The sequence below is a fragment of the Variovorax xiamenensis genome, assembly GCF_050916385.1.
In the GTDB taxonomy this organism is placed as follows: Bacteria; Pseudomonadota; Gammaproteobacteria; order Burkholderiales; family Burkholderiaceae_C; genus Variovorax.
In genome coordinates, this window is record NZ_CP139038.1 from 2,990,856 (window position 1) to 3,102,662 (window position 111,807).

A 111,807-nucleotide genomic window follows, 5' to 3' on the forward strand; every position below is an offset into this window, starting at 1 on the left:
GGGCCGCGGCCAGAGCGTCCGCTTCGCTCGCGAAGGTCGTGCGCAGTTCCTTCGCGCGGCCACTCAGGCCGGCGATGACGCTACTGCGGCGCCCGGTCTTGATGTTGTTCCACCATGCTTTCACACCGCTATAGGCGTCGCGGTCGGCGCGGCTCCAGCGGTGGCTGTCGCCATCCTGCCGCGTGATGACTACCGGCGGCAGCACCTTGCCACTGGGCGTGCGCGCGGCGCGAGCCTGGCTGAACAGGAGCTTGCCGTTCTTCACCGTGCACAGACAGTCGTAGGTCTGCGCAAGCCGGCGAAGAAAGGACGCGTCCGATTCTCCGAGCTGGTCCGCGTGCTTCACCTTGCGCGATGCGATTTCCTTGGCGACGACGGCCTCGATGCGGTTGCGCCTGGCCACGCTGTTGACGATCGCGCCCACGGTGGTCTTGTGCCATGACTCATCGCGCAGCGTTCGCAGGCTGTCGAGCAGATTGGCCGCGCGCGCACGGATGGTGATCTCGTCGGGCGTGCCGGCGTACTCCACCGCCTGCACGGTGTATGCGCCTTTCTCGACCAGGCCGACGGGGAAGCCCATTTCTTCCGTCGTGAGCTGGCGATAGGGCGCCGCATTGGGCTCGCCGAGCCAGCCGATGGCCACTTCGACGGTGTCGCCGGTGTCCGGCAGCTCCACGGCGCCGTCGTGGTCGCTCACGACGAGCTCGACCTCATCGGCATCGTTCTGCCGGTCATCGGTGATGGTGAGGCGCACGAAGCGCGGCAGGATGCGATCGGACACGTTGGCGCCGTTGACGGTGATGCGCCAGATGGGCGTGAGGTGCGCCGCGGCGCGCCGGGTGTCGCGTCTGCAGCTGTTGGCGCTGACGTTGACCGTCGGCAGCGTGGCGGTGATGGCGTCTACGTCGGTCATGGTCTGTTCACGCCACGCCGGCGCCCACGCCCAGCGACAGGCCCATGTTGTCCGCCGCATCCTGTAGCAGGGCGCCCAGGTCGCCCATGCTGTCGGCGATGAGCTGCTCGGCGACTTCCTGCGCGTCTTGGTCGACGCGCTGCAGGGTGAGGGTGAACTCGATGCGGCGCGCTTCGCCTGTCTCGAAGAAGAGGGTGCGGGTTTCCTGCAGCTCGGTGATGACGAAGGCGCCGTAGATGGTGCCGGTGCCTTCCACCAGCACCCATGCGGCGCCCTGGTCGGCCATGAGCCGCAGCACCGAGAGGCTGGCCGGCGTGCCCGCGAACTCGGGCACCACGATGCCATTGAGCGTGATGATGTCGTCGCCCGGCCCGAGGTACTGAGAGGCGTTGCGCGCGCCCACGAGCGGCTGCGAGGCGTGCTTCCAGCTGCTGCGCCGCTGAAGCTCTTGGTAGCTCATTGTGTCGAGCATGAAGACGAAGAGGCCGAGGCAGAGCATGGCGGGTGTCAGTTGTCGTAGTCGATGAAGGCGCCGCGGGCGCGGGCGCGCTTGTCGGCGTCACGCTTGTCGAGTTCCGCGCGAATGGCGCGCGCCAGCTGCGCCGCATCGGCGCCCGGCGCTGCGGTGATTTTGATGGTGATGGTGTCGCCCTGCACGACAACCCCGCCGCCGGCACGACCGGTCGGCACGGCTGCAAGCGGCGCGCGCGTGTCGAAATTGCCGGGCGCGAGCGGAAACTCGCCCGCCATGGCCGGCATGGCGGCGGCCGTCGCGCCGGCCATGCCGAGCGCCGCGGCGCGCAGCAGTGGCCGGGTGCGGTCGATCCCGATGGCGGCACCCTCGACGATGTTCTCGCCGGCCTGCATGAACACGCGCGAGGGGCTGCGAATGCCGAGCTTTTCCTTGAACCAGCCGACGGTGGAGTCCGCCACGCCGTTGATGGCCTCTTGCACGGTGCCGAGCATGCCGGTGATGCCACTCACCAAGCCCTGCATCACCTGCGCGCCGAAGGTCGTGAACTTGGCCGGTAGCTCGATGCCAAACCACTGCATGACGCCCGCAAAGGCTTGGTAGAACAGGCCGAGGGGCGACCAGTTGACGATGGCAGCTCCAACCGTGGCCAGCGCCGCGGGCATCGATCCGCCGAGGTATTGCCAGAAGTCCGCGAACGCGCCTTTCGCGCGCTCCCACAGACCGATGAAAAAGCCGCTGATCGGTCCCCAGTATTTGTAGATGAGGAAAGCAGCCGTCGCGATGGCGGTCACGGCCAGGCCGATTGGATTGAGCAGCAGCGCGCGACCGAGCCACATGACGGCTGTCGCCGCGAATCCCAGCACGCGAGTGAGCACGGTGAGCACTGGCGAGAGCACGGCGGCCTTGACGCCGAAGAGGCCCAGGCCATAGCGAACGACAGCGAAGGGGCCGAGCAGCGCCGCGGCGCCCAAGGTCAGCGCGCCGAAGCCGGCGGCCAGCAGACCGACCCACAGCACGGCCTTGCCGATGTAGGAGGCGAGCACGGGATTCTCACGCGCGAAGTTCGTGATGCCCTGCAGCGCGCTCGCCGCGGTGTTGAGCAGGCTGATGTAGGTTGGCAGCAGCGCTTCGCCGGCCTGCAGCATGGCGTTGTGAAAGCGGGCCATGGCCTCGACTTCCTGGCCACTCACGATGCCGCGCGCCTTCTGGTCGAGCTGGGTGATGCCGTTGGCGCCGGCGTTGAGCTTGGCGTTCTTGTGGATCTGATCGCGCTGCAGGTACATCTGAGCGAACAGGTTGGATGCCGTTCGGTTGCTAAAGATGCTGCCGATGGTGTCGAGCACCTGTTCCTTTTCGGTGATGCCCTTGGTCTTGAGCGCGGGCAGCAGCACCTGTTCCATCCATTCGAACTGGTTGCTTCGGAAAAGCTCGCTGCCCTTGAGCGCGCCGGGATTGAGGAACGACAGCTGACCGGTCTTGTCGTGCGAGACCTTTGAAGGATCGCCGATCAGTCCGAGCGCTTCGATGTTCTTCGCTGCGCGCTTTGTGGTCTTGCCCTGGTAGAGGTTCTGATAGGCCGACATCGTGGCCGTGCCAACCCGGTTGCCTCCCATTTCGCTGATGAGCGCTTCGAGCTGGTAGTACATGGCCGAGTCGTTAAGGCCCTTGGCAGCGACGCCGCCCGTCTTGATGAAGTTGAGCCATTCTTCCGGGCCGACCCGGCCGCCGGTGGCGGTGATGACCCGCTGCACCATGTCCGCCTGATCGGTGAAGGTTTTCTCGCTCGCGAGCCCGCCGCGCAGCTCGATCACGCGCAGCATGTCGAGGAACTTGCGCTCGTTGTCCTTGCCGTTTTCCTCGCCGAACATGGCCGTGTTGGCGAATTTCATCTTGGCCAGGGTAGGCATGACCATTTCGGCGTGATGCACGTCGGCAAAGGCTGTGGTCGCATCCAGCATCAACCCGAGGTTGTCGTTCATGCTGGTGCCGAAGGTCTTCATTCGCTTGGCGTACTCGATCGCGCGGTCGGAGTCCTCCTTGCCTAGGCCCAGGGCCTCGATTCGAGCCTTGGTGGTGTCGTACTCGCGGACCTGGTGCAGTGGCTCGGTGACGGCACGCCGGATGCCGTAGGCGGTGCCGACGCCGGCGGCGCCAGCCATGGCCAGGTGCCCGGCCGTGGCGCGGGCGCTGTTGAAGCCCTTTTGCAGCTGCGCCTTGCGGTTGCTGACGTTGGCCAGCGCTTCGAGGCGCGCCTTCTGCTGGGCGATGGCGCTGTTCGTCGAGGTGATCTCGGCCTGCAGGCGATGCTGGTCCGTCGACAGCTTGCCGATGCCGCTGGCAGTGGCCGAGGTGCGCAGCTGCACGAGGGCATGACGCTGCTTGTCGTAGGCGGCCGTCGCGCGGTCGACCTGGCCCTGCAGCGAGCGGGCCTGCTCGCTGTTCGCGCCGTAGGTGCGTGTGACGCTGTCGAGGTTGGCGCGCAGCACCTTCAGGCTGTTGCCCTGCTTGGCCAGTTCGGCTTGGTACTTCCGGATGGCATTGACCTGGCCGAGCTGCCCGTTGAGCAGCTTGAGGGCGTCGCGCGACTGTTTCAGGCTTGCGGCCGTGGCCTTGCTCTGCGCGTCGAGCGGCTTGAGTTCGTTGACCGCCTTGGCCGCGCCGGCCAGGATCAGCTTGAGGGTTAGCGCGGTGGCCATGGTGGTTCGAAGGTGTTGCGGTCAGTCGTCGTTCTTGCTTGGGGCGTACCGCTTGCGGGCGGCCTCGCGCCAGTCCATCAGTTCGGCCAGGGGAAGGCCGTCCATGTCCTGGGGGCGCCAGTGGAAGACGAGCGCCAGATCCGCCATGGCGTCCTCTACGCGCTCTGCAAGACCGCGTCCCGAACTGCCTTCTTCAACAAAAAACTGATGACGACGCCTCCCGCCTCCGACAGGTCCGCGGGGTCGAGCTGCGCGCACTCGGGCGGCGTGAGGCTCGGGGAGGTGATGCGCGGCAGCAGCTTGAGCAGTTCGTCGGCATCGGCCGCGTGCAATCGCTGCAGCGAGAGTCCGCGCAGCTCGCCGGCGTTGGGCTTGCGCAGGACGATCTCGGCGATGGTGGTGGCGCCGCGCTGAATGGGCGTGTCGAGCGTGATGGTGTTGGGCACGCTGGGCGCGGCGGTGTTGCTGGCGGTAGTGGGCTGTTGGGCTTCGTCGTTCATGGTGGTGGCTCAGTTCGAAAGGGAAGGGCAGGGGGCGAGGTCGCGGGTTGGCGTCAGTTGACGCCGAAGGCCATGCCGATAGCGGCGCGGATGGCGTCGTACTGGTCGGTGCCGCCGACGCGGAACACCATGCCGGGCACGTCGATCTCCAGCAGTTCCTGGGCGTTGACGGTCAGCTTGTAGTAGCTGGCGGCGATGGTGAACTCGTGGTCGTTGTCTTCGCCTGCCTTGGCCTCGTTGGGGTTCCACTCGCGCAGACGCCCGCGGATGACGACTTCGGCCGCGGTCACCTGGCCTGTGGCTTCGTCCTGGTAGGCGCCGGCGAACCGGAAGATGTTGGCGCCCACGGTTTGCGAGCCGAGCATCGCGATGAGCTGGGTCTTCAGGCCGCCGGCCTTGATGCCCAGCTCGAGCTTTTCGTGGCCGAGGTCGATCTCGACCGGGCCATGCATGCCGCCGGCGCGATATTCCTCGGTCTTCTTCGTGATCTTGGGAAGGGTGACGCTGGGGATCTCTCCGACCCAGCTTTCGCCGTCGCCGAACATGGCGAAGTTCTTGAGTTTCTTGGGCAGTGCCATGGTGGTGTGCTCCTATGCGTGATGCGTTGACGCCGGTCAGGCGGCCTGCACGGCCGCGGCGAAGTTGGCGAGAAAGTCGTCGGTGATGGTCTGGCGGAAGCCCAGGTCTTCGAGCGGCGGCACCGGCGTGTAGCGGTAGCTGATGCGCAGGCGGCCGACGAAGAGTTCTTCTTTCGGGTTGAGGTCGGGATTGATGAAGGCTTCGAAGCCGATCAGGTAGCCACCCGTCACGAGGTCTTTGCCCTTGGCGTTGATGTTTTCGAGCATGTCCTTCACGAGCGTGGGGTGCATGGGCTTGTCCACGAACGTGAAATGCGCCTCGGCCATCGTGTCCGCCAGCACCTGGGCGGTGCGGGTGTAGTTCTCGAAGAAGTACTTTCCGCCCTGGGCCTCGGTGGTACGGTTGCCCCAGAAGCGGTAGCCGCTGCGGTTGATGATGGTCGTGACTTCGAGCGCGTTGAGGTACGTCGTGTCGCTGCTCGGGCTCTGCAGGTCGAAGAACACGTCGGCACTGATGCCCTGTGGGCCATTCACCACGATGTTCGACAGGGTCTTGTGCCAGCCGATCTGCTGGTCGAGCTTGGCGCGCAGGCCGAGGGCGTACGCCGTGGCCGCTTCGACCTCGACCTCGTTCGTCGCGGTGTCCCATGCGAGGAAGTTTGGCCAGATGACCATGATTTCTCGCTTGCCGAATTTGCCGCGGTAAGCAGTCGCCTCTTCCTTTGTGGTGGCATACGCCATGCCGTCCGCCTTGCGCGCCGCGACGTAAGTGAACCCCTTCAGCTGCTCGGCAACCACCCCGATCTCGACCGCGACGGGCTCGGTGTCGAGGTAAGGCGTGCCGATGATGCGCGGCTTGTAGCCGACCTGGCCCTGCGCAGCGAGCAGTGCCTGAAGGCCGGTCTTCTGCCCATTGGCGGTGGTGGTGCCGATCACGTTGCTGGTGGTTTCCGCGTCGGTGGCGCCGGGCTCGACGCGTACCACGATAGTGACGGCCTGGGCCTGCCGGGAGATAGCTTTCAATGTCTTCGCCAGCGTGCCGGCCGCGCCCGCCTTGCCGACGCTGCCGCCGGGGTTGGTGAGCAGCACCGGCGTGTTGAGCGGGAAGGCCGCCGGGTCGGCCTGCGGCGCGGTGGCCACGATGCCGATGATGGCCGTGCTGACGACGCGGATGGTCGCGCCGCCTTCGTCGACTTCGAAAACGCGTACGCCGTGGTGATATTCGGTGGACATGGTGAAGTGCTCCTATGAAGTTTCGGATTCGATGCGGTCAGTCGGCCGCAGGCGGTTCGTTGGGCGTGTTGGCCTGCTCTTCTGCGGGCGCTTCGGGGGAGGGGACGACGGGTGCCTCAAGCGGTGGAATCGTGAGAGCCGGCAGCAAGCCGGTCAGCGTCGCCTGGCTGGGTTCGCTGGCAAGGCCGGCTTTCACGCGCTCAAGGATCTCGTAGCAGGTGGCCCAGATAGCCGACCGCCACGCACGCAGCGCGCGGCCTTCGTTCTGGAACTTCGGAACGGAAGGCTCATCGGCGTAGGTGGTCGCGGTCTTGATGTCGTCGTAGCCGAGTGAGCGCGCCATGGCGTCCATGTACTCCTGAACGTGGGCCCGCAGCGCTGCCTGTCGCTCTTCGAACGTCGGCGCGGGTGCCGGAGGCGGCGGCGAGGGTGTGGCAGGGATCTCGGGCTGTGGCGCGGGCGGGATCGCCTCCACGGCCCATTTGCCAGGCACCATGCGCGCCCTCATGCCGTTCGGAGCGTTGGGCGGTGCTGTCTCGGTCGCCAGCGCGGGATTGAGCAGCGCATAGACAGTCTGGCCGGTGCGCTCGGTTTCGACAGGGTCGACCGGGTGCGTGGATTCGCCGATGAGGAACCCGGACTCGGGGTCGATCAGGTAGATGGTTTTGGTCATGACGTGTGGGCCCGCTTCAGTAGCTCATCCACGCGGGGAACGCGACGTTGCGCGGGCGCGCTTCTGAGCCGTCCGCGTTGATCGAAATACCCGTCGCGCTGTTGTTGAGGTAGACGCCGGTCTTTCTGGTATCGATGCCGACGTTGTGGGCGTGCGCGCCGTCCCAGTTGATGGGCCTGGGCGTGTCGATGCTGAAATCCGAGTAGTTCGAGGTGCCGAGATCCGAGTCGGCAACCTGCGTTGGCACGTTCATGCCGTGGTTATGTGATCCCGCCGAGTCGGTCCACCCGCCGTGCAAGTGGCCGGGGTCGTTGACATAGTGACCGTGACCCGGGTCCGTGACACCATGGGTGTGCGTGTTGTTGGCGGCAGCTTCGGCCGAGCGCAGCACGCGCGACGCATTGACGCCGCGCCCGTTGTCCAAGCAGCGGATGAATTCGCCACGTAGCTCCACGAGCGAGAACGTGCCGGTGCCCGACAGTCCGAGGCGCGCGACCAGGTCGGGGTAGTTGGCCTGGTTGTAGGACACGTCAGCGCGGATCGGCAGATAGCCCGGAATGCTCGACGGGTTGTCGTAGCTGTAGAGCACCATGCCCGGCTGATGCCACGGTGCGCGCACGTAGGCGGCGCCATTCCAGACCATCTGCCGGATGTGAGGCGTCTGCACCGTGATGACCGGGCCGATGTTCGCGGTGGGGACGGTGTTGAAGGGCCCTCGGAAAGCGTAGATCGGGTGCGGATCTGCGTCGGTCAAATGGGTGTTCCATCGCGCGAGCACCTCTGCATCCGAGGCGTACTGCGGGTGCGGATCTGCGTCAGCGACATGCGCCGCCAAGTCCGCATCCGTGGCGTACTGGGGATGCGGGTTCACCTTGGCTTCGTGAACGGCCATGCTGTCGCCGAGCGCGGCGGCGAGCTCGGCGGCGGTATGGCCCCATCGCGTCCACTTCGTGCCGTCGGTGCCGGGTGAGATGTTGAGGCTGTCGGCCACGCTTTTCCAGGTGACGCCGGCGTAGCTGACATAGGCGACGTTCGCCGGGTAGCTGAAAGCGGGATCCCACGGCGTGACGTTTCGTACCCGCTGGTAGCGCGTGCGGTTCGCCAGCTCGCGCGGGGGCCGGTTGTCGATGCCGGAAGGACCGCCCAGGACCGGGTCATCTTCTTCCAGCTGGTAGACGCCTGTCTCCCACTGGTCGGTTTCGTTGAGGTTTGCCATCAGGCGTTTCCGTGGTTATAGGCGCCGTCGCGTCGCGTGGCGCCGTTGTGGCTGTTCGCGACCGTGGCGTACCGCAGCGCGACCAGATGGCAGCGCGCGGGGGCGACGGACGGCAGGAGCTTGCGCAGCCGCTCGGCCTGCGCGTTGGTGATGGGGCGCTGCAGTGCCACCATGTAGGTCGCCCACGAAGTGGCGAGCGAGGCGTGCGGATAGACGCCATCGCGGCGGATGGTTCCGTTGTGGGTGCGCCCGCCGACGCGCTCGATGATGTCCACCTCGCCGAAGCCCAGCGAGCGGATCAGCAGACGGATCGCCCAGGGCGTGCCCTTGTAGCGATGGATCTCGATGCTGTTGAGGATCAGCGCGCGCTTGGCATCGTCGGACTTCGCGTCCTGCCAGGCCTCGACCGACAGCGTCCACGAGAGCCACGGCAGCACCGGTGCGAGGCAGCGCATGGCCGTCCACAGATGCCGCAGGCCATTGGTGTCCAGATCCATCGGCGAAGTACCGGCGAGAGCCAGTTCCAGCGCGGTGCGATTGGGGGGAAGCAACCGCTGAGCAGGGGTGAGGCTAGGCATCGACGACCTCCTGCAACACCGTGATCGTGTTGACCCGCACCCATTGCGTCTTCGTGCAAAGCATGTCGTCCGGCGGGACGGTAATCTCGACACGGTCCACGCCCGGTTGATGCAGTGCGGCATCGATGCCTGAGTGGGGCAGTCCCTTGCCGAGCTTGCGAATCTGCTTCAGCCACTTGTTGAGCGCGACCCCTCCGTTCTCGAGAGCCACGTCATCGGCCGGCCCCTTGTAGCGGTAGACCTTTGCGACGATGTCGGTGTCGAAGATCTGCGGGCCTTGCACCGGCACGCTGTCGCACAGCGGGCGGATCTTCTCCGCGTTGAGCGCGCCGCCTACGGTGCCTAGCAGCGCCTCGGATGGCACGCCCGATGGATCGGTCGACAGCACGGTGATGCGCACGGTGCCGGGCAGCGGGCTGTCTACTTGGACATCCGCGACTTCGGCGCTGGCAGAGAGTGCGTGGAAACGGTAGCTTTCCTCCGGGCCGGCCGTGGTGATTCCTTCGGGTGCCAGCTGGATGCGCTCGCGGAAGCGTTCGTCGTCTTCGTAGACGGCCTCAACCGGCGGCACCGCATTCGGATCTGCTGGCGTGACGAGCAGGCGGGAGACTTGGTAGTTCGCGCCCAGGTTGTCGAGGTCCGTCTTCGTGGCGTAGGCGAGCATGCATGCCTTGGCCGCATCGTTGATCCGCTGGCGCATCTCCAGTTCTTGGTAGGCCTGCACCTGCAGCAGCTTCATTGCCGGGTCGGATTCGAGCAGCAGCGTGTAGTCGAAGCCGACCTTTCGGCACTCGTCCTGAAAGAGCGCAACGCGCTTGGCGAGGATGGCCTCGTAGTCGAGTGTTTCGATGACCGCCGGCGCCGGCAGAAGCGACATGTCCAGGCTCATGCAGCCCCCGCAACGGTGACGGTGAAGGTCGTGCTGTCGACACTGTTGGTGTCGCGGCGCACGAAGAGGATCTGGCACTTGCCTTGTGCGTTGAAGGCCACAGTCACCCTCAGCAGCCGCGTGCGCGGCTCCCACTTCATGATGGCCTGGGCCGTCGCGGCAATGAGTCGCAGCCGATTCGCTGCGGTGGCCGGGTGGTCGACCAGCTGAGGCAGAAAGCTGCCGTAGTTGCGACGCATCAGGCGCGTGCGGATGGCCGTCGTCAGGATGTCATCGATGGACTGCCCGATGTGCTCTCGGCGCGAAAGCACCTTGCCCGTGGTCTTGGAGATTCCGCTCATGGCACGGGCTTCCCGCTGATCTCGTCGCCGCCCTGCACGCCGGACGTGCGGTGTTCCAGCAGGCTGATTTCGCCGGCGACGATGTCGCCGCCATCGGTCTTCACGCCATGGCCATTGATGAACTCTACATCGCAGTCGATCTGTGCGCCTTTGCCGCTAGGTCCGACGCCGTAGCCTTCCATGCCGGACAGCCAGGTCAGCAGGCCCTGCACGACGAGTTCGCCCGTGGCGATGGTCTTCGGCGCGTCAAGCGTGATCTCTTGCGAGTGCACCTTCGCGCTATCGCTGGCGGTGACGTCGGCCGTCTTGCATTTCACGGTGATCGCGTCGGGGACTTCGATGTCCGCGGTGCCGTCAGCCGGCAGCGTGACCTTGAGCTTGTGGGCGGCGTGGTCGTACTCCACGACAGCGCCGTCGGGGTACTTCGTGACGGTCTTGTTTGGGTCAGAGCTGGGCGTCGGGTGGCTCTCGGTGGGCAGGCCCGGCAGCGCGTAGCCGCCCTCGGTCATTCCGTTCGGCGAGAGGAACAGGACGCACTCGCCAACGGTCGGCGGGTTCCATGTGCCGGTCTTCCCGGCGCGCAGCTCGATGTACGGTCGCCAGTCGGTGCTGCCCGTCTCGGTGAGCCGGACGCGCACCAGCGGCGGGGTCGCGCCGTGGTCGACGTCGGTGATCGTGCCCATGCGCACGACGTTCGCCATCTGGCGTTGCAGATCAGCGAAGAGTTGCGGCGATTCGGTTGGTCCGGGCATGCGCCCAATGTGCCGGATGGCCCTCGCGTGCGCGAGCTAACGCAACGGTGCATGTGACGGGGACCGAAGGGCGTTGCGCGGCCCCCGCAAAGTCAGCCGCTGGCGGTGACGTGGTGCAGCAGGATGTCGGTGATGGCGTCCTCATCGGCCGGCGTGAAGCCCAGCAGCTCGCGCTTCGGGTACTGCACGGTAGGGCTGTTCGGTTTGCGCCAATCGACCTTGTCGCGCAGGCCTCGCTGATGCACGCGGGCAATGCGCGCGGTGCGCCCGCCGATGGTGATCGTCGCGCTCTCGGCCGTGGCCGCCTTGCGGAGGTACTTCGCGGTGCGCAGCTTCTCGAACATCTTGCGCCGGATCGCGCCCTTCTTGTTGCGCAGCTGCTTGCGTGGCTTGCGCTGCTCGTAGGCCGTGCCATCGGGGTTCAGCTGCGCGCCGATGCGCTCGGCCTGGCTGCGCCGGAGGTAGGTTGAGATTTGCACCATCGCCGCGCGTCGGCGCACTACCGAAAGACCGGCCACCAGAGGCGCGGCCCAGCTGGCGAGTCGGCTGAGTGCGTCGGCCACGGTCAACCTTCATCAAGCGGCTGAATGCGCCATTCGGCTTCGAGGTCGACGATGGACGTGATGGGCTCGGCGCCAGCCAGCAGCGGCTCGCCGATGTGCTTCGTGGTGAGGCGGTTGATGCCGTCCACGGTGCCGCCCTGAACGGCGACGGTCTCGGTCAGCTCGATCTCGAAGCCGAGGTCGGATGTGGCGTGATCGATGATTTCGACTTCGAAGCGGAAGGCCTTCGCGCGCCGCTCGGGGTTCTCGAAGATGTCCGGCTGATTGCGCTTGAGCCACGCAACGACGGGCACGACGAGCACGTCAGTGCTGCCGGTCCAGTCGGTCACGACCACATTCAGCGTGTAGCGGTACTCGAAGGACAGCGCCGGCTGGCCCGTGTGGATGATGTTCCCTCGCTCGATGAAGACCGTGAGCTTTTCGGGGTTGGTGGCCAGGTCCGGACAGGCGCGGGTGATGTGGTCGCGCAGCAGCTGCGGCTTTTTCATCGCTCAGTGCCCGGCGGCCTGGGTGGTGCCGCCGTCTTCGAAGAGGTCGCGGTCGGCGTGAATGACGTCGGCCAGGAGGCTGATTCGTTGATCGCGGTCGACAAGATCAGCCCGGAGCTGTTCAGCCACGCGTCGACCTTCTGCAAGGCTGCTGTCGAGTCGGGCCGCATGGCTTGCAAGACGGTTTCGCTCAGCTTCGCCGGCCTTGGACATAGCGAGGTACTGAGCGGCGCGGCCCTCGGCGGCGCGCTGCAAGCGCACAGCGTCAGCGACGCGAGCAGCACTGTCGGCAGCAGCAGGCGCTTGCGCGGCGCGGAAATCGTCGACGGCCTGGGTGACGCTGTTTGCATGGCCCTGTTCCTTGGTGCGGGTGGTGTTGGTCTCTTCGGCCGCGGCGGTGGCTTGGTTCGCTGTGTCGTTGTCCCACGCCTGTTGCACGCGGGCCGCGCCGTGCGTGTCTCCGACCCAGTAGGCGGGTAGCGCCGAGCCAGCGGCGATGAGGACCGCTGCGGCAAGGGCGATGAGCGTGGTGTTCATGACGTCGAGAGCAGGGCGTCGAGCGCGCGATTGCAGCGCTCGGCGCGGTCGGTGCGGCCCGCCATCGCGGCGCCGTTGATCGCGCGCGTGATCGCGTCGATTTGCCACCTGTCGGCCAGAGCATTGAGGCCGTTGGCTTTCCAGTACCACGCGCCGACGAGCACGCCCGCTTCCGGCTCCGCGACCTTGTCCGGGTTCTGTTCAAGAGGCAGGCCCAGCGAAGCCCCTGCGGCGCGATAGTTGCCGCGGCCGGTGAGATGCGGGAGGCCTCGGCCGCGGTAGTTCCATCCGTCGCCGCTGGCCTCGCTGCCGTTGCCGTTCCGGTTGGCATAGACCCTGTTCGCGAGTGCCTTGGGCTGGCGCGTGAAGGCTCGCGCCTTTTCGACCTCGCGCAGCGCGGAGAACATCTGCGCGATGCGTGCCGGGTCGGTGTAGTAGAGGTTTTCTTCCAGGCGGGTGAACCCACTGGTTTCGTGGCTGTACTCGCCAATGAAGGCGGCCATTCGCCGAGGCGTATCGATCTCGAATCGATCAAACGCGGCGACCAGGTGCGGCAGGAAGACACGCGCAACGCTCGGCGTGAGACCGGCGGCAATGAGCTGTTGCAGGCTGAGCATGGCGGGTTCAGGGCTTGGTGGTGGAGTCGGTGGGGGAAATCGGCTGCGGCATGGCGGCGGTGGGCGTGCGCGTGCTGCCGAGGCCGGCGCGGATCTCGGCGGCGAGTTCACCGATGTCGCGACCCTTGCGGCGCTCCAGCCAAAGGAAGGCCGCGGCCACGATCCACGGGCCAGGGATGCTGCAGAGCACGAACACGCAGCCCGTAATCACGAAGAAGCCGGCCTCGGGCGGGAACGTGGCGAGCCGGGCGAGCGCGGCGCCGGCAGTGAAGACGTCGGGCTTGTGCTGCATGAGCAGCACGAGGGCGATGGTGCCGAGGATGAACGAGCTGGCCAGGCAACCCATGACGCGATTGATGAGGTCGTTCCACGCCTGGCCGGGGCGCAGTGGCACGAAGCGGATGCCGAGCCAGAAAGCGATCAGGCTGGCAATGACGGGCAGCGAGAGCAGGGCCAGCTTGTAGCCTGCAGCGGTGCCGGCAGCTGCGGCGGTGGTGGTGGGCTAGGTCATGGTGTGGTGTCGTAGGGTTGAAGTGGGCATGGCGATGTCTCCTAGTCCCAGAGCTGCACGGTGTCGACGCGCGCAGCATTGGCGGGGAGGTCTGGCAGCACGACGGCGAGGCCAATCGGCAGGATCGGCCCCAGGTCCGCGAGGCCGGGATTCATTCGGTACGTTGCCTCGGTGACGCCCGCTGTCGCGCCGAGGTGACGCAGGCACAGCAGATCCACCGTGTCGTGCTGCTGGGTGACAACGGTCCGCGGCATGGCTAGATCAGTTCGACGGTCAGGCGCGACGCGCCCAGGATGTCGCGCACGGCCCAGGTGGCATCGCGGCGATGGTGCTCAGCCTGGTCTTCGCGCGCTTCGTCCTGGTCCTTGCGGCGCTCGCGGCCGGTGGTGTCGTAGTCGCTGTAACGCTCGATCAGGTTGGCCTTGGCATAGCAGTGCACTGCGCGGCGGAAGCGCTGCACGTTGATGGACTCGCCGTCGACCTTCAAGGCGGGCACCGCGGCCAGCGACGCGTGGCCTTCGTCCTCGCGGCGCTTCGCCCAGTCGGCGAGCTGTCCGATGGTGGCCGCGACCGCCTCCTGCACGGCCGGCAGCAGGCGCTGGGGCGTGATGGTGCCGTCGAGCCGCATGGCGTCGCGCAGGGCTGCGAGGTCTATCTCCGGCCACCATGCGCCGGCGGACACCTTACCCAGCGGCGCCGGGTCGCTGGGCGGCGTGGTGCGCACGAGGGGCGGGGCTGCAGCGATGAGGGACATGGTCGGTCTCGGGCTTAAGGTCTCTGGCGCGATATAGGTGGGCGGTGGCCGTGGAGCGTTGTGGTGATGGCTCAGCCTTTCACGCAGCGCCACGGGCCGCCCGGCACGCGGGGGTGCTCGGTTTCGCTACTTCGCGGCGGCGCGCTTGCGCGCGGGGGCCGTCGACTTCCTCGCCGGCGCCGCGTTCTTGCGGCCGCTGGCCGGCGAGGCCGTAGCGGGTTGTTCGGGTGAGGCGGTGGTCGCCGCCTCCGCTTTCGGCTCGACGCTCGCGCCGGCCTTGCTGAGCGCTCGCTCGACGCGCTCGATGTCCTTTTTCACGCCGGCATTGCTGTCCAGCTCCAGTGCACGCTGCAGGCGCGCGAGGGCCAGCGACAGCGCGGTCGGTTCGATTGCGGAAAGGTCGGGCTCTTCAGCCGTCTGCACCTTGCCGAGTGCCGCGTAGGCGATGGCCTTGTGCAGCTTGGCGCGTGCCTGATCGGGCGCGTCCTGCTCGGCCGTCAAGGTGTCGGCCTCGATGAGCAGCGCTGCAGCCTGCGCCCGTGCGCGGGAGCGGTCTTCGTCGAGCGATACGGGCGCCAGGTGCCGCACGTTCTCGGCGTCGAGCTGCACGAACAGAGGCGACCATTGGCCCTTCAGGTAGGCATTGGCCAGTTCGTCGATCACGATGGCGGCCGGGCTGCGCTTGTAGTCGTCGGCCATGGCCATGCGATGGCGGATGACATAGGCGGCGATGTCCAGGCCCAGGCGATAGGCTCCGGCGTCGAACGCCCACACCATCAACGTGGTGAGCACTTGGTCCACCGCGCCCCGGCCAGTGTCGAGCGAGGTGTAGATCCAGTCGAAGTACTCCGGCAGCAGCCGGGCCTTCATTTCGGCGCGGCGCTCGTGAGACTGGATCTGCGACAGGCGGGTCTTGTCCTGCGAGAGCTTGACGCGCATGAGGCCGTAGGCGTCGCCCTGCAGCTCGACGCCGTAGGGGCTGGCAGCCTGGGCCTGTTCTTGCATGACGCGCGCGCGGTGGCGCTGTGCGGGGCTGAGTGGGCGCATGGTGGTGTTCCGGGCTGGTGGGAAGAGAGCGCGGGCCGGGGGGCGGCCCGCGTGGCTGTCTTTCGTCAGACTTTTGGCGCGTGGCTCAGTCGGCGATCTCGATGTGTTCCACGAGGGCAGCGCTGCCGTAGTCCTCGACGACATAGGCGTCGTTGGACGACTCGTAGTTCTCGATCTGGTCGCGCTCGGGCACGTCCTTGATGTTGCGGCGGCGTGCGTCGCGTTGCCAGTACATCGACAGGTTGCTCAGCTTGGTGACCAGCACGGTGCCTGCCGGGAAGAAAGGCACGGTGACGGCCTGCAGCCCGCCCACGCGCTTCTGGCTGATGATGATGTCGGCCGCCAGCGATTCGGTCGGCGGCTGATCCTTGTTGACGAGCGGGAAGTACTTGTCGTGCATCAGCCCGCGGCCGACAACGGCCACGAGGTCCGGGTCTTCCTGATTCCACGGGTCGAGCAGCGTGATGGCGTCGTACACGACGGCATCGAGGTTGGCGTAGTCGCTGGTCGCCTTGTCCGCGCCGACGATGACCTTGCCGGCCTGCTTGCTGCCCTGGGCGAGCACGTTCTCCGGTGCATGCTCGCGCATCTGCTGTAGCCAGCCTTTGTTGACGTCCTGCAGCAGGGGATTCGCGGCGAGGTCCGTCGTGGCAGCGATGCTGGTGCCGTTGAAGCCGATGCAAATGCGGTCCAGCGCCTGGCGCCGCAGGATGGCATCGCGCAGCAGCGTCTGGAAGTTGGGGAAGCCGGCCCAGGCATCGAGCTGCGCATAGCGGATGGCAGTGTCGAAGTTGGTCTGCACGCAACGGTTTTGGTTGTCGTCGAGCGCCGCGACGTTGCGCGGCTTGCGCGTGAGATTGCCGCTGGTGTCCGTGCGGCTGGCCACCGGGCCGGTGACGCCGACGCCGACCTTGGCGGCCATTTGCTCGGTGACGCCGATGACGTTGATGCGCTGCAGGAACGCGCTCGACTCCTGCATCTTCGATTCCAGCGTCTGCTGCACGCGCGGCACGACGTTGAATTTCTGAACGACGCTGGCCACTTCGTTGAGGGTGGCCAGCTGGGCGAAGTAAGCGTCGAGGGCCTGGCGGGTTTCTTTGCGCATGGTGTGTGCTGCCTGTGTGGTGTTGCGAATGGGGGTGTTTGCGGGTGGTCGACGCGGCTCAGCAGTCGGTCTTCGCGGTCCCGTTGCCGCCGGTGGCCAGCGGGCGGGTGGTGCCGGTGGGCGTGTTGTCGAGGACCGAGTACTTGGCTTTCAGGTCGGCGACAGTGGCCTGCAGGTCCGTGATGGTCTTGTCGCGAGTGGACAGCTTCTGTTCCGTGGCGGTGACGTGGGCTGCGAAGGCATCGCCGATCTGCTCGAAGCCTTCAGCGACGGCGGCGAAGCGCGCATCGTCGGTGACGGTCTTCGCGCCGAACTTGGCCAGGGCGCCCGCGACGGCCGCGCGGAACTTGGCCAGGGCGCCCGCGACGGCCGCGCGGAACTTGGCCAGAGCGCCTTCGTCGGGCATGTCCTCGATTTCGAGGCTGAACTCTTCGGCGGCGGTGAAGAGGTCGTCGGGCTTTTCCTTGCGCGCGGCGAAGGGGTTGGAGTTCGGGTTCTTGGCCGCGAACTCCAGCATTTCGGTGCCGAGGCTCGCGGGGGTGTCGGTGACTGCCAAGCCGACGAGATAGGCCTTCTCGCTGTCGGCGAAGCGCGGGCGGACTTCCATCGACGAGTAGATCTTCTGGCGCTTCTTGTTGAGGTCGATCAGCTCATCGGTGGGGGAGATCTGCGCGAAGAGGGCGAGCTTCTTGACGCCGCCGATCTCGACTTCGCCGGTCTTCACAGCGCTGACATCGCCGTAGGCGCGGAAGTCGCTGTTCGGGCTGTAGCCGCGCATGTGCTCGATGTTGATGCGGGCGCCGTAGACGTTCGGGTCATAGCTGGCGGCGATCTGCTCCAGCATCGCGCGGTCGATGACGCGGCCGTCGCTGGTCGCGCCTTCGACGGCGACGCGGAAGAACTTGGAAACCGGCTTCTTGGCGGGAGTGGACATTGGTTGGCTCGCTGCTGGTTGAACGGTGCTCGCGTGGTGTTCGCGATGCGGTGAGCCAATGGTGTCGGTGCGTCTGTCCGCTCTCAAGCCGCTGCGCATGTGGCAGTGGCGGGCACTGTGGACGTGGTGGCGATGCTTCGCGCGCGCGGGCAACCTCGGCGGCATGCCCCTGAAATCCGCTGTGTCCGGCCGCACTCGCCGGACTGTTTCTGTCGCTGCGAAGAAGTCCGCGTCGCACCAGCGTGGACGGGCTTCGAACATCGCCAAAGCGGCGGCGCCTGCTGCCGATGTCGGCAGCGTCGCGAGCACTGCGGCGGGCCAGATTGCCACGTTGACGCCGCAGGCGCAACCCCGCACCGCGGCGCGGTTCCTTGCGTGGACAGGCTGGAAGGTCGAGCAGATCGCGGAGCATCTGGGCGTGCCGGCGTCGACGGTCTACGGCTGGAAGGAGGCCGACAAGTGGGACGACGCGCAGCCGCTTGACCGCGTGAACGGCGCGCTCGAAGTGCGGCTCATTCAGCTGATCCTGAAGACCGAGAAGACGGGCGGGGACTACAAGGAAATCGACCTGCTGGGCCGCCAGCTGGAGCGCACGGCGCGCGTCGAGAAGTACCAGCAGACGGGGCGCGAGGGCGACCTGAATCCGAACATCGCAGCGCGCAATGCAGCGCCGAAGCGCAAGCCCAAGCGCAACGAGTTCAGCGAAGACCAGATCGCGCTGCTCGAATCGAAGCTGCGCGAATCAAACTTCCCGTTCCATCAGACGTGGTTCGATCAGCAGTACCAGCGGCTGCGCGCGATCCTCAAGTCTCGGCAGATCGGCGCGACGTTCTATTTCTCGCGCGAGGCGCTGCTGTCGGCCGCGAAGGAGGGGCGCAACAAGCTCTTTCTGTCGGCCTCGAAGGCGCAAGCGCACCAGTTCCGCAGCTACATCGTGGATTTCGCGAAAGAGGTCGATGTCGATCTCAAGGGCGAGAACATCAAGCTGTGGAACGGCGCAGAGCTGATCTTCCTGGGCACTAACGCGATGACGGCCCAGTCGTATCACGGCGACTTCTACTTCGACGAGTTCTTCTGGGTTCCGCGCTTCCGCACCATCAACAAGCTGGCGAGCGCGATGGCCTCGCACAAGCACTGGCGCAAGACCTACTTTTCGACGCCGTCGGCGATGTCGCACGAGGCATATGGGTTCTGGACAGGCGACGACAGGAATAAGGGCCGCGCGAAGAAAGACCATGTCCGCATCGACACGACGCACAGGGCGTTGCGCGGCGGCGCGCTAGGCCTTGACCGGAAGTGGCGCGACATCGTCACGGTGGAAGACGCGGTCGCACTGGGCTTTGATCTCTTCGACATTGCCGAGCTGCGCGAGGAGTACAGCGTCGACGAGTTCGCCAACCTCTTCATGTGCCAATTCATCGACGACAGCCTTTCGCTGTTCACGCTGGCACAGATGCAGGCCTGCATGGTCGACAGCTGGGAGACGTGGAGCGACGTCAAGCCGCTTTGGCTCCGGCCCTATGCGCATCACCCTGTGTGGGTCGGCTATGACCCTTCGGACAAGGGCGATGCGGCGGCGTTGGTTGTCGTGGCGCCGCCGCGGGTGCCGGGCGGCAAGTTCCGCATCCTGCACCGAGAGCAGTTCAAGGGCTCGGACTTCGAGGCCCAGGCAGAGGCGATCAGGCGCGTCACGCAGCAATACAACGTCGTGCATATCGGCATCGACAAGACGGGCCTTGGCGCCGGCGTGTTCCAGATCGTCGAGAAGTTCTTCCCCCAGGTGAAGGGCTACCAGTACAGCATCGAGGTGAAGCAACGCCTCGTGCTTAAGGCGCAGCAGGTGATTCACAAGGGCAGGCTCGAGTTCGATGCCGGATGGACCGACATCGCTGCGTCATTCATGGCCATCAAGCGCGTGCTCACAGCCAGCGGCCGAAACGTGACCTACGACTCGGGGCGTTCGGAAGAGACAGGCCACGCAGATCTCGCGTGGGCAACGATGCACGCGCTCGATAACGAAACACTCGCCGGCGACGTTGTCGGCGGCAGCTCTCGCATGGAGATTTTTGGATGAGCAAACGCAAGGGCACTCACGCCCACCGATCGACGCACGCCGCGCCGCTGGCCAATGCCGGCGCCTCCGGCGCTGGGCTGATGACGCAGTCGGGCGGCGGTGCTGTCGCGGCCTTCAGCTTCGGCGACCCGGAGCCGGTGAGCCGCATCCAGCTGCTCGACTATGTCGAGAGCATGTTTAACGGCCGTTGGTACGAGCCGCCGCTTCCATGGGAAGGGCTGGCGAGCGCGTTCCGCGCGTCACCGCACCACGGCTCTGCGATCTTCCTGAAGCGCAACCTGCTGAAGGCGATGTTCGTGCCGCACCCGCGGCTGTCGAGCGCGACGTTCGGGGCGATGGCGCTGGATTTCCTGGTCTTCGGCAATGCCTACGTCGAGCAGCCACGCGCGGTCACCGGCCGGCCGTTGGCGCTGCAGCACGCGCTGGCCAAATTCACGCGGCGCGGAGAAGAGGCGGGCCGCTACTTCTTCGTGCGGGGCTGGCATCAGGAGCACGAGTTCCCCGCCGGGTCGGTGTTCCATCTGCGCGAGGACGACGTCAATCAGGAAGTCTATGGCCTGCCCGAGTACATCAGTGCGCTGCAGTCGGCCTGGCTAAACGAGTCGGCAACGATGTTCCGGCGCAAGTACTACGCCAACGGCTCGCATGCGGGGTTCATCCTGTACCTGTCGGATGCCCAGGTCAGTACCACCGATGCCGATGCGCTGCGCGAGGCGCTGAAGGGGGCGAAGGGGCCGGGCAATTTCCGGAACCTGTTCCTGCATGCGCCTGGTGGCAAGTCCGACGGACTGAAGCTGATCCCGGTCAGCGAGGTGGCGGCGAAGGATGACTTCGCGGCCATCAAGAACGTGAGCAAGGATGACGTTCTCGCCGCCCACCGCGTGCCACCGGGCCTGCTCGGCATCGTGCCGACCAACGCCGGCGGCTTCGGCAATGCACCGGACGCGCTGGGCGTATTCATCGACAACGAGATTCGGCCGCTGATGCAGCGCTTTCGCGAACTGAACGAGTGGGCGGGGGAGGGGCTGGTGCGGTTCGTCGAAACGCCGAGCACTGCCGCGGCGGGCTGAGGGTTCATCGCACGTGCGTGCACAGCGACGGCATCGTGACGTGGGCCCGAAGGCAATGAGTCAGGGGGTAGCCTGCTGGAGTAGCGCCTGGAACGCTGGCGAGAGGTCTGCACCATGCACGAGCATGCGATGCAACTCGGACTTGTGTATGTCCACATAGTGGCCGACTGGTGTTTCCCAAATGAGACGATTTGCCTCAGCCTGAAGTGGCTGCTTTGGGTCCTCGAAGTGCATGAGCACTTCGCCAGCTTGAAGGCCGCAGATATCGCAGCGAAAAAGGTTGCGAAGGGGCATCTTTGCGACAAATGCACGGCGCGTTGCACGGCATCGCTCGACGAGTTCCGTCTGCATTTCGTAGCTCCTCTGCGGCGCACAGACGCTGGCCACTTCCAGCAAGTCGGCAAAGGACAGCAGTGCCTCTTCTTTGTTCATTTCGTCCCTTCTCGATACTCGGTGAATTCTGCCTCACGGAGTTGCACGAGTTGCGACTCGCTAGATAGGGCTACCGTCGACCCTCAGTCAGCAATGGGTGGCGCCGAGCAGATCCGAAGGCGCGTTTAGCGCCCTTTTTTCGTCTGATGCCTTCATTGGCCCTACCGTGTGCCGTTTCGGGCCGCTAAGGCCTGCTAAGCGCCTCGCCGCGCCCTTGCCACGGAGATCGACCAACTGCCCCGGGCGGTGGGCTGCCCGTGCCCGCTGGCGCGCGGTCTAGCCCCCACCGAGCCCGCGCGCTTCGGGTGGTTGTTTTTACGGGGTGGTCGCCGCAGCGGATGGCCGCGCCATTGCTGGGGGGGCGTCAGCGGTTTATTGGGAAGTCCGAACTACCGGAAATTACGGACTTTTTGGCGGATATGCCAAGCATGCTGTCATGCCAGCAGGGCAGCACTGGGAGAGCGCAGGGGCGCGGAAAAACCATGCTTCTCCGAGCTTCGCTCTGCCGAAAACCGAAGCACCCAAATTCGAGATAAAAAATGCAGCTCTCTCGGCCAAGGGGCTACACAAACTCCATCATCGAGCGACTTGGCTTCACCCTGATCCAGCCTAGCATCGCAAGATTACGAACAGCTTCCGCCACTGCTCGTTGCTTCCCCGGTTCTTTCCAGGCTTTTTTCCAGTCAAGGATGTAGTCGTAAATCTGCTGTTCATCAACTTCTGCATTCCTGTCGCCCTTCTTGACTTGGCGACTGGCGAACAACACCGTAAGGACCTCTTCGGCCTGCTCTGTGTCTTTTATCCGGCTGAAAAGATCTACTGTTTTGTCAATAGACTTCCGGTAGCGCTCAATCTCGGCTAGAAACCTGTTGCGTTCCTTCGAAAATTGGTCACTTACTTGGAGTTCGACCATGCGGCCAAGAGGCTTCTCTTGAATCCAGTTTCTGTTAGCAAAGTCATGCAGCGCAGGCTTCACATCAGCTGAAAATGGGCCAAAACTACCTTTACCGAAATCAAAACCAGTGGGGACACCAAGTTCAGTGATTACATAGCAGATCTTCTGAAAAATCGTTCTCCCAATCGGAGGAGCATAAGGTTGATCTGCTAGCTCTTTCAGAACTTCAATCAGAGCCACCCAACCGGGGTTCATTTTCTCAAGTCGCCGTCCTTTCCCTTCCAGAGAAAGCTGAGTGGGAGCGCTTAAGAACTCCGTCGTCAGTTCAGTGGATGCTGTTCCGTAAGGCGCGAAAACCTCTACATCAATGGGAAGTTGATGCAGTTTTTGATAGATCAATGGGCCTACTTCTGCCCACTCAAGCCCCCCGTTTCCGCAGCCGAGCGGAGGCATTGCCAAGCTCTTGATGCCCCAGCGCTCATAGTGCTTTGCCAAATAGTCGAGACCGCTCTCAATATCGACTAGTCGTGACGCAGAGCGCCAATGGTCCTTTGTGGGGAAATTGAGAATTTTCGCGCCGCTTAGATCCTCGTAGATGTATGGCTCACCCAGCCTTACCTCTTTGCGTGCACAGCGACGCGCATAGTCGTCAAACATGGCAGGAAAGTGCTCTTTGAACTTTAGAGCCACACCCTTGCCCATGACTCCCACGCAGTTCACCGTGTTCACCAAGGTTTGGGAATCGCTCTTGAACATATCGCCGATGAGCGCTTTAAACATTCCCATGAAACTTACCTAAAGAAAAAATCCGGATCCACAACTACTGGAAGCGTAAACCCTTGCTGAGCCAAACGCCCAGCAGAGCCGCTGTCGGGAACGTAGGCTCCCGCGATCATGTTGGGCAAGACGCTATGAGGGATAAGCACCTCAGCGCACTTGCGAGACTTATGCCTATAGCCGCGAATCTCGTCATCCGGATGAGTCCAACTGCGCGCATAGATGTCGTCGAAGTCCAACAGCGCCCACTGGTCGGGAGCGCAGAAGCGAACATACCCGCTCGCTGCATTTTGATCCGTAATCACTGCTCCCTGCAGCTCAAGTATGCGCCGCGATACCCTGAGCACGCAAACGTCCTCGGCTCGTCGCTTGAAGAGCATGGGATTGCGGGCGTGGAAGTAGAGATTCGCGTATTGATGAAGACGCAGACCACCAGGCACGATCTTGATATCGCGCCGATCCTGCATTTCCTGCATCGCGACACTATGGTGTGCTAGCTTGGATGCTCGCTCGTGCGACAAGATTCCGTGCTGCAGAACCGAAGCGATATTTGCGATCGGCATGATGCATTGCAGTTCGGTTACTCGCGGATCCATGTGTTATCTGTTCGAACGTGTTCTCAGGCGCATCTGACGCGACTCAATCGGCTCGAGTTGCATGAGTAGCGACGACGGTTAGGCAGCTTTCTGATCGTCGTCTGGCGTGTTGAGTCGCCAACTGACATCGTCGTTGAAGTCCATTTCCATGACGATCGGATCTTGTTCCTCGTTGATACGGTTCCAGTGCATCACATCAAAAGTGAGCTGAACAGCGTCGCCTACCATTTGCTCGCGGCGTTGCTGAAAGGATCGATGCGCAATGTGACGCGGAGCATCATCAATGTCATGCCAAAGCGTGGTTTGTTGATTGCCTTGCCAAGTGGTCACTGCCAAATTGACTCGGTACGGCTTTCCCGTCACTGTGTCGCGTCGGACCTCTTCGCGCGCAGCGCCGGAAAACTGCTCGGCTAATCTCTCTATTGCGGTCTTAGGCTTTGGAAGCGGCCAGCCCATTCTCACCGCGTACTTGGCAACGTCATGCATATCTACAGACGTCTTGCCGGTTTCGTCCTTATACCGTTTGATGATGCTCTGCATCTCTTGAGTCTTTTTTGCCATGGGTCCTTCCTTAATGACCTACTTGAGCGACGTCCCCCCAGCCGTCCACAACGGCGCCGGGAGTTACAAACGAGCGAATTTTTGTCAGATGGCTAGCGAAGCGTGTGTACTGACCGGTTCGGAATCGAAGCTGACCGGCAACAAGGCCGGGGTGAACGCGTAAGGTCGCGGCGACCCCCAAGATGTCGCGATCCGCGAACGTCGGAGCCTTTCTCGCAATGAAGCTATCCATCGTTTTTTTAGGCACGCAGAACTCGGCCGCCGCTGCATTTGCGATGCGTTCTTCCTCAGAAACTGCATCACTTACTCCTGCGCGAGCACCCTCTAGATCAGCGTCGATGGTGATAGCTGTCTTGCCATGCTCTTGGAGCACATGTTCAAGCTCGTGACGAAGAACAAACCAGAAATTGTCGATGCGATCAAAGCGCAGCGTCATGCCAATCACCGGCGAAGCTCCATCCAGCCAGAAGCAGACACCATCGATTTTCGCGGAAGGCAGAGACTCTACGATCACGAACCTTATGCCGCATTCCGCTAGGACTCGCGGAACCTTGCGAGTTTCCTCTGCGGCCGCCATGAGTGGGCGAAGCATCTCAATAGCGCGACGACCACTCGCCGCAGAATACTTCGCAACAAGCATCTCGGACGCTATTTGCCGCACGCGATACAACCAAGCCAATTGAGTGGTGGTCGCTCCCTCCGAGACCACGGTCCGCTTTGCAGCGTGAGGAAGAATCTCGATGTCATCAATTGCATCGACGCCAAAAAAACGCGTGAGTTCTCTTTCGACGATCGGCAGATCCCGCACATCGGGGGCGTCGAGCCACCCCCGCTTGATCATTTCCGCAACGGGCAGACCGCCAAAAAGTTGTGCGCGTGTTGCTCTCTTCGGATTCGGGCGAACAACTAGGCGCGCTTTTGCCAAATCGAAGTTGCGTTGCAGCGCGAGAAAGCGATCAGCTGGGACTTCAAAAACTTCTTCAAGCGTGATGGCTATCTCGGGCGTGACGGCCTTTTTGTCGGCCACAAGCTTGCTAATGCCGGTCTCTTCGGCTTCCAAGACTACTGCCAGCACACGGTTGGACCACCCCCGCTCCTGCAGCAGGTGGCCGAGCAGCTGCCCGGGTGTGCGAAACTCATCTTCAACGTCCATGTTTGCCATTATGTGTGATTTGCACAAAATCGCAAACTCATATTTTCGGTTGATGGATTGGTGCCGCATTTCGCAGCGCCACACTCGGTGTTGCGGTTCTCTTCTGTTTGATGTGTGGGTGGGCGTGCATCAAGAGAATGAGCAGCCTTGAGTCGTTTCACCCAGGCTCTGGCACGTGCCGCTGAGCTATGAGTCGTATGTCCGGTAGGCTTGGCTGTCTTTGGGTGTAGAAGCGTGAAGGCCGAGCTTCTCTAGCCAAGGCCAATCAGCGTACCTGTCGCTGCGGTGGCGGATGTGCGTGTAGCGCCGCAGTGAACTCCAGGTTCGGTGCCCGGAAACGCTTGCGACGTTGGGGATGTTCCAGCCCAGTTCGAATAGGCGGCTGATTCCGTCATGACGCAGGTCGTGGAAGTGCAGATCCTCGATGCCGAGCAAGGTGCACGCATCGGTGAAGACGCGGCTGATGGTTCCGCTGTCGTAGGGAAAGATTCGGCCCGTCTGTCCGGGCGTCTTGCGCCGATTCAGGATGATGGCCAGCGCCTCAGGCGTCAGGTTGCATCGGACGTCGTTGCCTGTCTTTTCGCCTGGGTGCTTCATGTCCCGCACCCAAATGTCCGGGTGCGCTTCATCAAGGTCTTGGAAGGTCTGCCGCGTGATCTCGTCCTGACGCCGCGTGCTGAAGATCGCATAGGCCACGATTTCCTGCATGGGGATCGATCCCTTGCGACGGTTGCCAAAGAGCGTCATGAGCCTGTCCAGCTCTTCGAGGGTGGGGCGCCGATCTCGCTGTCTTGATTTTGAGGTCAGGCCGAGCGCCTTGCACACCTTGCGCGCGTCGTTGATGACCTGTGGGTCGAGCTGATACCCCCAGGCCGGTCGCGCCAGTTGGTAGACCGCCGAGATGTGTGACAGGTAGTTGTCGGCCGTCTGCGGCAGGACGCCGAGGTCTTTGGCGAACTGCACCCAGTCGGCGCTGGTGATGGCCGAGCCACGCCGCTTCGCCAAGCTGGTGGCCGCCACCGTGTTGAGTACCTGAGCCTTGGTCTTGCCGATGCCCTTGCGGTACTCGGCGACGTATTTCTGTATGGCCTCGGCGAACGTGGGATCGGGTGCCTTGAGTTTCGCTAGCGCGCCGGGCTGGGCCAGCTCGGCTTCCCGGCTCTTCAGCCAGAGTCGTGCGGCCGGATCACGGTCGAAAGTCTCGGTCTCGCTGTGGACGACGATGCCGCCCTCCTTGATTCGGATGCGAGCCATGTGCGCTACGCTTCCGTCTGCGCGCTTGCGCTTCGTGATGGTTCCCAAAGGGGGCCTTCCAGTGGTACATGCCAGTTTTGTGGCACGCAATGTACCACCGAGACCGAAAAAACAGCGCTGAATGACACTGAATGACGACGAACGAGAACCCCCATAACCCCGCGCCAGTGCTTGATTTTCCTCAAAATCCCCGCGCGACCGAGGCAATGCGTTTGTCCGTTGCACCCATGATGGACTGGACCGACAGGCACTGTCGGTATCTCCATCGCCTGCTATCGCGTCATGCGCTGCTCTACACCGAGATGGTGACGACCGGCGCGCTGATGCATGGCGACGTGCCGCGCCACCTGCGCTTCAACGCCGAGGAACATCCCGTCGCATTGCAGCTCGGCGGCAGCGAGCCGGCCGATCTCGCGCACTGCGCGAAGCTGGGCGAGGAGTGGGGCTACGACGAGATCAACCTGAACTGCGGCTGCCCCAGCGAGCGCGTTCAGCGCGGCGCCTTCGGCGCCTGTCTCATGAACGAGCCGCAACTGGTGGCCGACTGCGTGAAGGCGATGGTCGACGTGGTCGATGTGCCGGTCACGGTCAAGCACCGCATCGGCATCGACAAGATCGAAAGCTACGAATTCGTTCGCGACTTCGTCGGCAAGGTGAGCGAAGCCGGCTGCAGGACCTTCATCGTCCACGCGCGCAACGCGTGGCTGCAGGGACTGAGCCCGAAGCAGAACCGCGAGATCCCGCCGCTGCGCTACGAGCTCGTGCACCGGCTGAAGCACGAGTTTCCCGACCTGCACATCGCCATCAACGGCGGCATCACGGTCAACGCGCAGGTGCACGAGCATTTGCGGCTGCTCGACGGGGTGATGGTCGGGCGCGAGGCGTATCACAACCCGTGGTGGCTGGCCGAATGGGACGCCGAGTTCTTCGGCGCCGGCGAGCAGATGCTGACGCGCGAAGAAGTCGAGTCGCTGATGTGCGGCTACATGGCCCGCGAGGCGGCCGAGCACGGCACGCACTGGTGGCCGATCGCGCGGCACATGCTGGGCCTGCGCAACGGCCTGCCGGGCGCGCGCCGCTGGCGGCAGGTCTGGAGCGACCACCGCCTCAAGACGCTGCCCGCGCACGAAGTCATGGCGCTGGCACGCGAGCCTGCCGCTCAGGCCGCCTGAACCCCCTGGCGCCGCGCGCGCCTTTTCCGGGGGCGGGATCTGGGCCGACACGGCCACAAGCCTTTTGCTGAAACGATGTTCCGAAATTGCTACTTCACGATAAGTGGCGCGTCAACCGTTTTTTGCTGAAAAATGAGGACATCAGGGACATAAAAAGGTTTGGATACATGAATGACGCGATTGGCGGCAAAGAAGAAGTAAGTGCGCTCGCCAGAGGCCTGGCTCTACTGAGAGTCATCGGCATGGCATCGGCGCCCATAGGCAATCGCGAACTGGCAGACACCACGGGAATCCCCAAGGCCACGGTGTCGAGGCTCACCGCCACGCTGGTGAGTGCGGGGTATTTGCGACAGTCGCAGGACAGCGAGCGCTTCAGCCTCGGCCCCGCGCTGCTCGACATGAGCAGTCGCTACCTGCGCCATTTCGATCTGCGTACTGTTGCGCGGCCGCATCTGGCGGCGCTCTCGGAAGCCGCGGGCGTGAGCGTGCACCTTGGCGTGCGCGACGAGCTCGACATGCTCGTCATCGATTCGCTGCGGCCGCGCTCGGTGGTCATCAGCTCCCGCATCGAGGTGGGCACGCGCATGACCATCGCAACATCGGCCGCCGGACGCGCCTACCTGGCGGCGCTGCCCGCGACGGAGCAGTCGGAACTGCTGGCGCAGATTCAGGCCGAAAGCGGGGAGAGCTGGGGCGTCATCGAGCCGGGTTTGATGTCGGGCCTCGACGAATACACGCGACTGGGCTACTGCGGCTCCTTCGGCGAATGGAATCCGCACATCCACGCCATCGGCTTCGCGCTGGAGGGGCCGCGCGGCGAGCGCTATTCGGTGAGTTGCGGCGGCCCGGCCTACCTGCTGCCCAAGGACACGATGGTGGCGCGCATCGCGCCGTTGCTGCTCGAGACCGCGCAGCGCCTGGCGGGGGAGGTCGGCACCTCGGCCGCGATCGACGAGCGCGCCGGCCGGGCCGAAGACTAGTTGGATCAGTGGTCGTTGCGAAGGCTCAGCACGTAGCCTTCGCCGCGCACCGTGTGCAGCAGCTTCAGCCCGAAAGGACCGTCCAGCTTCTGCCGCAGCCTCAGGATGCCGACGGTGACCATGTTGTCGCGCTTCTCGGCACCTGAGCCCCACACGGCCCTGATCAGCCTTGCGCGCGACAGCACCTGGCCGTGGTGCGTCATCAGCACGTACAGCAGCTCGAAAAGTGTGGCGCTGAGGCCCAGGTCCACGCCCTGGCGGAATGCCTTGCCGCGCGAGCGGTCGATCGCCAGGTCCGCGAGGCGCAGCACCGCGGCCTCCGGGCCGCGGCCGCGGGAAGCCAGTGCCCAGGCGCGCGCCAGCAGGTCGGCGGGCTCGTAAGGCTTGACGATGTATTCGGTCGCGCCCTCCGCCAGCCCCTCGAGCCGGTCGGCCAACTGGTCGCGCTGCGTGAGCACCAGCAGCGGGGCGCTGGTGCCGCGCCGGACCGAACGTATCGCCGCGTGGTCCGCCGCGGGCTGCGTGGCGTCCAGAAGAATCAGCGCGTACGGCTTGCCGGCGGACAGCCACGCGGCGGCATCGCGTGCGGCGGCCACGTCGATGGCGAAGCCGCACCTTCCGAGCACGCCGGCGAACTCGTCGCGCATCCTGTCTTCGGAGCCGAGAAACAGGGCATTCATGGGCGAGGCTCCCTTGCCGCGGGGGCTGGTGCGACATGGGCATTCGTGGCGCCAGCGCCGGCCTGCGTCTGCCTGTGGGCGCAGCCATCCATCAGGAAGACGCCGACCACCAGCGCCAGCACGGTGGCATGGGTGACGGCGAAGCTGGAGAGGTATTTCGTCTTTGCGGTCGTCATGTCGTGTCGGTCGTGTCTTTCCTGGGTCGGACCGATGTGGCACTTCCCTTCGGAGCCATCGGAAAAGCGGCAACGATCATTTCCAGATTTAAAACTGTACGGTACGGTTCATTATTGAGAGGCCTCTTGGCGATGTCAAGAAAACTGTACAGTCGGGTATTCTTTTGAAAGGCGAGATGAAGGTCCGGACAGAAGCGCGGCGGCAGGTGATCCTCGAAACGGCGGTGGCGCTGTTCAGGGAGCTGGGTTACGAGCGCACGTCGATGAACGAGCTGGCGAAGCGCCTGGGCGGCTCGAAGGCGACGCTGTATGGCTACTTCGCCTCGAAGGAGGAACTCTTCGTCGCGGTCGTGCAGGCCGTGGCCACCTCGCACCTGGCCGATGCCGCGGCCGAACTGCTGGAAGTGAAGGAGGGTGCCGCCCTCGCATCGCAGCTGATGCGATTCGGCGAGCGGACCCTCGCCGTGATGACCAACGACGCCGACGCGATGGCGGTCTACCGCATGGTCATCGCCGAGGCCGGACGCTCCGACGTGGGGCAGCAGTTCTATGAATCGGGGCCTGCCGAGTTCATCCGAAGTCTCGCGGGGTTCATGAAGTCGGCCATGGAGCGCGGCGAACTCCGGCGCGCGGACCCCGACGTGACTGCGCTGCAGTTCACCGCGTTGCTCACGGCGGAAACCGAACTGCGGCTCTACCAGGCGAACCCGGCGCCGATGTCCGTGGAAGACATCAGGGCGATGGTGCGGCGCGCGGTCGAGATGTTCCTCGCCGGCGCGGCGCCGCGCTGAGGCGGCGGCAGGCTAGTTCGCCGCTTCCAGGCCGTTGTGGAAGTGCTCGCGCATGCGGGCCATGGCGCTTTCGGCGTCGCGCGTTTCGATGGCGGCCATCACCGCGCGGTGCTCGGCCAGCGATTCCCCGATCCGGCCCGCCTTCAGCAGCGAGTTGTGCCGGTTGAGCTTCATCACCTTGCGCAGGTCGGCCACCATCTGGTCGCGCCACTTGTTGTTGGCGATGGCCAGCAGGCGCATGTGGAAGCGCTCGTTCACGGCGAAGAAATGCTCGCGGTCTTCCGGCGAGGCCGCCGCCTCCAGCTCGGCGTGCAGCGCCTTCAGCTCGGCGCGTTCCGCGTCGGTGGCGCGCTCGGCCACCACGCCGGCGGCGTCGCTCTCCAGCAGCGAGAGCAGGTGGTAGACGTCGGCCAGGTCCTGTTCCGACACCTCGGTCACGTAGGCGCCGCGGCGCACCTTCATCGTCACCAGGCCTTCGGCCGCCAGCACCTTCAGCGCCTCGCGCAGCGGGGTGCGGCTGATGCCGTATTCCTCGGCCAGCTTGAGTTCGTCGATCCAGCTGCCGGGCTCCAGCTCGCGGCGGAAGATCCGCTGGCGCAGCAGTTCGGCCACCTCTTCGTAGAGGGCGCGGGGGGTGAGGGTGACGGCGGACATGGGCCGGACTGTACTTCAAAAATGGCGTTTGAATTAATAATTATGGATCGGTTAGACTCGCGGCCGGCTTGCAAATCCCTGCAGGCGAATTTGCGAACACCCTGCAAGACACTGCGAACGGCCCCTTCATGAGCAGCAAACCCGAACCCTCTTTCAAGCAAGCCGATCTCGAAGCCTGGGCCAAGGCCGCAGCCAAGTCCGCTCCCGGCGGCGACGTGAGCGCGCTGGACTGGATCACGCCCGACGGCATCGCCGTGAAGCCGCTGTACACCGCGGCCGACCTGCAGGGCCTGAAGTACACCGACACGCTGCCCGGCTTCGAGCCCTACCTGCGTGGCCCCCAGGCCACCATGTACGCGGTGCGCCCCTGGACCATCCGCCAGTACGCGGGCTTCTCCACCGCGGAAGAATCGAACGCCTTCTACCGCAAGGCGCTGGCCGCCGGCGGGCAGGGCGTGAGCGTGGCCTTCGACCTCGCCACCCACCGCGGCTACGACAGCGACCATCCACGCGTGACCGGCGACGTGGGCAAGGCCGGCGTTGCGATCGACTCGGTCGAGGACATGAAGATCCTGTTCGACCAGATCCCGCTGGACAAGGTGAGCGTGTCCATGACGATGAACGGCGCCGTGCTGCCGGTGCTCGCGGGCTACGTGGTCGCGGCCGAAGAGCAGGGCGTGGCACAGGACCAGCTCAGCGGAACCATCCAGAACGACATCCTCAAGGAGTTCATGGTCCGCAACACCTACATCTTCCCGCCCGGGCCGAGCATGCGGATCATCGGCGACATCATCGAGTACACGGCGCAGAAGATGCCCAAGTTCAACTCGATCTCGATCAGCGGCTATCACATGCAGGAAGCCGGCGCGAACCAGGCGCTCGAACTCGCCTTCACGCTGGCCGACGGCAAGGAATACGTGAAGACCGCGCTGGCCAAGGGCCTCGACGTCGACGGCTTCGCCGGCCGCCTGAGCTTCTTCTGGGCCATCGGCATGAACTTCTATCTCGAAGTCGCCAAGATGCGCGCCGCGCGCCTCTTGTGGTGCCGCATCATGAAGGAGTTCGAGCCCAAGAACCCCAAGAGCCTGATGCTGCGCACGCATTGCCAGACCTCGGGCTGGAGCCTCACCGAGCAGGACCCGTACAACAACGTGGTGCGCACCACCATCGAGGCGATGGCCGCGGTGTTCGGCGGCACGCAGAGCCTGCACACCAACGCGCTCGACGAAGCCATCGCGCTGCCCACCGAGTTCAGCGCCCGCATCGCGCGCAACACGCAACTCATCATCCAGGAAGAGACGCACATCACCAACGTGATCGACCCCTGGGCCGGCAGCTACATGATGGAGAAGCTCACGCAGGACATGGCCGATGCGGCCTGGACCATCATCGAGGAAGTCGAGGCCATGGGCGGCATGACCAAGGCTGTCGACAGCGGCTGGGCCAAGCTCAAGATCGAAGCTGCCGCGGCAGAGAAGCAGGCGCGCATCGACTCGGGCAAGGACGTGATCGTCGGCGTCAACAAATACAAGCTCAAGAACGAAGACCCGGTGGAGATTCTTTCCATCGACAACGTGAAGGTGCGTGAGCAGCAGGTCGCGCGCCTGCAGAAGATCCGCGCCTCGCGCGACAACGCCAAGGTGCAGGCCGCGCTCGACGCGCTCACCGAAGCCGCCGAGAACAACACCGGCAACCTGCTCGCGCTGAGCATCGACGCGGTGCGCCTGCGCGCCACGGTGGGCGAGATTTCCGACGCGCTCGAAAAGTCCTTCGGGCGCCACCGCGCCGACACGCAGAAGGTGACCGGCGTGTACGCAGCCGCCTACGACTCGGCCGAAGGCTGGGAAACGCTGAAGACCGAAATCAACGCCTTCGCCGAGGAGCAGGGCCGCCGCCCGCGCGTGATGATCTCCAAGCTCGGCCAGGACGGCCACGACCGCGGCGCAAAAGTGGTCGCCACCGCCTTCGCCGACCTGGGCTTCGACGTGGACATGGGGCCGCTTTTCCAAACGCCCGAGGAGTGCGCGCGCCAGGCCATCGAAAACGACGTGCATGCCGTCGGCGTGAGCACGCTCGCGGCCGGCCACAAGACTCTGGTGCCCGCCATCATCGACGAGCTGCGCAAGCAGGGCGCGGACGACATCATCGTGTTCGTCGGCGGCGTCATTCCGCGGCAGGACTACGACTTTCTCTACGAAGCCGGCGTCAAGGGCATCTACGGGCCGGGCACGCCGATTCCCGCCAGCGCCAAGGACGTGCTGGAGCAGATTCGCGCGGCGGTCACGGCCTGAGGCGCGTCGTCGTGAGCGATCTCTTGTCGCGGCTGTCGCTGCAGCCGGTGGATTCCAGCGATTTCGAGGCCATGCTGGCCCTGCGCATCGACGCGATGCGCCCGAGCCTGGAGCGCGTCGGCCGCTTCGACGTGGCGCGTTCGCGCGAGCGCCTGAGCGCGGGCTTCGTCGTGCCGTACATGCACCACATCGTGCTCGACGGCGACCAGCGCATCGGCTTCGTCACGCTCAAGCCCGAGGACAGCGACGCGCTGCGCCTCGACCATCTCTACCTGCGCACCGGCTTCCAGGGCCTGGGCATCGGCGAGTGGGTGCTCGAATGGGCCAAGTCGCAGGCGCGCGAGCAGCAACTGGACATCAAGCTCACCGCGCTCGTGAAGAGCGACGCCAACCGCTTCTACCAGCGGCACGGCTTCGTGCTCGAAGGCGGGGAGGGCGTCGACCTGTACTACCGCTGGCGCGTGGCGTCGGAGGCTGCGTGCTGAGCGACAAGGCTCGAGCCCTCGAAAGCGCGATCGCCGGCACCGAAGGCATGCCGCAGCGTCGCGCCATCGCCAAGGCCATCACGCTGCTCGAATCGACGCGCGACGACCACCGCGCGCAGGCCGACGAGCTGCTCACGGCGCTGCTGCCGCGCACGGGCAGTTCGTTCCGCCTCGGCATCTCGGGCGTGCCGGGTGTCGGCAAGTCGACCTTCATCGAGACGCTGGGCCTGCTGCTGATCGGCAAGGGGCATCGCGTCGCGGTGCTCACCATCGACCCGTCGTCCACCGTGTCGGGCGGCTCCATCCTCGGCGACAAGACGCGCATGGAGCGTCTCTCGGTGAGCGAGCGCGCCTACATCCGGCCCAGCCCGTCGAGCGGCACGCTCGGCGGCGTGGCCGAGAAGACGCGCGAGGCCATGCTGGTGTGCGAAGCCTCGGGCTACGACATCGTGATCGTCGAGACCGTCGGCGTGGGCCAGAGCGAAACCGCAGTGGCCGGCATGACCGACATGTTCGTGCTGCTGCAGCTGCCCAATGCGGGCGACGACCTGCAGGCCATCAAGAAGGGCGTGATGGAGCTGGCCGACCTCGTCGTCATCAACAAGGCCGACATCGACAAGGACGCCGCCACGCGCGCGCAGGCCCAGATCACTTCGGCGCTTCGCCTTTTCGGCCACCAGGGCAACCCCGAGCACGCCCATGCCGCGCACGACGCGCACAGCGGCGCCGAGGTGCGCTTCTGGCTGCCCAGGGTGCTGCAGCTCAGCGCGTTGGCCAACACCGGCGTCGATGCCTTCTGGGACGCCGTCACGCAATTCAGGCAACTGCAGACCGCCAACGGCCGCCTCGCGAAGCGCCGCGAGAAGCAGGCCACCGCGTGGATGTGGGAGCGCATCGACGCAGGCCTCAAACAGGCCTTCAGGCATCACCCCCAGGTGCGCGAGCTGCTGCCGCAGCTCACGCAGCAGGTGGCGCAGGGCACGCTGCCGGCCTCCACGGCCGCGCGCAACCTGCTCGCCGCGGCCGCCATCGCGGCCAGACCATGAAGAAAAGACACGCAATCCAGGACCACAGCTTCGAAAGCACACCATGCAAGAACTGATCGAACAACTCGAAAAGCGCCGTGCCCAGGCGCGTCTCGGCGGCGGGCAGAAGCGCATCGACGCGCAGCACGCCAAGGGCAAGCTCACGGCGCGCGAGCGCATCGAGCTGCTGCTCGACGACAACACCTTCGAAGAGTGGGACATGTTCGTCGAGCACCGCTCGGTCGACTTCGGCATGGCGGAGCAGAAGATCCCCGGCGACGGCGTGGTCACCGGCTACGGCATGATCAACGGCCGCCTGGTGTTCGTGTTCAGCCAGGACTTCACCGTCTTCGGCGGCGCGCTCAGCGAGGCGCACGCCGAGAAGATCTGCAAGGTGATGGACCAGGCCATGAAGGTCGGCGCACCGGTCATCGGCCTGAACGACTCGGGCGGCGCACGCATCCAGGAAGGCGTGGCCTCGCTCGGCGGCTATGCCGACGTGTTCCAGCGCAACGTGATGGCTTCGGGCGTGGTGCCGCAGATCAGCATGATCATGGGCCCTTGCGCCGGCGGCGCCGTGTACTCGCCCGCCATGACCGACTTCATCTTCATGGTGAAGGACAGCAGCTACATGTTCGTCACCGGCCCCGAGGTGGTGAAGACCGTCACGCACGAGAGCGTGACCGCTGAAGAGCTCGGCGGCGCCATCACCCACACCACGCGCAGCGGCGTGGCCGACATGGCCTTCGAGAACGACGTCGAGGCGCTGATGATGCTGCGCCGCCTCTACAACTACCTGCCGCTCAACAACCGCGAGAAGCCTCCGGTGCGCCTGGGCAACAACGGCCTGGGCGACCCGGCCGACCGGCTCGACTACTCGCTCGACACGCTGGTGCCCGACAACCCGAACAAGCCCTACGACATCAAGGAACTGATCCTGAAGGTGGTGGACGACGGCGACTTCTTCGAGTTGCAGCCCGACTACGCGAAGAACATCGTGATCGGCTTCGCGCGCATGGAAGGCCAGACCATCGGCATCGTCGCCAACCAGCCGCTGGTGCTGGCGGGCTGCCTCGACATCAAGAGCAGCATCAAGGCCGCGCGCTTCGTGCGCTTCTGCGACGCCTTCAACATCCCGGTGGTCACCTTCGTCGACGTGCCCGGCTTCATGCCCGGCACCGGCCAGGAGTACGGCGGCATCATCAAGCACGGGGCCAAGCTGCTCTACGCGTACGCGGAGTGCACGGTGCCGAAGATCACCGTCATCACCCGCAAGGCCTACGGCGGTGCCTACGACGTTATGGCCTCCAAGCACCTGCGCGGCGACGTCAACCTCGCCTGGCCACGCGCCGAGATCGCGGTGATGGGCGCCAAGGGCGCGGTGGAAATCATCTTCCGCGAGGACAAGAACGACCCCGAGAAGCTCGCCGCCCGCGAGGCCGAGTACAAGGCCCGCTTCGCCAACCCGTACGTGGCCGGTGCGCGCGGCTACATCGACGACGTGATCCTGCCGCACGAGACGCGCAAGCGCATCTGCCGATCACTGGTGATGCTGCGCGAGAAGAAGCTCGAGAACCCGTGGCGCAAGCACGGCAACATTCCACTGTGAGCGGCACGGAGAAGAAGAACATGTTCAAGAAGATCCTGATCGCCAATCGCGGTGAAATTGCCTGCCGCGTCATTCAGACGGCCAAGAAGATGGGCATCCTGACGGTCGCCGTCTATTCCGACGCCGACAAGGAAGCCCGCCACGTCGAGCTGGCCGACGAGGCCGTGCACATCGGCGCCGCGCCCAGCCGCGAGAGCTACCTGCAGGCCGACCGCATCATCGCGGCCTGCAAGAAGACCGGCGCAGAGGCCGTGCACCCGGGCTACGGCTTCCTGTCGGAAAACGAGGCCTTCGCGCGCAAGGTCGAGGAAGAGGGCATTGCCTTCATCGGGCCGAAGCACTATTCGATCGCGGCCATGGGCGACAAGATCGCCTCGAAGAAGCTCGCGAACGAAGCCAAGGTCAACACCATTCCGGGCTGGAACGACGCCATCGAGACGGCGGAGCGCGCCGTCGAGATCGCCAAGGACATCGGCTACCCGGTGATGATCAAGGCCTCGGCCGGCGGCGGCGGCAAGGGCCTGCGCGTGGCCTTCAACGACAAGGAGGCTTTCGAGGGCTTCACCTCCTGCCGCAACGAGGCGCGCAACAGCTTCGGCGACGACCGCGTGTTCATCGAGAAGTTCGTCGAGGAGCCGCGCCACATCGAGATCCAGGTGCTGGGCGACTCGCACGGCAACGTCATCTACCTGAACGAGCGCGAGTGCTCCATCCAGCGCCGCCACCAGAAGGTGATCGAGGAGGCGCCGTCGCCCTTCATCAGCGACGCCACGCGCAAGGCGATGGGCGAGCAGGCCGTGGCGCTGGCCAAGGCCGTGAAGTACCAGAGCGCAGGCACGGTGGAGTTCGTGGTCGGCAAGGACCAGAGCTTCTACTTCCTCGAGATGAACACCCGCCTGCAGGTGGAGCACCCGGTGACGGAGTGCATCACCGGCCTCGACCTGGTCGAGCTGATGATCCGCGTGGCGGCCGGGGAGAAGCTGCCGCTGACGCAGGAGCAGGTGAAGCGCGACGGCTGGGCCATCGAGTGCCGCATCAACGCCGAAGATCCGTTCCGCAACTTCCTGCCTTCCACCGGCCGGCTGGTGAAGTTCCAGCCGCCGGGCGAGACCATGTTTGCGAGCGACACGCAGCACCTGAACGGCGTGCGCGTGGACACCGGCGTGTACGAGGGCGGCGAGATCCCGATGTACTACGACTCGATGATCGCCAAGCTCATCGTGCACGGAAAGGACCGCCAGCACGCGATCGCCCGCATGCGCGAGGCGCTCAACGGCTTCGTGATCCGCGGCATCAGCAGCAACATCCCGTTCCAGGCGGCGCTGCTGGCGCATCCGAAATTCGTGGCGGGCGATTTCAACACCGGCTTCATCGCCGAGCACTACGGCAAGGGCTTCCATGCAGAAGACGTGCCGCACACCGATCCGTCCTTCCTGGTCGCGCTGGCGGCGTACGTGCACCGCCGCTACCGTGCCCGCGCTTCCGGCATCAGCGGGCAGCTCGAAGGCCACGGCGTGAAGGTGGGCGAGCAGTTCGTCGTGGTCGAACTGGGGCACGAAGGCAAGCACGTGCATCACCCGGTCTCGGTGACCGACTTCCACGGCAAGACCGGCGCGAGCTCGGTGACCGTGAACGGCAAGACATACAAGATCGACAGCAGCCTCGCGCTGGGTTCGATCCGCGTGCAGGGCGTCGTCAACGACAAGCCCTTCACCGCACAGGTGGAGCGCGGCGCGGGCAAGAACCCGCTGGCGCTGCGCGTGTCGCACGACGGCACGCAGATCGAGACGATGGTGCTGTCGCCGCTGGGCGCGCGCCTGCTCGAGCTCATGCCCTACAAGGCGCCGCCGGACCTCAGCAAGTTCCTGATGTCGCCGATGCCGGGCCTGCTGGTCGAGGTGTCGGTGCAGCCGGGGCAGCAGGTGCGTGCCGGCGAGAAGCTGGCCGTGATCGAGGCCATGAAGATGGAAAACGTGCTGTTCGCCACGCAGGACGGCGTGGTAGGCAAGATTTCGGCGAACAAGGGCGAATCGCTCGCCGTCGATCAGATCATTCTGGAGTTCAACTGATGGGTGCCAACGACTTTCAACAGGCGCAACAGGCGATCACGCTGCACCGGCCCGCGAAGATCGCGACGCCGCAGGGGCCGTGGTCCGTCGAGGCGATCCAGGCGCTGCTCGACAAGCCGCTGATGGACCTGCTGTTCGAGGCGCAGACCGTGCATCGCCAGCATTTCCCCGAAGGCGACATCGAGCTGGCCACGCTGCTGTCGGTGAAGACCGGCGGCTGCCCCGAGAACTGCGGCTACTGCCCGCAGTCGGCCGAGTTCGACACCGGCGTGAAGGCGCAGAAGCTCATGGAGGTCGAGGAGGTGGTGCGCGCCGCGCAGGCCGCCAAGGACGCCGGCGCCACGCGCTTCTGCATGGGCGCCGCATGGCGCGCGCCGAAGGACCGCGACGTCGAGAAGGTGGCCGTGCTCGTCGAGGCCGTGAAGGGCCTGGGCATGCAGACCTGCGCCACGCTCGGCATGCTCGAGCCGCACCACGCGCACCAGCTCAAGGCCGCCGGCCTCGACTACTACAACCACAACCTCGACACCGCGCCCGAGTACTACACCGACGTGGTCGACACGCGCACCTATCAGGACCGCCTCGACACCCTGGCCAACGTGCGCAGCGCCGGCATCAGCGTGTGCTGCGGCGGCATCGTCGGCATGGGCGAGCAGCCGGTGCACCGCGCGGGGCTGATCGCGCAGCTGGCCAACCTGAATCCGTACCCGGAATCGGTGCCCATCAACAGCCTGGTGCGCGTGCCCGGCACGCCGCTGGCCGACTCGGAGCCGGTCGATCCCTTCGACTTCGTGCGCATGATCGCGGTGGCCCGCATCACGATGCCGACCGCGCGCGTGCGTCTGTCGGCCGGCCGCCAGCAGATGGGCGACGCGGTGCAGGCGCTGTGCTTCATGGCGGGCGCGAACTCGATCTTCTACGGCGACAAGCTGCTGGTCACCGGCAACCCCGACGTGGAGGCCGACACGGTGCTGCTGCGCAAGCTGGGGCTGAATTCGCGCCAGGTGCAGGAACAGGCGGAAGGCTGCGCAGCATGACCGCCGCCGCCACACGCCCCTTCAAGGTGCTGGGCATCCAGCAGATCGCCATCGGCGGCCCCGACAAGCTGCGCCTGCAGAAGTTGTGGGTCGACATGCTGGGGCTCGAAGTCACGGGCACGTTCAGGAGCGAGCGCGAGAACGTCGACGAGGACATCTGCGCGATGGGCGCGGGGCCCTTCAAGGTCGAGGTCGACCTGATGCAACCGCTGGACCCCGAGAAGAAGCCCGCCGTTCACACGACGCCGCTGAACCACGTCGGCCTGTGGATCGACGACCTGCCCAAGGCCGTCGAATGGCTCACCGCGCAGGGCGTGCGCTTCGCGCCGGGCGGCATCCGCAAGGGCGCGGCCGGCTTCGACATCTGCTTCCTGCATCCGAAGGCGAACGACGAATTCCCGATCGCGGGCGAGGGCGTGCTGATCGAGATGGTGCAGGCGCCGCCCGAGGTGGTGGCGGCCTTCGGCGCGCTGGCCGCTACGCGTTGACGATCTTCCTGATCGGCGGCTTCACGTCGGAGCGCCGGGGCGGCAGCATCGGCTGGTGTTCGCGTGCCGGGTTCAGGATGATCGAGGTCGCCGTCTCCGTCAGGATGCAGAACTTGGTGAGCACCGCGTCGAGGTGGCTCACGTCGATCACCGCGATCTCGAGGATCCAGCTGTCCTCGCCGGTCACGTTGTAGGCATTGACGCATTCGGGCGTCTCCTGCACCAGCTTGACGACGAGGTCGTAGTCGGCGCGGCCGACGCGGATGATGGCGCGGATGCCGTAGCCCAGCTTGCCGAGGTTGACGGTGGCGCGGTAGCCGCTGATGACGCCGGCTGCCTCCAGCTTCTTCACGCGCTCGGTCACGGCCGGCTGGCTCAGGTGCACGCGTCGACCGAGCTCGGCCATGGTCAGGCGCGCGTCGGCCTGCAGTTCGGCGAGGATGCGGGTGTCGTGGGCATCCAGGGAGGGGTTCAAGGAAAAGTCCATGCAAGTCCTTCAAATCGACGGTGCGGCAGGGGCAGAACCATGAAATCTGCATGGCTGCGGAAAGATGGCTTTCATACCATGGCCGGCATCCGATACCAAGAAGAGACACCCTCGACATGCCGACCCTTGCTTCTCCTGCCCAAGCCGCGCCCGCAGCCGCGCGCTCCGGGCTGCCACCGCTTCTATGGCTTTGCCTCGCCGCCACCTGGGTGGTGTGGGGCTCGACCTACCTTGCGATCAAGTACGCGCTGATCAGCTTTCCGCCCTTCCTGCAGATGGGCTCGCGCTTCCTGTTCGCGGGCGTGCTGCTGGCGGCCTGGATGCGCTGGCGCGGCGCGCCGTGGCCATCGCTCGTGCAGTGGCGCAACGCGCTGATCGTCGGAGCCCTTATGCTGGGCGGCGGAATGGGCGGCACGGCCTACGCCGAGGTGTCGATCGGCTCGGGGCTGGTGGTGGCGTTCATCGCGGTGATTCCGCTGCTGATCGCGTTGCTCAACCTGATCTGGGGCGTGAAGCCGTCGCGGCTGGAGGCCGCGGGCATCGCGCTCGGCCTCGTCGGCGTGCTGATGCTCACGCAGGGCAGCGGCTTCCGCTCGTCGCCCGAGGGGCTGGTGGCCATCTGCATCGCCACCGCCTGCTGGTCGCTGGGCAGCGTGCTGAGCCAGCGCAGCCTGCCGCTGGCGCCCGGGGCGATGGGTTTCGCGAGCGAAATGCTCTGCGGCGGCGTGGTGCTGATGGGGCTCGCGGCCGTGTCCGGCGAAACGATGAGCTGGCCGCCGCAGCCCGAGGCGCTCGCAGCGTGGGTCTATCTTGTGGTGTTCGGCTCGCTGATCGCCTTCAACGCCTACATGGTGCTGCTGGCCAGGGCCCCGGCCGCGCTGGCCGCGAGCTACACCTTCGTCAATCCTGTGATCGCGATGCTGCTGGGCGTGTGGATCGCCAACGAGGCCGTCACGCGCTTCGAGTGGTACGCCGTGGCCGTGGTGCTGGCTGGTGTGCTGCTGATGCTCTTCAAGCGAAGAGGTTGAATCGAGATTGCCAGGAACACCGCGGAACCGGCTCCGCCGGGCCGCTGATGTTGCCCCGGAAAGGGGGGCGAAGCACACGAAGTGCGCGAAGCCTGGGGGAGAGCCTTGCTATGCGCCGGGGCGGCGCCACACGGCAAGCGTAGCGGCAAGCAGCCACATGCCTGCTGCGCAGCCGCGGTTCATCATCCTGATGCCGCGCTGCGAGAGAAATCGTACGGCCTGCGTGCCGGCGCCCGCGTAGGCGAGCATCACGCAGGTGTCGAGCGCCACGAACACAGCGCCCAGCAGCAGGTACTGCGGGCCCTGCGGCTTCGTGATGTCGACGAACTGCGGCAGGAAGGCCGCGAAGAACAGCACCGTCTTCGGATTCGAGAGTGCCACCGCGAGGCTGCGCACGAGGGCAATGCGCCCATGCGGCCGCACTTCGAGCGGCGACCTGGCCAGCGCGGTGCGCAGGTCGGTCGCCTCGCTGCGCCAGAGCTTGATGCCCAGCCACACGAGATAGACCACGCCAGCCACGCGGATGGCGTTGAAGAGCCATTCCGAGGCCGCTAGCAGCGAACCCAGTCCGAGCGCGACGACCGCGATCAGCGTGATGCTCCCGAGCGACGCCCCGGCGATGCCCCAACTCGCGCGACGCATGCCGCCTTCGATGCCGTTGGACAGCGCCAGCAGCATCGTCGGCCCCGGGATCAGGGCCAACGCGAGCGAAGCGACGACGTAGATGAGCAGGGTGTCGAGCGTCATGATTTGCTGGCCGGAGGGCGTCGTTGCTGGGAGGCGGCGCGGGCACGCGCCAGTGCCGCTTCGACGACGGAGTGCTTGCGGGCGTCGGCGTCCTGCGGAGCTTCGGGCTCGGGGGCTGTTTCGGCCAGCCGGGCGTCAGTGTTGCGGTGCCTGCCGTGCACCTCGTAGCGGGCGCGTGCGCTGCGGGCCTGTTCGGCCGACCAGGCCTGCCAGCCGCCGAGGCCCGGCGTCTCGACTTCGAGCGAGATGCAGTCGACCGGGCAGACCGGAATGCACAGCTCGCAGCCCGTGCAATGGGCCTCGATCACCGTGTGCATGCGCTTATTGATTCCGACGATGGCGTCGGTGGGGCAGGCGTCGAGGCACAGCGTGCAGCCGATGCACCAGGCCTCGTCGATGACGGCCATGGCGCGCGGGCCTTCGATGCCGAACTGGGGATCGAGAGGCAGGGACGGGCGGCCCGTGATGCGGGCAAGCCGCTCGATGCCTTCCGCGCCGCCGGGCGGGCACTGGTTGATGCCCGCCTCGCCGTCGGCCACGGCCTGTGCGTAGCCTGCGCAATCCGGGTAGCCGCAACGTGTGCACTGCGTCTGGGGCAGTGCGTCGTTGATGCGTGCGGCGAGCCCGTTCACTTGATTGGCTGTTGTCGGTGCGTGCGTGCCTGCGCGCTCAGCGTGCGGCGCGCTTCCTTGCCGGCACGGCCGCGGCCTTCTTCGCCGGGGCCTTCTTGGCCGCGACGGAGGCAGGGATCCTGCGCCCGGGCTTGACGGTGTCTTCGGCGCCCAGGCCGCCACGGCTGCTGGCGCGGCTTTGCGGCTGGTCGTTGGCCGCGATGAACTTCATCATCTTCGGGTAGACCAGTTCGCGCCAGCGGCGGCCGCTGAAGATGCCGTAGTGGCCGGCGCCCTTGACCTCGTAGTGCTCGCGCTTGTCGTCTGCGATGCCGGTGCACAGGCTGTGCGCCGCCTCGGTCTGGCCCGAGCCGGAGATGTCGTCGAGTTCGCCCTCGACCGTCAGCAGGGCGGTGGCGTGGATGTCCTGCGGACGCACGCGCTCCACCTGGCCCTTGGGGTTGCGGACGTCCCAGGTGCCGTTGACGAGGTCGAACTCCTGGAAGACCGTGCGGATGGTCTCGAGGTAGTAATCGGCGTCCATGTCGAGCACGGCGTTGTACTCGTCGTAGAACTTGCGGTGGGCCTCGGCGCTGGCGTCGTCGCCCTTGATGAGGTCCTTGAAGTAGTCGTAGTGGCTGCTGGCATGGCGGTCGGGGTTCATCGCCACGAAGCCGGTGTGCTGCAGGAAGCCGGGATAGACCTTGCGGCCCGCGCCCGGGAAGCCCTGGGGCACGCGGTAGATCACGTTGTTCTCGAACCACTCGAAGCTCTTGTTCATCGCGAGGTTGTTCACCGCGGTGGGCGACTTGCGAGCGTCGATGGGGCCGCCCATCATGGTCATGGTGAGCGGCAGCGGCTCGCCGCGGCTGGCCATGAGCGACACGGCCGCGAGCACGGGCACGGTCGGCTGGCAGACGCTCACCACGTGGCAGTTGCCGTACTCGGCCTGCAGGCGGCGGATGAACTCCTGCACGTAGTTGATGTAGTCGTCGAGGTGGAATTCGCCTTCGGCGAGCGGCACCATGCGCGCGTTCTTCCAGTCGGTGATGTAGACCTTGTGGTCCTGCAGCATGGTGCGCACCGTGTCGCGCAGCAGCGTGGCGTAGTGGCCTGACAGGGGCGCCACGACCAGCACCACGGGCTGGCTCTTGAGCGTCTTGAGGATGTGCGGCTCGTCGGTGAAGCGCTTGAAGCGGCGCAGCTCGCAGAAGGGCTTGTCGAGCTCCACGGCCTCCTGGATCACCACTTCCGCGCCGTCGACCTTGACGGACTTGATGTTGAACTCGGGCTTCTCGTAGTCCTTGCCCAGCCGGTAGAGCAGGTCGTAGCTCGCGGCCATGCGCTGGGAGATGGGCAACTGGCCCCACACGGCGCCAGGGCTGTAGAGCTTGGAGGCCGCCTGTGCGAAGTCCGCAAACGGCTCCATCAGGGAACGCTGGGCTTCGTAGAGTTGGTAGAGCATCGGAGGTCTTGGAGTGAAATGTTGCGGTGCAATATATCAGCGCATCTGCAGCATTGCAGGAGGCCTAACCCCTACATTCACCGCCGCCGGGGGCTCTTCCGGGAAGGAGTGTGAAGGAATCGTCGCCCCGGGGCGGATTCCCTCACACCTTGCTGTCACCTAGATGACTTTGGCGATCGACGCGCAGACGTGACCGATGTTCTTGCTGTTGAGCGCGGCCACGCACATGCGGCCGGTGTCGGTGCCGTACACGCCGAACTCGTTGCGCAGGCGGACCATCTGGTCCTTGGTGAGGCCCGAGTAGCTGAACATGCCGATCTGGGTGGTGATGAAGCTCATGTCTTCCTTCACGCCGGCGGCCTTCAGGCCGTCGACCAGCGCCTGGCGCATCGCCTTGATGCGCACGCGCATCTCGCCCAGTTCCTTCTCCCACAGGGCGCGCAGCTCGGGGTTGCCGAGCACCGCAGCCACCACGGCGCCGCCGTGCGTGGGCGGGTTGCTGTAGTTGGTGCGGATGGCGATCTTGAGCTGCGACAGCACGCGGCCGGCTTCTTCCTTGTTCTCGCACAGCACCGACAGGGCGCCGACGCGTTCGCCGTACAGGCTGAAGCTCTTGGAGAACGAGGTCGAGACGAAGAAGGTCAAGCCGGCTTCGACGAACTTGGCGACGGCGGCGCCGTCTTCCTTCAGGCCGTAGCCGAAGCCCTGGTAGGCCATGTCGAGGAAGGGCACCAGGCCCTTGGCCTTGACGGCGGCGACCACCTGGTCCCACTGGGCCGGGGTGATGTCGTAGCCGGTCGGGTTGTGGCAGCAGGCGTGCAGCACGACCACGGTGCCGGCGGGGGCGGCGTTGAGCGCAGCCAGCATGCCGTCGAAGTTGATGCCGCGCTTGGCGGCGTCGTAGTAGGGGTAGCTTTCGACTTCGAAGCCGGCGTTGGTGAACAAGGCGCGGTGGTTTTCCCAGCTCGGGTCGCTGATCAGCACCTTGGCGTTGGGGTTGAGCTTCTTCAGGAAGTCCGCGCCGACCTTCAGGCCGCCGGTGCCGCCGATGGCCTGGATGGTGGCGACGCGGCCGGAGGTGACGGGTTCGCTGTCGGCGCCGAAGACCAGTGCCTTGACGGCGTTGTCGTAGGCGGCGATGCCGTCGATGGGGAGATAGCCGCGCGCGGTGGGCGCTTTCATCATGTCCTGTTCGGCGGCCTGCACGCACTGCAGCAGGGGCAGCTTGCCGTTGTCGTCGTAATAGACGCCGACGCCGAGATTGACCTTGTTGGGGTTGGTGTCGGCTGCAAATTGTTCGTTGAGGCCGAGGATCGGGTCGCGCGGTGCCATTTCGACCGCGGTGAACATAGACATGGAAAGGTCCTTTGGGATGAAAGCTTCGCTGCAACCGGAGGAAGCTTTATGCTTTCCGGTTGCCTTGAATTTTACCGGCGCGAGCGCCACCTGTCGGGAACAGCCATGCCAGAGAACAACGAAGCCATAGCAGACCTGAAGAAACTCGACCCGATCGGGCCGGCGAAGCAGGGTGAATTCGTCCGTTTTCCGGACTCGCCCTTCGAGCTTTTCCAGCCCTATCCGCCCGCCGGCGACCAGCCGACGGCCATCGAGGGGCTGGTCGAGGGCGTGATCGACGGCGAGTCGTTCCAGACCCTGCTGGGCGTGACGGGCTCGGGCAAGACCTTCACCATGGCCAACGTGATCGCCCGGCTGGGGCGCCCGGCCATCGTGTTCGCGCCCAACAAGACGCTGGCGGCCCAGCTGTACAGCGAATTCCGCGAGTTCTTCCCGAAGAACGCCGTCGAGTACTTCGTCAGCTACTACGACTACTACCAGCCCGAGGCCTACGTGCCGCAGCGCGACCTGTTCATCGAGAAGGACTCGTCGATCAACGAGCACATCGAGCAGATGCGCCTGTCGGCCACCAAGAGCGTGCTGGAGCGGCGCGACACCGTCATCGTGGCCACCGTGAGCGCCATCTACGGCATCGGCACGCCCGAGGACTACATGGAGATGCGGCTGATTGCCCGCGTGGGCGACAAGGTCGGCCAGCGCGACCTGATCGCGCGGCTGATCCGCATGCAGTACACGCGCAACGAGCAGGACTTCGCGCGCGGCACGTTCCGGGTTCGCGGCGACACCATCGACGTGTTTCCGGCCGAGCACAGCGAGCTGGCGATCCGCTTCGAGCTGTTCGACGACGAGATCGAGTCGCTGCAGCTCTTCGATCCGCTGACAGGGCGCATCCGGCAGAAGGTGCCGCGCTTCACGGTGTACCCGTCGAGCCACTACGTCACGCCGCGCGACAAGGTGCTGGCGGCCGTGGAAACCATCAAGGTCGAGCTGGCCGATCGGCTCAAGGAGCTGGTCGGCGCCGGCAAGCTGGTGGAGGCCCAGCGGCTGGAGCAGCGCACGCGCTTCGACCTCGAGATGCTGTCGGAAATCGGCCACTGCAAGGGCATCGAGAACTACACCCGGCATCTCTCGGGCGCCGCCCCGGGCGACCCGCCGCCCACGCTGACCGACTACCTGCCGAAGGACGCGCTGATGTTCCTCGACGAGAGCCACCAGATGGTCGGCCAGCTAGGCGGCATGTACAACGGCGACCGGGCGCGCAAGGTCACGCTGGTCGAGTACGGTTTTCGGCTGCCAAGTGCGCTGGACAACCGGCCGCTCAAGCTGGAGGAGTTCGAAGCACGGGTGCGCCAGTGCATCTTCGTATCGGCCACGCCGGCGCAGTACGAGAAGGACCATGCCGGCAACGTGGTCGAGCAGCTGGTGCGGCCCACCGGGCTGATCGACCCCGAGGTCGAGGTACGCCCCGCCACGCACCAGGTAGACGATGTGCTGGGCGAGATCCGCACCCGCGTCGAGAAGAACGAGCGCGTGCTGATCACCACGCTGACCAAGCGGATGGCCGAGCAGCTGACCGACTATCTCGGCGATAACGGCGTGAAGGTGCGCTACCTGCACAGCGACGTCGACACGGTGGAGCGGGTGGAGATCCTGCGCGACCTGCGCCTGGGCACTTTCGACGTGCTGGTGGGCATCAACCTGCTGCGCGAGGGTCTGGATATTCCGGAGGTCTCGCTGGTGGCGATCCTGGACGCCGACAAGGAAGGTTTCCTGCGCGCGGAACGCTCGCTGATCCAGACCATCGGCCGCGCCGCGCGGAATCTGAACGGCAAGGCCATCCTGTACGCCGACAGGATGACCGACTCGATGAAGAAGGCCATCGGCGAAACCGAGCGCCGCCGTGCCCGGCAGATCGCCTACAACGAGGCCAACGGCATCACGCCGCGCAGCATCGTCAAGCAGGTGCGCGACCTGATCGACGGCGTCTACAGCGAGAAGAGCGGCAAGGAAGCGGCCAAGCTCGACCTGGAACGCGCCAAGGTCGAGTGCATGAGCGAGAAGGACATCGCCCGGGAAATCAAGCGGCTCGAAAAGCAGATGCTGGAGCACGCCCGCAACCTCGAGTTCGAGAAGGCAGCCCGGGTTCGCGATCAGCTGGCGCTGCTGCGGGAGCAGGCTTTCGGGGCGTCGGGCGGCGACAACATCGCCGGTCTGGCGCAGTAAGTCGGACGTTCGCATTCCTCGAGCGAGCCGCGCTGGGGTTTACCCGAGCAGACCTCGGGGGCTTCTGTTATACTTGAGCGAAATACTCAACAACAAAGAGAAGAACTTCGCGATGAAGGACCGACTCCTACCGGCTGGTTCACCAGCGTCAGGGGTCGGGCAGGGCGGAGACGAGGTCACCGCGGTCCCGGACCACGGTGTCGTTTCAACGGTAAGCACTTGAAGGAGCTTGCGATGCGTCTCACTACCAAAGGCCGTTTTGCGGTCACAGCCATGATCGATCTGGCGTTGCGTCAGAACACCGGTCCGGTCACGCTGGCCGCGATCAGCCAGCGGCAGCAGATCTCGCTGTCGTACCTCGAACAGCTGTTCGGCAAACTGCGCCGTCACGAGCTGGTCGAGTCGACCCGTGGCCCCGGCGGCGGCTACAGCCTCGGCCGCAAGGCTGCGGACATCACCGTGGCCGACATCATCGTTTCCGTCGATGAGCCCATCGACGCCACCCAGTGCGGCGGCAAGGAAAACTGTCTCGGCGAAGCCGGCCGTTGCATGACCCACGAACTCTGGGCCTCGCTGAACCAGCGCATGGTCGAGTTCCTCGACTCCGTCACGCTGCAGAAGCTGGTCGACGACCAGATCGCCAAGGGCGTGCAGATCGAGAACAAGCCGGTCGTCAAGCGCGCGATCTCCGCGCAGCCGGTGGTCAAGCCGATTCGCGTGAACGCGCCGAACTCGGTGTTCGCGCTCGGAAACGCCTTCGCCAAGTCCTGAAGCCCTGAGTCAGAGTCCCGGCGGCGCCTTCGGGCGCCGGCCTTGAGCAGCCCAGATCAAAGAACAACCCCCCACGCCAGCACGAGCCAGCCATGGACGTAACTCCTCATTTCCCGATCTATCTCGATTACGGCGCGACCACGCCGGTCGACCCGCGCGTGGTCGACGCCATGATTCCCTGGTTGCGCGAGCACTTCGGCAACCCGGCGTCGCGCAGCCACGCATGGGGCTGGGAGGCTGAAGAGGCGGTCGAGAAAGCGCGCGGCCAGGTTGCAGCGCTGATCAATGCCGATCCGCGTGAAATTGTCTGGACCTCGGGCGCAACGGAATCGATCAACCTCGCGCTCAAGGGCGCGGCCAATTTCTACAAGGGCAAGGGCAAGCACCTCATCACCCTGAAGACCGAGCACAAGGCCGTGCTCGACACCATGCGCGAACTGGAGCGCCAGGGCTTCGAGGTCACCTACCTCGACGTCGAGGAAAACGGTCTCGTCGACCTGGAGAAGTTCAAGGCGGCGATCCGCCCTGACACCATCCTGGTCAGCGTGCTCTTCGTGAACAACGAGATCGGCGTGATCCAGGACGTGGTCTTGATCGGCAACATCTGCCGCGAGAAGGGCATCGTCTTCCATGTCGATGCGGCCCAGGCCACCGGCAAGATCGACATCGACATCACGAAGCTGCCCATCGACCTGATGAGCCTGGCTTCGCACAAGACCTACGGCCCCAAGGGTATCGGCGCGCTGTTCGTGCGTCGCAAGCCGCGTGTGCGCCTCGAGGCGCAGATGCACGGTGGCGGCCATGAGCGCGGCATGCGCTCGGGCACGCTGCCCACGCACCAGATCGTCGGCATGGGCGAGGCCTACCGCATCGCCAAGCTCGAGATGCACAAGGACATCGAGCACGCGCGCCGCCTGCAGCAGCGCCTGCTCGACGGCCTGAAGGACATCGAACAGGTGTTCATCAACGGCGACCTCGAGCACCGCGTGCCGCACAACCTGAACATGAGCTTCAACTACGTCGAAGGCGAGTCGCTGATCATGGGCATCAAGGGCCTGGCGGTGTCGTCGGGTTCGGCCTGCACCTCGGCCAGCCTCGAGCCCAGCTATGTGCTGCGCGCCCTGGGCCGCAGCGACGAACTGGCCCACAGCAGCCTTCGCATGACCATCGGCCGTTTCACGACCGAAGAAGAAATCGACTACGCCATTTCGACCATCAAGCACAACGTTGCCAAGCTGCGCGAGCTGAGCCCCCTGTGGGAGATGTTCCAGGACGGCGTCGACATCAGCACGATCCAGTGGTCGGCTCACTGAGCAAAGCAAGTCAGCTCAGTCCCGCACCAGGCTCCACGATTGAACAAAGTTTGAGAGGTACACCATGGCATATTCTTCCAAGGTCATCGACCACTACGAAAACCCGCGCAACGTCGGCTCCTTCGAAAAGGGCGACGATTCCGTCGGCACCGGCATGGTCGGCGCACCGGCCTGCGGCGACGTGATGAAGCTGCAGATCAAGGTCAACCCCGAAACCGGCGTGATCGAAGACGCACGCTTCAAGACCTACGGCTGCGGCTCGGCCATCGCCTCGTCGTCGCTCGTGACCGAATGGGTCAAGGGCAAGACGCTCGACGAAGCGGCTGCGCTCAAGAACGCGCAGATCGCCGAAGAACTGGCGCTGCCGCCGGTGAAGATCCACTGCTCCATCCTGGCCGAAGACGCCATCAAGGCAGCTGTGAACGACTACAAGGCCAAGCACGGCGTCAAGACCGAATCCGCTGCCGCCGAAGCTGTCCACTGACATGGCCGTCACGCTGACCGAAGCCGCTGCTCGACACGTCACCCGCTACCTCGGCAAGAGGGGCAAGGGGCTGGGCGTGCGGCTGGGCGTGAAGACCACGGGCTGTTCCGGCCTGGCCTACAAGCTCGAGTACGTGGACGAACTGACGCCGGAAGACGTGGTGTTCGAAGACCACGGCGTGAAGGTGCTGGTCGATCCGAAGAGCCTCGCCTACATCGACGGCACGCAGCTCGACTTCGTGCGCGAGGGCCTGAACGAGGGCTTCAAGTTCATCAACCCCAATGAGCGCGACCGCTGCGGTTGCGGGGAAAGCTTCCGCATCTGAGAACCGATGCGCCGTCGCTGACTGCGACCACAGCCGCCAACATGTCATGTGCTGGCGGTTTTTTCTTGCCATGAACCTGAACGACACCGACTTTCAACTGTTTGCCGTCCCGGCGACTTTCGCGCAGGACCGCGCCGTGCTCGACGCGCGCTGGAAGGAACTGCAGCGCGAGGCCCACCCGGACCGTTTCGCCGCGCAAGGCGCCGCGGCGCAGCGCGTGGCCATGCAGTGGTCGGTGCGCATCAACGAGGCCTACCAGCGGCTCAAGGACCCGATCCGCCGCGCCAGCTACATCTGCGAGCTGAACGGCGCGCCGCTCGACGCCGAGAACAACACGGCGATGCCGCCCGACTTCCTGATGCAGCAGATGGAGTGGCGCGAGTCGCTGGACGACGTCGCAGACATCGCGTCGCTCGAAAAGCTCCACGCAGAGGTCGAGGCCGGCCGCACCCGCGCGCTCTCGTCGCTCGACTGGCTGATCGACGAGAAGGGCGACTATCCGGCTGCAGCCAGACAGGTGAGAGCCCTCATGTTCATTGAGCGCTTCGCGCAGGACGTCGAAGCCAAATTCGATCAGTTGGGACAATAGAGGCATGGCTCTTCTCCAGATTTCCGAACCCGGCCAGGCGCCCGATCCGCATCAGCGCCGCATCGCCGTAGGCATCGACCTCGGCACCACGCACTCGCTGGTGGCCTCGGTGCGCAACGGCGTGGCCGAATGCCTGCCCGACGACCAGGGCCGCCTCCTGCTGCCTTCGGCGGTGCGCTACCTCGAAGGCGACCGCCGCCAGATCGGATTCGACGCTCTTGCCGCGCGCGCCCAGGACCCGGCCAACACCATCACCTCGGTGAAGCGTCTCATGGGCCGCGGCCTTGCCGACATCGCGAATCGTGAATCGATGTCTTACCGCATCGGCAGCGGCGACGGCGGCATGGTCAAGGTGCAGACGCTGGCGGGCGAGAAATCGCCGGTCGAGATCAGCGCCGAGATCCTGGCCACGCTGCGCTTCCGCGCCGAGGACACCTTCGACGACGAGCTCTACGGCGCGGTCATCACCGTGCCCGCGTATTTCGACGAAGGCCAGCGCCAGGCGACCAAGGACGCCGCGCAGCTCGCCGGCCTCAACGTGCTGCGGCTGATCAGCGAGCCCACGGCCGCTGCCATCGCATACGGCCTCGACAACGCGAGCGAGGGCGTCTACGCGGTCTACGACCTGGGCGGCGGCACCTTCGACATCTCGATCCTGCGGCTCACCCAGGGCGTGTTCGAGGTGATTGCCACCGGTGGCGACTCGGCCCTCGGCGGGGACGACTACGACCACGCGCTGGCCGACTTCGTGCTCGCGCAGACGGGCAGGCAGGCCGAGAGCGATGCCGACAAGGCCGCGTTGCTCGTCGCCGCCCGCGCTGCGAAAGAAGCCCTGACCGATTCGGAGACGGTCGTGTTCAAGGCCGAGGTCGCGGGCAAGACGGTCTCGCTCGACCTGACGCGCGAGCAGTTCTACTCAGCCACCCAGCCGCTCACCGATCGCACCATCGCCGCCGTGCGCAAGGCGCTGCGCGACGCGAAGCTCAAGGCGGAAGGGCTGCAGGGCATCGTGCTGGTGGGCGGCTCCACACGCATGCCGCAGGTTCGTCGCGCGGTGGCCGATTTCTTCGGCCGCGAGCCGCTGGTCAACCTGAATCCCGACGAAGTGGTGGCGCTGGGCGCCGCCATCCAGGCCAACCAGCTCGCCGGCAACAACGGTGCGGGCGAACTGCTGCTGCTCGACGTGATTCCGCTGTCGCTCGGCATCGAGACGATGGGTGGCCTGGTCGAGCGCATCGTGCCGCGCAACCAGACCATCCCTACCGCGATGGCGCAGGACTTCACGACCTACCAGGACGGCCAGACGGCGCTGGCGCTGCACGTGGTGCAGGGCGAGCGCGACCTCGTCTCCGACTGCCGCAGCCTCGCGCGCTTCACGCTGCGCGGCATTCCACCGATGGCCGCCGGCGCGGCGCGCATCCGCGTGACCTTCACGGTCGACGCAGACGGCCTGCTGAGCGTGAGCGCCAAGGAGCAGGGCAGCGGCGTCGAGGCCAGCGTGGCGGTCAAGCCCTCGTACGGCCTGTCGGACGACCAGATCGCGACCATGCTGCAGGAGAGCTTCTCCACGGCGCAGCAAGATATGCAGGCCCGCGCGCTGGTCGAGGCACGCGTCGATGCCGACCGCATGCTGCTCGCCACGCAGAGCGCGCTCGATGCGGACGGCGACCTGCTGAACGACGAAGAGCGCGCGGCCATCGATGCATCGATGGCGCAGCTGCGCGAAGCCGTGAAGGGCGGCACCGAGGCCGCGGCCATCGAAGCCGCCACCAAGAAGCTCGCCGACGACACCGAAGCCTTCGCCGCACAGCGCATGAACGCGGGCATCGCGCGCGCGCTTGCCGGGCGCAAGGTCGAATCCCTCTAGAACAACAGCATGCCCACGATCAAGATCTACCCGCATCCCGAGTACTGCCCGAACGGCGCAGAAATCACCGCGCCCGCTGGCACCTCGATCTGCGAGGCGCTGCTCGACAACCACATCGACATCGAGCATGCCTGCGAGATGAGCTGCGCCTGCACCACCTGCCACGTGATCGTGCGCGAGGGCTTCAATTCGCTGAACGAGGCGGAAGAGGGCGAGGAAGACCTGCTCGACCGCGCCTGGGGGCTTGAGCCGCAGTCGCGCCTGAGTTGCCAGGCGATCCTGGCGCAGGAGAATGTGACCATCGAGATTCCCAAGTACTCGATCAATCACGCCAAGGAAAACCACTGATGAGCAGGGAGCACGCATGAGCCGCCAGATCGTCCTCGACACCGAAACCACCGGTCTCTCTGCCGAGAACGGCGACCGCGTCATCGAGCTCGGCTGCGTGGAGCTGTTCAATCGCAAACTCACCGGCAACGATCTGCACATCTACTTCAACCCCGAGCGCGAGAGCCACGAGGACGCGCTCAAGGTTCACGGCCTGACGACCGACTTCCTGCGCGACAAGCCCAAGTTCGGCACGCTGGCCAACGACATCGTCGAATACCTGCGCGATGCCGAGCTGATCATTCACAACGCAGCCTTCGACGTCGGCTTCCTCAACAAGGAGTTCGAACGCGCCGGCCTGCCGCCGCTGCGCACCTTCGTCAGCGAAGTGACCGACACGCTGGCCATGGCCAAGCAGGTGTACCCGGGCAAGCGCAATTCGCTCGACGCGCTGTGCGACCGCTTCGGCGTCGACCGCTCGAACCGAACCTTCCACGGCGCCAAGCTCGACGCGCAACTGCTGGCGGACGTCTACATCAATCTCACGCGCGGGCAGGACGCACTGCTCATCGACGTGGCCGCAGCCGAGCCGGTGCAGGGCACTACCGTGGTGGCCGTCGACCTGAGCCAGTTCGAACTGCCGGTGATCATGGCGGCCGAGCACGAACTGACCGCGCACGAGGCTGTGCTGACCCAACTCGACAAATCTTCTGGTGGTCGCACACTGTTTCGCCAGAATGACGAAAAAGCTGTGGCATAATCTAAGTCTTCGCTGAACGCGATACGCAATTCAAAGCAACGCAGTCAAATGCGCTGCTTAGGGCGGTTAGCTCAGGGGTAGAGCACAGCATTCACACTGCTGGGGTCGGAGGTTCGAAGCCTCCACCGCCCACCAAATCGAAAAGCGACCTGGATTTCCAGGTCGCTTTTTTGTTTTGTGCGCCGGATCGTTCTTCGTTCTCTTGTCTTTGCCTACTTCGTAGCGCCGAAGAGATCGCCGCAGTTGTCGCAAGCGAAGTACAGCTTCTGCTCGCCGCATTGCACCGAACCCGTCGCGCCTGCGCGGATCTGCCAGTCGCACGATTTGCCCTGGCGGGTCAGCGTGCCTTCGGCGTAGCAGGGCGCCAGCTCGTAGTTGTCGTGCAGGGTCTTGTAGTCGACCTCGCGGGCCTTCGAGAAGAATTCGCGTGCCTGCCCATGATTGCGCGGCACGTCCGAGCTTCGGCAGGTGGCCGGCGAGTCCGAATGGAAGTCGGCGACGTAGACGTTGCTGAACGCGGTATCGCGCGTCGTCGCGCACGAGGCGAGCAGCACGGCCCCGACCGCGAGGCACAGGGCGCGGAGTCTCACTTCCATATAGCCGAACTCGCTTCGCCGGGGTTCTTGTACGACACCGTCGGATGCCGGTAGACATCTTCCGGCTTGAGGCTGAACTGTGCGTACAGCACCTCTATCAGCCACTGCAACGAGCTGTTCTGCGCAGCGGTCACCGCTTCGTAGTTCTTGTCGTCGATGTGCATGCCGACCAGTTCGATGCCGATCGAGTCGCTGTTCACCGGATACCGGTCCGGATACGGCTTCGCGCGCTCGTGCGCATCGATGGCGTTGATCTGGTTGACCCACGACATCGCCAGCATCTTGGCCATCGTGCCGGTGTCGCAACTGCTCTTGTTGATGGTCAGGCACTTCGACTTGATCAGCTTGCCGACGTGATAGCAGCGCGCGAGAACGCTCGCGGTCTGGTAGATCTGGCCGTTCTTGTCGATGAGGAAGTGGGCGCCGTTGCCTCCTACCTGGTAGCCGTTGAGGCTTGATTCCGCGGTGCCCGAGTCGGTCTGGTGGACGACGATGGCGAGCACGCTGGGGAGGGCGCCATGTTCGATTCCCGGTGACCGTCGGAGGATCACCTTGGGGTCGATCAGCATCCCGTTTGCATCGATGGTGGACATTTCTCTCCCTGAAGAATGTTGCACCTGCCGGGCTTCGGCAGCACGAACCAGTACAACACATCCACCGTCGATCCCCAAGTCGCAGGAAGTAGTAACGCGGCCTGGCCCAGCGGCCGTCATGACCGTGTCACGACGGCCTCAATCCCAGCGCGCGCCCGCGAGCTGCCTCACTGTCACGTTGAAGCGGTTCCAGATGTTGATCGCGCCGATGGTCGTGATCAATGCCGCGAGCGCACTTTCGTCGTAGTGCCGCGCGGCTTCGTCGTACACGGCATCGGGTACAGGGTCGCTGCGGTCGCTGATGCGCGTGACGGCCTCGGTGAGCGCGAGCGCCGCGCGTTCCGCATCGGTGAACCACGGCGTGTCGCGCCATGCGGCCACGGAAAAGATGCGCTCGTCCGTCTGCTGCACCTTCCTCAACTCGCGCGAGTGCATCTCGACGCACACGCTGCAGCCGTTGATCTGGCTCGCGCGCAGGTGCACGAGCTTGGTGGTGACATAGGGCAGGCCGTCGATGCCCTCGGTGGCCTTGTTCAGCGCGAGCAGCGCGTTCATGGCGGCGGGCAGCACCAGGGCCGGGTTCTTCATTCTTGCTTGCATACTCAAACTCCTTCGGAGGTGATCCAGGTGTGGGTTCAGGTGTGACGAACGCGACGGCGAGCCCTGCGGGCAGGCGTCGGTGGTCTGCGGTCACATCGACCGCATTTCGTCCGTCAAGGCCATGACCGCACACCGACGGCGGCGCGGCAGCTCGCGAGCCGTGCGCGGCGGCGGGTGCAGGGCCGGTTCGCCGTGTCGGAGCCTGACCTGGCGGGGCAGCGCGGCGTGGTCGAGGCTTTCCTGGCCGCCTCGCGCGGCGGCGACTTCAGCGGACTGCTCGCGGTGCTCGACCCGGGCGTGGTGTTCCGTGCCGACGCTGCTGCCGCGCGGCTCGGCGGGCAAGGTGAAATCGTCGGTGCGGATGCTGTTGCCAAGGCTTTTGTCGGCCGTGCCCAGGGCGCTCGGGCGGCGCTGGTGGACGGCCGCGTCGGCGTGGTGGTGGCACCCATGGGGCGCCTCTTCCTGGTGCTGGAGGTCACGGTGTCGCAGGGGAAGATCGTCGCGATCGACGCCATTGCCGATCCGGCGCGGCTGCCGCGGATCGAGCTCGGTGCTTTCGTCGGCTGAGCGGGCCGGGCTGTCGGCCCTCGCCGACGGCAAGTGCAGCCGCGTGCTGTCGAATTTTTCGCGCCGGTGACCTAGAACCAGAAGGAAAGGAGTGCAGCCATGGCCACCCATCCCGATGTTCCGCCTCCCGTCGCGCCGAACCTGCCCGTCGAGCCCGACGAAGGGCCCGAGACGCCACCCGACGAGCCCACCGATCCCGAACCGCCCCCGTCCGTGCACTGAGATAGCGACGCTCCCGGCGCGAGCCGCGCTAAGCTCGCGCGATGGATGAAATCGATTGCGCCGTCATCGGCGGTGGTGTGGTGGGGCTGGCAGTGGCGCGCGCCTTGGCGCTCGCGGGCCGGGAGGTGCTGGTGCTCGAATCAGAAGGTGCCATCGGCACGGGAACGAGTTCGCGCAACAGCGAGGTCATTCATGCCGGCATCTACTACCCACAGGGCTCGCTCAAGGCGAAGCTCTGCGTCGAGGGCAAGCAGATGCTGTACGCCTACGCGGCCGAACGCGGCGTGCCGCACCAGCGCTGCGGCAAGCTCATCGTCGCCACTTCGCCCGAGCAGGCCGACCAGCTCGAAGTCATCCGGAAGAAGGCGGCCGCGAACGGCGTCGATGACCTTGCCCTGATCACGGCGCAGCAGGCCGTTGCCATGGAGCCTCAGCTGCATTGCGTCGCGGCGCTGCATTCGCCGAGCACCGGCATCGTCGACAGCCACGCGCTCATGCTGAGCCTGCTGGGCGATCTCGAGAATGCTGGCGGCATGCTGGCGTTGAAATCGCCCATCACGCGCGCGGAGTGCGGTGACGGCGGCATCGTCCTGATATCGGAAGACGGCACCGCGCTGCGCTGCCGCAGCGTGGTCAATGCGGCGGGCCTCGGGGCTCCTGCGCTGGCCCGGCGCTTCGAAGGGCTGCCGCCGTCGGCGGTGCCGAGGGAGTACTTCGCCAAGGGCAACTACTTCACCTTGTCGGGGCGGGCGCCGTTCGGACGCCTCGTCTACCCCGTACCTGAGCCGGGCGGCCTGGGCGTGCACCTCACGATCGACCTGGGCGGCCAGGCCAAGTTCGGGCCCGACGTGCAGTGGGTGTCATCGCCCGACGACCTGGTGGTGGATCCCTCGCGCGGCGAGGGCTTCTACGCCGAGGTCCGCAAGTACTGGCCCGCGCTGCCCGACGGCGCGCTGATCCCGGGCTATGCGGGCATGCGGCCCAAGATTTCGGGCCCGGGCGAGCCGGCTGCCGACTTCATGATCGACGGGCCCGCATCGCACGGCGTGCCGGGGCTGGTGAATCTTTTCGGCATCGAATCGCCGGGCCTCACGAGCAGCCTGGCCATCGGGCGCCACGTCGCGGACCTGCTGGCCGGAGCATGACCGCGGAGGGGTTCGGGCGTCAGTCGACAGCCATCGTGCGACAAAGTCTGCACATCTGTAGCGCCTTAGGGCCTTTCGAGCCTGTAACATGACAGCACGCCACTTGCTGGCGCGAAGCCGCCGGCGCGGTGCCGGTGTCATCACGGAGGAAAGTTTCCAATGAGTGCATCCCAAAATCTTGAAGCAGCAGCCGAAGACATTGCAAGCGACGTGCGCGGCGTGCTGGCAAGCAAGGACCTGGATTCGGTTCCCCACATCAAGGCGCTGCGCCAGCGCATCGACACCAAGCTGGCCATCGCACGCGAACTCGCGGCCGAGAAGAGCAAGCTCGCCGCCAAGAAGGCCCGCGAAGCGGCCAGCTCCGCCAACGCCTACGCCCACGACGAACCTTGGCAGATCGCCGGTGCCGCACTGGCCGTCGGCGTGCTGGTGGGCCTGCTGCTTGGCCGCCGCTGACCTGGAGTCGCACGGCAGCAGCATCACCGTTCGCCCGAGCATGACAGGGGCCGGCCCATGAGGCTGCTCTCCTTGTTCGGACTGAATGCCCGGATCCGCCGGCTGCGCATCGCCGCGGCCGAAGGCGCACTGGCCGCCGAAGACCGGGTGCAGCTGTTGCGCATGGCCTGGGAGGACGAGAAGCAGCGGCTCAAGCTGATGCTCCTTCTCGGGCTGGCCGTGCTGGGACTGACCACGGTCACGGTGGCCCTGCTGTCCGTGGCGGTGGTGGTGAACTTCTGGGACACGCCGCACCGCGCCACCGCCGCCTGGTCGGTGGCTGGCGTATGGATTGCGCTCTGGCTGGCGGCAGTCATCGGGCTGCTGCTGACCCTGCGCAATGCGTCCAACAGCTTCGTGCCGGCTCGCAGGGAGTTCGAGCGCGACTGGGCCTGGGCCCAGGAGCGGTTCGGCATCGGCAAGGATCCGGGAGAGGACGAGGAAGCACCGCGCCGCGTCCGACGCCCGGTCACCCGCGAAGAACTGCTGGCGCGCATGGAAATCCAGCGCGAGCGCATCGCGACGATGCAGGGCGGGCGCGAGACCCAGCCTGCGGCCGAGGCGGATGCTCCTCCGCCCAACGAGTCGGCCGCTGCTGCTGCGCTGCGCATCGCGCGTGCGCACCCGGTGGCCACCGGCGTCGTCGCCGCGGCTGCCGTGGTGGTGATCCGGCCGAAGCGCCTGCTGCGCTGGGCCGCGGTCATTGCGCCAGTGCTCTGGCGCATGCGCTGAGGAAAAGGGTGCTCAGGCCTTGCTGCCGCGATCGCGCAGCAACGCCTGGGCCGCTTCGCGAACCAGCGCGGGGCCGCGATAGATCAGCCCAGTGTAGATCTGCACCACGTCCGCGCCCGCGGCGATCTTTGCCTTGGCATCGGCGCCGCTGAGGATGCCTCCCACGCCGATGATCGGATAGCCCTTGCCCAGCGCCGCGCGCAGTTGGGCGATCACGCGGTTGCTGGCCTCGAACACCGGCGCACCGGACAGCCCTCCCGCTTCCTCCGCATGAGGAAGGCCCTTGACCGCATCGCGCGCAAGCGTGGTGTTGGTGGCGATCACGCCGTCCATGCCGTGGCGCTTGAGGGTGGCTGCAATCACCGAGACCTGGGCCTCGTCGAGGTCGGGCGCGATCTTCACGAAAAGCGGCGAGCGCTTGCCGCCATGGCGCGTGGTCAGGGTTTCGCGCCGTTCGGCCACCGCACCCAGCAGCGCGTCGAGCGCTTCATCGCTTTGCAGCGTGCGCAGGTTGGCGGTGTTCGGGCTGGAGATGTTGATCGTCACGTAGTCGGCATGCGGATACACGCCGTCGAGGCAGGCCAGGTAGTCGTCCACCGCGCGCTCGATGGGCGTGGCGGCGTTCTTGCCGATATTCAGGCCCAGCAGCATCGGCGATTTCGCGCCGCCGCCGGTGCTCTTGCGGAATCGCGCCCGCTGCACATTGGCCAGGAAGGCGTCCAGCCCCTCGTTGTTGAATCCGAGCCGGTTGATCAGCGCATCGCGCTGCGGCAGGCGGAACATGCGCGGCTTCGGGTTGCCCGGCTGGGCCTTGGGCGTGACCGTGCCGACCTCGACGAAGCCGAATCCCATGGCGGCGAAGGCGTCGATGCAGCGGGCGTTCTTGTCCAGCCCGGCGGCCAGGCCCACGCGGTTCGGAAAGCTCAAGCCGGCGAGTTCGATCGGATCGTCGACGCGCGGCGCCGAATAGGCGCAGGCCAACGGCGTGTTCTGGGTGCGCGCCAGCCCGTCCAGCGTGATTTCGTGAGCATGCTCGGGGTCGAAACCGAACAGGAAGGGGCGGGCCAGGCCGTAGAGCGAGGAGGGCATCAGCAGGGGCATCGGATAATTCGGGGCTTCAATGAGCCAAGGATTGTCCGTGATGACCGCACCCGCCTCCCCAACCCCATCCCAACCGCTTTCCCAGGACGAACTCAAGGCCCAGGTCGGCCGTGCCGCGCTGGCCTACGTGACGAGGGGCGAAATCGTCGGCGTCGGCACCGGTTCGACGGTGAACAAGTTCATTGACGCCCTGGCCACGATCAAGGACGAGATCAAGGGCGCGGTCTCCAGCTCGGTCGCCTCGACCGAACGCCTGCGGGCCCTCGGCATCCCGGTGTTCGACAGCAACGAGGTGGAGGAACTGTCGGTCTATATCGACGGCGCCGACGAGATCGATCGCCGCGGCTTCATGGTGAAGGGCGGCGGCGCTGCGCTCACGCGCGAGAAGATCGTCGCGGCGCAATCGCGCAAGTTCGTCTGCATCGCCGACGAGTCCAAGCTGGTGGACGTGCTGGGCGCGTTTCCGCTGCCGGTGGAGGTGATTCCGATGGCCGCGCGCCGGGTGATGCGCCAGTTCGCCGCCATGGGCGGCATCGCCCAGGTGCGCGAGAAGGACGGCCTGCCGCTGGTCACCGACAACGGCCAGCACATCGTCGACGTGACGGGGCTGAGCATCACCGACCCGCTGGCCTTCGAGTCGACGGTGAGCCAGTGGCCGGGCGTGGTGACGGTCGGTGTCTTCGCGCACCAGAAGGCCGACGTGTGCCTGCTGGGCACCGCGGCTGGCGTGAAGACGATGGAGTTCGGCGCCTGAAGTGCCTGAGGCGCCTGGGCCGCAGCCCCGGGCTCAGAACTTGATGCCGGCCGGGTTGCTCGGCGTCGGTTCGCTCGAAGCGGGCGGCGGCGCGGGTTGCGCGGCTGGCGCAGGTGCCGCGGCGCGGGGGGCGGGCGCTGCCTGTTGGGCCACCAGCGGCCGGACCGGGCCGTTGCGGTAGCCCGCGGGCAGGCTGTTGCTCTTGGGGTAGCCGGCCGCGTCGAGGTATTGCGACCACTCGGCGTCGGAATAGCCCTTGAGCTGCTGCGACCCGATGGTCAGCAGCGGCAGCGAACTCTGGCTGCTCAGGCGCTGCAGCGCCTCGATTTCCTCGTTGCTCTTGACGGTGCGTTCCTCGAAGGGAATGCCGCGCGTGACGAGCATCGTGCGCGCCGCGCTGCAGGGGCCGCATTCGTCTCCGCTGTAGAGGGTGACGGGGTAGCGTTGCGCCACCTGGCGCAGCTCGTAGGGCAGGCCTGCGGTATTGGCGCCGGATGCGGCGGCGGAGCCTTGCTGATTGCCCGATGCCGCCTCGCTGCTGGCGGTTGGCGCACGGTCGGAGAAGGTGACCTTGCCGTTCTTGTCCACCTGGCGGTAGATGGGTTGTGCCATCGCGCCCGCGGCAACGAGCACAAGGGCAAAGCCGGTCAGGCGATGCAATGGTGAGATTTTGTAAATCGTATGCATCGCCCGAGTATCGCAAGCTTCAGCGATGCATCAAGCGGGCTGGGGCTGCGCCATGCCCTGATGTCGCAGCAGCGCATCAAGCTGGGGCTCGCGGCCGCGGAAGGCCTTGAACGAGTCCATGGCACTGCGGCTGCCACCGGCTTCCAGGATGGCCTGGCGGTACTTGCGGCCGGTCTCGATGTTCGGCTCGCCGCCGGCACCCACGGTTTCCTCGAAGGCCGCATAGGCATCGGCGCTCAGCACCTCGGCCCACTTGTAGCTGTAGTAGCCGGCCGCATAGCCGCCCGCGAAGATGTGGCTGAAAGTATTCGGCGTGCGGCTGAAGGCCGGCGAGGGCATCACCGCCACCTCGTCGCGCACGCGGCCCAGCAGCGCCATCACGTCGCCGGGCTTGGCGGTGGCGGCGTGGTACTCGGTGTGCAGCAGCATGTCGAACAGCGAGAACTCGATCTGGCGCAGCGTCTGCATGCCGCTCTGGAAGTTCTTCGCGGCCGTCATCTTGTCGAAGAGGGCGCGCGGCAGCGGCTCGCCGGTGTCGACATGGGCCGTCATGTGCTTGAGCACGTCCCACTCCCAGCAGAAGTTTTCCATGAACTGGCTCGGCAGCTCGACCGCGTCCCACTCGACGCCGCTGATGCCCGAGACGTCGCGCTCGTTCACCTGCGTGAGCATGTGGTGCAGGCCGTGGCCGAACTCGTGGAAGAGGGTGGTCACGTCGTCATGCGTGAGCAGCGGCGGCTTGCCGTCGACGCCACTGGCGAAGTTGCACACCAGCTGCGCGACCGGCGTCTGCAGCACGCCGGTGTCAGGGCGGAGCCAGCGGGCGCGCACGTCGTCCATCCAGGCGCCGCCGCGCTTTGCGGCGCGGGCGGACGGGTCGAGGTAGAACTGGCCGACCTTCTGGCCCGCACGCTCGATGCGATAGAACTCCACGCTCGGATGCCAGGTGGGCGCAGAGTCGCGGCGGATCGACACCTCGAACAGCGTCTCGACGATCTTGAAGAGCCCCGCCATGACCTTCGGCGCCGGGAAGTACTGCTTCACCTCCTGCTCGCTGAAGGCGTAGCGCGCTTCCTTGAGCTTCTCGCCGATGTAGCTCCAGTCCCAGGGCTGCAGGTCGGTGATGCTCAACTGCTCGGCGGCAAAGACTCGCAGGTCGGCGAGATCGCGCTCGCCGTACGGCTTCGCCTTGGCCGCGAGGTCGCGCAGGAACTTCACGACCTGCTCGGGCGATTCGGCCATCTTCGGCACGACCGAGAGTTCGCCGTAGTTCCTGTAGCCCAGCAGCCCGGCTTCTTCCTCGCGCAGCGCGAGGATCTCGGTGATGAGCGGGGTGTTGTCGAAGGCCGAGTCGCCGAACTCGCTGGCCCGCGTGACGTAGGCGCGATAGAGCTTCTCGCGCAGCGCGCTGCTCTTTGCGAACTGCATCACAGGCAGGTAGCACGGCATCTTCAGCGTGAGCTTGTAGCCTTCCTTGCCATCGGCCTCGGCGGCCGCGCGTGCGGCGCTGACCACGTCCTCGGGTACGCCTTCGAGTTCGCCGAGCGCGGCGTAGTAGGCGAAGGCATCGGTGGCATCGAGCGCGTTCTCGCTGAACTTCTGGCTCAGCTCGGCCAGGCGCTCCTGGATGTCGGCGAAGCGCTTCTTGGCGTCGCCCTGCAACTCGGCGCCGCCCAGCACGAAGTTGCGCACCGCGTTGCTGTGCGCCTGGCGCTGTTCGGCGTTGAGCGTGGCGACATCGATAGCCTTGTACTTGGCGTACAGGCGCTCGTCGGAGCCCAGGCGGGTCCAGAAGGCGGTGACGCGCGGCATGGCCTCGTTGTAGGCGGCGCGAAGCTCGGGCGTGTCGGCCACTGCGTTGAGATGGCCGACGGCGCCCCAGGCGCGGCTGAAGCGCTCGGAAGCCACGTCGAGCACCTTGGAGATCGCATTCCAGTCAGCGGGAAATTCCGGCGCCGTCACGGTCTGCAGCGCGGTTTCGGCATCGGCCAGCAGCGCATCGACGGCGGGAGCGACATGCTCGGGCTTGACTCGGTCGAACAGAGGGAGATCGGTGAAATCGAGGAGCGGGTTGGTCATTGGAAAAATCCTGTTCGAGCTGACGGGACCATTTCGGGAGCCGCTGCGGAACCGCCCGTAAAGGCGGCTGCATGCAGCGGGCAAGCGACAGTCTGATTCTTATCTTGCGGCGCGCTCTGCCGCTTCAAGGGTGTTGACCAGCAGCATCGCGCGCGTCATGGGGCCGACGCCGCCAGGCACGGGCGTGATCCAGCCTGCCACTTCCTTCACGCCGTCGAAGTCGACGTCGCCGGCGAGCTTGCCGTCAGGCTTGCGGTTCATGCCCACGTCGATGACGACCGCGCCGGGCTTCACCATGTCGGCGGTCAGGAGGTCGAGCTTGCCCACTGCAGCGACGATCACGTCGGCCTGGCGCGTGATGGCGCCCAGGTCCTTGGTGGCGCTGTGGCAGATGGTCACGGTGGCGCTCTTTGCGAGCAGCATCATGGCCATCGGCTTGCCGACGATGTTGCTACGGCCGATGACCACGGCATGCTTGCCGCGCAGGTCGTAGCCGATGGATTCGAGCATCTTCATGCAGCCGTGCGGCGTGCAGGGCCAGAAGCCGGGTGCGCCGGTCATCAGCGCACCGGCGCTGGCGACGTGGAAGCCGTCGACGTCCTTGGCGGGCGAGATGGTCTCGATGACCTTCTGGCTGTCCATGTGCTTCGGCAGCGGCAGCTGCACCAGGATGCCGTGCACCTTCGGGTCGTCGTTGAGCGTGCGGATGCGGGCGAGCAGGTCGGCCTCGCTCATGTCGGAGGGGTAGGTCTCGAGCGTGGCGTCGAGGCCGGTCTGGGCGCTGTCGTTGACCTTGTGCTTCGTATAGACCTGGCTGGCCGGGTCTTCGCCCACGAGGATGATGGAAAGGGCGGGGTTCACGCCACGGGCCTTGAGCGCGGCGGTGCGGCCGGACACCTCGGCACGGATGGTTTTGGCGAGGGCGTTGCCGTCGATCAGTTGGGCGGTCATCGGTTTCGATTTTCCAAGTAAAAACGCCCGCTTGCGCAGGCGTGGGAGTCATTCATCGCTATCGGGCGGATAGCTGTTTCTAGGCCTTGGCCGCTGGCGCCGCCTGCCCCAGCGCGATCTTGAGCAGATCGGCCACGGTGTTGGCGTTGAGCTTTTCCATGATGTTGGCGCGGTGCGCCTCGACCGTCTTGATGCTGATGCCCAGGTCGTCGGCGATCTGCTTGTTCAGGCGGCCGGCAACGATGCGCTCGAGCACCTGTGCCTCGCGGCCGGTGAGCTTGGACAGCAGCGCGTCGCGGCTGGCCGATTGCTGGTGCTGGGTGAAGGCGCCGCGCGCGTGTTCAAGCATGCGCTCGACCAGCGTGACGAGCTCTTCGTCGTTGAAGGGCTTCTGGATGAAATCCATCGCGCCCTTCTTCATGCTGTCGACGGCCATCGGCACGTCGCCGTGGCCGGTGATGACCACGATGGGTAGCGGGGAACGCCGTTCGATCAGCCGGTCCTGCAGTTCGAGGCCGGTCATGCCCGACATGCGGATGTCGACGATCAGACAGGCGACTTCACGCGGGTCGTATCGGGAGAGAAAGGATTCGGCGGAATCGAAACAGCGGACTCTGTAGTCCTTGCCTTCGAGCAGCCATTGCAGCGAATCGCGTACGGCTTCGTCGTCGTCGACGACATAGACCGTGCCCTTCTTCGGAATCAAACTCATGCAGGTACCTTTGCCTCGTCGCTAGCTACGGAACTGATAGCGTCCAACACCGGAATCCAGAAGGAAAAACGGCATCCGATCACATCCGGGCCATTGTAGATGTTCTCCGCCTGCATCCGGCCGCGGTGCGACTCGACGATGGTGCGGCACAGATTCAGGCCGATGCCCATGCCCTCGGGCTTGGTGGAGAAGAAGGCTTCGTAGAGCCGATCCATCACTTCCGGGGCGAGGCCCTTGCCCGTGTCCTGCACCGAGAACTCGATGGCGTTGTGACCTTCGATCACCTTCGGCAGCACCCGCAGCTCGACGCTGCGGCGCGCCAGCGGGCGGTCGGCGAGGTCGATGGATTCGGCCGCGTTCTTCAGCAGGTTGACCATCACCTGCTCGATGAGGATCGGGTCGACGCGCACCACCGGCAGCCGCGCGGCCACGTAGTGGTTCAGGCGCACGTTGCGCCGGCGCAGCTCGATGCCGGCGAGCTCGACCGCCTCGCTCACCATCGTGGCCACATCGGCCGGCGTGCGGTTGGGCTCGCTGCGCTTCACGAAGGAGCGGATGCGCTGGATGATCTGGCCCGCGCGCTGCGCCTGCTTCGAGGTTTTCTCGAGCGCGGCGAGCAGGGCGTCGTTGTCGATCGACTGGCCCTTGATGCGCGACATCATCCCGTTGCAGTAGTTGGTGATCGCGGTCAGCGGCTGGTTGAGCTCGTGCGCCACGCTGGAGGCCATCTCGCCCATGGTGATGAGGCGGCTGGCGGCCTGGGCCTTGTCGGCCTGCGCGGCGGCCTGTTCCTCGGCGTCGCGGCGCGGCGTGATGTCGGTGGCGATCACCAACTGAGCGAGGCGGCCGTCCACCCAGGTCAGGTAGCGCGAGCGCACTTCCAGCCACTTGCCGAGGTGGGGCACGAAGATCTCATTGTTGGCGGTCTGCGCGGCGGTGAGCGTGTCGATCGGCAGGCCGGCATACGGGTCCACGTCGTCCAGGCCTTCGTCGTGCGCATTCGACGCCGGCACGCCCGCCTGCGCGACCATCCCCAGGTGGCCCACGGTGTCGGAGCCGAACCACAGGCGGTAGAGCTTGTTGGCGAACAGCAGTTCCTCGCTGCCGATGGGGGCGACGGACACTGCCGCGTCGAGTGCCTCCAGCACGGTGGTGAAGCGCTCGTACGAGGCCGAGAGCTGTTCGCGGATGCGCGTGGGTTCCGTGATGTCGGTCATCGACGTCATCCAGCCGGTCTGGTGGCCGCGCGCGTCGATCAGCGGCGATACGTAGAGGCGGGCGTTGAACACGCTGCCGTTCTTGCGCTTCACCCGCACCTGGAAGCCGCCGGGCAGGGCGCGGCCGTGCAGTTCTTCTTCCAGCCGCTCGTTCATCACCTCGCGGTCGGATTCGAGCCAGTAGGGGAAGGGCGGCGACTGGCCGACCAGTTCTTCTTCGCTCCAGCCCGTCATCGCGCAGAAGGCGGCGTTGACGTAGGTGATGCGCCCCTGCAGGTCGAGTACGCGCATGCCGGTGAGCATGGAGTTCTCCATCGCACGGCGGAAGTTGGTTTCGGCCACCAGCCGCTGCTGCGCCTGCAGCCGGCGACGCGTGTGGCGCCAGGTGCCGATCAGCATCCAGCTCGTGAGCACGCTGAGCGCGCAGACCAGCCAGAAGAGCCCGTTGCCGACCACGCCCTGCGAGGTGCGGTAGGCCTGCGCCCGCAGCACCAGCGCATTGCCGACGGGGGACACCGGCACTTCGTATTCGTTGGTGCGCTCGGTCCAGGGCAGCAGGCGCGTGCCGCTTTCCTTCAGGTTGGTGGTGTTGCCGGCGATCACATGGCCCTTGGCGTCGAGCAGCGACACCGCGTAGCGCGCCTGCACCTCGGAGGGCATGCCGTAGCGCAGCAGTCCGTCGACCGAGAACTCTCCCAGCACCACGCCTGCGAACAGGCCCTGGTCGAAGAGGGGGATGTGCAACTGCAGCATCGCCGGCGGGTCGCCCCCGGCCACCGGTTGCGAAAACACCGGTTGGCGCAGCTCTCGTGCCAGCGCGTAGTTGCTCTCGATGTCGCCGGGGCGCAGCACGTCGCCGATCAGGTGCTGCTGCGCCGGGTGCACGCTGGGCGCGGCATAGCCGGCCTTGAAGCGGCGGCGGTCGTCGATCCAGGTGATGGTCTGCAGCTCGGGGAACTGGCTCACCAGCGACTCTGCGCGGCTGGTGAATTCGATGGGGTCGATCTCGCGGTTGGAGGCGTCGCGCGCGATGCGCATCAGCTGCTCCTGGCGCTCGAGCAACCGCAGCCGCATGCGCTGCTGCGCGTACTCGACGTCGCGGCGCACCGACTCCTGCTCGCGCTCGACTTCCTCGGTGCGCAGATACCAGAAGGCGGAAACGATGGCGGCAAGAAACAGCAGCACGGCCGCCATCGGCGCGAGCATGGCGACTGCGTCCTGCAGCACCGGGGTCTGGCGTCGCCACCACCTGCGCCACCAGGACAGCGGCGAGGCGTTCACGGCACTGCGGGCAACCGCCAGCGGGGAGGAGAGAGGCATGGGCGGATTCTAGGCTTGCCCCTAGGGTTGCAGGCCTCGCACGGACCCTTGCCCGCGGCTTGGTTGCCTTAGAAATTTCACATTAAAAAATCAATGAGCACTATTTGAAATTGCGATGTTTCTATGCGAAACTCCGCCGCGTTCGCTGCAGAGCGCACTTAAATTACTGCCACAGCCCTAAAAGGAGACACAAGCATGTCGGCAAATCCCGAGAACCTGTTCGGCTCGGCCGCAAACGACGCGGACGCCCAGGAGACCCGTGAATGGATGGATGCACTGTCTTCCGTCATCCAGAGCGAGGGGCCTGAGCGGGCTCACTTCCTTCTCGAGCAGTTGCTCGAACATGCCCGCCAGAACACGGTCGACATGCCGTTCTCGGCCAACACCGGCTACGTCAACACCATCGAGCCCTCGCAGGAAGCCCGCAGCCCCGGCAACCTCGAGATCGAACAGCGCCTGCGCGCCTACATGCGCTGGAACGCGATGGCCATGGTGGTCAAGGCCAACCGCCACCATCCCGCCGAAGGCGGCGACCTGGGCGGCCACATCGGCTCCTTCGCCTCGCTGGCCAGCATGTTCGGCGCCGGCTTCAACCACTTCTGGCACGCCGAGAGCGAGAACCACGGCGGCGACCTGCTCTACATCCAGGGCCACGTCTCTCCCGGCATCTACGCCCGCGCCTACCTCGAAGGCCGCCTCTCCGAAGAACAGCTGCTCAACTTCCGCCAGGAAGTCGACGGCAAGGGTCTCTCCAGCTACCCCCACCCCAAGCTGATGCCCGAGTTCTGGCAGTTCCCGACCGTCTCGATGGGCCTGGGCCCGCTGATGGCGATCTACCAGGCCCGCTTCCTCAAGTACCTGCACGCACGCGGCATCGCCAACACCGAGAACCGCAAGGTGTGGGTGTTCTGCGGCGACGGTGAAATGGACGAGGTCGAATCGCTGGGCGCCATCGGCCTCGCCGCACGCGAGAACCTCGACAACCTGATCTTCGTCATCAACTGCAACCTGCAGCGCCTGGACGGCCCGGTGCGCGGCAACGGCAAGATCATCCAGGAGCTCGAAGGCGAGTTCCGCGGCGCCAACTGGAACGTCGTCAAGCTCGTCTGGGGCAAGGGCTGGGACGCCCTGCTCGAGAAGGACCACGACGGTGCCCTGCGCAAGATCATGATGGAGTGCAACGACGGCGACTACCAGTCGTTCAAGGCCAACGACGGTGCCTACGTCCGCAAGAACTTCTTCGGCCGCGACCCGCGCACGCTGAAGATGGTCGAGCACATGACCGACGACGAGATCTGGAACCTCCAGCGCGGCGGCCACGACTCGCAGAAGGTGTACGCCGCCTTCCACTCGGCCCAGAACCACAAGGGCCAGCCGACCGTCCTGCTCGTGAAGACCGTCAAGGGCTTCGGCATGGGCAAGATCGGCGAGGGCAAGAACACGGTCCACCAGACCAAGAAGCTCGGCGACGAGGACATCAAGGCCTTCCGCGACCGCTTCAACATCCCGATTCCCGACAGCCAGATTGCGGACCTGCCGTTCTACAAGCCGGCCGACGACACGCCGGAAATGCGCTACCTGCACGAGCGCCGCAAGGCACTGGGCGGCTACCTGCCCCACCGCCGCGTCAAGGCCGAAGAGAGCTTCACGGTGCCGTCGCTCGACACCTTCAAGGCGGTGATGGAGCCCACGGCCGAGGGCCGCGAGATCTCGACCACGCAGGCTTACGTGCGCTTCCTCACGCAGTTGCTGCGCGACAAGGCGCTGGGCCCGCGCGTCGTGCCGATCCTCGTGGACGAGGCGCGCACCTTCGGCATGGAAGGCCTGTTCCGCCAGATCGGCATCTACAACCCGCACGGTCAGCAGTACACCCCGGTCGACAAGGACCAGGTCATGTACTACAAGGAAGACAAGGCCGGCCAGATCCTGCAGGAAGGCATCAACGAGGCCGGCGGCATGTCGAGCTGGATCGCGGCGGCCACGTCGTACAGCACGAACAACCGCATCATGGTGCCGTTCTACGTGTACTACTCGATGTTCGGCTTCCAGCGCATCGGCGACCTGGCATGGGCTGCCGGCGACATGCAGGCGCGCGGCTTCCTGCTGGGCGGCACCTCGGGCCGCACCACGCTGAACGGCGAAGGTCTGCAGCACGAAGACGGCCACAGCCACATCCTGGCCAACACCATCCCGAACTGCGTGAGCTACGACCCGACCTTCGCGCACGAAGTCGGCGTGATCCTGCACCACGGCCTGAAGCGCATGGTCGAGAAGCAGGACAACGTCTACTACTACCTGACGCTGCTCAACGAGAACTACGCGATGCCCGGCCTCCAGCCCGGCACCGAAGAGCAGATCATCAAGGGCATGTACCTGTCGAAGCAGGGCCCCGCGCTCAAGGCCAAGGCGCCCACCGTGCAACTGCTGGGCAGCGGCACCATCCTGCGCGAAAGCTTTGCCGCGCAGGAACTGCTCGAGAAGGACTGGGGCGTGTCGGCTTCCGTGTGGAGCTGCCCGAGCTTCAACGAGCTCACCCGCGACGGCCAGGACGCCGACCGCTGGAACCTGCTGCACCCCGATCAGACGCCGCGCGTGCCCTTCGTGGCCGAGCAGCTCGGCGCCACCACCGGCCCGGTGGTCGCATCGACCGACTACATGAAGGCCTACGCCGAGCAGATCCGCCCCTTCATCCCGAAGGGCCGCAACTACAAGGTGCTGGGCACCGACGGCTTCGGCCGCAGCGATTTCCGCAACAAGCTGCGCGAGCACTTCGAGGTCAACCGCCACTACATCGTGGTGGCTGCGCTCAAGGCGCTGAGCGAAGACGGCACCGTGCCGGTGGCCAAGGTGGTGGAAGCGATCAAGAAGTACGGCATCAACGTCGACAAGGTCAACCCGCTCTACGCCTGATCCCCAATCAACAACCAACCAACGAACGAACGGCGCCTGACGGCGGGAGACAACGATATGGCAGCAGTGGAAGTGAAGGTGCCGGACATCGGCGATTTCGATGAAGTCGCGGTGATCGAGGTGCTCGTGAAGGTGGGCGACACGGTGAAGGCCGAGCAGTCGCTCATCACGGTCGAATCGGACAAGGCGTCGATGGAAATCCCGTCGTCGACCGCCGGTGTGGTCAAGGAACTGAAGGTCGAGGTCGGCAGCAAGGTGAAGGAGGGCTCGGTGGTCCTCGTGCTCGAGGCCGAAGGAGCGGGTGCCGCGGCAGCGCCGGCCCCCGCGCCCGCGGCGGCTCCCGCTGCTGCAGCCGCGCCTGCCGCGGCAGCGCCCGCACCGGCTCCTGCTGCAGCCCCGGCGGCTTCGGGTCCGGTCGAGGTCAAGGTGCCGGACATCGGCGACTTCAAGGACGTCGCCGTCATCGAAGTGCTCGTGAAGGTGGGCGATTCCATCAAGGCCGAGCAGTCGCTGATCACGGTCGAGTCGGACAAGGCCTCGATGGAGATTCCGTCGTCGGCCGCCGGCGTGCTCAAGGAACTCAAGGTCAAGGTGGGCGACACGGTCAACATCGGTGACCTGATCGCCGTGCTCGAAGGCGCAACCGGTACGGCCGCAGCCGCCCCGGCGCCGGCACCCGCGCAGGCCGCGGCCGCCACTCCGGCAGCCGCCACTGCAAGCGCTCCTGCTCCGGCCGCCGCGGCGCCGGCACCCGCCGCCGCAGCTCCCGCCCACAACCCGACGGTCGCGCCCACCGGCAACCTGCCGCACGCCTCGCCTTCGGTGCGCAAGTTCGCCCGCGAACTCGGCGTGCCGCTCGAGGAGGTCAAGGGCTCCGGTCCCAAGGGTCGCATCACGCAGGAAGACATCCAGAGCTTCACCAGGGCCGTGATGAGCGGCCAGGCCAGCACCAAGGCCTCGGCGGCCAAGGCGCCGGCCGGTGGCGGCGCCGACGGCGCGGCGCTGGGCCTCATCCCATGGCCCAAGGTCGACTTCACCAAGTTCGGCTCGGTCGAGCGCAAGGACCTGTCGCGCATCAAGAAGCTCAGCGGCGCGAACCTGCACCGCAACTGGGTGATGATTCCGCACGTCACCAACAACGACGAGGCCGACATCACCGAGCTCGAAGCCTTCCGCGTCTCCACCAACAAGGAGAACGAGAAGTCGGGCGTCAAGGTGACGATGCTGGCCTTCGTCATCAAGGCGGTGGTCGCGGCGCTGAAGAAATTCCCCGAGTTCAACACCAGCCTGGACGGCGACCAGCTCGTCTACAAGCAGTACTACCACATCGGCTTCGCGGCCGACACGCCCAACGGCCTCGTGGTGCCGGTGCTGAAGGATGCCGACAAGAAGGGCATCCTGCAGATCAGCGCGGAGATGGGCGAGCTCGCCAAGAAGGCGCGCGACGGCAAGCTCGGTTCGGCCGACATGCAGGGCGGCTGTTTCTCGATCAGTTCGCTCGGCGGCATCGGCGGCACGCACTTCACGCCCATCATCAACGCCCCCGAAGTGGCCATCCTCGGCCTCTCGAAGAGCGCGATGAAGCCGGTGTGGGACGGCAAGCAGTTCGTGCCGCGTCTCACGCTGCCGATGTCGCTGTCGTACGACCACCGCGTGATCGACGGCGCCCTGGCTGCGCGTTTCAACGCCTACCTGGGGCAAGTGCTCGCGGACTACCGTCGAATCCTGCTATGACCACCGTAGTGGCCGTCCGAAAGGGCGGCCAGGTCACGATGGCAGCCGATTCTCTGGTGACCTTCGGCGACACGCGGCTCTCGCACCGCGCCGAGGCGAACCAGAAGATCTTCACCGTCGAGGACGCGGCGGGGCAGAGCCTGTTCGCCGTGGCCGGCGCCGCGGCGCACTTCCTGGTGCTGCAGCACGCGCTGGCCGCGCAGCCGCGCGAGCAGCTGATGTTCGGCAGCAAGCACGAGATCTTCCGCACCTTCACGATGCTGCATCCGGTGCTGAAGGACTCGTTCTTCATGCAGACCAAGGAAGACGAGCACGAGCCCTACGAGTCGAGCCAGTTCACGATGCTGATGGCCAACCAGAGCGGCATCTACGGCATCTACAGCTACCGCGAGGTGTTCGAGTTCAAGGAGTTCTGGGCCATCGGCTCGGGACGCAGCTTTGCGCTCGGCGCCATGCACGCGGCCTATGACATCAAGTCGCGCACGTCGCGCGACGTGGCGGAGGCGGGCATCGCCGCCGCTTGCGAATTCGATCGCAATTCGGCCCCACCGGTCGACGTTCTCACACTCAAACTGAAAGTGTCCAAATGAGCGAACAACAAATCAAGGTGCCCGACATCGGCGACTTCGACGAAGTGGCAGTGATCGAGGTGCTGGTCAACGTCGGAGACACGGTCAAGGCCGAGCAGTCGCTGATCACGGTCGAATCGGACAAGGCCTCGATGGAAATCCCGTCGTCCGCCGCCGGCGTGGTGAAGGCGCTCGCGGTGAAGGTGGGCGACAAGGTCAAGGAAGGCTCGGTGGTGCTGACGCTGGAAGTCGATGGCGCCGCTGCTGCGCCCGCTCCCGCGGCGGCGGCACCTGCCCCCGCGGCTGCCGCCCCGGCGCCCAAGGCTGCTCCCGCGCCGGCCCCCGCCGCGCCGGCCGTGGCCGTGTCCAGCTACGGCGGCAAGGTCGATGTCGAATGCGACGTGATCGTGCTCGGCGCCGGCCCCGGCGGCTACTCGGCCGCCTTCCGCGCGGCCGACCTCGGCCTGAAGGTCGTGCTGATCGAGCGCTACGCCACCCTCGGCGGCGTGTGCCTGAATGTCGGCTGCATCCCGTCGAAGGCGCTGCTGCACGTGGCTTCCGTGATGGACGAGGTCAAGCACTTCGCTGACCTCGGCGTGAGCTTCGGCAGCCCGACGGTCGATCGCGCCAAGCTGCTCGGCCACAAGAACAAGGTGGTGGGCAAGCTCACCAGCGGCCTCACGGCCATGGCCAAGATGCGCAAGGTGACGGTGCTGCGCGGCGTCGGCAACTTCATCGACCCGAACCACATCGAGGTCGAGGAAACCTCCGGCACCAGCTGGGACACCACGGGCAGCAAGCAGACCGTGAAGTTCCGCAGCGCGATCATCGCGGCGGGTTCGCAGTCGGTGAGCCTGCCCTTCATGCCGAAGGACCCGCGCATCGTCGACTCGACCGGCGCGCTGGAAATGGGCACCGATCCCAAGCGCATGCTGATCCTCGGCGGCGGCATCATCGGCCTCGAAATGGGCACCGTGTACTCCACGCTGGGCGCCCGCCTGGACGTGGTCGAAATGCTCGACGGCCTGATGCAGGGCGCGGACCGCGACCTCGTGAAGGTCTGGCAGAAGATGAACGCGCCGCGCTTCGACAACATCATGCTCAAGACCAAGACGGTCGGCGCCGAAGCCACGAAGGAAGGCATCAAGGTCACCTTCGAGGGCGAGAACGCACCCAAGGAGCCGCAGGTGTACGACCTGGTGCTGCAGGCCGTGGGCCGCAGCCCCAACGGCAAGAAGATCGGCGCCGAGAAGGCTGGAGTCACGGTGAGCGACCGCGGTTTCATTCCGGTCGACATCCAGATGCGCACCAACGTGCCGCACATCTTCGCCATCGGCGACATCGTGGGCCAGCCCATGCTGGCGCACAAGGCGGTGCACGAGGCGCACGTGGCGGCCGAAGTCATTGCCGGCGAGCTGAAGGGTGACAAGGAGCTGTCGAGCGCGGCCTTCAACGCCCGCGTGATTCCGAGCGTGGCCTATACCGACCCCGAAGTGGCGTGGGTCGGCCTGACCGAAGACCAGGCGAAGGCCGAAGGCATCAAGGTCAAGAAGGGCCACTTCCCGTGGACCGCCTCGGGCCGCGCCATCGCCAACGGCCGCGACGAGGGCTTCACCAAGCTGCTGTTCGATGCCGAGACGCATCGCATCCTGGGCGGCGGCATCGTCGGCACGCACGCAGGCGACATGCTGGGCGAGATCGCGCTGGCCATCGAGATGGGTGCGGACGAGATCGACATCGGCAAGACCATCCACCCGCACCCGACGCTGGGCGAAAGCATCGGCATGGCGGCGGAAGTGGCTCACGGCACCTGCACGGACCTGCCGCCGCAGAAGAAGAGCTGAAGAGCAAGCCGAACCCAAGGGCGCCTGTCGATCGATCGATCGGGCGCCCATAAAAAATCCCGCCGAGGCGGGATTTTTTTCGTCCTTGATTCGGGGAGCGGGGCTCAGTTGCCGCTGTTGGCGACGGCTGCCGCCTTCACTTCGTCTGCCGGTCCGCCGACCACGCGGCGGGCGCCGTCGAAGCGGCGCTGCCAGTAGCTGCCGTTCATGTCTTCCACGCGAACCTGGGCGCCGGAGCGGGGGGAGTGGATGAACTTGCCTTCGCCGACGTAGATGCCGACATGGCTGAAGGCGCGGCGCATGGTGTTGAAGAACACGAGGTCGCCGGGCTTGAGCTGGTCGCGGTCGATCTTCTCGGTGGCGGCGGCCTGCTCTTCGGCGCGGCGGGGGAGCATGTGGCCGACCGTCTGGTTGTACATGGCGCGGACGAAGCCGCTGCAATCGAAGCCCGATTCGGCGGTGTTGCCGCCGCGGCGGTATGGAACGCCGAGGAATCCGATGGCGGTCACCACGAGGTCGGAGGTGCGTTCGGTGACGGTTTGACGAACCTGCTTGAGTTGTCCGATCAGACCTTTGTCGGCAAGCATTCGTGCCAGCTCGTCATCGGTTTTTTCCTGTTGGGGGGCTGCATGTACTGCAACGGCAAAGAGGAGGGATGCGGGTAGGACGAAAAAACGCATGGCGCGTAGGATATTGATGACGCGCGGTTATGTCAATTTAAACAGAATTAGCGAATCCATCTGTAAGTCGTTGATTTACATAAAAAATTTCGATCCGGCCAAAGAAAAAATGTAACGGCGAACGTTTATGGCCCATAAACGGTTGACCGCAAAAGGGCCCTTGGACCTCGGGTTGATCGATGCTCTTGCTGGATTCGGTCGCTATTTCCCGCCAAGATCGCGTCAACTCCACGGAAAAGCCATGAATTTGCCGTACACGCCACTTTCCGCCTCTCTTCGTCGCTGGACATTTGTCACGGTAATCGGTTTCTGCGGTGTCGCCGCGGCGCAGATGCGGCCCGAGACGGTGGCCACCGGGCTCGAAAACCCGTGGGGCGTCGCCTTCCTTCCGGGCGGTCGTTTCGTGGTGACGGAGCGCCCGGGGCGCCTGCGGTTGGTCGGCGCCGACGGCAAGATCGGCGCGCCCATCGGAGGCCTGCCTGCAATCGCGGCGGGTGGCCAGGGCGGCTTGCTCGACGTGCTGGCCGACTCCGGCTTCGAGAAGAACCGCACGCTGTATTTCTGCTTCTCCGAACCCGATGCCGGCGGCTCAGCCAACAGCACCGCGCTGGCCCGCGCCAACCTGTCGGCCGACGGTACGAACCTCGAGCAGCTGAAGGTCATCTTCAGCCAGCAGCCCAAGGTGGCGAGCCGCAACCACTTCGGCTGCCGCATCGTCGAAGCCCGCGACGGCACGCTGTTCCTGACGCTCGGCGACCGCTTCAGCCGCAAGGAAGACGCGCAGAAGCTCGACAACCATCTGGGCAAGATCGTGCGCATCGCCAAGGACGGCACGGTGCCCAAGGACAACCCCTTCGTCGGCAAGGCCGGCGCGCTGCCCGAGATATGGAGCTACGGCCATCGCAACGGGCAGGGCGCCACGCTCGCGCCCGACGGCCGCTTCTGGATGACCGAGCACGGCCCGCAGGGCGGCGACGAGATCAACATTCCATTGGCGGGCCGCAACTACGGCTGGCCCGTCATCACCTATGGCGAGAACTACGGCGGCGGCAAGATCGGCGACGGCATCACGGCCAAGGAAGGCATGGAGCAGCCGCTGCACTACTGGGTGCCGTCGATCGCGCCGTCCGGTATGGCGTTCCTGACCAGCGACCGCTACGGCGCGGCCTGGAAGGGCAACCTGTTCGTCGGATCGCTCAAGTTCGGGTATCTCGACCGCATCGAGCTGAAGGGCGGCAAGGTGGTCGCCGAACACAAGCTGCTGGCCGAGGGCCGCGCGCGCATCCGCGACGTGAAGCAGGGGCCCGACGGATTGCTCTACGTACTGACCGACGAGGCCGACGGCAAGCTGCTGCGCCTGCGGCCGAATTGAACCCGGCCCGCGCGCTCAGCCGGGGCAGCCCGGCAGCGGCAGGGTCGGCAGGATGCGGCGCCAGAGCCGGTTCCACTCGGGCCAGTCGTGGCCGCCTTCGGTCGTGAAGACGCGCTCCGGCGGCAGTGCGCCCGCCAGCAGCCGGTTGCTGAAGGCGAAGCGGTCGTCCAGTCCAAAGCCCAGATAGAGCGGCGGCCGGGCGCCCGCCGTGTTCGTGAAACCCGCGTAGCCGCGCAGCCATTGCCAGAGCTGCGTTTCGTTGGGCGTTCGGGGAGGCTCGCTGGCCGGGTCTGTGAGCGGCCCATTCCATTTGGCGAGGCCGCCGGCATTGGCGATGTCCGTGGCGAGCGCGCGCTCGCCGAGGTAGGGGGCCAGCGTCACAAGCCCTGCAAGGTCGCCGGGGTGCGTCTGCGCATAGAGCATTCCGCCGAAGCCGCCGAGGGAAATGCCGATGAACCAGATGTGGCGGTAGCCCCGGCTGCGCGCCGGCGCCACCACGTCGGCGCTCAGGCGGTCGAGGATGGTCTTGTTGTTGAAATAGCCGAGGTGGGCGTCGACCAGCATCACGTCCGCCGCGATGCGGTTCTCGCTGACCGCGCGCACGAAGCCTTCGCGCTCGAATTCGTCGGTCGTCGAATACGCGCCGGGAAGCATGACCAGCAGCGTGTCGACATTGCCGCGTGCGCAACTGCTCTTCTCGAGCAAGGTCGTCATCGGCACCGCGGGCTTGCGCACGGCGCCGCAGGCCGTGACGAGGAAGGCTGCGCCTATTCCCAGGGCGGCGAGGCAGAGCCGTTTCGAGAAGAAGAGCTTCATCCGCCGGAGTCTAGGCGCGTCGCGAGACGGGCAGGTCGACCATCACGGCCTGGCCCGGCGTGGTGCAGCCGGTGTCGCAGCACCTGCCGGGCTGGCGGTTGCGGGTGATGGCGCGAGCCGGGTCGTGCGGCGCGGCCGCGGGCGAGCCGTCGGCTGCGATGCCGCGCTCGAGGATGCGTTCGACCAGTTCCACCTTGGAGCCCACCGGGTAGTTGCGCCAGATCTCCTGCTTCATCGCCGCGGGGGAGCCGCCGCCATGCAGGCTGATCACGCTGTACCAGCCGCCCTGGTAGCCGGCTGTCAGGTCCTCGATGAAGCGGGCGGTCTCGATGCGCTGCTCGTAGGGAATGGCGGGGTTGGCGCGCAGCACATCGGACAGGCGCGCGGCGGTCTCGGGGTTGTGGTCTTCGTCGGGGCCGGGCAGGGTGACGATCAGGCCGCCGCTCACGTAGTGCGCGATGCGGTGCATGTCGTAGATCTTCGTGGCCAGCAGCAGCTTGCCGATGTTGCTGAATACCGGGTCGGTCATGAACACCTCGCAGTGCTCGTCGGCCTTGCCGTACACGCTGGCCGCCACGCCGCAGGCGAAAAAACTCTCGGTGATGGTGATGAGCTCGACCATCTGCTCGCGCAGGTGGCTTTCCTTGCCAGGGTCGAAGCCATTGGCCTCGCACATCAGCGCACCCGCGCCGATCAGCAGGTCGCCGAAGCCGGCGCGCGCGCCGATGCAGCTGTGACGGTGGTGCGTGGCGTAGCTGTAGGTCAGGTGGCCGGAGTGTTCCCACTCGCCCGCGTAGAACACGCGCTCCCATGGCACGAAGACCCGGTTGAACATGCACACGCCGGTGCTCTGGCCGTACTTGCGGCTGAACAGGGCGTCGCCGTGCTCGAGCTTTTCGCCGGGGCGGCCCGCCGGCCGCGCGACGATGGTGAGGCCCGGCGCATCCAGCGGTACGGCGCAGCAAACGGCGAAGTCGGCGTCTTCCCGGCCCATGTTGCGGCAAGGCATGACAAGCAGTTCGTGCACATAGGGCGCCCCGGTCACGATGGCCTTGGTGCCCGAGATCACGATGCCGCGCGCATTGCGCTCGACGACGTGCAGATAGCTGTCGACGTTCGCCTGCTCGTGCGGGCGGCGGCTGCGGTCGCCCTTGGCGTCGGTCATGGCGACGCCGAGCGTCAGGTCCTGGTCCTGGACGCGGTGCAGGTATTCGTGGAAGCGCGCCGTGTGCTCGGTGCCGCTGCGGGCGTCGTCGATGCGGGCCGACACCTGGGCGATGGCGTTGAGCGCGTCGTGCGTCAGGTAGCGCTGGGCGCAGCCGGTTTCCTGGCAGACCAGCCGCACGGCCTCTAGCTTGTTGAGCAGGTCGCCCGCGCTCGTGTTGATGTGGGAGAGCCGGTTGACCCGCTTGCCGCTGGTGTGCTGCACGGCGGTCATCAAGGGCTCGTATTCCTTCTTCAGTGCGTAGTCGTAGGTGAGGGCGATGGCATTGATGCCGGGCTGGAAGGCGGCCTCGTCGGCCACGCTGTCGACGCGGCGGCCGTCGACGAACACGTTGGGCTTGTAGCGGCGCAGCGATTCGCGGTAGTCGGCGCCGGACATGAGGGTGGAGCCGGGGAGCGGGGCGTTCATCGTGTCTGTCTCCTGGTCGGGTGGTTTTGCTTGAATTTAAACACTGTTCAAATTTTCAATCAACGATCAGAAAATTGGATTCGTGATCAATCGGGAGCTATAGTCCCGCCCATGGAAGCCAGGACCCAGCGCCGTCAGGCGCTCAGCGACGCCCGCCGTGCGCTCGTGCTCGACGCTGCCCGCGCGATCTTTCTCGAGGCCGGCATCGAGGGCGCCAGCGTTCGCGAGATCGCAAAAAAGGCCGGCTACACGCCGGGCGCCATCTATTCGTACTTCGAGAGCAAGGAAGCCATCTACGCGGCGCTGCTCGACGAGTCCATCCAGCGGCTGCAGACGGCCGTGGCCGAGGCCTCCGTGTCGCAGGACGGCCCGGGTCGGGCGCTGGCCGCGCGAGCCCAGGCGTGGTTCGACTTCTACGCTGCGAATCCGCGCGAGCTCGACCTGGGCTTCTATCTGGTGCAGGGCATGCGCCCGCGCGGCCTGACCAGCGAGCTCGACCACGAGCTGAACGATCATCTCTATCAGGCCCTGCGCCCCTGCGAAGAGGCACTGCAGGAAATGGGGCTCGACGCGGACGCCGCCCTGCGCGAGAACACCGCGCTCTTCGCGCATGGCGTCGGCCTGCTGCTGATGCAGCACACGGGGCGCATCCGCATGTTCAGGCAGTCGGCCGACGCACTGTTCAAGGCCTATATGGCCCAACTGGTGCAGCGCGTCGATGGTGGCGCCCGCCAACCCGGTCTTTTCGGTGGTACGGTTCAGCCCGATTCAACCGATTCCTGAAAGAAAGAAACCGTTCATGCTGCTCGACGTCTCGCAATCCCAACTCGTCCTGGTCGACTACCAGGAGCGCCTGATGCCGGCGATCTTCGAGGGAGAAGCGGTCGCGCAGAACGCCGTGCGGCTCGGCAAGATGGCGAAGCTGTTGCAGGTGCCGGTGTGGGGCACCGAGCACAACCCCTCCAAGCTGGGCCAGAACCTGCCCGACATCCGCGCGCAGTGCCAGCGCACCCTGTCGAAGATGCATTTCAGCGGCGTGGAGGAGGGCCTGGGCGAGTGGTTGCGCGTGCCGGCCAAGGCGCCGCAGGGCAATGCGCGGAGCCTGCCCAAGCATCTGCAGAAGCCGCAGCAAGCCGCCGAGGAGCGCAACAGCATCGTGATCGCCGGCTGCGAAGCCCATGTCTGCCTGCTGCAGACGGCGCTCGACCTGCTGGAAGACGAGTTCGAAGTCTGGGTCGTCACCGACGCCTGCGGCTCGCGCAACGAGCGCAACCGCGATGCGGCCTTCGACCGCCTCGCCGGGGCCGGCGCCGAACTCGTGACGACCGAGATGGTCGGCTTCGAGTGGCTGCGCACCGCGGAACATCCCGCGTTTCCCGAGGTGCTCGCGCTCATCCGGTAACCGGGGCGGCAGGGGAAAGCCGGGTTTGCCCCGGCTGTCAGCTTGCTGCAAGATCGGTCTCCATAATTATGAATTCAGTTTTGGCGCCAGCCGGAACGGAACGAATAACAGGAGACAAACCGAGATGAGCCGCTACGAAGAGTTCTATCGCCAATCCGTCGACGCGCCCGAGGCCTTCTGGGCCGAGCAGGCGAAGCTGATCGACTGGCACACGCCCGCCCAACAGATCCTCGACGCCAGCCAGCCGCCTTTCGCGCGATGGTTCGTGGGCGGCACGACCAACCTCTGCCACAACGCCGTCGACCGGCACCTTGCAGGGCGGGGCGACCAGCCGGCGCTGGTCTTCGTTTCCACCGAGACCGGCGTCGAGAAGAGCTACAGCTTCGCCGAGCTGCACGCAGAGGTGCAGCGCACCGCCGCCAGCCTCGTCGAGCTAGGCGTGGGCAAGGGCGACCGCGTGCTCATCTACATGCCGATGATTCCGGAGGCCGCCTTCGCGATGCTGGCCTGCGCGCGCATCGGCGCCATCCACTGCGTGGTGTTCGGCGGCTTCGCCAGCGGCTCGCTGGCCACGCGCATCGAGGACGCCGAGCCGAAGGTGATCGTGAGCGCCGATGCCGGCTCGCGCGGCAACAAGGTCATCGCATACAAGCCGCTGCTGGACGAGGCGATCCGGCTGTCGAAGCACAAGCCCTCGGCCGTACTGCTCACCGATCGGGGCCTTGCGCCGATGGACCTGACGCCCGGCCGCGACCATCTGGCCGCCGAGCTGCGCCGCAAGCACATCGACGCCAAGGTGCCCTGCACTTGGCTCGAATCCACCGACATCAGCTACACCATCTACACGAGCGGCACCACCGGCAAGCCCAAGGGCGTGCAGCGCGACGTGGGCGGCTACGCGGTCGCGCTGGCGGCGAGCATGAAGCACATCTTCGACGGGCGGCCGGGGGAAACCTATTTCTCCACCAGCGACATCGGTTGGGTGGTGGGGCACAGCTACATCGTCTATGGCCCGCTGATCGCCGGCATGGCGACCATCATGTACGAGGGCCTGCCCACGCAGGGCCTCGACCGGGAGCCCGACGGCGGCATCTGGTGGCGCCTCGTCGAGAAATACAAGGTGACGGTGATGTTCAGCGCGCCCACGGCGGTGCGCGTGCTCAAGAAGCAGGATCCGGTGCTGCTGAAGAAGTACGACCTGTCGACCCTGCGCGCACTGTTCCTGGCCGGCGAGCCGCTGGACGAGCCCACCGCCCGCTGGATCAGCGAGGGCCTGGGCGTGCCGATCATCGACAACTACTGGCAGACCGAGTCAGGCTGGCCGATGATCACCATCGCCAATGGCGTCGAGGCCAAGGCCAGCAAGTTCGGCAGCCCCGGCGTGCCGATGTACGGCTACCGCATCAGGATACTGCACGAGTCCACCGGCGAGGAGCTCACCGGCGCGAACGAGAAGGGCGTGGTCGTGGTCGAGGGGCCGACGCCACCGGGCTTCATGCAGACCGTGTGGAAGGACGACGAGCGCTTCGTCAACACCTACTGGAAGAGCGTGCCCGGCAAGATGGTCTATTCGACCTTCGACTGGGGCATTCGCGACGAGGACGGCTATTTCTACATCCTCGGGCGCACCGACGACGTGATCAACGTGGCGGGCCACCGCCTCGGCACCCGCGAGATCGAGGAAAGCATCTCGGGCCACCCCAACGTGGCCGAGGTGGCGGTGGTCGGCGTGGCCGACGCGCTGAAAGGGCAGGTCGCGATGGCCTTCGTCGTGCCGAAGGACGGCAAGGCCGTGGCCGACGCCGATGCGGCCCTCCGGCTCGAAGGCGAGATCATGAAGGTGGTGGCCGACCAGCTCGGTGCCCTGGCCAGGCCGGCCCGCGTGCGCTTCGTCTCTGGCCTGCCGAAGACCCGCAGCGGCAAGCTGCTGCGGCGGGCCATCCAGGCCGTCTGCGAGCAGCGCGACCCCGGCGACCTGACCACCATCGACGACCCCGCCACCCTGCAGCAGATCAAACAGTTACTCACTTCTGCCTGAATGAGCGGGGAATGAGCAACAGGAGGGGTTGCGAAGCCCGGTTGGACCGTCATATGGTTGACGTGGCACAATGCCAAGGTACTCAGGCCCTTCCCCAGCCACAGTCGCATCCGCCAATCGGTTCAGCCGTGTCGCGGAAGGTTTCTTAAACCAGCTAGTGCTTCCCTCAGGGAAGCGAAGGTCAGCGGATCATGAGCGATTCTTCTACGCCCACGGCGTACACCGCCTATCAAGGCAACACGTACCTCTTCGGCGGCAACGCGCCGTATGTCGAGGAGATGTACGAGAACTACCTTTCCAACCCCGGCAGCGTGCCCGACAACTGGCGTTCGTACTTCGACGCGCTGCAGAACGTCCCCGCCGCCGACGGCACCAACACCCGCGACGTCCCCCACCAGCCGGTCATCAACGCCTTCGCCGAACTCGCGAAGCAGGGCACGACCAAGGTCGTGCAGGCCAGCGGTGCCGACTCCGAGCTCGGCCGCCAGCGCACCGCGGTCCAGCAGCTGATCGCCGCCTACCGCAACGTCGGCGCCCGCTGGGCCGACCTCGACCCGCTCAAGCGCGCCGAGCGTCAGTCCATTCCCGAACTCGAGCCCTCGTTCTACGGCTTCGCCGACAAGGACCTCGAGACGGTGTTCAACACCAGCAACACGTTCTTCGGCAAGGACACCATGTCCTTGCGCGACCTGCTGAACGCGCTGCGCGAAACGTACTGCGGCACCATCGGCGCCGAGTACATGTACACCACCGACCAGAACCACAAGCGCTGGTGGCAGCAGAAGCTCGAGAGCGCCCGCACCAATCCCAAGCTGAACACCGAGCAGAAGAAGCGCGTGCTCGACCGCCTGACCGCGGCCGAAGGCCTGGAGCGCTTCCTCCACACCAAGTACGTCGGCCAGAAGCGCTTCTCGCTCGAAGGCGGCGAGAGCTTCATCGTCGCGATGGACGAGCTCATCAACCGCGCCGGCGAGAAGGGCGTGCAGGAAATCGTGATCGGCATGGCCCACCGCGGCCGCCTGAACGTGCTGGTGAACTCGCTGGGCAAGATGCCCGCCGACCTGTTCGCCGAGTTCGACCACACCGCCCCCGAAGAGCTGCCCAGCGGCGACGTGAAGTACCACCAGGGCTTCAGCTCCGACGTCAGCACCCCTGGCGGCCCGGTGCACCTGTCGCTGGCCTTCAACCCCTCCCACCTCGAAATCGTGAACCCGGTCGTCGAAGGCTCCGTGCGCGCGCGCATGGACCGCCGCGGCGACAAGGAAGGCGACTCGGTGCTGCCGGTGCTCGTGCACGGCGACGCGGCCTTCGCCGGCCAGGGCGTGGTCATGGAAACGCTGGCGCTGGCCGAAACCCGCGGCTACTACACCGGCGGTACGGTCCACATCGTGATCAACAACCAGATCGGCTTCACCACCAGCGACCCGCGCGACAGCCGCTCGACGCTGTACTGCACGGACATCGTGAAGATGATCGACGCGCCGGTGCTGCACGTGAACGGCGACGATCCCGAAGCCGTGGTGCTGTGCACGCAGCTCGCGCTGGAGTTCCGCCAGGAATTCAACAAGGACGTGGTCGTCGACATCGTCTGCTACCGCAAGCTGGGCCACAACGAGCAGGACACCCCCTCGCTCACCCAGCCGCTGATGTACAAGAAGATCGCCCAGCACCCCGGTACCCGCCGCCTGTATGCCGACAAGCTGGCCGCGCAAGGCCTGGGCGAGACGCTCGGCGACGACATGGTCAAGGCCTACCGCGCCGCCATGGACGCGGGCAAGCACACCATCGACCCGGTGCTGACCAACTTCAAGAGCAAGTACGCCGTCGACTGGAGCCCCTTCCTCAACAAGAAGTGGACCGACGCCGGCGACACCGCCATCCCCACGACCGAGTGGAAGCGCCTGGCCGAGAAGATCACCACCGTGCCGCAAGGCTTCACCGTGCATCCGCTGGTGAAGAAGGTGCTGGACGACCGCGCAGCCATGGGCCGTGGCGACGTCAACGTCGACTGGGGCATGGGCGAGCACATGGCCTTCGCCTCGCTGGTGGCCAGCGGCTACCCGGTGCGCCTGTCGGGTGAAGACTCGGGCCGCGGCACCTTCACGCACCGCCACGCGGTGCTGCACGACCAGAACCGCGAGAAGTTCGACGAAGGCACCTACGTGCCGCTGCAGAACGTGGCCGACAACCAGGCTCCGTTCGTCGTCATCGACTCCATCCTCTCGGAAGAAGCGGTGCTGGCCTTCGAATACGGCTACGCCTCGAACGACCCGAACACCCTGGTGATCTGGGAAGCTCAGTTCGGCGACTTCGTCAACGGCGCGCAAGTGGTGATCGACCAGTTCATCGCCTCGGGCGAAGTGAAGTGGGGCCGCGTCAACGGCATCACCATGATGCTGCCGCACGGCTACGAAGGCCAGGGCCCCGAGCACAGCTCGGCGCGCCTGGAGCGCTTCATGCAGCTGGCCGCCGACGCCAACATGCAGATCGTGCAGCCGACCACGGCCAGCCAGATCTTCCACGTGCTGCGCCGCCAGATGGTGCGCAGCCTGCGCAAGCCGCTGATCATCATGACGCCGAAGTCGCTGCTGCGTAACAAGGACGCGACCTCGCCGCTGTCCGAGTTCGTCAAGGGCGGTTTCCAGACCGTGATTCCCGACAGCCGCGACCTGAAGGCCGAGAAGGTCAAGCGCCTGATCGCCTGCTCGGGCAAGGTCTACTACGACCTGGCCAAGAAGCGCGAGGAGAAGGAAGCCGACGACGTGGCGATCATCCGCGTCGAGCAGCTCTATCCGTTCCCGCACAAGGCATTCGCCGCCGAGATCAAGAAGTACCCGAATCTCGTCGACGTGGTCTGGTGCCAGGACGAGCCGCAGAACCAGGGCGCCTGGTTCTTCGTGCAGCACTACATCCACGAAAACATGCAGGAAGGCCAGAAGCTCGGCTACTCCGGCCGTGCCGCCTCGGCATCGCCGGCGGTGGGCTACTCGCACCTGCACCAGGAACAGCAGAAGGCGCTCGTCGATGGCGCGTTCGGCAAGCTCAAGGGCTTCGTGCTGACCAAGTAAAACCAGTCCTCTTTCACACGAATACCCTGAAGAACAAATCGGAGCTCACTCCAAATGTCTATCGTTGAAGTCAAAGTCCCCCAGCTTTCCGAATCCGTGGCCGAAGCCACCATGCTCACGTGGAAGAAGAAGGCCGGCGAAGCCGTCGCCGTCGATGAAATCCTGATCGAGATCGAGACCGACAAGGTCGTGCTCGAAGTGCCCGCGCCTTCGGCTGGCGTGCTGGCCGAAATCATCCAGCCCGATGGCGCCACCGTGGTGGCCGATCAGCTGATCGCCAAGATCGACACCGAAGGCAAGGCCGGCGCGGCCGCTCCGGCAGCGGCTCCCGCCGCCGCGGCACCTGCGCCTGCTGCAGCACCGGCCGCAGCCGCTGCTGCCGCCACCGGCGGCTCGAAGGCCGACGTGGCCATGCCCGCCGCCGCCAAGCTGCTGGCCGACAACAACCTGAAGACCGGCGACGTGGCCGGCACCGGCAAGGATGGCCGCGTGACCAAGGGCGACGTGCTCGCCGCCGTCGCTTCGGGTGCAAAGCCCGCCGCAGCGGTCGCCGCCACCGTGGCCGTGCCTGCCGGCAAGCCCGCGTTGCCGCAGGTCGCCGCTCCGACCAGCGCGCCCGACCTGGGCGAGCGCCCCGAACAGCGCGTGCCGATGAGCCGCCTGCGCGCCCGCATCGCCGAGCGCCTGATCCAGTCGCAGTCGACCAACGCCATCCTGACGACCTTCAACGAAGTCAACATGGCACCCGTCATGGAGCTGCGCAAGCGCTTCCAGGACAGCTTCACCAAGGAACACGGCGTGAAGCTCGGCTTCATGTCCTTCTTCGTGAAGGCGGCAGTGCACGCACTCAAGAAGTACCCGGTGCTCAACGCCTCGGTGGACGGCAACGACATCCTGTACCACGGCTACTTCGACATCGGCATCGCCGTCGGTTCGCCGCGCGGCCTGGTGGTGCCGATCCTGCGCAATGCCGACCAGATGAGCTTCGCCGACATCGAGAAGAAGATCGCCGAATACGGCAAGAAGGCCCAGGACGGCAAGCTGGGCATCGAGGAAATGACCGGCGGTACGTTCTCCATCTCGAACGGCGGCACCTTCGGCTCGATGCTCTCGACCCCGATCATCAACCCGCCCCAGTCGGCCATCCTCGGCGTGCACGCCACGAAGGACCGCGCAGTGGTCGAGAACGGCCAGATCGTGATCCGCCCGATGAACTACCTGGCCATGAGCTACGACCACCGCATCATCGACGGCCGCGAAGCCGTGCTGGGCCTGGTCGCCATGAAGGAAGCGCTGGAAGATCCGTCGCGCCTGCTGTTCGATATCTGACCCACCCCCGTTGCTTGCTCACTTCGTGTAGCCGCCTCCCCCCTCGGGGGGGCGCACCCGGCGGCCCGGCAAAGCCGGTTCCGCGGGTGCCCCGAACAGGCCTGCGCTTCGCGCGGCCCTGATCGGAGGCGGTACACAGGATTACGAAAGAACCTATGTCCAAACAATTTGACGTGATCGTCATCGGCGGCGGCCCCGGCGGCTACATCGCGGCCATTCGCGCCGCGCAACTCGGCTTCAACGTCGCCTGCATCGACGAGTGGAAGAACGGCAAGGGCGGCCCCGCACCGGGCGGCACCTGCACCAACGTCGGCTGCATTCCTTCCAAGGCGCTGCTGCAATCGTCGGAGCACTTCGAGCAGGCCGGCCACCACTTCGCCGACCACGGTATCAAGGTCGAAGGCCTGGGCCTCGACATCGACAAGATGCTGGCCCGCAAGGACCAGGTCGTGAAGCAGAACAACGACGGCATCCTGTACCTGTTCAAGAAGAACAAGATCAGCTTCTTCCATGGCCGTGGCTCGTTCGTGAAGACCGACGAGACCGGCTACGAGATCAAGGTGACGGGCGCTGCCGAAGAGTTGATCAGCGGCAAGCACATCATCGTGGCCACGGGCTCCAACGCCCGCGCGCTGCCGGGCACGCCGTTCGACGAGGAGAACATCCTCTCGAACGACGGCGCGCTGCGCATCGGCGCGGTGCCGAAGAAGCTGGGCCTGATCGGCTCGGGCGTCATCGGCCTTGAAATGGGCTCGGTGTGGCGTCGCCTCGGCGCGGAAGTCACGGTGCTCGAAGCACTGCCGACCTTCCTCGGCGCGGTGGACGAGCAGATCGCCAAGGAAGCCAAGAAGGCCTTCGACAAGCAGAAGCTCAAGATCGAGCTCGGCGTGAAGGTCGGCGAGATCAAGTCGTCGAAGAAGGGCGTGAGCGTTGCCTGGACCAACGCCAAGGGCGAAGCCCAGACGCTGGAAGTCGACAAGCTGATCGTGTCGATCGGCCGCGTGCCCAACACCATCGGCCTGAACGCCGAAGCCGTGGGCCTGAAGCTCGACGAGCGCGGCGCCATCGCCGTGGACGACGAGTGCAAGACCAGCCTGCCCAACGTCTGGGCCATCGGCGACGTGGTGCGCGGCCCTATGCTGGCGCACAAGGCCGAGGAAGAGGGCGTTGCCGTTGCCGAGCGCATTGCCGGCCAGCATGGCCACGTCAACTTCAACACGATCCCGTGGGTGATCTACACCAGCCCCGAGATCGCGTGGGTCGGCCAGACCGAGCAGCAGCTCAAGGCCTCGGGCCGCGCCTACAAGGCCGGCACCTTCCCGTTCCTCGCGAACGGCCGCGCACGCGCGCTGGGCGACACGACCGGCATGGTCAAGTTCCTGGCCGACGCCGCGACCGACGAGATCCTGGGCGTGCACATCGTGGGCCCGCAGGCCAGCGAACTGATCTCCGAAGCCGTCGTGGCAATGGAGTTCAAGGCCAGCGCCGAGGACATCGCGCGCATCTGCCACGCGCACCCGTCGCTGTCGGAAGCTACGAAGGAAGCGGCACTCGCCGTGGACAAGCGCACGCTGAACTTCTGATCTCACCGATCTTTTGACCAGCGTCAAACAGGCCTACGAGGCGGAACTCGCTGCGCGCGGGTTCAAGAGCGATCCCGCGCAACTGCGCGCCGTGGAGGCGCTGGATCGCTGCGCCAGCGAATGGGCCGAGTACAAGGCCCAGCGCTCGAATGCGCTGAAGAAGTTCATCAACCGGCCGGAGCTTCCGCGCGGCGTCTACATGTACGGTGGCGTCGGACGGGGCAAGAGCTTCCTGATGGACCTGTTCTTCAACGCCGTGCCGCTGCGGCGCAAGACGCGCCTGCACTTTCACGAGTTCATGCGCGAGGTGCACCGCGAGCTGCGCGAGCTGCAGGGCACGGTCAACCCGCTTGACGAGCTGGGGCTGCGCATCTCGAAGCGCTACAAGCTGATCTGCTTCGACGAGTTCCACGTGGCCGACATCACCGACGCGATGATTCTTCATCGGCTGCTGGTGTCGCTGTTCGACAACGGCGTGGGCTTCGTGACCACCTCGAACTTCAAGCCCGACGACCTGTATCCGGGCGGACTGCACCGCGACCGCATCCTGCCCGCCATCGAGCTGCTGAACGAGAAGCTCGAGGTGCTGAGCGTGGACAACGGCACCGACTACCGGCGCCGCACGCTGGAGCAGCTGCGCATGTACCTCACGCCCAACGACGCGGCGGCCGAGAAGGAAATGCGCAAGGCCTTCGAGAAGCTGGCGGAGACGGCCGACGAGAACCCGGTGCTGCACATCGAGCAGCGCGAGATCCGTGCGCTGCGCAAGGCCGGCGGCGTGGTCTGGTTCGACTTCAAGACGCTGTGCGGCGGTCCGCGCTCGCAGAACGACTATCTCGAGATCGCGAGCCAGTTCCACACCGTGCTGCTGTCCGACGTGCCGCACATGCCGGTTCGCATGGCCTCGGAAGCACGTCGTTTCACGTGGCTGGTCGACGTCTTGTACGACCGGCGATGCAAGCTCATCATGTCGGCTGAGGTTCCGCCGGAGGCGTTGTACACCGAGGGCCCGCTGTCGCACGAGTTTCCGCGCACGGTCTCCCGGCTCACCGAAATGCAATCGAGCGAGTTCCTTGCCCTGGAACGCCGCGTTGTCGATACCCGACTCACATGAAAAAAATCGTTCTTGCCCTGTTCATGGCGCTGGCCAGTCTCCCGCTCTGGGCGCAGTCCAACGCCGCGGCGGGCAGTGCCGACCTCGACGCTGAAAAGCGCCGCCTGTCGGCCGAGCGCGAGGCCATCGAGAAGCGCTTCGTCGAGGAGCGGGCCGCCTGCTACAAGAAATTCGCGGTGGAGGACTGCCTGCGCGAGAGCCGCGGCCGTCACCGCAAGGACACCGACAACATCAAGCGGCAGGAAACCGCCATCAACGACATCCAGCGCCAGCGCAGCGGCGCGGCCGAGCTGCAGAAGCTCGACCAGAAGGCTGGCACTCAGCGTCCGGCTGACACGCCCGAGAAGCAGCAGCAGTCGATCCAGAACCAGAAGGACCGCGAACAGCGCGCCGCCGACCATGCGGCCAGCCGTGCTTCCACCGCGGCCGAGGCGGCCGAGCGCGAGCGCCAGTTCCAGTCCAAGCAGCAGGCGCACGCCGACGAGCAGGCCAAGGCCGCCCAGCGTCGCGCCGAGGCACCCGAAGCCGTCAGGCGCTTCGAGGAGAAGCAGCGGCGCGCGGCCGAACACAAGGCCGATCGCGAGCGGAGCAACGCCGCGCGCGACAAGCCGCGCGGGGCGCCGTTGCCGCCTCCGCCGGCCGAGCCGGCCAAGCCCTGAGAAAAAGCCTCTGAAACGCCCCTGTCCTGCCGCCCGCGCTCAGGCGGCGGCAGCGGGGAGCGGGTCGAGCTTCAGTACGGCGATCGAGATGTTGTCGCCCGTGCCCCTGGCCCGGCGGCGGGCCTCGCCCACCAGGATTTCCACCGCGTCGCGCGGCGGCTGCGCATACAGCACGCTCGCCAGCTCCTCGGGGCTGAAGTAGTGCCAGAGGCCGTCGCTGCAGGCCATCAGCAGGTCGCCCGGCGCCATCTTCGGAATGTAGTAGGGGTCGATGGGCGGCGGGGTGGTCGTCATGCCCAGGCAGCCCAGCAGGATGTTGCCCTGCGGGTGGATGTTGGCCTCGGCCTCGGTGATCTGTCCTCGGTCGATCAGCACCTGCACGTACGAGTGGTCGCGCGTGCGCTTGAGGAGCTCTCCGTCGTGGAAGTGATAGATGCGCGAGTCGCCGGCGTGGATCCAGGCGCAGTCGCCTTTCGGGTTCATGAGAAAGGCGGCGATCGTGCTGTGCGGCTCCTGCTCGGCGGAAACTGCGGTGAGCTTTATGACCGTGTGCGAGTCCTCGAGGATCTGCTTCAGCAGTGCTTCGGGGTCTTCCTTGCCGGGCTGGTAGCGCGTGAAGAGCTGGCGTGCCGTCATGAGCACCTGGTCGGAGGCCTTGCGTCCGCCGCTGCGCCCGCCCATGCCGTCCGCCACCACGCCCAGCACGCAGCCGGGCACGCGCGGATGGCTCATCAGCAGCACCTGGTCCTGCTGGTACGGGCGGTCTCCCTTGTGGAGTCCGGTGGCCGCTGCGAGTCGAAAGCCTTGGGTCATGAAGCGATATGCGCCTGAAGCGCGAGTTCCTGTCTTCTCGGAGATTCGTGTCAGGACGTATTATCGAATGAACAAGCGACACGAAAACCGCGCGTGCGCTCCCCACCGTTGGACTCCAATCTTCACTCCCTTTCCCGCCAGCTGATCGAACTGCGCATCGAGCACGCAGACCTCGATGCCACCATCGACCGATTGGCCGAAGGCTCGCCGCAGGACGAGCTGCTGCTGCGGCGCCTGAAGAAGCGCCGCCTCGCGCTGCGCGACCAGATCGCCCGCCTGGAAAACATCCTCGATCCGAAAGAGCCGGCGTGACGGGTGCGCTCGAAGACAAGGTGCGCGACGCCTTCGCGCAGGACGGCGGCCTTTCGCGCGCCGCGGAGCAGTTCCGCGAGCGCTCGGGCCAGACCGAGATGGCGATGGCCGTGGCCCGCACCATCGACAACGGCGGCGTGCTGGTGGTCGAGGCCGGCACCGGCGTGGGCAAGACCTTCTCGTACCTCGTGCCGGCGCTGCTCAGCGGCGAGCGCGTGCTGCTTTCCACTGCCACCAAGACGCTGCAGGACCAGCTCTTCGGCCGCGACCTCCCACGCCTCGTCGAGGCCTTCGGCCTGCCGGTGCGCACGGCGCTCCTCAAGGGGCGCGCCAGCTACCTGTGCCTGCACCGGCTCGACATGGCGCGCCACGACGCCTCCCTGCCGGAGCGCGGTAGCCTGCGCACGCTCGCCAAGATCGAGCAATGGTCGAAGGCCACGCGCACCGGCGACCTGGCCGAGCTGCCGGGGCTGGACGAGCGTTCCCCGCTCATTCCGCTGATCACTTCCACGCGCGAGAACTGCCTGGGCGCCCAATGCCCGCAGTTCAAGCCCTGCCACGTCAACCTGGCGCGGCGCGAGGCGCTGGCGGCGGACATCGTCGTCATCAACCACCATCTTTTCTTCGCCGATCTCGCGGTGCGCGAGACCGGCATGGCCGAGCTGCTCCCGACTGTGAGCGTGGTGGTGTTCGACGAAGCCCATCAGCTCAACGAGACCGGGGTGCAGTTCCTCGGCGCGCAGCTCGGCAGCGGGCAGGCGCTCGATTTCGCGCGCGACATGTTGGCCGCGGGCCTGCAGCACGCGCGTGGGCTTGTCGACTGGCAGCAACTGGTGTCCGCGACCGAGCGGGCCGCGCGCGAGCTGCGGCTGGTGGTCGGCAAGCAATGGCCCGGTGCCAAGCTGCGCTGGCTGGGAGCCTCGCCCGAGGGCATCGATCCGACCGCATGGCAGGGTGCGCTCGATGAACTGCTGCATGCATTCCAGGCCGCGGCGGAAGGGCTGGACACCGTCAGCGAAATCTCGCCCGACTTCGTGCGGCTTCACGAGCGGGCTCGGCAGCTTGCCAAGCGCACGGCGCGCTTCGCCTTGCCGTGCGAAGTCGATTCCGTGCGCTGGGTCGACGTAGGTACGCAGCTGCGGCTCATCGAGTCGCCGCTGGACATCGCCGACGCGATGCGCAAGCGGGTGCTCAAGATCGCCGACGAAGCTGACGAGGCCGGGGTCGACGACGAGGACAGTCTCGATGCCTACGGCGAACAGCCGGCGCGCTCAGGCGCCGCGCAGGAAGAGGGCGGCCGCGCCTGGGTCTTCACCTCGGCCACGCTGGGCGACGAGCCCACGCTGCGCTGGTTCACCGAGCCTTGTGGCCTTCAGGATGCCGAAGTGCTGCGCGTGCAGAGTCCCTTCGACTACGCCTCCCAGGCCGCGCTCTATGTGCCGCGCGCCTTTCCCAAGCCCAACGATCCCTCGCACAGCCAGCGCGTTGCGCAGCTGGCGGCGCGCGGCGCGGCGGAGCTGGGGGGGCGCACGCTGGTGCTGACGACCACGCTGCGCGCACTGCGCACCATCGGCGATGAGATCAGGCAGCGCTTCGAGCTGCTCGACGGGCAGATGCGCCCGGAAGTGCTCGTGCAGGGCGAGCTGCCCAAGCGCGTGCTGATGGACCGCTTCCGCGAAGGCGCGAGCGCCGGGCGCGCAGGCTGCGTGCTGGTGGCATCGGCCTCGTTCTGGGAAGGGTTCGACGCGCCGGGAGACGTGCTGCAGCTGGTGGTGATCGACAAGCTGCCGTTTCCGCCGCCCAACGATCCGCTGGTCGAGGCGCGTTCGCAGCGCCTGGAGTCGCAAGGGCGGAGTTCGTTTGCCGACTATTCGCTGCCGGAGGCGGCAGTGGCCCTCAAGCAGGGGGCGGGGCGGTTGATTCGCCGGGAGACCGACAGCGGCGTGCTGGCGATCTGCGATACGCGGCTGGTGGCGATGGGCTACGGTCGCCGGCTGCTGGCGGCCTTGCCGCCGATGCGAAGACTCGAAAACGAAGCCGATTTCGACGCCGCGCTGGAGATGCTCAAGAACTGATCGGGAAACCCCGGCAGGGCACTTGCTGCCCCGCCGGTCTGGTGTCGTGCGGTCTTACCAGACCTTCCACCAGGGGTCTTCCTTGCTCTTGAAGCCGTTCGCGAGGTAGGTGCTCTGCGGATAGTTGGTGGTCAGCACGCGCTGCGCATCGTCGCGCAGGTCCTTCATGCCGAGGGCGTCGTACGACTTGACCATGATGTACAGGGCTTCTTCGAGCGCCGGCACTTCGCGGTAGTCGGCCAGCGCGACCTGGGCCCGGTTGATGGCCGCCAGGTAGGCGCCGCGCGTGTAGTAGTAGCGCGCCACGTGAACTTCGTACTGCGCGAGCGAGTTCACGATGTAGTTCATGCGCTGGCGCGCGTCGGGGGCATAGCGGGATTCGGGGAAGCGCGTGGCGAGCTCCTTGAACGCCTCGAACGACTCCTTGGCGGCCTTCTGGTCGCGCTCCGACAGGTCCTGGCGCGTCAGGAACGCGAACATGCCGAGGTCGTCGTTGAAGTTGATCACGCCCTTGAGGTACAGCGCGTAATCGAGTGCCGGGCTCGCCGGGTGCAGCTTCATGAAGCGGTCGACGGTGGCGATGGCGGCCGCCTTTTCACCCGACTTGTACTGGGCGTAGGCCTTTTCCAGCTGTGCCTGCTGTGCCAGCGGGGTGCCGGCTGCGCGGCCTTCGAGCTTCTCGTAGAGCGGAATAGCCTTGTCGTAGGCGCCCGATCCGGCCTCGTCCTTGGCCTCGGAGTAGATGCGGTTGGGGCTCCAGGTGGCGGTCTTGTCGGCGGAGGGAGTCGACGAGCAGCCTGCTGCCAGCAGAGCCGCCGCGCTGAGCGCGATCCAGGCGGGGACCGATAATTTGGCGCGAAACATCACATACGGCTTTCGTGAAACAGTTGCCCTCAATTATATCGACCGACCCTTTGGGCAATATCCCCGACAGCGCGGAGGTGGCCGAGCACGAAGAGGGCGCGGACCCGGTCGAGCCCAGCGAGCAGCGGCCCTTCGTCATCGACCCCGCCCAGCACGGCCAGCGGCTCGATCGCGCGCTGGCCGCGCTGGTGCCCGAGTTTTCCCGCAGCTACCTGCAGCAGCTGATCGAGGCCGGCGTCGTCGAGCTGCAGGGGCGCACGGTCACCAAGGCCTCGGCCCACGTCAAGGCGGGGCAGGCCGGCCGCATCGAGCTGCGGCCCACGCCCCAGAGCCAGGCCTTCCGGCCCGAGGCGATGGACATCGTCACCGTGTACGAGGACGAGCACCTGCGCATCGTCGACAAGCCCGCCGGCCTGGTGGTGCACCCGGCGCCGGGCCACTGGAGCGGCACGCTCCTGAACGGCCTGCTGGCGCTCGACCCCAAGGCCGTGCTGCTGCCGCGGGCGGGCATCGTGCACCGGCTCGACCGGGACACCAGCGGCCTGATGGTGGTGGCGCGCACCCGGGCCGCCATGGACGCGATGGTGGCGCTGATCGCCGCGCGCGAGGTCAAGCGGCAATACCTGGCCATCGGCCACAGGCATTGGGAAGGGGCGTCGGCGCGCCATGTCGACGCACCCATCGGGCGGGATCCGCGCAACCGGCTGCGCATGGCGGTGGTCGATCTCGAGCGGAATGCCGGCAAGACGGCGCGCACGCTGATCGAGCGGCTCGACAGCAACGCCGAAGGCTGCGCCGTGCGCTGCACGCTCGAAACCGGGCGGACCCACCAGATCCGCGTGCACATGGCATCCATCGGGCATCCGCTGGTGGGCGACGCGCTCTACGGCGGCGCGCCGGCCGCAGGGCTGTCGCGCCAGGCGTTGCATGCATTCAGGCTGGCCTTCGTGCATCCCGTCACGCAAGCGTCGCTGGAGTTCCGCTCGGCGTTGCCGGCCGACCTCGTCCAGGCTTTGCAGGCCTGGGGGCTGGATTACAATCGCGCCTGACGGCCCGAGGGCCGCGCCGGTCGCCCGAGACCGGCCTTGCGTTGCATCTGCCCGCGTGCCTGCAGCGCCTACTCCTTTCATCCTTCTGAACAAGCGCCCCCAGGCGCCTTTTCCCGGATAACGCGAACCATGAATACGGCGGATGCCAAGCGCATTCTCGAAACCGCCTTGATCTGTTCGAGCCAGCCGTTGCCGGTGCGCGATATGCGCGTGCTGTTCGACGACGAGCTGGGCGCGGACACCATCAAGGCGCTGCTGCTCGAACTGCAGGAAGACTGGGCACAACGTGGCCTGGAGCTGGTGAGCGTCGGCAGCGGCTGGCGCTTCCAGAGCCGGCCCGAAATGCGCGACCACCTCGATCGTCTGCACCCCGAAAAGCCGCCGCGCTACACGCGCGCTGCGCTCGAGACGCTGGCCATCATTGCCTACCGTCAGCCGGCCACGCGCGGCGACATGGAAGACATCCGCGGCGTGACGATCAACTCGCTGATCCTCAAGCAGCTGGAGGACCGCGGCTGGGTCGAGGTCATCGGCCACCGCGAGACGGTCGGCCGTCCGGCGCTCTATGCGACCACGCGCCAGTTCCTCGACGACCTGGGCCTCGCCTCGCTCGACCAGCTGCCGCTGATCGAGACGCCTGCCCAGCAGGCGGCCCTGGTCGATGCGCTCGAACAGGCGTCGGGCGAGCAGCAGGGGCTGCCGATCGACGCGGCTCCGGAGGCGGAAGCCCCCGTCGAGGGCGATGCTGATGCGTCCGGCGCGGCGGAGCTGGCGCTGTCCAGCGCGGCCGACGCACCGGGGCCGGACGCCGGGATTGCTGCTGTGCAACAAGGCGAAGAAGCCGAGGCTGAAGCGGCTGAGGAGCAGGAAGCTTCGGCGCAGGAGCCCGCCGTCGTCGAAATCGCGCCTGAAATCGCTGACGCGGCCGAAGCAGCCGAAGCGATCGAGGCCGCCCAGGCGCAATTTGCCGAGAACGAAGCAGGCGCCGAATCCGCCCCTGCCGAGCCAGAACAAGAACCCGCGTCAGAGCCCGATGCCCCGTCTGAGGACGAGGCCGACCCTCACGCTCCCTCTCCCGGAAAAACCTCATGAGCACAACCGACACCGAAGACGCAGCAATGCTGCCGGTCGAGCCCGAAGTCAAGAAGAAGAAAAGGGCGACCCCGGCCAAGAAGGCTGCGGCCGAAGCTGCTGAAGCGGTAGCGGCGCCGGAGCCCGAGGCGCCGAAGAAGCCGCGTGCGCCCCGCAAGAAGAAGGTGGTCGAGCCGGCTGCCGCTGTCGAAGGCGAATCGGTGGCCGCGCCTGTTGCACAAGTGCCCGAGACAGTGGTCGAGGCAGTGGTCAAGCCGGAAGCTGTTGCTTCCCCTGTCGCCGAGGACGTTCCCGTTGCTGCCGCAGAGGTGGCGCGCGCTCCTGAGCCTGTCCAGGCGCGCCAGCCGGAACAGGCCGAACGCATCGACGATCAAGAGGATGAAGGTCAGGACGAAGACGAGGACGACGAAGAGCCCGACGAGGAAGAGGACGACCTCGACCGCGCCCGCCGCGCCGCCGAGCGCGAGCAGCGCAACGCTCCGCCGCCCGAGCCGATCCGCTTCGCGGACGTCATCTCCGGCCAGTTCGATGCCGACGAGGAAAGCCCCGAAGTCCCGCCGCTCAAGCGCGTGCTGCTGCCGGAGGCCGATTCGCCCAAGCTGCACAAGGTGCTGGCGCAGGCCGGCCTCGGTTCGCGGCTCGAAATGGAGCAGCTGATCCTCCAGGGCCGTATTTCCGTCAACAACGAGCCGGCCCACATCGGCCAGCGCATCCAGTACGGCGACCAGGTCAAGATCAACGGCAAGCCGATCCGCTACCGCATCGCGCCTCCGCCGCCTCGCGTGATCGCGTATCACAAGCCGGTGGGCGAGGTGGTCACGCACGACGACCCGCAGAACCGGCCGACCGTGTTCCGCAAGCTGCCGCGCCTGCAGCAGGGCAAGTGGCAGTCGGTGGGTCGCCTCGACCTGAACACCGAGGGGCTGCTGCTGTTCAGCAGCTCCGGCGATCTGGCCAATCAGCTCATGCATCCGCGCTTCGGCCTGGAGCGCGAGTACGCCGTGCGCGTGCTGGGCGCGCTCACCAGCGAAGAAAAGCAGAAGCTGCTCGACGGCGTGCGCCTTGACGACGGCATGGCTCAGTTCGGCGCCATCGAGGACGGCGGCGGCGAAGGCTCCAACTGCTGGTACCGCGTGACCATTTCCGAAGGCCGCAACCGCGAGGTGCGCCGCCTGTTCGAGTCGGTGGGCCATGCGGTCAGCCGGCTGATCCGCATCCGCTATGGCGCCATGGTGCTTCCGCGCGGCCTGAAGCGCGGTGCCTGGATGGAGCTCGACGAGCGCGACATCCGTGCGCTGTTCCAGGCTTCGGGTGGCGTGGCTGCCCGGCCGGGCCAGCAGCAGCGCGGCCCGGGGCAGGAAGGTGGCGGCGGAAATGGTCGTGGCGGTCGCAACAAGAAGCGCCGCGGCAACCGCAATGGCGGCGGTGGCGGCCAGCAGCAGCCGCGCGACATGCGCGATGCACGCGACGACGGCGGGCGCGAGGCTCCGATCCCGAATCCGCTGGGCGACGGCCGTCCGGCTCGTGGCGAGCGGGGAGGGCGCGCCAACCGCGGGGGCAGCAACGGCGGTGGCCAAGCCCAGGGGCAGGGACGTCGCGGCAACGGCAGCGGCAATCGCCAGGGCGGAGATCGCCAGCAGGGCGGCGGCAACCAGCCCGATCCGATGAAGACCTCGCTGGGCTACATCGGCGCCGACAGCTTCTCGCGCCAGCGCAAGGAGCAGCGCGGGGGAGGCCAGCGCCGCGGTGGTGGCGGAGGCGGCGGTGGCGGCTTCGGCAACCAGGGCGGCGGACGTCGCCGCGGGCGCTGAAAGTCTGCCGTCGCAGCGCGGCCTTTCGCGGGGTTTTCACCAATCCGCAAGGCCGCGCCGGTTAAAATCAGAGGCTTTGTCGATGCGTGACGAAACAAATTCGTTGCAGTTGTGACAAAACACTTCAAAATCAAAGCTCCAGGAAGCATTTCAATGGCTATCGAACGTACCCTTTCCATCATCAAGCCCGACGCAGTTGCCAAGAACGTCATCGGCAAGATCGTTTCCCGTTTTGAAGCCGCCGGCCTCAAGATCGTCGCCGCCAAGCTGGTGCACCTGTCGCGCAACGAAGCCGAGCAGTTCTACGCCGTGCACAAGGAGCGTCCCTTCTTCAAGGACCTCGTCGAGTTCATGATCTCGGGCCCCGTGTTCGTGCAAGTGCTCGAAGGCGAAAACGCCATCGCCAAGAACCGTGACCTGATGGGCGCCACGGACCCCAAGAAGGCAGCCGCCGGTACCATCCGCGCCGACTTCGCCGACAGCATCGACGCCAACGCCGTTCACGGTTCGGACGCTCCCGAGACCGCCGCGAACGAAGTCGCTTTCTTCTTCGCCGGCCTCAACGTCTACGCACGCTGAAACCGGATCTCGCCCGATTCCATGACCACGGCCAATCTGCTCGATTTCGATCTCGAGGGGTTGGCTGCGTTCTGCGAAAAACTCGGCGAGAAGAAATTCCGCGCCACGCAGCTATTCCGCTGGATCCACCAGCGTGGCGCCAGCGACTTCACCCAGATGACCGATCTGGCGAAGTCGCTGCGCGAGAAGCTCGCGACCACCGCTCGCGTGGAGGCCCTGCCGGTCATCACGCAGCACGAATCCAGGGACGGCACGATCAAGTGGCTGTTCGACGTCGGTGACGGCAATGCCGTCGAAGCCGTATTCATTCCCGAGGACGACCGCGGCACTCTTTGCGTGTCGTCCCAGGCCGGCTGTGCGGTCGGCTGCCGCTTTTGCTCGACGGGGCATCAGGGCTTCAGCCGCAACCTGAGCACGGGCGAAATCGTCGCCCAGCTCTGGTTTGCCGAACATTTCCTGCGCAAGCACCTCAAGCGCGACGAACGCGTCATCTCCAACGTGGTGATGATGGGCATGGGCGAGCCTCTGCAGAACTACTCTGCGCTCGTGCCCGCGCTGCGCACCATGCTCGACGACAACGCCTACGGCCTGTCGCGCCGCCGCGTGACGGTGTCGACCTCCGGCGTGGTGCCGATGATCGACCGCCTCGGCGCCGATTGCGCCGTGGCCCTGGCGGTTTCGCTGCACGCGCCCAACGACCCGTTGCGCGACGACCTCGTGCCGCTCAATCGCAAGTACCCGATCGACGAACTCATCGAGGCCTGCAAGCGCTATCTGGCGCATGCGCCGCGCGACTTCATCACCTTCGAATACTGCATGCTCGATGGCGTGAACGACCAGCCCGAGCATGCGCGGCAGCTCGTCGAGCTGGTCCGCAAGCACGGCATCTCGTGCAAGTTCAACCTGATTCCGTTCAACCCGTTTCCGGCTTCGGGCCTGCTGCGCTCACCGCAGCCGCGCGTGCTGGCGTTTGCAAGGGCGCTGAGCGAGGCAGGGCTCGTTACGACCGTGCGCAAGACGCGCGGCGACGACATCGATGCCGCCTGCGGCCAACTCGCCGGCGATGTCAAGGACCGCACCCGCGCGGCCGAGCGCATGGCTCAGCGCCGCGCGGCGGAGCAGCGCCCCATTGTTTTGCATCCGGTCCGAAAGACCGTCCCCCAGGAGCATTGAACCGATGAGCATGGCCATTTCGATGACGACCGCGAAAGTGCAGCGCATGCTGACTGTGGGTTTCGCGGGCGTCGCCGTGTCGTTGCTGCTTGGAGGCTGCGTGAACACGCGCACCACCACCACCAGCCTGGCCGACAACAGCAACTCGTCCAAGGGCACCGAAATCGTCACCGAGTCCGACGAGTCCAGCCGCCAGCGCCGCGCGCGCCTGCGCATGGAGCTGGCCGCCGGCTACTTCGAGCACGGCCAGACCACCGTAGCGCTCGACGAAATCAAGCAGGCGCTGGCCGCCGACCCCAACAATGCCGACGCCTACAACCTGCGCGGCCTGGTCTACATGCGGCTCGACGATGCCGGCCTGGCCGAGGACAGCTTCCGCCGCGCCATCGCGATCAATCCGCGCGACCCCAACACACGCCACAACTACGGCTGGCTGCTGTGCCAGCAGAACCGCTACGGCGACGCGGCCGCGCAATTCAACGAAGCCCTGGCCGTGCCGACCTACACCGACCGCGCCAAGACACTCATGACGCAGGGCGTCTGCGAGCTCAAGGCGGGCCAGCGCGACAAGGCCGAGCGCAGCCTGATGCAGGCCTACGAGATCGACGCCAGCAACCCGGTGGTCGGCTTCAACCTGGCTTCGGTGCTGGCTCAGCGCGAGGAGTGGTCGCGCGCGCAGTTCTACATCCGCCGCGTCAACAACAGCGCCGCAGCCAGCGCCGAGACGCTGTGGCTCGGCATCAAGATCGAACGTAAGCTGAACAACCGCGAGGCAGTCGCGCAGTTGGGAGGCCAACTGCAACGACGCTTCCCCCAGTCGCGGGAGGCAACAGCGTACGAGCGCGGGAATTTCAATGACTGATCGGGTTTCGGAGTTCGGCACTTCCGCAGCGTTGCCACTGGAAGCTGGCGATATCGCGAACAAGACGGCCGGTGACCTGCTGCGCGAGGCGCGCGAGGCCCACGGCCTGCACATCGAGATGGTGGCGGCCGCGCTGAAGGTGCCGCCGCAGAAGCTCATGGCGCTCGAAGCGGACGACATCGCCTCGCTGCCCGATCCGGTCTTTGCCCGCGCACTGGCGAGCAGCGTCTGCCGCGCCCTGCGTATCGATCCGGCCCCCGTGCTGGCGAAGCTGCCCAGCACCCAGAAGGTGTCGCTGGCCGAGACCGATCGCACCCTCCGCTCGAACATCAACTCTGGCACGCCGCGCTGGAGCGGCAACGGTCGCTCCAGCGGGCTGCCTTCGCGGCCGCTGCTGATCGTCGTGCTGCTGCTGCTGATCGGCGCCGGTGCGCTGTTCTGGCTGCCTCAGTCGGTGTTCGACCAGCTCAGTGCTTCCGTGTCGCGCCTGACGGCGCGTGGCGATGCCGGCACGGATTCCGCGTCCGCAAACGGATCGGCCTCGGCGGGTGGTTCCGTGGCCGAGACGGTGCCTACGCAAGCCGTGGCGCCGACCGGCCCGGCTGCCGGCGAGACCCCGGCGGCAACTCCTGCTCCCGGCACGCTCGCCACCACCGCCGCCGCACCGGTTGGCGCAACAACTCCCGCTGCCGCGCCCGCCGCCACGCCCGTGGCTGCTGCATCGAGCAGCCAGCAGCTCGTCTTCGTGGCTCGCGAGGAATGCTGGATCACCGTGACCGAAGCCGGCGGCAAGCAACTGCTGCGCCGCAGCCTGCAGGCCGGCGAAACGGTGGGGCTCTCGGGCACGCTGCCGCTGTCCGTCGTCGTCGGCCGTGCTACGAGCGTCGACGTGCAGGTGCGTGGCCAGCCCTTCGATCTGAAGCCCTTCACCAAGGGCGGTGGCGTGGCGCGTTTCGAGGTGAAGTCATGACCTCCGGCAACTGCACTCCCGTTCCCATCGAGGCCGCTGCTCCCAAGCCGCGCCGTTCGCGCCAGGCCAGCGTGGTCTGGGGCCCGCGCGTGGTCACGGTGGGGGGGGACGCCCCGGTGCGCGTGCAATCCATGACCAACACCGACACCGTCGATGCCATCGGCACGGCGATCCAGGTGAAGGAGCTGGCCCTGGCCGGTTCCGAGATGGTCCGCATCACGGTCAACACGCCCGAGGCTGCCGCGCAGGTGCCCTACATCCGCGAGCAGCTCGACCGCATGGGCATCGACGTGCCGCTGGTCGGCGACTTCCACTACAACGGCCACCGCCTGCTGACCGACTATCCGGCCTGCGCCGAGGCGCTGAGCAAGTACCGCATCAACCCCGGCAACGTGGGCAAGGGCGACAAGAAGGACAAGCAGTTCGGCCAGATGATCGACGCGGCCATGCGCTGGAACAAGCCCGTGCGCATCGGGGTCAATTGGGGCAGCCTCGACCAGGAACTGCTCGCCAGCCTGATGGACACCAACAGCCAGCGTGCCGAGCCCTGGGACGCCAAGCAGGTGATGTACGAGGCGCTGATCACCTCGGCCATCGAGTCCGCGAAGCTGGCCGAGTCGATGGGCATGAACGGCAACCAGATCATCCTGTCGTGCAAGGTGAGCGGCGTGCAGGACCTGATCTCGGTCTACCGCGAACTGGCCCGCCGCTGCGACTATCCGTTGCACCTGGGCCTTACCGAAGCCGGCATGGGCACCAAGGGCACCGTGGCATCGGCCGCAGCGCTGTCGATCCTGCTGCAGGAAGGCATCGGCGACACGATTCGCGTGTCGCTCACACCGCAGCCGGGCGAGTCGCGCACGCAGGAAGTGGTGATCGCCTCCGAGATCCTGCAGGCGCTGGGCCTGCGCGTGTTCGTGCCGAGCGTCACCGCCTGCCCGGGTTGCGGCCGCACCACCAGCACCACCTTCCAGGAGCTGGCCAAGCAGATCGACGACTACCTGCGCATGCAGATGCCGGTCTGGCGCAAGAAGTACCCGGGCGTGGAAACGCTGAAGGTGGCCGTCATGGGTTGCATCGTCAACGGCCCCGGCGAGAGCAAGCACGCCGACATCGGCATCAGCCTGCCCGGCAACGGCGAGGCGCCCGCGGCGCCCGTCTTCATCGACGGCGAAAAGGCGCTCACGCTGCGCGGCGACAATATCGCCAACGAGTTCCACCAGCTCGTCGAAAACTACATCGAAAAGCGCTTCGGCGGCGAACACGCTGTCGCGGCCTGACATCTCCGCAGACTCATGGCTGAAAAACTGAATGCCGTCAAAGGCATGAACGACATATTGCCGCCCGAATCGGCGCGCTGGGAGTGGCTCGAGGCCACCGTGCGCGACCTGATGGGGCGTTATGCGTACCGCAACGTCCGCACGCCGATCCTCGAGCGCACGGCGCTCTTTGTGCGCGGCATCGGCGAGGTGACCGACATCGTCGAGAAGGAGATGTACTCCTTCGAGGATCGTGCGGACAAGAACGGCAAGTTCGAGCATCTGACCATGCGCCCCGAAAACACCGCGGGGCTGGTGCGCGCGGTGATCGAGCACAACATGCTGTACGAAGGCCCCAAGCGGCTTTGGTACACCGGTCCCATGTTCCGTCGTGAGAATGTGCAGCGCGGACGGTTCCGGCAGTTTCACCAGATCGGAGCTGAAGCGCTGGGCTTTGCAGGCCCCGATGTGGACGCCGAGTTGATACTGCTGGCCAATGCCTTGTGGAAAGCCATCGGCCTGGCCGATGTCCGTCTCGAGCTCAACAGCCTGGGCCAGCCGACCGAGCGTGCGCAGCACCGCGCCCAGCTCATCGCCCACTTCGAGCAGCATGCCGACAAGCTCGACGAGGACGGCAAGCGTCGCCTGCACAGCAATCCGCTGCGCATTCTCGACACGAAGAATCCGGCGATGAAAGAGGTGGTCGAGTCGGCGCCGAAGCTGATCGATTTCCTTGGTGCGGAATCTCTGGCTCACTTCGAGGGGTTGCAAGCCATCCTCAAGGCCAATGACATTGCATTCACGATCAATCCTCGATTGGTGCGTGGGCTCGACTACTACAACCTGACGGTTTTCGAGTTCGTGACCGACCGGCTTGGTTCGCAGGGCACGGTGTGTGCCGGTGGCCGTTACGACGATCTGATCACGCAAATTGGCGGTAAGCCGGCGCCGGCCGTAGGCTGGGCGATGGGGGTTGAGCGCGTGCTCGATCTCCTGAAAGAGCAGGGGGCAAGTGTTTCCTTGCCCGCTCTGGATGCATATGCCGTAGTGCCTGACGCCGCATCGATGCCCTTGGTCTTGCGTACTTTGCAGGAGTTACGCGAGCTGGGTATCAGCGTGCAGATGCATGCAAATACGGCTGCAGGTCTGAGCAGTGAAAAGGCGCAAATGAAAAAGGCTGAGGCGAGTGGTGCAACCTATGCCCTCGTTTTTGGCTCTGCTGAGTTGAGGGGCGGTGAAGTGACTATCAAGCCACTACGCCAACTCGGAGGCAAATGGTCTCGAGTTCCGGCTTACATGATTAACGATTTGGCCGCCACCCTACAATCGCCGGCTCCCAATACCTGACACGCATGGCAACCCATCTCGACCTCGAAGAACAGGAACAGCTCGACCAGCTCAAGCATTTCTGGAACACCTACGGCACCCTGATCACCTCGGTCGTGCTGCTCGTTGCCGGCGCCTTCGTGGCCTGGAACGGCTGGCAATGGTATGGCCGCAACAAGGCGGCGCAGGCTTCGTCGCTCTACGACGAAATCGAGAAGACGACGCAGGCGGGCGACCCGGCGCGCATCGCGCTCGTGCTCGACGACATGAAGAAGCGCTTCGCGGGCACCACCTACGCGCAGCAGGCAGGCCTGCTGGTCGCCAGGACGCTGTACGAGAAGGGCAATGCCGCGGGTTCGCGCGCCGAGCTCGAATGGGTGGCTCAGAACGCCATCGACCCCGGTTACAAGGCCGTCGCACGGCTGAGGCTGGCGGGCGAGCTGCTCGACGGCAAGTCCTATGACGACGCCCTCAAGCAGCTCGACGGCAGCGTGCCCAAGGAATTCGAGCCGCTGGTGGCCGACCGCAAGGGCGACATCTACCTGGCCCAGGGCAAGCGCGCCGAGGCGCAGACCGAATACCGCAAGGCCTGGACCGGCCTCGGCCCCACCTCCGACTACCGCCGCCTGGTGGAGATCAAGCTCAATGCGGTCGGCGTCGACCCCAAGAGCCTGGCTCCCGTAGTCACCGTCACTCCCGCAGCCCCCAAGACCCCCTGACCGCATCATGAATTTCAAGCGCCTCATGCCTGAATCGTCCGCCCTGCGTGCGGGATCAGCTCTCGTTTTGGTAGTGTTTCTTGCCGCCTGCTCGGGCTCGTCCAAGCCGAAGCCGGATGAACTCCCGGCCAACCCGGCCCTGGTCGGCGTGCGCCAGGCCTGGACCGTGCGTATTCCCGAAGTGCAGTTCCCGCTGACCACCGACGTCAGCGGCGACACGATCACCGTGGCCGGCAGCGACGGCACGGTGGTTGCCATCGACGCGCGCGCCGGCCGTGAAGTCTGGCGCGCCAGCGCCGGCGCCCCGCTCGCGGCAGGTGTCGGCAGCGATGGCTCGGTGGCGGCAGTCGTCACCACCGGCAACGAACTGGTCGCCATCGAGAACGGCAAGGTGCTGTGGAAGCAGAAGCTGTCGGCCCAGGCCTTCACCGCGCCGCTGGTGGCAGGGCGTCGCGTGTTCGTGCAGACCGCTGACCGCAGCATCAGCGCATGGGACGGCCAGAGCGGCCGCCGCCTGTGGATCCAGCAGCGCGCGGGCGAGAACCTCGTGCTGCGCAAGTCGGGCGTGCTCCTCGCCGTGGGCGACACGCTGGTGGCCGGCATCGGCGGCCGGCTGGTGGGCATCAACCCCGCCAACGGCACTTCGCGCTGGGAATCGCCCATTGCGGCGCCGCGCGGCACCAACGACGTGGAACGCCTGGTCGACCTGACCGGCAGCGTGAGCCGCTACGGCGACACGATCTGCGCGCGTGCCTACTACGCCAGCGTCGGCTGCGTCGAGACCGTTCGCGGTTCGCTGGTCTGGAGCAAGCCCGCCTCGGGCGCCGACGGCGTCAGCGGCAACGAGAGCTTCGTCTATGGCACCGAGTCCGACGGCAGCGTCGTGGCCTGGCGCCGCGCCGATGGCGAGCGCGCCTGGCAGATGTCCCGCTTCAAGAACCGCGTGCTGACCTCGCCGCTGGCCGTTGGCCGCTCGCTCATCATTGGCGAGAACACCGGCACGCTGCATTTCGTGTCGCGTGAAGACGGCGCACTGCTCAACCGCATCACGCCGGACGGCTCGGCCATCACCGTTGCACCAGTCCTGGCCGGCAACACGGTGGTCGTGGTGACGGCCAAGGGCGGCGTGTTTGGCTATCGTCCCGAATAACGCTCTTCCTTTTTCTTTCTCTCTTCTCTCTTTCCAAGGCCCGATCATGAAAACCGCGCCCTCGAAAGGCCGGCCATGAAGCCGGTCGTGGCCCTGGTCGGGCGGCCGAATGTCGGCAAGTCGACCCTCTTCAACCGGCTGACGCAGACGCGCGACGCCATCGTCGCCGACTTCGCGGGCCTTACGCGCGACCGCCATTACGGCAACGGCCGCCTGGGCAAGCGAGAGTTCATCGTCATCGACACCGGCGGCTTCGAGCCCGACGCGGGCAGCGGCATCTACAAGGAGATGGCCAAGCAGACGCGGCAGGCCGTGGCCGAGGCCGACGTCGTGATCTTCGTGGTCGATGCGCGCGAAGGGCTTTCCGCGCAGGACCACGACATCGCCAACGAGCTGCGCCGCATCGGCAAGCCCTGCCTGCTGGTGGCCAACAAGGCCGAAGGCATGCACGACGGCACCAAGCTGGTCGACTTCTACGAGCTCGGCCTGGGCGAGGTGCACGGTGTGTCCGCGGCGCACGGGCAAGGCATGCGCGGCCTCGTCGAACTGGCGCTTGCGCCGCTGAATCTTCCCGATCCCGACGACGAGGAGGAAGAGGACGACGTCAACAAGCCGATCAAGCTGGCTGTGGCGGGGCGCCCCAACGTGGGCAAGTCGACGCTGATCAACACCTGGCTGGGCGAAGAGCGCCTGGTGGCCTTCGACATGCCGGGCACCACGCGCGATGCCATCTCGGTGCCCTTCGAGCGGAACGGCCAGCGCTTCGAGCTGATCGACACGGCCGGCCTGCGCCGCAAGGGCAGGGTGTTCGAGGCGATCGAGAAGTTCTCGGTGGTCAAGACGCTGCAGGCCATCGAATCGGCCAATGTCGTGCTGCTGCTGCTCGACGCGACGCAGGGCGTGACCGACCAGGACGCGCACATCGCCGGCTACATCCTCGAAAGCGGCCGCGCGGTGGTTATCGCCATCAACAAATGGGATGCGGTCGACAGCTACCAGCGAGAGCAGATCCAGCGGCAGATCGAGACCCGGCTGCCGTTCCTGAAGTTCGCGGCGCTGCATTTCATTTCGGCCATCAAGCGCCAGGGCCTGGGCCCGGTGTGGCAGGCAATCGCGCAGGCCCACAAGTCGGCCACGCGCAAGATGTCGACGCCGGTGCTGACCCGGCTGCTGCTGGAGGCGGTGCAGTTCCAGGCGCCCAAGCGCGGTGGCATGTTCCGTCCCAAGCTGCGTTATGCGCACCAGGGAGGCATGAATCCGCCCGTGATCGTGATCCACGGGAATTCGCTCGAACATGTGACCGATGCTTACAAGCGCTTTCTCGAGGGGCGCTTCCGCAAGGAGTTCGATCTTGTGGGTACCCCCTTGCGCATCGAGTTCAAGAGCTCCCACAATCCCTTCGTCGACAAGGACGACTGAACCATGTTTGGCGGCGGATGGCCGCCGTTGAGTCCCGACTGGGGTTGAAGTTCCGGCTTTTGAGAGACGTTATTTTTCAAAGGCTTTTAGGCACGATTGCTGCGGCGCGGAAACCCTGTGTTAAGGTCATCTCCTCCAACAACTACTCTTGAACACGGAGAATATCGTGAGCAATAAAGGGCAACTTCTACAAGACCCGTTTCTGAACACCTTGCGTCGCGAGCATGTGCCGGTCTCCATTTATCTGGTGAACGGCATCAAGCTGCAAGGACAGATCGAGTCTTTCGACCAGTACGTCGTGCTGCTTCGCAACACGGTTACGCAAATGGTCTACAAGCACGCCATTTCCACCATCGTGCCAGGCCGTGCCGTCAACTTCTCGGCTACCGAGAACGACGACGCCGCAGCCTGATCGCGCGGAGCGCGGCAGCCTCCGCTGCCGCGCTTTTTCCCAATTTCTGATCCCGCTTGTCTGAACTGATTCCCCGCCAGGAAGGCGCCGCCGTTCTCGTCGGCGTCGATTTCGGGCTGCCCCATTTCGACAGCGAACTCGAGGAACTCGGCCTGCTCGCGCAGACCGCGGGCCTCACACCCGTCGCCCGCCTCGCGTGCAAACGCAAGGCGCCCGATGCGGCATTGTTCGTTGGCAGCGGCAAGGCCGAAGAAATCAAGGAGCTGGCTGCCCTGCACAGGGCGAGCGAGGTCATCTTCGACCAGGCGCTGAGCCCCGCGCAGCAGCGCAACCTCGAGCGCCAGCTCGATGTCGCGGTCTACGACCGGACTTTCCTCATTCTCGAGATCTTCGCCCAGCGCGCGCGTTCGCACGAAGGCAAGCTGCAGGTCGAGCTCGCTCGCCTGCAGTACCTCAGCACGCGCCTGGTGCGCCGCTGGTCTCACCTGGAGCGCCAGACCGGCGGTGCGGGCGTGCGCGGCGGCCCGGGCGAAAAGCAGATCGAGCTCGACCGCCGGATGATCAGCGAGTCGATCAAGCGCACGCGCGAGCGCCTCGCCAAGGTGCAGAAGCAGCGCGGCACGCAGCGCCGGCAGCGCGAACGCCGCGACACCTTCAACATCTCGCTCGTGGGCTATACCAACGCGGGCAAGTCGTCGCTTTTCAATTCGCTGGTCAAGGCGCGTGCCTATGCGGCCGACCAGCTGTTCGCCACCCTCGACACCACCACGCGCCACCTCTACCTGGGCGACGCGCGGCGGCAGGTGTCGATCTCCGACACCGTGGGTTTCATCCGCGACCTGCCGCACGGACTGGTCGATGCCTTCAAGGCCACGCTGCAGGAGGCGGTCGATGCCGACCTGCTGCTGCACGTGATCGATGCCTCCAACCCGCACTATCCCGAGCAGATGACCGAGGTGCAGTCGGTATTGCACGAGATCGGCGCGGACACCGTGCCGCAGCTCTTGGTCTTCAACAAGCTCGATGCTCTTGAAAGCACGCAGCATCCGCTGCATCTGCAGGACGAGATGGAAATCGACGGCGTGCAGGTCCCCCGTATCTTCCTCAGCGCCAGGACGGGCGAGGGCGTGCCGCTGCTGCGTGCCGAGCTCGCCCGGCAGTCGGGCTCCGCAGCCGATACGATGACCCCTGCGGCAGACGCTGAATTGCACGATGCCACCGATGGATTGGGCACAATCCCGCCACTGACAAGAGAACGAAGCGAATGAATTCAAAGCCAGCGCGGAGAGGGTTTCTGGGCATGTTCAACCTGAACGACGGCCGATGGGGTCGCGGCGACGAGCCGTCGTCCTCCAACGGCGACCGCCCGGCCGGCAACCGTCCCCCCGATGCCAATCCCCCCGGCGGTCCCACACCCCCGCCCCAAGGCAACAACAGCAATGACAACCGTCCCCGCGGGCAAGGCCCCAACCAGGGTCCGCCCGACCTCGACGAACTCTGGCGCGACCTCAACCGCAAGCTCGGCGGCTTCTTCGGCGGCAAGGGCGGCGGCAACCGTCCCAACGGCGGCGGCGGCGGGGGTGGCAACGGCTACAAGCCCGACATGAAGAACGCGGGCTTCGGCATCGGCCTCGTGGCCGCGGTGGCCGTCCTGATCTGGCTCGGCACCGGCTTCTTCATCGTGAACGAAGGCCAACAGGCCGTCATCACGCAGTTCGGCAAGTACAAGAGCACCGTCGGCGCAGGCTTCAACTGGCGCCTGCCGTACCCCATCCAGCGCCACGAAGTCGTGGTGACCACGCAGATCCGCTCGGCCGACGTGGGCCGCGACGCCATCGTGCGCTCCACCGGCCTGCGCGAATCGGCCATGCTGACGGAAGACGAGAACATCGTCGAGATCAAGTTCGCGGTGCAGTACCGCCTGAGCGATCCGCGCGCGTGGCTCTACGAGAGCAAGTCGCCCGCCGACACCGTCGTGCAGGTGGCAGAGACCTCCGTGCGCGAGGTGGTCGGCAAGATGAAGATGGACGCCGCGCTCGCCGAGGAGCGCGACCAGATCGCGCCGCGCGTGCGCGCGCTGATGCAGACCATTCTCGACCGCTACAAGATCGGCGTCGAAGTCGTCGGCATCAACCTGCAGCAGGGTGGCGTGCGTCCGCCCGAGCAGGTGCAGGCCGCATTCGACGACGTGCTCAAGGCCGGCCAGGAACGCGAGCGCACCAAGAACGATGCGCAGGCCTACGCCAACAACGTGGTGCCTCTCGCCACCGGTACGGCCTCGCGCCTGAAGGAAGAGTCCGAGGCCTACAAGGCACGGATCGTGGCGCAGGCCCAGGGTGATGCAGGCCGCTTCACCGCGGTGCTTTCGGAGTACCAGAAGGCCCCGCAGGTGACGCGCGACCGCATGTACACCGACGCCATGCAGCAGATCTACGCCAGCACGACCAAGGTGCTGGTCGACAGCAAGCAGGGCTCGAACCTGCTGTACCTGCCGCTCGACAAGCTCATGCAGCTCAGCGGAAGCGGCAACGCGGCCATGCCGGTCGATGCCGCCAGCCCCAGCGTCGCCGGCACCGCGCCAGCGCAATCCTCGGTGATCCCGGTGGCCCCTGCCACGACCGACGTGCGCGGCCGCGATGGCCGCTCGCGTGACCGCGACGTGCGTTGAGAAAGGCCCGGAAGAACATGAACAGAATCGGATTCATCGCTACCTCGATCCTCGTGCTGCTCGTGCTGGCAAGCTCGACCCTCTTCGTGGTCGACCAGCGGCAGTTCGGCGTGGTCTACGCACTCGGCCAGATCAAGCAGGTCATCACCGAGCCCGGCCTCAACTTCAAGCTGCCGCCGCCGTTCCAGAACGTGTCGTACATCGACAAGCGCCTCCTGACGCTCTCCAGCGTGGACACCGAGCCGATGCTCACCGCCGAGAAGCAGCGCGTGGTGATCGACTGGTACGTGCGCTGGCGCATCAGCGACCCGCAGGCCTACATCCGCAACGTCGGCCTCGACGAGAACGCCGGTGCCATGCAGCTCAACCGCGTGGTCCGCAACGCGTTCCAGGAAAACATCAACAAGCGCACGGTGCGCGACCTGATCTCGGTGCGCCGCGAGGCCCTGATGGCCGACGTGCAGCGCGAGGTGCTGTCGGTGGTCAAGGGCGCCAAGCCCTGGGGCGTGGACGTGGTGGACGTGCGCATCACCCGTGTCGACTACGTGGAAGCCATCACCGAATCGGTCTACCGCCGCATGGAAGCCGAGCGCAAGCGCGTGGCCAACGAGCTGCGTTCCACCGGTACGGCCGAGGGTGAAAAGATCCGCGCCGACGCCGACCGCCAGCGCGAAGTGATCGTGGCGAATGCCTACCGCGACGCCCAGAAG

General features: G+C 65.9%; 110 protein-coding genes and 1 tRNA gene (2 of these 111 running past the window's edge). 60 read left to right on the plus strand and 51 right to left on the minus strand.

Translation table 11 applies throughout. From position 1 onward, the window contains the following. The 23 genes from SFB74_RS13410 to SFB74_RS13520 all read right to left on the minus strand — a co-directional run. Positions 1–913: the 5' portion of a contractile injection system protein, VgrG/Pvc8 family gene (locus tag SFB74_RS13410; RefSeq protein WP_432731294.1), read on the minus strand. The gene continues 251 nt to the left of window position 1, outside the view; the window shows 913 of its 1,164 coding nt (coding positions 1–913); the start codon lies at positions 911–913; the stop codon falls past the left edge of the window. Between the two features lie 7 nt (positions 914–920). Continuing rightward, a complete protein-coding gene (locus tag SFB74_RS13415) occupies positions 921–1,412 on the minus strand; it encodes a phage tail protein (RefSeq protein WP_432731295.1) in 492 nt (163 codons plus the stop codon). 8 nt (positions 1,413–1,420) lie between these two features. Next, entirely contained in the window at positions 1,421–4,084 is a 2,664-nt protein-coding gene (locus SFB74_RS13420; protein WP_432731296.1) for a phage tail tape measure protein, read from the minus strand. Positions 4,085–4,105: 21 nt separating this feature from the next. Next, on the minus strand, positions 4,106–4,231 hold the full coding sequence (locus SFB74_RS13425) for a GpE family phage tail protein (RefSeq protein ID WP_432731297.1): 126 nt from the start codon (positions 4,229–4,231) through the stop codon (positions 4,106–4,108). 8 nt (positions 4,232–4,239) lie between these two features. Beyond that, a complete protein-coding gene (locus tag SFB74_RS13430; protein ID WP_432731298.1) occupies positions 4,240–4,584 on the minus strand; it encodes a phage tail assembly protein in 345 nt (114 codons plus the stop codon). A 53-nt stretch (positions 4,585–4,637) separates the two neighbouring features. Next, positions 4,638–5,162, minus strand: coding sequence for a phage major tail tube protein (locus SFB74_RS13435; RefSeq protein WP_126182928.1), 525 nt, complete (start codon positions 5,160–5,162; stop codon positions 4,638–4,640). Between the two features lie 36 nt (positions 5,163–5,198). Next, positions 5,199–6,395 carry a phage tail sheath protein gene (locus tag SFB74_RS13440; protein ID WP_432731299.1) on the minus strand — a complete coding sequence of 399 codons (1,197 nt, stop codon included), beginning with the start codon at positions 6,393–6,395 and terminating at the stop codon, positions 5,199–5,201. Positions 6,396–6,432: 37 nt separating this feature from the next. After that, the gene (locus tag SFB74_RS13445) at positions 6,433–7,068 is read right to left on the minus strand and encodes a hypothetical protein (protein ID WP_432731300.1); all 636 of its coding nucleotides are present in this window, start codon (positions 7,066–7,068) and stop codon (positions 6,433–6,435) included. 16 nt (positions 7,069–7,084) lie between these two features. Continuing rightward, on the minus strand, positions 7,085–8,284 hold the full coding sequence (locus tag SFB74_RS13450) for a hypothetical protein (RefSeq protein WP_432731301.1): 1,200 nt from the start codon (positions 8,282–8,284) through the stop codon (positions 7,085–7,087). Then, the gene (locus tag SFB74_RS13455; RefSeq protein ID WP_432731302.1) at positions 8,284–8,835 is read right to left on the minus strand and encodes a phage tail protein I; all 552 of its coding nucleotides are present in this window, start codon (positions 8,833–8,835) and stop codon (positions 8,284–8,286) included. The genes SFB74_RS13450 and SFB74_RS13455 overlap by 1 nt, the downstream gene beginning before the upstream one ends. A gap of 19 nt (positions 8,836–8,854) precedes the next feature. Continuing rightward, the gene (locus SFB74_RS13460) at positions 8,855–9,751 is read right to left on the minus strand and encodes a baseplate assembly protein (protein ID WP_432731303.1); all 897 of its coding nucleotides are present in this window, start codon (positions 9,749–9,751) and stop codon (positions 8,855–8,857) included. After that, positions 9,748–10,092, minus strand: a complete 345-nt coding sequence (locus tag SFB74_RS13465) for a GPW/gp25 family protein (protein WP_432731304.1) — start codon at positions 10,090–10,092, stop codon at positions 9,748–9,750. Before SFB74_RS13465 ends, SFB74_RS13460 begins: the two co-directional genes overlap by 4 nt. Continuing rightward, positions 10,089–10,844, minus strand: coding sequence for a phage baseplate assembly protein V (locus SFB74_RS13470; RefSeq protein WP_432731305.1), 756 nt, complete (start codon positions 10,842–10,844; stop codon positions 10,089–10,091). Before SFB74_RS13470 ends, SFB74_RS13465 begins: the two co-directional genes overlap by 4 nt. A 92-nt stretch (positions 10,845–10,936) precedes the next feature. Beyond that, a complete protein-coding gene (locus tag SFB74_RS13475; RefSeq protein WP_432731306.1) occupies positions 10,937–11,407 on the minus strand; it encodes a phage virion morphogenesis protein in 471 nt (156 codons plus the stop codon). 2 nt (positions 11,408–11,409) lie between these two features. Further along, positions 11,410–11,895 carry a phage tail protein gene (locus SFB74_RS13480; protein ID WP_432731307.1) on the minus strand — a complete coding sequence of 162 codons (486 nt, stop codon included), beginning with the start codon at positions 11,893–11,895 and terminating at the stop codon, positions 11,410–11,412. A 3-nt stretch (positions 11,896–11,898) separates the two neighbouring features. Further along, a complete protein-coding gene (locus SFB74_RS13485) occupies positions 11,899–12,432 on the minus strand; it encodes a hypothetical protein (protein WP_432731308.1) in 534 nt (177 codons plus the stop codon). Beyond that, on the minus strand, positions 12,429–13,049 hold the full coding sequence (locus tag SFB74_RS13490; protein ID WP_432731309.1) for a glycoside hydrolase family 19 protein: 621 nt from the start codon (positions 13,047–13,049) through the stop codon (positions 12,429–12,431). Before SFB74_RS13490 ends, SFB74_RS13485 begins: the two co-directional genes overlap by 4 nt. 7 nt (positions 13,050–13,056) lie before the next feature. Then, positions 13,057–13,443 (minus strand): hypothetical protein, encoded by a 387-nt coding sequence (locus SFB74_RS13495; protein WP_432731310.1) that lies wholly within the window; start codon positions 13,441–13,443, stop codon positions 13,057–13,059. Positions 13,444–13,601: 158 nt separating this feature from the next. After that, entirely contained in the window at positions 13,602–13,814 is a 213-nt protein-coding gene (locus SFB74_RS13500; RefSeq protein WP_418122528.1) for a tail protein X, read from the minus strand. A 2-nt stretch (positions 13,815–13,816) separates the two neighbouring features. Next, on the minus strand, positions 13,817–14,314 hold the full coding sequence (locus SFB74_RS13505; RefSeq protein ID WP_432731311.1) for a head completion/stabilization protein: 498 nt from the start codon (positions 14,312–14,314) through the stop codon (positions 13,817–13,819). Between the two features lie 126 nt (positions 14,315–14,440). After that, complete coding sequence (gene gpM / locus SFB74_RS13510; protein ID WP_432731312.1) at positions 14,441–15,361, minus strand: phage terminase small subunit; 921 nt, start codon at positions 15,359–15,361, stop codon at positions 14,441–14,443. 85 nt (positions 15,362–15,446) lie between these two features. Further along, positions 15,447–16,466: a phage major capsid protein, P2 family gene (locus SFB74_RS13515; protein ID WP_432731313.1), complete on the minus strand. Its 1,020-nt coding sequence runs from the start codon at positions 16,464–16,466 to the stop codon at positions 15,447–15,449. Positions 16,467–16,524: 58 nt separating this feature from the next. Then, positions 16,525–17,400 carry a GPO family capsid scaffolding protein gene (locus SFB74_RS13520; RefSeq protein WP_432731314.1) on the minus strand — a complete coding sequence of 292 codons (876 nt, stop codon included), beginning with the start codon at positions 17,398–17,400 and terminating at the stop codon, positions 16,525–16,527. Positions 17,401–17,467: 67 nt separating this feature from the next. On the opposite strand from SFB74_RS13520, the gene SFB74_RS13525 reads away from it, so the two are divergent. Together SFB74_RS13525 and SFB74_RS13530 are read left to right on the plus strand one after the other, a co-directional pair. Further along, complete coding sequence (locus tag SFB74_RS13525; RefSeq protein ID WP_432731315.1) at positions 17,468–19,474, plus strand: terminase large subunit domain-containing protein; 2,007 nt, start codon at positions 17,468–17,470, stop codon at positions 19,472–19,474. Beyond that, the gene (locus tag SFB74_RS13530) at positions 19,471–20,544 is read left to right on the plus strand and encodes a phage portal protein (protein ID WP_432731316.1); all 1,074 of its coding nucleotides are present in this window, start codon (positions 19,471–19,473) and stop codon (positions 20,542–20,544) included. Before SFB74_RS13525 ends, SFB74_RS13530 begins: the two co-directional genes overlap by 4 nt. A gap of 60 nt (positions 20,545–20,604) precedes the next feature. Here the strand turns inward: SFB74_RS13530 and SFB74_RS13535 are convergent, their stop codons facing one another. From SFB74_RS13535 to SFB74_RS13560, 6 genes are all read right to left on the minus strand, one after another. Further along, positions 20,605–20,976: a hypothetical protein gene (locus tag SFB74_RS13535; protein WP_432731317.1), complete on the minus strand. Its 372-nt coding sequence runs from the start codon at positions 20,974–20,976 to the stop codon at positions 20,605–20,607. 562 nt (positions 20,977–21,538) lie between these two features. Then, positions 21,539–22,657 (minus strand): type II toxin-antitoxin system antitoxin DNA ADP-ribosyl glycohydrolase DarG, encoded by a 1,119-nt coding sequence (gene darG, locus SFB74_RS13540; protein ID WP_432731318.1) that lies wholly within the window; start codon positions 22,655–22,657, stop codon positions 21,539–21,541. A gap of 5 nt (positions 22,658–22,662) precedes the next feature. After that, positions 22,663–23,244 carry a DUF4433 domain-containing protein gene (locus tag SFB74_RS13545; RefSeq protein WP_432731319.1) on the minus strand — a complete coding sequence of 194 codons (582 nt, stop codon included), beginning with the start codon at positions 23,242–23,244 and terminating at the stop codon, positions 22,663–22,665. 78 nt (positions 23,245–23,322) lie between these two features. Continuing rightward, positions 23,323–23,805 carry a hypothetical protein gene (locus SFB74_RS13550; RefSeq protein ID WP_432731320.1) on the minus strand — a complete coding sequence of 161 codons (483 nt, stop codon included), beginning with the start codon at positions 23,803–23,805 and terminating at the stop codon, positions 23,323–23,325. Between the two features lie 10 nt (positions 23,806–23,815). After that, a complete protein-coding gene (locus SFB74_RS13555) occupies positions 23,816–24,958 on the minus strand; it encodes an ImmA/IrrE family metallo-endopeptidase (RefSeq protein ID WP_432731321.1) in 1,143 nt (380 codons plus the stop codon). Positions 24,959–25,144: 186 nt separating this feature from the next. Beyond that, the gene (locus tag SFB74_RS13560; protein ID WP_432731322.1) at positions 25,145–26,212 is read right to left on the minus strand and encodes a tyrosine-type recombinase/integrase; all 1,068 of its coding nucleotides are present in this window, start codon (positions 26,210–26,212) and stop codon (positions 25,145–25,147) included. A gap of 206 nt (positions 26,213–26,418) precedes the next feature. On the opposite strand from SFB74_RS13560, the gene dusA reads away from it, so the two are divergent. Then, entirely contained in the window at positions 26,419–27,384 is a 966-nt protein-coding gene (dusA, locus tag SFB74_RS13565) for a tRNA dihydrouridine(20/20a) synthase DusA (protein ID WP_432731323.1), read from the plus strand. Positions 27,385–27,551: 167 nt separating this feature from the next. Continuing rightward, positions 27,552–28,364: an IclR family transcriptional regulator gene (locus SFB74_RS13570; RefSeq protein WP_432731324.1), complete on the plus strand. Its 813-nt coding sequence runs from the start codon at positions 27,552–27,554 to the stop codon at positions 28,362–28,364. A 5-nt stretch (positions 28,365–28,369) separates the two neighbouring features. On the opposite strand, the gene SFB74_RS13575 is transcribed toward SFB74_RS13570, so the two are convergent. Beyond that, complete coding sequence (locus SFB74_RS13575; protein ID WP_432731325.1) at positions 28,370–29,044, minus strand: winged helix-turn-helix domain-containing protein; 675 nt, start codon at positions 29,042–29,044, stop codon at positions 28,370–28,372. Continuing rightward, positions 29,041–29,220, minus strand: a complete 180-nt coding sequence (locus SFB74_RS13580; RefSeq protein ID WP_432731326.1) for a hypothetical protein — start codon at positions 29,218–29,220, stop codon at positions 29,041–29,043. The genes SFB74_RS13575 and SFB74_RS13580 overlap by 4 nt, the downstream gene beginning before the upstream one ends. Positions 29,221–29,396: 176 nt before the next feature. Here SFB74_RS13580 and SFB74_RS13585 point away from each other — a divergent pair, with 176 nt between their 5' ends. Then, complete coding sequence (locus SFB74_RS13585) at positions 29,397–30,011, plus strand: TetR/AcrR family transcriptional regulator (protein WP_432731327.1); 615 nt, start codon at positions 29,397–29,399, stop codon at positions 30,009–30,011. Positions 30,012–30,023: 12 nt separating this feature from the next. On the opposite strand, the gene SFB74_RS13590 is transcribed toward SFB74_RS13585, so the two are convergent. Next, entirely contained in the window at positions 30,024–30,665 is a 642-nt protein-coding gene (locus SFB74_RS13590) for a GntR family transcriptional regulator (RefSeq protein WP_432731328.1), read from the minus strand. 128 nt (positions 30,666–30,793) lie between these two features. Here SFB74_RS13590 and scpA point away from each other — a divergent pair, with 128 nt between their 5' ends. The 7 genes from scpA to SFB74_RS13625 are packed head-to-tail and all read left to right on the plus strand — an operon-like array spanning position 30,794 to position 39,669. Next, entirely contained in the window at positions 30,794–32,956 is a 2,163-nt protein-coding gene (gene scpA / locus SFB74_RS13595) for a methylmalonyl-CoA mutase (protein WP_432731329.1), read from the plus strand. A gap of 11 nt (positions 32,957–32,967) precedes the next feature. Then, the gene (locus SFB74_RS13600) at positions 32,968–33,441 is read left to right on the plus strand and encodes a GNAT family N-acetyltransferase (protein WP_432731330.1); all 474 of its coding nucleotides are present in this window, start codon (positions 32,968–32,970) and stop codon (positions 33,439–33,441) included. A gap of 47 nt (positions 33,442–33,488) precedes the next feature. Further along, positions 33,489–34,487: a methylmalonyl Co-A mutase-associated GTPase MeaB gene (meaB, locus tag SFB74_RS13605; RefSeq protein WP_432731934.1), complete on the plus strand. Its 999-nt coding sequence runs from the start codon at positions 33,489–33,491 to the stop codon at positions 34,485–34,487. A gap of 43 nt (positions 34,488–34,530) precedes the next feature. Beyond that, on the plus strand, positions 34,531–36,075 hold the full coding sequence (locus tag SFB74_RS13610) for an acyl-CoA carboxylase subunit beta (RefSeq protein WP_093201705.1): 1,545 nt from the start codon (positions 34,531–34,533) through the stop codon (positions 36,073–36,075). A gap of 20 nt (positions 36,076–36,095) precedes the next feature. After that, positions 36,096–38,144, plus strand: a complete 2,049-nt coding sequence (accC, locus tag SFB74_RS13615; protein WP_432731331.1) for an acetyl-CoA carboxylase biotin carboxylase subunit — start codon at positions 36,096–36,098, stop codon at positions 38,142–38,144. Next, positions 38,144–39,181 carry a biotin synthase BioB gene (bioB, locus tag SFB74_RS13620; RefSeq protein WP_093304940.1) on the plus strand — a complete coding sequence of 346 codons (1,038 nt, stop codon included), beginning with the start codon at positions 38,144–38,146 and terminating at the stop codon, positions 39,179–39,181. Before accC ends, bioB begins: the two co-directional genes overlap by 1 nt. Then, entirely contained in the window at positions 39,178–39,669 is a 492-nt protein-coding gene (locus SFB74_RS13625; RefSeq protein WP_432731332.1) for a VOC family protein, read from the plus strand. The genes bioB and SFB74_RS13625 overlap by 4 nt, the downstream gene beginning before the upstream one ends. Here the strand turns inward: SFB74_RS13625 and SFB74_RS13630 are convergent. Next, on the minus strand, positions 39,659–40,156 hold the full coding sequence (locus tag SFB74_RS13630) for an Lrp/AsnC family transcriptional regulator (RefSeq protein WP_093201697.1): 498 nt from the start codon (positions 40,154–40,156) through the stop codon (positions 39,659–39,661). The two genes, SFB74_RS13625 and SFB74_RS13630, sit on opposite strands and share 11 nt — an antisense overlap. 116 nt (positions 40,157–40,272) lie before the next feature. On the opposite strand from SFB74_RS13630, the gene yedA reads away from it, so the two are divergent. Beyond that, positions 40,273–41,184, plus strand: a complete 912-nt coding sequence (gene yedA / locus SFB74_RS13635; protein ID WP_432731333.1) for a drug/metabolite exporter YedA — start codon at positions 40,273–40,275, stop codon at positions 41,182–41,184. A gap of 108 nt (positions 41,185–41,292) precedes the next feature. On the opposite strand, the gene SFB74_RS13640 is transcribed toward yedA, so the two are convergent. The 4 genes from SFB74_RS13640 to SFB74_RS13655 all read right to left on the minus strand — a co-directional run bounded on the left by SFB74_RS13640 (position 41,293) and on the right by SFB74_RS13655 (position 45,363). Then, on the minus strand, positions 41,293–41,931 hold the full coding sequence (locus SFB74_RS13640) for a LysE family translocator (RefSeq protein WP_432731334.1): 639 nt from the start codon (positions 41,929–41,931) through the stop codon (positions 41,293–41,295). Further along, positions 41,928–42,563 carry an RnfABCDGE type electron transport complex subunit B gene (locus tag SFB74_RS13645; protein ID WP_432731335.1) on the minus strand — a complete coding sequence of 212 codons (636 nt, stop codon included), beginning with the start codon at positions 42,561–42,563 and terminating at the stop codon, positions 41,928–41,930. The genes SFB74_RS13640 and SFB74_RS13645 overlap by 4 nt, the downstream gene beginning before the upstream one ends. A 37-nt stretch (positions 42,564–42,600) precedes the next feature. Then, the gene (locus SFB74_RS13650) at positions 42,601–44,007 is read right to left on the minus strand and encodes a polyhydroxyalkanoate depolymerase (protein WP_432731336.1); all 1,407 of its coding nucleotides are present in this window, start codon (positions 44,005–44,007) and stop codon (positions 42,601–42,603) included. Between the two features lie 159 nt (positions 44,008–44,166). Continuing rightward, complete coding sequence (locus SFB74_RS13655; protein WP_432731337.1) at positions 44,167–45,363, minus strand: amino acid aminotransferase; 1,197 nt, start codon at positions 45,361–45,363, stop codon at positions 44,167–44,169. A gap of 105 nt (positions 45,364–45,468) precedes the next feature. On the opposite strand from SFB74_RS13655, the gene uvrB reads away from it, so the two are divergent. The 10 genes from uvrB (at position 45,469) to SFB74_RS13705 (ending at position 54,157) form a co-directional block, all read left to right on the plus strand. Continuing rightward, positions 45,469–47,586 (plus strand): excinuclease ABC subunit UvrB, encoded by a 2,118-nt coding sequence (gene uvrB, locus SFB74_RS13660; protein ID WP_432731338.1) that lies wholly within the window; start codon positions 45,469–45,471, stop codon positions 47,584–47,586. Between the two features lie 234 nt (positions 47,587–47,820). Then, positions 47,821–48,357 carry a Fe-S cluster assembly transcriptional regulator IscR gene (iscR, locus tag SFB74_RS13665; RefSeq protein WP_007828186.1) on the plus strand — a complete coding sequence of 179 codons (537 nt, stop codon included), beginning with the start codon at positions 47,821–47,823 and terminating at the stop codon, positions 48,355–48,357. A gap of 92 nt (positions 48,358–48,449) precedes the next feature. After that, positions 48,450–49,670, plus strand: coding sequence for an IscS subfamily cysteine desulfurase (locus tag SFB74_RS13670; protein ID WP_432731339.1), 1,221 nt, complete (start codon positions 48,450–48,452; stop codon positions 49,668–49,670). Positions 49,671–49,734: 64 nt separating this feature from the next. Beyond that, positions 49,735–50,154, plus strand: a complete 420-nt coding sequence (gene iscU, locus SFB74_RS13675; protein ID WP_093201679.1) for a Fe-S cluster assembly scaffold IscU — start codon at positions 49,735–49,737, stop codon at positions 50,152–50,154. A 1-nt stretch (position 50,155) separates the two neighbouring features. Then, positions 50,156–50,479, plus strand: coding sequence for an iron-sulfur cluster assembly protein IscA (gene iscA / locus SFB74_RS13680; protein ID WP_301508943.1), 324 nt, complete (start codon positions 50,156–50,158; stop codon positions 50,477–50,479). A 70-nt stretch (positions 50,480–50,549) separates the two neighbouring features. Then, a complete protein-coding gene (hscB, locus tag SFB74_RS13685) occupies positions 50,550–51,068 on the plus strand; it encodes a Fe-S protein assembly co-chaperone HscB (RefSeq protein ID WP_432731340.1) in 519 nt (172 codons plus the stop codon). A gap of 4 nt (positions 51,069–51,072) precedes the next feature. Further along, positions 51,073–52,935 carry a Fe-S protein assembly chaperone HscA gene (gene hscA, locus SFB74_RS13690; protein WP_432731341.1) on the plus strand — a complete coding sequence of 621 codons (1,863 nt, stop codon included), beginning with the start codon at positions 51,073–51,075 and terminating at the stop codon, positions 52,933–52,935. A gap of 9 nt (positions 52,936–52,944) precedes the next feature. Beyond that, positions 52,945–53,283 (plus strand): ISC system 2Fe-2S type ferredoxin, encoded by a 339-nt coding sequence (fdx, locus tag SFB74_RS13695; protein WP_432731342.1) that lies wholly within the window; start codon positions 52,945–52,947, stop codon positions 53,281–53,283. A gap of 16 nt (positions 53,284–53,299) precedes the next feature. Continuing rightward, positions 53,300–54,022, plus strand: coding sequence for a DNA polymerase III subunit epsilon (gene dnaQ, locus SFB74_RS13700; protein WP_432731343.1), 723 nt, complete (start codon positions 53,300–53,302; stop codon positions 54,020–54,022). 60 nt (positions 54,023–54,082) lie between these two features. Continuing rightward, positions 54,083–54,157, plus strand: a tRNA-Val gene (locus SFB74_RS13705). Positions 54,158–54,234: 77 nt separating this feature from the next. Here SFB74_RS13705 and SFB74_RS13710 read toward each other — a convergent pair. From SFB74_RS13710 to SFB74_RS13720, 3 genes are all read right to left on the minus strand, one after another. Beyond that, entirely contained in the window at positions 54,235–54,618 is a 384-nt protein-coding gene (locus SFB74_RS13710) for a hypothetical protein (protein ID WP_432731344.1), read from the minus strand. Further along, a complete protein-coding gene (locus tag SFB74_RS13715; RefSeq protein ID WP_432731345.1) occupies positions 54,609–55,211 on the minus strand; it encodes a peptidoglycan recognition protein family protein in 603 nt (200 codons plus the stop codon). Before SFB74_RS13715 ends, SFB74_RS13710 begins: the two co-directional genes overlap by 10 nt. A 138-nt stretch (positions 55,212–55,349) precedes the next feature. Further along, positions 55,350–55,799 carry a carboxymuconolactone decarboxylase family protein gene (locus SFB74_RS13720; RefSeq protein WP_432731346.1) on the minus strand — a complete coding sequence of 150 codons (450 nt, stop codon included), beginning with the start codon at positions 55,797–55,799 and terminating at the stop codon, positions 55,350–55,352. A gap of 204 nt (positions 55,800–56,003) precedes the next feature. Here SFB74_RS13720 and SFB74_RS13725 point away from each other — a divergent pair, with 204 nt between their 5' ends. From SFB74_RS13725 to SFB74_RS13745, 5 genes are all read left to right on the plus strand, one after another. Next, positions 56,004–56,378: a hypothetical protein gene (locus tag SFB74_RS13725; protein ID WP_432731347.1), complete on the plus strand. Its 375-nt coding sequence runs from the start codon at positions 56,004–56,006 to the stop codon at positions 56,376–56,378. 99 nt (positions 56,379–56,477) lie between these two features. Further along, positions 56,478–56,600: a stereocilin gene (locus SFB74_RS13730; protein WP_432731348.1), complete on the plus strand. Its 123-nt coding sequence runs from the start codon at positions 56,478–56,480 to the stop codon at positions 56,598–56,600. Between the two features lie 41 nt (positions 56,601–56,641). Continuing rightward, on the plus strand, positions 56,642–57,745 hold the full coding sequence (locus SFB74_RS13735; RefSeq protein ID WP_432731349.1) for an NAD(P)/FAD-dependent oxidoreductase: 1,104 nt from the start codon (positions 56,642–56,644) through the stop codon (positions 57,743–57,745). Positions 57,746–57,904: 159 nt separating this feature from the next. Then, positions 57,905–58,201, plus strand: a complete 297-nt coding sequence (locus SFB74_RS13740; RefSeq protein WP_125949733.1) for a glycine zipper domain-containing protein — start codon at positions 57,905–57,907, stop codon at positions 58,199–58,201. 57 nt (positions 58,202–58,258) lie between these two features. Further along, complete coding sequence (locus SFB74_RS13745) at positions 58,259–58,972, plus strand: phage holin family protein (protein WP_432731350.1); 714 nt, start codon at positions 58,259–58,261, stop codon at positions 58,970–58,972. A 12-nt stretch (positions 58,973–58,984) separates the two neighbouring features. Here SFB74_RS13745 and SFB74_RS13750 read toward each other — a convergent pair whose 3' ends face one another. Next, the gene (locus tag SFB74_RS13750) at positions 58,985–60,073 is read right to left on the minus strand and encodes a quinone-dependent dihydroorotate dehydrogenase (RefSeq protein ID WP_432731351.1); all 1,089 of its coding nucleotides are present in this window, start codon (positions 60,071–60,073) and stop codon (positions 58,985–58,987) included. A 40-nt stretch (positions 60,074–60,113) separates the two neighbouring features. Between SFB74_RS13750 and rpiA the strand changes: the two genes are divergently transcribed. Beyond that, on the plus strand, positions 60,114–60,827 hold the full coding sequence (gene rpiA / locus SFB74_RS13755; protein WP_432731352.1) for a ribose-5-phosphate isomerase RpiA: 714 nt from the start codon (positions 60,114–60,116) through the stop codon (positions 60,825–60,827). A 33-nt stretch (positions 60,828–60,860) separates the two neighbouring features. On the opposite strand, the gene SFB74_RS13760 is transcribed toward rpiA, so the two are convergent. The 5 genes from SFB74_RS13760 to SFB74_RS13780 form a co-directional block, all read right to left on the minus strand. Then, a complete protein-coding gene (locus SFB74_RS13760; RefSeq protein WP_432731353.1) occupies positions 60,861–61,514 on the minus strand; it encodes a glutaredoxin family protein in 654 nt (217 codons plus the stop codon). A gap of 30 nt (positions 61,515–61,544) precedes the next feature. Beyond that, positions 61,545–63,593, minus strand: a complete 2,049-nt coding sequence (locus SFB74_RS13765; RefSeq protein ID WP_432731354.1) for a M3 family metallopeptidase — start codon at positions 63,591–63,593, stop codon at positions 61,545–61,547. Between the two features lie 99 nt (positions 63,594–63,692). Further along, on the minus strand, positions 63,693–64,544 hold the full coding sequence (gene folD, locus SFB74_RS13770) for a bifunctional methylenetetrahydrofolate dehydrogenase/methenyltetrahydrofolate cyclohydrolase FolD (RefSeq protein WP_432731355.1): 852 nt from the start codon (positions 64,542–64,544) through the stop codon (positions 63,693–63,695). 79 nt (positions 64,545–64,623) lie between these two features. Continuing rightward, positions 64,624–65,256: a response regulator transcription factor gene (locus SFB74_RS13775; RefSeq protein ID WP_295978116.1), complete on the minus strand. Its 633-nt coding sequence runs from the start codon at positions 65,254–65,256 to the stop codon at positions 64,624–64,626. Next, positions 65,253–67,793 (minus strand): PAS domain-containing sensor histidine kinase, encoded by a 2,541-nt coding sequence (locus SFB74_RS13780; RefSeq protein WP_432731356.1) that lies wholly within the window; start codon positions 67,791–67,793, stop codon positions 65,253–65,255. Before SFB74_RS13780 ends, SFB74_RS13775 begins: the two co-directional genes overlap by 4 nt. A gap of 195 nt (positions 67,794–67,988) precedes the next feature. On the opposite strand from SFB74_RS13780, the gene aceE reads away from it, so the two are divergent. The 4 genes from aceE to lpdA (SFB74_RS13800) are packed head-to-tail and all read left to right on the plus strand — an operon-like array spanning position 67,989 to position 74,850. After that, on the plus strand, positions 67,989–70,703 hold the full coding sequence (aceE, locus tag SFB74_RS13785; RefSeq protein WP_432731357.1) for a pyruvate dehydrogenase (acetyl-transferring), homodimeric type: 2,715 nt from the start codon (positions 67,989–67,991) through the stop codon (positions 70,701–70,703). A gap of 57 nt (positions 70,704–70,760) precedes the next feature. Further along, positions 70,761–72,437, plus strand: a complete 1,677-nt coding sequence (aceF, locus tag SFB74_RS13790; protein ID WP_432731358.1) for a dihydrolipoyllysine-residue acetyltransferase — start codon at positions 70,761–70,763, stop codon at positions 72,435–72,437. Beyond that, positions 72,434–73,027: an MFS transporter gene (locus SFB74_RS13795; protein ID WP_093201627.1), complete on the plus strand. Its 594-nt coding sequence runs from the start codon at positions 72,434–72,436 to the stop codon at positions 73,025–73,027. Before aceF ends, SFB74_RS13795 begins: the two co-directional genes overlap by 4 nt. Beyond that, positions 73,024–74,850 carry a dihydrolipoyl dehydrogenase gene (lpdA, locus tag SFB74_RS13800; protein ID WP_432731359.1) on the plus strand — a complete coding sequence of 609 codons (1,827 nt, stop codon included), beginning with the start codon at positions 73,024–73,026 and terminating at the stop codon, positions 74,848–74,850. Before SFB74_RS13795 ends, lpdA (SFB74_RS13800) begins: the two co-directional genes overlap by 4 nt. Positions 74,851–74,954: 104 nt before the next feature. On the opposite strand, the gene SFB74_RS13805 is transcribed toward lpdA (SFB74_RS13800), so the two are convergent. Beyond that, complete coding sequence (locus SFB74_RS13805; RefSeq protein ID WP_432731360.1) at positions 74,955–75,530, minus strand: C40 family peptidase; 576 nt, start codon at positions 75,528–75,530, stop codon at positions 74,955–74,957. Positions 75,531–75,771: 241 nt separating this feature from the next. Between SFB74_RS13805 and SFB74_RS13810 the strand changes: the two genes are divergently transcribed. Beyond that, the gene (locus SFB74_RS13810) at positions 75,772–76,902 is read left to right on the plus strand and encodes a PQQ-dependent sugar dehydrogenase (RefSeq protein ID WP_432731361.1); all 1,131 of its coding nucleotides are present in this window, start codon (positions 75,772–75,774) and stop codon (positions 76,900–76,902) included. Positions 76,903–76,917: 15 nt separating this feature from the next. On the opposite strand, the gene SFB74_RS13815 is transcribed toward SFB74_RS13810, so the two are convergent. Next, complete coding sequence (locus SFB74_RS13815; RefSeq protein ID WP_432731362.1) at positions 76,918–77,718, minus strand: alpha/beta hydrolase; 801 nt, start codon at positions 77,716–77,718, stop codon at positions 76,918–76,920. A 10-nt stretch (positions 77,719–77,728) separates the two neighbouring features. Continuing rightward, positions 77,729–79,351 carry a 4-hydroxyphenylacetate 3-hydroxylase family protein gene (locus SFB74_RS13820; RefSeq protein ID WP_432731363.1) on the minus strand — a complete coding sequence of 541 codons (1,623 nt, stop codon included), beginning with the start codon at positions 79,349–79,351 and terminating at the stop codon, positions 77,729–77,731. A gap of 111 nt (positions 79,352–79,462) precedes the next feature. Here SFB74_RS13820 and SFB74_RS13825 point away from each other — a divergent pair, with 111 nt between their 5' ends. From SFB74_RS13825 to SFB74_RS13860, 8 genes are all read left to right on the plus strand, one after another. After that, positions 79,463–80,134 carry a TetR/AcrR family transcriptional regulator gene (locus SFB74_RS13825; protein ID WP_432731364.1) on the plus strand — a complete coding sequence of 224 codons (672 nt, stop codon included), beginning with the start codon at positions 79,463–79,465 and terminating at the stop codon, positions 80,132–80,134. A gap of 16 nt (positions 80,135–80,150) precedes the next feature. Beyond that, positions 80,151–80,753 (plus strand): isochorismatase family protein, encoded by a 603-nt coding sequence (locus SFB74_RS13830; RefSeq protein WP_432731365.1) that lies wholly within the window; start codon positions 80,151–80,153, stop codon positions 80,751–80,753. Positions 80,754–80,877: 124 nt separating this feature from the next. After that, entirely contained in the window at positions 80,878–82,791 is a 1,914-nt protein-coding gene (locus tag SFB74_RS13835) for a propionate--CoA ligase (protein WP_432731366.1), read from the plus strand. A 191-nt stretch (positions 82,792–82,982) separates the two neighbouring features. After that, the gene (locus tag SFB74_RS13840) at positions 82,983–85,859 is read left to right on the plus strand and encodes a 2-oxoglutarate dehydrogenase E1 component (protein ID WP_432731367.1); all 2,877 of its coding nucleotides are present in this window, start codon (positions 82,983–82,985) and stop codon (positions 85,857–85,859) included. 54 nt (positions 85,860–85,913) lie between these two features. Then, positions 85,914–87,188 (plus strand): 2-oxoglutarate dehydrogenase complex dihydrolipoyllysine-residue succinyltransferase, encoded by a 1,275-nt coding sequence (gene odhB / locus SFB74_RS13845; protein WP_432731368.1) that lies wholly within the window; start codon positions 85,914–85,916, stop codon positions 87,186–87,188. Between the two features lie 155 nt (positions 87,189–87,343). After that, positions 87,344–88,771 carry a dihydrolipoyl dehydrogenase gene (gene lpdA / locus SFB74_RS13850; RefSeq protein ID WP_432731369.1) on the plus strand — a complete coding sequence of 476 codons (1,428 nt, stop codon included), beginning with the start codon at positions 87,344–87,346 and terminating at the stop codon, positions 88,769–88,771. 13 nt (positions 88,772–88,784) lie between these two features. Next, on the plus strand, positions 88,785–89,885 hold the full coding sequence (zapE, locus tag SFB74_RS13855; RefSeq protein WP_432731370.1) for a cell division protein ZapE: 1,101 nt from the start codon (positions 88,785–88,787) through the stop codon (positions 89,883–89,885). Further along, entirely contained in the window at positions 89,882–90,544 is a 663-nt protein-coding gene (locus tag SFB74_RS13860; RefSeq protein WP_432731371.1) for a hypothetical protein, read from the plus strand. Before zapE ends, SFB74_RS13860 begins: the two co-directional genes overlap by 4 nt. 39 nt (positions 90,545–90,583) lie before the next feature. Here the strand turns inward: SFB74_RS13860 and SFB74_RS13865 are convergent, their stop codons facing one another. After that, positions 90,584–91,357, minus strand: a complete 774-nt coding sequence (locus SFB74_RS13865) for a PP2C family protein-serine/threonine phosphatase (protein ID WP_126018808.1) — start codon at positions 91,355–91,357, stop codon at positions 90,584–90,586. A gap of 108 nt (positions 91,358–91,465) precedes the next feature. Between SFB74_RS13865 and SFB74_RS13870 the strand changes: the two genes are divergently transcribed. Both SFB74_RS13870 and SFB74_RS13875 read left to right on the plus strand, forming a co-directional pair. Beyond that, positions 91,466–91,669: a YdcH family protein gene (locus tag SFB74_RS13870; RefSeq protein WP_093201587.1), complete on the plus strand. Its 204-nt coding sequence runs from the start codon at positions 91,466–91,468 to the stop codon at positions 91,667–91,669. Next, the gene (locus SFB74_RS13875; RefSeq protein ID WP_432731372.1) at positions 91,666–93,744 is read left to right on the plus strand and encodes an ATP-dependent DNA helicase; all 2,079 of its coding nucleotides are present in this window, start codon (positions 91,666–91,668) and stop codon (positions 93,742–93,744) included. Before SFB74_RS13870 ends, SFB74_RS13875 begins: the two co-directional genes overlap by 4 nt. A 54-nt stretch (positions 93,745–93,798) precedes the next feature. On the opposite strand, the gene SFB74_RS13880 is transcribed toward SFB74_RS13875, so the two are convergent. After that, positions 93,799–94,608: an outer membrane protein assembly factor BamD gene (locus SFB74_RS13880; RefSeq protein ID WP_432731373.1), complete on the minus strand. Its 810-nt coding sequence runs from the start codon at positions 94,606–94,608 to the stop codon at positions 93,799–93,801. Positions 94,609–94,658: 50 nt separating this feature from the next. On the opposite strand from SFB74_RS13880, the gene SFB74_RS13885 reads away from it, so the two are divergent. From SFB74_RS13885 to hflC, 16 genes are all read left to right on the plus strand, one after another. Continuing rightward, positions 94,659–95,657, plus strand: a complete 999-nt coding sequence (locus SFB74_RS13885; RefSeq protein WP_432731374.1) for an RluA family pseudouridine synthase — start codon at positions 94,659–94,661, stop codon at positions 95,655–95,657. A 129-nt stretch (positions 95,658–95,786) separates the two neighbouring features. Further along, positions 95,787–96,749 (plus strand): SMC-Scp complex subunit ScpB, encoded by a 963-nt coding sequence (gene scpB, locus SFB74_RS13890; RefSeq protein ID WP_432731375.1) that lies wholly within the window; start codon positions 95,787–95,789, stop codon positions 96,747–96,749. Continuing rightward, positions 96,746–98,560, plus strand: coding sequence for a pseudouridine synthase (locus SFB74_RS13895; RefSeq protein ID WP_432731376.1), 1,815 nt, complete (start codon positions 96,746–96,748; stop codon positions 98,558–98,560). Before scpB ends, SFB74_RS13895 begins: the two co-directional genes overlap by 4 nt. 153 nt (positions 98,561–98,713) lie before the next feature. Further along, entirely contained in the window at positions 98,714–99,139 is a 426-nt protein-coding gene (ndk, locus tag SFB74_RS13900; RefSeq protein ID WP_019653122.1) for a nucleoside-diphosphate kinase, read from the plus strand. A 21-nt stretch (positions 99,140–99,160) separates the two neighbouring features. After that, a complete protein-coding gene (gene rlmN, locus SFB74_RS13905; protein WP_432731377.1) occupies positions 99,161–100,312 on the plus strand; it encodes a 23S rRNA (adenine(2503)-C(2))-methyltransferase RlmN in 1,152 nt (383 codons plus the stop codon). A 4-nt stretch (positions 100,313–100,316) separates the two neighbouring features. Then, the gene (gene pilW / locus SFB74_RS13910; RefSeq protein ID WP_432731378.1) at positions 100,317–101,174 is read left to right on the plus strand and encodes a type IV pilus biogenesis/stability protein PilW; all 858 of its coding nucleotides are present in this window, start codon (positions 100,317–100,319) and stop codon (positions 101,172–101,174) included. Further along, positions 101,167–102,144: a helix-turn-helix domain-containing protein gene (locus tag SFB74_RS13915; protein WP_432731379.1), complete on the plus strand. Its 978-nt coding sequence runs from the start codon at positions 101,167–101,169 to the stop codon at positions 102,142–102,144. The genes pilW and SFB74_RS13915 overlap by 8 nt, the downstream gene beginning before the upstream one ends. Next, on the plus strand, positions 102,141–103,424 hold the full coding sequence (gene ispG / locus SFB74_RS13920) for a flavodoxin-dependent (E)-4-hydroxy-3-methylbut-2-enyl-diphosphate synthase (protein ID WP_432731380.1): 1,284 nt from the start codon (positions 102,141–102,143) through the stop codon (positions 103,422–103,424). Before SFB74_RS13915 ends, ispG begins: the two co-directional genes overlap by 4 nt. Before the next feature lie 15 nt (positions 103,425–103,439). Beyond that, positions 103,440–104,750 (plus strand): histidine--tRNA ligase, encoded by a 1,311-nt coding sequence (hisS, locus tag SFB74_RS13925; RefSeq protein WP_432731381.1) that lies wholly within the window; start codon positions 103,440–103,442, stop codon positions 104,748–104,750. Between the two features lie 5 nt (positions 104,751–104,755). Next, positions 104,756–105,448, plus strand: a complete 693-nt coding sequence (locus SFB74_RS13930) for a YfgM family protein (protein WP_432731382.1) — start codon at positions 104,756–104,758, stop codon at positions 105,446–105,448. Positions 105,449–105,455: 7 nt separating this feature from the next. Continuing rightward, on the plus strand, positions 105,456–106,598 hold the full coding sequence (gene bamB, locus SFB74_RS13935) for an outer membrane protein assembly factor BamB (RefSeq protein ID WP_432731383.1): 1,143 nt from the start codon (positions 105,456–105,458) through the stop codon (positions 106,596–106,598). A gap of 75 nt (positions 106,599–106,673) precedes the next feature. Beyond that, on the plus strand, positions 106,674–108,017 hold the full coding sequence (gene der, locus SFB74_RS13940) for a ribosome biogenesis GTPase Der (RefSeq protein WP_432731384.1): 1,344 nt from the start codon (positions 106,674–106,676) through the stop codon (positions 108,015–108,017). Between the two features lie 166 nt (positions 108,018–108,183). Continuing rightward, positions 108,184–108,429, plus strand: a complete 246-nt coding sequence (gene hfq, locus SFB74_RS13945; RefSeq protein ID WP_093201554.1) for an RNA chaperone Hfq — start codon at positions 108,184–108,186, stop codon at positions 108,427–108,429. A gap of 56 nt (positions 108,430–108,485) precedes the next feature. Next, positions 108,486–109,697, plus strand: coding sequence for a GTPase HflX (gene hflX, locus SFB74_RS13950; RefSeq protein ID WP_432731385.1), 1,212 nt, complete (start codon positions 108,486–108,488; stop codon positions 109,695–109,697). Positions 109,698–109,729: 32 nt separating this feature from the next. Further along, a complete protein-coding gene (hflK, locus tag SFB74_RS13955) occupies positions 109,730–111,097 on the plus strand; it encodes an FtsH protease activity modulator HflK (RefSeq protein ID WP_432731386.1) in 1,368 nt (455 codons plus the stop codon). 17 nt (positions 111,098–111,114) lie between these two features. After that, positions 111,115–111,807: the 5' portion of a protease modulator HflC gene (gene hflC / locus SFB74_RS13960; protein WP_432731387.1), read on the plus strand. The gene runs 207 nt beyond the window's last position; the window shows 693 of its 900 coding nt (coding positions 1–693); it begins with the start codon at positions 111,115–111,117; the stop codon falls past the right edge of the window.

What these genes read in the sequence shown, in the direction of transcription:
- SFB74_RS13760 (WP_432731353.1), bottom strand. Translation starts at nt 61,514, where the DNA reads ATGCATACGATTTACAAAATCTCACCATTGCATCGCCTGACCGGCTTT.
- SFB74_RS13780 (WP_432731356.1), bottom strand. Translation starts at nt 67,793, where the DNA reads ATGCCTCTCTCCTCCCCGCTGGCGGTTGCCCGCAGTGCCGTGAACGCC.
- SFB74_RS13865 (WP_126018808.1), bottom strand. Translation starts at nt 91,357, where the DNA reads ATGACCCAAGGCTTTCGACTCGCAGCGGCCACCGGACTCCACAAGGGA.
- hscB (WP_432731340.1), top strand. Translation starts at nt 50,550, where the DNA reads ATGAACCTGAACGACACCGACTTTCAACTGTTTGCCGTCCCGGCGACT.
- meaB (WP_432731934.1), top strand. Translation starts at nt 33,489, where the DNA reads ATGCCGCAGCGTCGCGCCATCGCCAAGGCCATCACGCTGCTCGAATCG.
- SFB74_RS13840 (WP_432731367.1), top strand. Translation starts at nt 82,983, where the DNA reads ATGAGCGATTCTTCTACGCCCACGGCGTACACCGCCTATCAAGGCAAC.
- SFB74_RS13880 (WP_432731373.1), bottom strand. Translation starts at nt 94,608, where the DNA reads ATGTTTCGCGCCAAATTATCGGTCCCCGCCTGGATCGCGCTCAGCGCG.
- aceF (WP_432731358.1), top strand. Translation starts at nt 70,761, where the DNA reads ATGGCAGCAGTGGAAGTGAAGGTGCCGGACATCGGCGATTTCGATGAA.
- SFB74_RS13515 (WP_432731313.1), bottom strand. Translation starts at nt 16,466, where the DNA reads ATGCGCAAAGAAACCCGCCAGGCCCTCGACGCTTACTTCGCCCAGCTG.
- SFB74_RS13860 (WP_432731371.1), top strand. Translation starts at nt 89,882, where the DNA reads ATGAAAAAAATCGTTCTTGCCCTGTTCATGGCGCTGGCCAGTCTCCCG.
- iscU (WP_093201679.1), top strand. Translation starts at nt 49,735, where the DNA reads ATGGCATATTCTTCCAAGGTCATCGACCACTACGAAAACCCGCGCAAC.
- SFB74_RS13810 (WP_432731361.1), top strand. Translation starts at nt 75,772, where the DNA reads ATGAATTTGCCGTACACGCCACTTTCCGCCTCTCTTCGTCGCTGGACA.
- SFB74_RS13830 (WP_432731365.1), top strand. Translation starts at nt 80,151, where the DNA reads ATGCTGCTCGACGTCTCGCAATCCCAACTCGTCCTGGTCGACTACCAG.
- SFB74_RS13530 (WP_432731316.1), top strand. Translation starts at nt 19,471, where the DNA reads ATGAGCAAACGCAAGGGCACTCACGCCCACCGATCGACGCACGCCGCG.
- SFB74_RS13440 (WP_432731299.1), bottom strand. Translation starts at nt 6,395, where the DNA reads ATGTCCACCGAATATCACCACGGCGTACGCGTTTTCGAAGTCGACGAA.
- iscR (WP_007828186.1), top strand. Translation starts at nt 47,821, where the DNA reads ATGCGTCTCACTACCAAAGGCCGTTTTGCGGTCACAGCCATGATCGAT.
- dnaQ (WP_432731343.1), top strand. Translation starts at nt 53,300, where the DNA reads ATGAGCCGCCAGATCGTCCTCGACACCGAAACCACCGGTCTCTCTGCC.
- SFB74_RS13480 (WP_432731307.1), bottom strand. Translation starts at nt 11,895, where the DNA reads ATGAAAAAGCCGCAGCTGCTGCGCGACCACATCACCCGCGCCTGTCCG.
- SFB74_RS13430 (WP_432731298.1), bottom strand. Translation starts at nt 4,584, where the DNA reads ATGAACGACGAAGCCCAACAGCCCACTACCGCCAGCAACACCGCCGCG.
- SFB74_RS13655 (WP_432731337.1), bottom strand. Translation starts at nt 45,363, where the DNA reads ATGTCTATGTTCACCGCGGTCGAAATGGCACCGCGCGACCCGATCCTC.
- SFB74_RS13715 (WP_432731345.1), bottom strand. Translation starts at nt 55,211, where the DNA reads ATGTCCACCATCGATGCAAACGGGATGCTGATCGACCCCAAGGTGATC.
- iscA (WP_301508943.1), top strand. Translation starts at nt 50,156, where the DNA reads ATGGCCGTCACGCTGACCGAAGCCGCTGCTCGACACGTCACCCGCTAC.
- SFB74_RS13820 (WP_432731363.1), bottom strand. Translation starts at nt 79,351, where the DNA reads ATGAACGCCCCGCTCCCCGGCTCCACCCTCATGTCCGGCGCCGACTAC.
- SFB74_RS13575 (WP_432731325.1), bottom strand. Translation starts at nt 29,044, where the DNA reads ATGAATGCCCTGTTTCTCGGCTCCGAAGACAGGATGCGCGACGAGTTC.
- SFB74_RS13730 (WP_432731348.1), top strand. Translation starts at nt 56,478, where the DNA reads ATGGCCACCCATCCCGATGTTCCGCCTCCCGTCGCGCCGAACCTGCCC.
- SFB74_RS13520 (WP_432731314.1), bottom strand. Translation starts at nt 17,400, where the DNA reads ATGTCCACTCCCGCCAAGAAGCCGGTTTCCAAGTTCTTCCGCGTCGCC.
- SFB74_RS13585 (WP_432731327.1), top strand. Translation starts at nt 29,397, where the DNA reads ATGAAGGTCCGGACAGAAGCGCGGCGGCAGGTGATCCTCGAAACGGCG.
- SFB74_RS13505 (WP_432731311.1), bottom strand. Translation starts at nt 14,314, where the DNA reads ATGTCCCTCATCGCTGCAGCCCCGCCCCTCGTGCGCACCACGCCGCCC.
- uvrB (WP_432731338.1), top strand. Translation starts at nt 45,469, where the DNA reads ATGCCAGAGAACAACGAAGCCATAGCAGACCTGAAGAAACTCGACCCG.
- SFB74_RS13450 (WP_432731301.1), bottom strand. Translation starts at nt 8,284, where the DNA reads ATGGCAAACCTCAACGAAACCGACCAGTGGGAGACAGGCGTCTACCAG.
- SFB74_RS13710 (WP_432731344.1), bottom strand. Translation starts at nt 54,618, where the DNA reads ATGGAAGTGAGACTCCGCGCCCTGTGCCTCGCGGTCGGGGCCGTGCTG.
- SFB74_RS13650 (WP_432731336.1), bottom strand. Translation starts at nt 44,007, where the DNA reads ATGCTCTACCAACTCTACGAAGCCCAGCGTTCCCTGATGGAGCCGTTT.
- SFB74_RS13740 (WP_125949733.1), top strand. Translation starts at nt 57,905, where the DNA reads ATGAGTGCATCCCAAAATCTTGAAGCAGCAGCCGAAGACATTGCAAGC.
- gpM (WP_432731312.1), bottom strand. Translation starts at nt 15,361, where the DNA reads ATGCGCCCACTCAGCCCCGCACAGCGCCACCGCGCGCGCGTCATGCAA.
- SFB74_RS13535 (WP_432731317.1), bottom strand. Translation starts at nt 20,976, where the DNA reads ATGAACAAAGAAGAGGCACTGCTGTCCTTTGCCGACTTGCTGGAAGTG.
- lpdA (WP_432731359.1), top strand. Translation starts at nt 73,024, where the DNA reads ATGAGCGAACAACAAATCAAGGTGCCCGACATCGGCGACTTCGACGAA.
- SFB74_RS13560 (WP_432731322.1), bottom strand. Translation starts at nt 26,212, where the DNA reads ATGGCTCGCATCCGAATCAAGGAGGGCGGCATCGTCGTCCACAGCGAG.
- SFB74_RS13625 (WP_432731332.1), top strand. Translation starts at nt 39,178, where the DNA reads ATGACCGCCGCCGCCACACGCCCCTTCAAGGTGCTGGGCATCCAGCAG.
- SFB74_RS13895 (WP_432731376.1), top strand. Translation starts at nt 96,746, where the DNA reads ATGAGCACAACCGACACCGAAGACGCAGCAATGCTGCCGGTCGAGCCC.
- SFB74_RS13465 (WP_432731304.1), bottom strand. Translation starts at nt 10,092, where the DNA reads ATGAGCGGAATCTCCAAGACCACGGGCAAGGTGCTTTCGCGCCGAGAG.
- SFB74_RS13460 (WP_432731303.1), bottom strand. Translation starts at nt 9,751, where the DNA reads ATGAGCCTGGACATGTCGCTTCTGCCGGCGCCGGCGGTCATCGAAACA.
- SFB74_RS13765 (WP_432731354.1), bottom strand. Translation starts at nt 63,593, where the DNA reads ATGACCAACCCGCTCCTCGATTTCACCGATCTCCCTCTGTTCGACCGA.
- ispG (WP_432731380.1), top strand. Translation starts at nt 102,141, where the DNA reads ATGACCTCCGGCAACTGCACTCCCGTTCCCATCGAGGCCGCTGCTCCC.
- SFB74_RS13445 (WP_432731300.1), bottom strand. Translation starts at nt 7,068, where the DNA reads ATGACCAAAACCATCTACCTGATCGACCCCGAGTCCGGGTTCCTCATC.
- SFB74_RS13815 (WP_432731362.1), bottom strand. Translation starts at nt 77,718, where the DNA reads ATGAAGCTCTTCTTCTCGAAACGGCTCTGCCTCGCCGCCCTGGGAATA.
- SFB74_RS13435 (WP_126182928.1), bottom strand. Translation starts at nt 5,162, where the DNA reads ATGGCACTGCCCAAGAAACTCAAGAACTTCGCCATGTTCGGCGACGGC.
- scpA (WP_432731329.1), top strand. Translation starts at nt 30,794, where the DNA reads ATGAGCAGCAAACCCGAACCCTCTTTCAAGCAAGCCGATCTCGAAGCC.
- lpdA (WP_432731369.1), top strand. Translation starts at nt 87,344, where the DNA reads ATGTCCAAACAATTTGACGTGATCGTCATCGGCGGCGGCCCCGGCGGC.
- der (WP_432731384.1), top strand. Translation starts at nt 106,674, where the DNA reads ATGAAGCCGGTCGTGGCCCTGGTCGGGCGGCCGAATGTCGGCAAGTCG.
- SFB74_RS13570 (WP_432731324.1), top strand. Translation starts at nt 27,552, where the DNA reads ATGAATGACGCGATTGGCGGCAAAGAAGAAGTAAGTGCGCTCGCCAGA.
- SFB74_RS13590 (WP_432731328.1), bottom strand. Translation starts at nt 30,665, where the DNA reads ATGTCCGCCGTCACCCTCACCCCCCGCGCCCTCTACGAAGAGGTGGCC.
- darG (WP_432731318.1), bottom strand. Translation starts at nt 22,657, where the DNA reads ATGGGAATGTTTAAAGCGCTCATCGGCGATATGTTCAAGAGCGATTCC.
- SFB74_RS13425 (WP_432731297.1), bottom strand. Translation starts at nt 4,231, where the DNA reads ATGGCGGATCTGGCGCTCGTCTTCCACTGGCGCCCCCAGGACATGGAC.
- SFB74_RS13775 (WP_295978116.1), bottom strand. Translation starts at nt 65,256, where the DNA reads ATGAGTTTGATTCCGAAGAAGGGCACGGTCTATGTCGTCGACGACGAC.
- SFB74_RS13490 (WP_432731309.1), bottom strand. Translation starts at nt 13,049, where the DNA reads ATGCTCAGCCTGCAACAGCTCATTGCCGCCGGTCTCACGCCGAGCGTT.
- SFB74_RS13500 (WP_418122528.1), bottom strand. Translation starts at nt 13,814, where the DNA reads ATGCCGCGGACCGTTGTCACCCAGCAGCACGACACGGTGGATCTGCTG.
- SFB74_RS13580 (WP_432731326.1), bottom strand. Translation starts at nt 29,220, where the DNA reads ATGACGACCGCAAAGACGAAATACCTCTCCAGCTTCGCCGTCACCCAT.
- hisS (WP_432731381.1), top strand. Translation starts at nt 103,440, where the DNA reads ATGGCTGAAAAACTGAATGCCGTCAAAGGCATGAACGACATATTGCCG.
- odhB (WP_432731368.1), top strand. Translation starts at nt 85,914, where the DNA reads ATGTCTATCGTTGAAGTCAAAGTCCCCCAGCTTTCCGAATCCGTGGCC.
- SFB74_RS13825 (WP_432731364.1), top strand. Translation starts at nt 79,463, where the DNA reads ATGGAAGCCAGGACCCAGCGCCGTCAGGCGCTCAGCGACGCCCGCCGT.
- yedA (WP_432731333.1), top strand. Translation starts at nt 40,273, where the DNA reads ATGCCGACCCTTGCTTCTCCTGCCCAAGCCGCGCCCGCAGCCGCGCGC.
- SFB74_RS13420 (WP_432731296.1), bottom strand. Translation starts at nt 4,084, where the DNA reads ATGGCCACCGCGCTAACCCTCAAGCTGATCCTGGCCGGCGCGGCCAAG.
- SFB74_RS13795 (WP_093201627.1), top strand. Translation starts at nt 72,434, where the DNA reads ATGACCACCGTAGTGGCCGTCCGAAAGGGCGGCCAGGTCACGATGGCA.
- bioB (WP_093304940.1), top strand. Translation starts at nt 38,144, where the DNA reads ATGGGTGCCAACGACTTTCAACAGGCGCAACAGGCGATCACGCTGCAC.
- SFB74_RS13915 (WP_432731379.1), top strand. Translation starts at nt 101,167, where the DNA reads ATGACTGATCGGGTTTCGGAGTTCGGCACTTCCGCAGCGTTGCCACTG.
- accC (WP_432731331.1), top strand. Translation starts at nt 36,096, where the DNA reads ATGTTCAAGAAGATCCTGATCGCCAATCGCGGTGAAATTGCCTGCCGC.
- folD (WP_432731355.1), bottom strand. Translation starts at nt 64,544, where the DNA reads ATGACCGCCCAACTGATCGACGGCAACGCCCTCGCCAAAACCATCCGT.
- SFB74_RS13640 (WP_432731334.1), bottom strand. Translation starts at nt 41,931, where the DNA reads ATGACGCTCGACACCCTGCTCATCTACGTCGTCGCTTCGCTCGCGTTG.
- dusA (WP_432731323.1), top strand. Translation starts at nt 26,419, where the DNA reads ATGCGTTTGTCCGTTGCACCCATGATGGACTGGACCGACAGGCACTGT.
- SFB74_RS13835 (WP_432731366.1), top strand. Translation starts at nt 80,878, where the DNA reads ATGAGCCGCTACGAAGAGTTCTATCGCCAATCCGTCGACGCGCCCGAG.
- SFB74_RS13545 (WP_432731319.1), bottom strand. Translation starts at nt 23,244, where the DNA reads ATGGATCCGCGAGTAACCGAACTGCAATGCATCATGCCGATCGCAAAT.
- ndk (WP_019653122.1), top strand. Translation starts at nt 98,714, where the DNA reads ATGGCTATCGAACGTACCCTTTCCATCATCAAGCCCGACGCAGTTGCC.
- SFB74_RS13630 (WP_093201697.1), bottom strand. Translation starts at nt 40,156, where the DNA reads ATGGACTTTTCCTTGAACCCCTCCCTGGATGCCCACGACACCCGCATC.
- SFB74_RS13735 (WP_432731349.1), top strand. Translation starts at nt 56,642, where the DNA reads ATGGATGAAATCGATTGCGCCGTCATCGGCGGTGGTGTGGTGGGGCTG.
- pilW (WP_432731378.1), top strand. Translation starts at nt 100,317, where the DNA reads ATGAGCATGGCCATTTCGATGACGACCGCGAAAGTGCAGCGCATGCTG.
- SFB74_RS13670 (WP_432731339.1), top strand. Translation starts at nt 48,450, where the DNA reads ATGGACGTAACTCCTCATTTCCCGATCTATCTCGATTACGGCGCGACC.
- SFB74_RS13750 (WP_432731351.1), bottom strand. Translation starts at nt 60,073, where the DNA reads ATGCCCCTGCTGATGCCCTCCTCGCTCTACGGCCTGGCCCGCCCCTTC.
- rlmN (WP_432731377.1), top strand. Translation starts at nt 99,161, where the DNA reads ATGACCACGGCCAATCTGCTCGATTTCGATCTCGAGGGGTTGGCTGCG.
- SFB74_RS13930 (WP_432731382.1), top strand. Translation starts at nt 104,756, where the DNA reads ATGGCAACCCATCTCGACCTCGAAGAACAGGAACAGCTCGACCAGCTC.
- SFB74_RS13555 (WP_432731321.1), bottom strand. Translation starts at nt 24,958, where the DNA reads ATGGACGTTGAAGATGAGTTTCGCACACCCGGGCAGCTGCTCGGCCAC.
- SFB74_RS13610 (WP_093201705.1), top strand. Translation starts at nt 34,531, where the DNA reads ATGCAAGAACTGATCGAACAACTCGAAAAGCGCCGTGCCCAGGCGCGT.
- bamB (WP_432731383.1), top strand. Translation starts at nt 105,456, where the DNA reads ATGAATTTCAAGCGCCTCATGCCTGAATCGTCCGCCCTGCGTGCGGGA.
- aceE (WP_432731357.1), top strand. Translation starts at nt 67,989, where the DNA reads ATGTCGGCAAATCCCGAGAACCTGTTCGGCTCGGCCGCAAACGACGCG.
- hflK (WP_432731386.1), top strand. Translation starts at nt 109,730, where the DNA reads ATGTTCAACCTGAACGACGGCCGATGGGGTCGCGGCGACGAGCCGTCG.
- fdx (WP_432731342.1), top strand. Translation starts at nt 52,945, where the DNA reads ATGCCCACGATCAAGATCTACCCGCATCCCGAGTACTGCCCGAACGGC.
- SFB74_RS13720 (WP_432731346.1), bottom strand. Translation starts at nt 55,799, where the DNA reads ATGAAGAACCCGGCCCTGGTGCTGCCCGCCGCCATGAACGCGCTGCTC.
- SFB74_RS13745 (WP_432731350.1), top strand. Translation starts at nt 58,259, where the DNA reads ATGAGGCTGCTCTCCTTGTTCGGACTGAATGCCCGGATCCGCCGGCTG.
- scpB (WP_432731375.1), top strand. Translation starts at nt 95,787, where the DNA reads ATGAATACGGCGGATGCCAAGCGCATTCTCGAAACCGCCTTGATCTGT.
- SFB74_RS13415 (WP_432731295.1), bottom strand. Translation starts at nt 1,412, where the DNA reads ATGCTCTGCCTCGGCCTCTTCGTCTTCATGCTCGACACAATGAGCTAC.
- rpiA (WP_432731352.1), top strand. Translation starts at nt 60,114, where the DNA reads ATGACCGCACCCGCCTCCCCAACCCCATCCCAACCGCTTTCCCAGGAC.
- SFB74_RS13470 (WP_432731305.1), bottom strand. Translation starts at nt 10,844, where the DNA reads ATGCCCGGACCAACCGAATCGCCGCAACTCTTCGCTGATCTGCAACGC.
- SFB74_RS13485 (WP_432731308.1), bottom strand. Translation starts at nt 12,432, where the DNA reads ATGAACACCACGCTCATCGCCCTTGCCGCAGCGGTCCTCATCGCCGCT.
- SFB74_RS13550 (WP_432731320.1), bottom strand. Translation starts at nt 23,805, where the DNA reads ATGGCAAAAAAGACTCAAGAGATGCAGAGCATCATCAAACGGTATAAG.
- SFB74_RS13805 (WP_432731360.1), bottom strand. Translation starts at nt 75,530, where the DNA reads ATGCGTTTTTTCGTCCTACCCGCATCCCTCCTCTTTGCCGTTGCAGTA.
- hscA (WP_432731341.1), top strand. Translation starts at nt 51,073, where the DNA reads ATGGCTCTTCTCCAGATTTCCGAACCCGGCCAGGCGCCCGATCCGCAT.